Annotated in this window: 106 protein-coding genes and 1 pseudogene (1 of these 107 running past the window's edge); 69 read left to right on the top strand and 38 right to left on the bottom strand. The window is 73.6% G+C overall.

Annotated features, from left to right (window positions below; all coding sequences use genetic code 11):
• Window positions 1-100: 100 nt before the first annotated feature.
• Window positions 101-226, top strand: coding sequence for a hypothetical protein (locus ACFYMO_RS07985; RefSeq protein ID WP_388545029.1), 126 nt, complete (start codon window positions 101-103; stop codon window positions 224-226).
• Between the two features lie 81 nt (window positions 227-307).
• Here the strand turns inward: ACFYMO_RS07985 and ACFYMO_RS07980 are convergent, their stop codons facing one another.
• Together ACFYMO_RS07980 and ACFYMO_RS07975 are read right to left on the bottom strand one after the other, a co-directional pair.
• A complete protein-coding gene (locus ACFYMO_RS07980; RefSeq protein ID WP_366772363.1) occupies window positions 308-514 on the bottom strand; it encodes a DUF397 domain-containing protein in 207 nt (68 codons plus the stop codon).
• Window positions 511-1,347: a helix-turn-helix domain-containing protein gene (locus ACFYMO_RS07975; protein ID WP_388545026.1), complete on the bottom strand. Its 837-nt coding sequence runs from the start codon at window positions 1,345-1,347 to the stop codon at window positions 511-513. Before ACFYMO_RS07975 ends, ACFYMO_RS07980 begins: the two co-directional genes overlap by 4 nt.
• A gap of 107 nt (window positions 1,348-1,454) precedes the next feature.
• On the opposite strand from ACFYMO_RS07975, the gene ACFYMO_RS07970 reads away from it, so the two are divergent.
• The 4 genes from ACFYMO_RS07970 (at window position 1,455) to ACFYMO_RS07955 (ending at window position 3,445) form a co-directional block, all read left to right on the top strand.
• A complete protein-coding gene (locus ACFYMO_RS07970; protein WP_388545023.1) occupies window positions 1,455-1,649 on the top strand; it encodes a hypothetical protein in 195 nt (64 codons plus the stop codon).
• A 293-nt stretch (window positions 1,650-1,942) separates the two neighbouring features.
• The gene (locus ACFYMO_RS07965) at window positions 1,943-2,101 is read left to right on the top strand and encodes a hypothetical protein (RefSeq protein ID WP_366772366.1); all 159 of its coding nucleotides are present in this window, start codon (window positions 1,943-1,945) and stop codon (window positions 2,099-2,101) included.
• 1 nt (window position 2,102) lies between these two features.
• Window positions 2,103-2,975, top strand: a complete 873-nt coding sequence (locus ACFYMO_RS07960; RefSeq protein WP_366772367.1) for a DUF6461 domain-containing protein — start codon at window positions 2,103-2,105, stop codon at window positions 2,973-2,975.
• Window positions 2,972-3,445: a DUF6924 domain-containing protein gene (locus ACFYMO_RS07955; RefSeq protein ID WP_366772368.1), complete on the top strand. Its 474-nt coding sequence runs from the start codon at window positions 2,972-2,974 to the stop codon at window positions 3,443-3,445. The genes ACFYMO_RS07960 and ACFYMO_RS07955 overlap by 4 nt, the downstream gene beginning before the upstream one ends.
• Window positions 3,446-3,581: 136 nt before the next feature.
• Here ACFYMO_RS07955 and ACFYMO_RS07950 read toward each other — a convergent pair whose 3' ends face one another.
• On the bottom strand, window positions 3,582-4,031 hold the full coding sequence (locus ACFYMO_RS07950) for a hypothetical protein (protein ID WP_366772404.1): 450 nt from the start codon (window positions 4,029-4,031) through the stop codon (window positions 3,582-3,584).
• A 175-nt stretch (window positions 4,032-4,206) separates the two neighbouring features.
• Here ACFYMO_RS07950 and ACFYMO_RS07945 point away from each other — a divergent pair, with 175 nt between their 5' ends.
• Window positions 4,207-4,569 (top strand): DUF6463 family protein, encoded by a 363-nt coding sequence (locus ACFYMO_RS07945; protein ID WP_366772369.1) that lies wholly within the window; start codon window positions 4,207-4,209, stop codon window positions 4,567-4,569.
• A gap of 4 nt (window positions 4,570-4,573) precedes the next feature.
• On the opposite strand, the gene ACFYMO_RS07940 is transcribed toward ACFYMO_RS07945, so the two are convergent.
• The 4 genes from ACFYMO_RS07940 to ACFYMO_RS07925 form a co-directional block, all read right to left on the bottom strand.
• Window positions 4,574-5,314, bottom strand: a complete 741-nt coding sequence (locus ACFYMO_RS07940; protein ID WP_388545018.1) for a class I SAM-dependent methyltransferase — start codon at window positions 5,312-5,314, stop codon at window positions 4,574-4,576.
• A 179-nt stretch (window positions 5,315-5,493) separates the two neighbouring features.
• On the bottom strand, window positions 5,494-6,234 hold the full coding sequence (locus ACFYMO_RS07935) for a succinate dehydrogenase/fumarate reductase iron-sulfur subunit (protein WP_074998260.1): 741 nt from the start codon (window positions 6,232-6,234) through the stop codon (window positions 5,494-5,496).
• Window positions 6,231-8,249 carry a fumarate reductase/succinate dehydrogenase flavoprotein subunit gene (locus ACFYMO_RS07930; protein ID WP_366772371.1) on the bottom strand — a complete coding sequence of 673 codons (2,019 nt, stop codon included), beginning with the start codon at window positions 8,247-8,249 and terminating at the stop codon, window positions 6,231-6,233. The genes ACFYMO_RS07935 and ACFYMO_RS07930 overlap by 4 nt, the downstream gene beginning before the upstream one ends.
• A gap of 1 nt (window position 8,250) precedes the next feature.
• Complete coding sequence (locus tag ACFYMO_RS07925) at window positions 8,251-9,003, bottom strand: succinate dehydrogenase cytochrome b subunit (protein ID WP_388545013.1); 753 nt, start codon at window positions 9,001-9,003, stop codon at window positions 8,251-8,253.
• Between the two features lie 97 nt (window positions 9,004-9,100).
• Here ACFYMO_RS07925 and ACFYMO_RS07920 point away from each other — a divergent pair, with 97 nt between their 5' ends.
• Window positions 9,101-10,018, top strand: coding sequence for a LysR substrate-binding domain-containing protein (locus ACFYMO_RS07920; protein ID WP_366772373.1), 918 nt, complete (start codon window positions 9,101-9,103; stop codon window positions 10,016-10,018).
• On the opposite strand, the gene ACFYMO_RS07915 is transcribed toward ACFYMO_RS07920, so the two are convergent.
• On the bottom strand, window positions 10,015-11,277 hold the full coding sequence (locus ACFYMO_RS07915; RefSeq protein WP_388545009.1) for a serine hydrolase domain-containing protein: 1,263 nt from the start codon (window positions 11,275-11,277) through the stop codon (window positions 10,015-10,017). The genes ACFYMO_RS07920 and ACFYMO_RS07915 overlap by 4 nt on opposite strands.
• 222 nt (window positions 11,278-11,499) lie before the next feature.
• The gene (locus tag ACFYMO_RS07910) at window positions 11,500-12,132 is read right to left on the bottom strand and encodes a TIGR03085 family metal-binding protein (RefSeq protein WP_366772376.1); all 633 of its coding nucleotides are present in this window, start codon (window positions 12,130-12,132) and stop codon (window positions 11,500-11,502) included.
• Between the two features lie 161 nt (window positions 12,133-12,293).
• On the opposite strand from ACFYMO_RS07910, the gene hisI reads away from it, so the two are divergent.
• The 22 genes from hisI to ACFYMO_RS07800 all read left to right on the top strand — a co-directional run bounded on the left by hisI (window position 12,294) and on the right by ACFYMO_RS07800 (window position 39,116).
• Window positions 12,294-12,653: a phosphoribosyl-AMP cyclohydrolase gene (hisI, locus tag ACFYMO_RS07905; RefSeq protein ID WP_366772377.1), complete on the top strand. Its 360-nt coding sequence runs from the start codon at window positions 12,294-12,296 to the stop codon at window positions 12,651-12,653.
• Between the two features lie 104 nt (window positions 12,654-12,757).
• On the top strand, window positions 12,758-14,275 hold the full coding sequence (locus ACFYMO_RS07900) for an anthranilate synthase component I (protein WP_366772378.1): 1,518 nt from the start codon (window positions 12,758-12,760) through the stop codon (window positions 14,273-14,275).
• Entirely contained in the window at window positions 14,272-14,985 is a 714-nt protein-coding gene (locus ACFYMO_RS07895; RefSeq protein WP_366772379.1) for a TIGR02234 family membrane protein, read from the top strand. The genes ACFYMO_RS07900 and ACFYMO_RS07895 overlap by 4 nt, the downstream gene beginning before the upstream one ends.
• A gap of 162 nt (window positions 14,986-15,147) precedes the next feature.
• Window positions 15,148-15,426, top strand: a complete 279-nt coding sequence (locus ACFYMO_RS07890) for an HGxxPAAW family protein (RefSeq protein WP_366772380.1) — start codon at window positions 15,148-15,150, stop codon at window positions 15,424-15,426.
• A 23-nt stretch (window positions 15,427-15,449) separates the two neighbouring features.
• Entirely contained in the window at window positions 15,450-15,869 is a 420-nt protein-coding gene (locus tag ACFYMO_RS07885) for a DUF2752 domain-containing protein (RefSeq protein ID WP_366772382.1), read from the top strand.
• A 219-nt stretch (window positions 15,870-16,088) separates the two neighbouring features.
• Window positions 16,089-16,910: an indole-3-glycerol phosphate synthase TrpC gene (trpC, locus tag ACFYMO_RS07880; RefSeq protein ID WP_366772383.1), complete on the top strand. Its 822-nt coding sequence runs from the start codon at window positions 16,089-16,091 to the stop codon at window positions 16,908-16,910.
• A gap of 6 nt (window positions 16,911-16,916) precedes the next feature.
• On the top strand, window positions 16,917-17,069 hold the full coding sequence (gene trpM / locus ACFYMO_RS07875) for a tryptophan biosynthesis modulator TrpM (RefSeq protein WP_388545002.1): 153 nt from the start codon (window positions 16,917-16,919) through the stop codon (window positions 17,067-17,069).
• Between the two features lie 151 nt (window positions 17,070-17,220).
• Window positions 17,221-18,465 carry a tryptophan synthase subunit beta gene (gene trpB / locus ACFYMO_RS07870; RefSeq protein ID WP_366772384.1) on the top strand — a complete coding sequence of 415 codons (1,245 nt, stop codon included), beginning with the start codon at window positions 17,221-17,223 and terminating at the stop codon, window positions 18,463-18,465.
• Entirely contained in the window at window positions 18,462-19,319 is an 858-nt protein-coding gene (trpA, locus tag ACFYMO_RS07865; RefSeq protein WP_366772385.1) for a tryptophan synthase subunit alpha, read from the top strand. The genes trpB and trpA overlap by 4 nt, the downstream gene beginning before the upstream one ends.
• A gap of 256 nt (window positions 19,320-19,575) precedes the next feature.
• Entirely contained in the window at window positions 19,576-20,316 is a 741-nt protein-coding gene (locus ACFYMO_RS07860; protein ID WP_366772386.1) for a thioredoxin domain-containing protein, read from the top strand.
• A gap of 149 nt (window positions 20,317-20,465) precedes the next feature.
• On the top strand, window positions 20,466-21,428 hold the full coding sequence (gene lgt / locus ACFYMO_RS07855) for a prolipoprotein diacylglyceryl transferase (protein ID WP_366772387.1): 963 nt from the start codon (window positions 20,466-20,468) through the stop codon (window positions 21,426-21,428).
• An 83-nt stretch (window positions 21,429-21,511) separates the two neighbouring features.
• Entirely contained in the window at window positions 21,512-24,577 is a 3,066-nt protein-coding gene (locus ACFYMO_RS07850) for a Na+/H+ antiporter subunit A (RefSeq protein ID WP_366772388.1), read from the top strand.
• On the top strand, window positions 24,574-25,209 hold the full coding sequence (locus ACFYMO_RS07845; protein WP_366772389.1) for a Na(+)/H(+) antiporter subunit C: 636 nt from the start codon (window positions 24,574-24,576) through the stop codon (window positions 25,207-25,209). The genes ACFYMO_RS07850 and ACFYMO_RS07845 overlap by 4 nt, the downstream gene beginning before the upstream one ends.
• A 139-nt stretch (window positions 25,210-25,348) precedes the next feature.
• Window positions 25,349-27,097 carry a Na+/H+ antiporter subunit D gene (locus tag ACFYMO_RS07840; protein WP_366772390.1) on the top strand — a complete coding sequence of 583 codons (1,749 nt, stop codon included), beginning with the start codon at window positions 25,349-25,351 and terminating at the stop codon, window positions 27,095-27,097.
• The gene (locus ACFYMO_RS07835) at window positions 27,094-27,678 is read left to right on the top strand and encodes a Na+/H+ antiporter subunit E (protein ID WP_366772391.1); all 585 of its coding nucleotides are present in this window, start codon (window positions 27,094-27,096) and stop codon (window positions 27,676-27,678) included. The genes ACFYMO_RS07840 and ACFYMO_RS07835 overlap by 4 nt, the downstream gene beginning before the upstream one ends.
• Window positions 27,675-28,130: a monovalent cation/H+ antiporter complex subunit F gene (locus ACFYMO_RS07830; RefSeq protein ID WP_366772405.1), complete on the top strand. Its 456-nt coding sequence runs from the start codon at window positions 27,675-27,677 to the stop codon at window positions 28,128-28,130. Before ACFYMO_RS07835 ends, ACFYMO_RS07830 begins: the two co-directional genes overlap by 4 nt.
• 25 nt (window positions 28,131-28,155) lie before the next feature.
• Window positions 28,156-28,542 carry a monovalent cation/H(+) antiporter subunit G gene (gene mnhG, locus ACFYMO_RS07825; protein ID WP_388544994.1) on the top strand — a complete coding sequence of 129 codons (387 nt, stop codon included), beginning with the start codon at window positions 28,156-28,158 and terminating at the stop codon, window positions 28,540-28,542.
• A gap of 103 nt (window positions 28,543-28,645) precedes the next feature.
• Window positions 28,646-29,377: a VIT1/CCC1 transporter family protein gene (locus tag ACFYMO_RS07820; protein ID WP_366772393.1), complete on the top strand. Its 732-nt coding sequence runs from the start codon at window positions 28,646-28,648 to the stop codon at window positions 29,375-29,377.
• A 366-nt stretch (window positions 29,378-29,743) separates the two neighbouring features.
• The gene (locus tag ACFYMO_RS07815; RefSeq protein WP_366772406.1) at window positions 29,744-30,943 is read left to right on the top strand and encodes a cytochrome P450; all 1,200 of its coding nucleotides are present in this window, start codon (window positions 29,744-29,746) and stop codon (window positions 30,941-30,943) included.
• Window positions 30,943-32,325 carry a cytochrome P450 gene (locus ACFYMO_RS07810; RefSeq protein WP_388544990.1) on the top strand — a complete coding sequence of 461 codons (1,383 nt, stop codon included), beginning with the start codon at window positions 30,943-30,945 and terminating at the stop codon, window positions 32,323-32,325. Before ACFYMO_RS07815 ends, ACFYMO_RS07810 begins: the two co-directional genes overlap by 1 nt.
• Window positions 32,326-33,010: 685 nt before the next feature.
• Complete coding sequence (gene gltB / locus ACFYMO_RS07805) at window positions 33,011-37,657, top strand: glutamate synthase large subunit (protein WP_366772168.1); 4,647 nt, start codon at window positions 33,011-33,013, stop codon at window positions 37,655-37,657.
• A complete protein-coding gene (locus ACFYMO_RS07800; RefSeq protein WP_366772169.1) occupies window positions 37,650-39,116 on the top strand; it encodes a glutamate synthase subunit beta in 1,467 nt (488 codons plus the stop codon). The genes gltB and ACFYMO_RS07800 overlap by 8 nt, the downstream gene beginning before the upstream one ends.
• 111 nt (window positions 39,117-39,227) lie before the next feature.
• Here the strand turns inward: ACFYMO_RS07800 and ACFYMO_RS07795 are convergent, their stop codons facing one another.
• From ACFYMO_RS07795 to ACFYMO_RS07770, 6 genes are all read right to left on the bottom strand, one after another.
• Window positions 39,228-40,280, bottom strand: coding sequence for a hypothetical protein (locus ACFYMO_RS07795; protein WP_366772170.1), 1,053 nt, complete (start codon window positions 40,278-40,280; stop codon window positions 39,228-39,230).
• Between the two features lie 44 nt (window positions 40,281-40,324).
• Window positions 40,325-40,984 carry a hypothetical protein gene (locus ACFYMO_RS07790; RefSeq protein ID WP_366772171.1) on the bottom strand — a complete coding sequence of 220 codons (660 nt, stop codon included), beginning with the start codon at window positions 40,982-40,984 and terminating at the stop codon, window positions 40,325-40,327.
• 400 nt (window positions 40,985-41,384) lie between these two features.
• Window positions 41,385-42,470, bottom strand: a complete 1,086-nt coding sequence (locus ACFYMO_RS07785) for a hypothetical protein (protein ID WP_388544985.1) — start codon at window positions 42,468-42,470, stop codon at window positions 41,385-41,387.
• A complete protein-coding gene (locus ACFYMO_RS07780) occupies window positions 42,458-43,117 on the bottom strand; it encodes a hypothetical protein (protein ID WP_388544982.1) in 660 nt (219 codons plus the stop codon). The genes ACFYMO_RS07785 and ACFYMO_RS07780 overlap by 13 nt, the downstream gene beginning before the upstream one ends.
• 485 nt (window positions 43,118-43,602) lie before the next feature.
• Entirely contained in the window at window positions 43,603-44,433 is an 831-nt protein-coding gene (locus ACFYMO_RS07775) for an SMI1/KNR4 family protein (protein ID WP_366772174.1), read from the bottom strand.
• Window positions 44,434-44,464: 31 nt separating this feature from the next.
• On the bottom strand, window positions 44,465-44,863 hold the full coding sequence (locus tag ACFYMO_RS07770; protein WP_366772175.1) for a hypothetical protein: 399 nt from the start codon (window positions 44,861-44,863) through the stop codon (window positions 44,465-44,467).
• A 222-nt stretch (window positions 44,864-45,085) separates the two neighbouring features.
• On the opposite strand from ACFYMO_RS07770, the gene ACFYMO_RS07765 reads away from it, so the two are divergent.
• On the top strand, window positions 45,086-45,475 hold the full coding sequence (locus ACFYMO_RS07765) for a hypothetical protein (RefSeq protein ID WP_388544978.1): 390 nt from the start codon (window positions 45,086-45,088) through the stop codon (window positions 45,473-45,475).
• A 158-nt stretch (window positions 45,476-45,633) separates the two neighbouring features.
• Here ACFYMO_RS07765 and ACFYMO_RS07760 read toward each other — a convergent pair whose 3' ends face one another.
• Together ACFYMO_RS07760 and ACFYMO_RS07755 are read right to left on the bottom strand one after the other, a co-directional pair.
• Window positions 45,634-47,055 carry an MFS transporter gene (locus ACFYMO_RS07760; RefSeq protein ID WP_366772177.1) on the bottom strand — a complete coding sequence of 474 codons (1,422 nt, stop codon included), beginning with the start codon at window positions 47,053-47,055 and terminating at the stop codon, window positions 45,634-45,636.
• 214 nt (window positions 47,056-47,269) lie between these two features.
• The gene (locus ACFYMO_RS07755) at window positions 47,270-48,103 is read right to left on the bottom strand and encodes an oxidoreductase (protein WP_366772178.1); all 834 of its coding nucleotides are present in this window, start codon (window positions 48,101-48,103) and stop codon (window positions 47,270-47,272) included.
• A gap of 116 nt (window positions 48,104-48,219) precedes the next feature.
• On the opposite strand from ACFYMO_RS07755, the gene ACFYMO_RS07750 reads away from it, so the two are divergent.
• Window positions 48,220-49,125, top strand: coding sequence for a LysR substrate-binding domain-containing protein (locus ACFYMO_RS07750; RefSeq protein ID WP_388544974.1), 906 nt, complete (start codon window positions 48,220-48,222; stop codon window positions 49,123-49,125).
• A 106-nt stretch (window positions 49,126-49,231) separates the two neighbouring features.
• On the opposite strand, the gene ACFYMO_RS07745 is transcribed toward ACFYMO_RS07750, so the two are convergent.
• Entirely contained in the window at window positions 49,232-49,693 is a 462-nt protein-coding gene (locus ACFYMO_RS07745; protein ID WP_366772180.1) for a pyridoxamine 5'-phosphate oxidase family protein, read from the bottom strand.
• A gap of 310 nt (window positions 49,694-50,003) precedes the next feature.
• On the opposite strand from ACFYMO_RS07745, the gene ACFYMO_RS07740 reads away from it, so the two are divergent.
• On the top strand, window positions 50,004-50,357 hold the full coding sequence (locus ACFYMO_RS07740; protein WP_388544970.1) for a hypothetical protein: 354 nt from the start codon (window positions 50,004-50,006) through the stop codon (window positions 50,355-50,357).
• A gap of 157 nt (window positions 50,358-50,514) precedes the next feature.
• Here the strand turns inward: ACFYMO_RS07740 and ACFYMO_RS07735 are convergent, their stop codons facing one another.
• Window positions 50,515-51,078, bottom strand: coding sequence for a MarR family transcriptional regulator (locus tag ACFYMO_RS07735; RefSeq protein WP_366772182.1), 564 nt, complete (start codon window positions 51,076-51,078; stop codon window positions 50,515-50,517).
• A gap of 63 nt (window positions 51,079-51,141) precedes the next feature.
• On the opposite strand from ACFYMO_RS07735, the gene ACFYMO_RS07730 reads away from it, so the two are divergent.
• On the top strand, window positions 51,142-51,879 hold the full coding sequence (locus ACFYMO_RS07730; RefSeq protein WP_366772184.1) for an SDR family oxidoreductase: 738 nt from the start codon (window positions 51,142-51,144) through the stop codon (window positions 51,877-51,879).
• Between the two features lie 185 nt (window positions 51,880-52,064).
• Entirely contained in the window at window positions 52,065-52,709 is a 645-nt protein-coding gene (locus ACFYMO_RS07725) for a dihydrodipicolinate synthase family protein (protein ID WP_388544967.1), read from the top strand.
• 22 nt (window positions 52,710-52,731) lie between these two features.
• On the opposite strand, the gene ACFYMO_RS07720 is transcribed toward ACFYMO_RS07725, so the two are convergent.
• Entirely contained in the window at window positions 52,732-53,571 is an 840-nt protein-coding gene (locus ACFYMO_RS07720) for an NmrA family NAD(P)-binding protein (RefSeq protein WP_388544964.1), read from the bottom strand.
• A 151-nt stretch (window positions 53,572-53,722) separates the two neighbouring features.
• On the opposite strand from ACFYMO_RS07720, the gene ACFYMO_RS07715 reads away from it, so the two are divergent.
• Both ACFYMO_RS07715 and ACFYMO_RS07710 read left to right on the top strand, forming a co-directional pair.
• Window positions 53,723-54,337, top strand: coding sequence for a TetR/AcrR family transcriptional regulator (locus ACFYMO_RS07715; protein ID WP_366772187.1), 615 nt, complete (start codon window positions 53,723-53,725; stop codon window positions 54,335-54,337).
• A 410-nt stretch (window positions 54,338-54,747) separates the two neighbouring features.
• Window positions 54,748-56,001, top strand: a complete 1,254-nt coding sequence (locus ACFYMO_RS07710; protein ID WP_388544961.1) for a Cmx/CmrA family chloramphenicol efflux MFS transporter — start codon at window positions 54,748-54,750, stop codon at window positions 55,999-56,001.
• On the opposite strand, the gene ACFYMO_RS07705 is transcribed toward ACFYMO_RS07710, so the two are convergent.
• The 10 genes from ACFYMO_RS07705 to ACFYMO_RS07660 all read right to left on the bottom strand — a co-directional run bounded on the left by ACFYMO_RS07705 (window position 55,949) and on the right by ACFYMO_RS07660 (window position 66,582).
• Entirely contained in the window at window positions 55,949-56,692 is a 744-nt protein-coding gene (locus tag ACFYMO_RS07705) for a maleylpyruvate isomerase family mycothiol-dependent enzyme (RefSeq protein ID WP_366772189.1), read from the bottom strand. The genes ACFYMO_RS07710 and ACFYMO_RS07705 overlap by 53 nt on opposite strands.
• Window positions 56,693-56,991: 299 nt before the next feature.
• On the bottom strand, window positions 56,992-57,993 hold the full coding sequence (locus ACFYMO_RS07700; protein WP_366772190.1) for a proline racemase family protein: 1,002 nt from the start codon (window positions 57,991-57,993) through the stop codon (window positions 56,992-56,994).
• Window positions 57,993-58,958 carry a dihydrodipicolinate synthase family protein gene (locus ACFYMO_RS07695; protein ID WP_366772191.1) on the bottom strand — a complete coding sequence of 322 codons (966 nt, stop codon included), beginning with the start codon at window positions 58,956-58,958 and terminating at the stop codon, window positions 57,993-57,995. The genes ACFYMO_RS07700 and ACFYMO_RS07695 overlap by 1 nt, the downstream gene beginning before the upstream one ends.
• Before the next feature lie 7 nt (window positions 58,959-58,965).
• The gene (locus tag ACFYMO_RS07690; RefSeq protein ID WP_388544956.1) at window positions 58,966-60,525 is read right to left on the bottom strand and encodes an FAD-dependent oxidoreductase; all 1,560 of its coding nucleotides are present in this window, start codon (window positions 60,523-60,525) and stop codon (window positions 58,966-58,968) included.
• Window positions 60,522-60,872, bottom strand: coding sequence for a (2Fe-2S)-binding protein (locus ACFYMO_RS07685; protein ID WP_366772193.1), 351 nt, complete (start codon window positions 60,870-60,872; stop codon window positions 60,522-60,524). The genes ACFYMO_RS07690 and ACFYMO_RS07685 overlap by 4 nt, the downstream gene beginning before the upstream one ends.
• The gene (locus ACFYMO_RS07680; protein WP_388544953.1) at window positions 60,869-62,125 is read right to left on the bottom strand and encodes an NAD(P)/FAD-dependent oxidoreductase; all 1,257 of its coding nucleotides are present in this window, start codon (window positions 62,123-62,125) and stop codon (window positions 60,869-60,871) included. The genes ACFYMO_RS07685 and ACFYMO_RS07680 overlap by 4 nt, the downstream gene beginning before the upstream one ends.
• A 141-nt stretch (window positions 62,126-62,266) precedes the next feature.
• Window positions 62,267-62,887, bottom strand: coding sequence for an XRE family transcriptional regulator (locus tag ACFYMO_RS07675; protein WP_366772195.1), 621 nt, complete (start codon window positions 62,885-62,887; stop codon window positions 62,267-62,269).
• A 195-nt stretch (window positions 62,888-63,082) separates the two neighbouring features.
• Window positions 63,083-65,236, bottom strand: a complete 2,154-nt coding sequence (locus ACFYMO_RS07670; RefSeq protein WP_366772278.1) for an ABC transporter permease — start codon at window positions 65,234-65,236, stop codon at window positions 63,083-63,085.
• Window positions 65,237-65,274: 38 nt separating this feature from the next.
• A complete protein-coding gene (gene modA / locus ACFYMO_RS07665) occupies window positions 65,275-66,063 on the bottom strand; it encodes a molybdate ABC transporter substrate-binding protein (RefSeq protein WP_366772196.1) in 789 nt (262 codons plus the stop codon).
• A 123-nt stretch (window positions 66,064-66,186) separates the two neighbouring features.
• The gene (locus ACFYMO_RS07660) at window positions 66,187-66,582 is read right to left on the bottom strand and encodes a helix-turn-helix transcriptional regulator (RefSeq protein WP_366772197.1); all 396 of its coding nucleotides are present in this window, start codon (window positions 66,580-66,582) and stop codon (window positions 66,187-66,189) included.
• A 218-nt stretch (window positions 66,583-66,800) separates the two neighbouring features.
• Here ACFYMO_RS07660 and ACFYMO_RS07655 point away from each other — a divergent pair, with 218 nt between their 5' ends.
• From ACFYMO_RS07655 to ACFYMO_RS07575, 17 genes and pseudogenes are all read left to right on the top strand, one after another.
• Window positions 66,801-67,610 carry an SAM-dependent methyltransferase gene (locus tag ACFYMO_RS07655; protein WP_366772198.1) on the top strand — a complete coding sequence of 270 codons (810 nt, stop codon included), beginning with the start codon at window positions 66,801-66,803 and terminating at the stop codon, window positions 67,608-67,610.
• A gap of 161 nt (window positions 67,611-67,771) precedes the next feature.
• Window positions 67,772-68,761 carry a pentapeptide repeat-containing protein gene (locus ACFYMO_RS07650; protein WP_366772199.1) on the top strand — a complete coding sequence of 330 codons (990 nt, stop codon included), beginning with the start codon at window positions 67,772-67,774 and terminating at the stop codon, window positions 68,759-68,761.
• 184 nt (window positions 68,762-68,945) lie between these two features.
• Window positions 68,946-70,412, top strand: a complete 1,467-nt coding sequence (locus ACFYMO_RS07645; protein ID WP_366772279.1) for a tetratricopeptide repeat protein — start codon at window positions 68,946-68,948, stop codon at window positions 70,410-70,412.
• 319 nt (window positions 70,413-70,731) lie between these two features.
• Window positions 70,732-71,724, top strand: a complete 993-nt coding sequence (locus ACFYMO_RS07640; RefSeq protein WP_388544947.1) for a thiopeptide-type bacteriocin biosynthesis protein — start codon at window positions 70,732-70,734, stop codon at window positions 71,722-71,724.
• A 129-nt stretch (window positions 71,725-71,853) separates the two neighbouring features.
• Window positions 71,854-72,081: pseudogene (locus ACFYMO_RS07635) on the top strand (glycoside hydrolase family 15 protein); the annotation flags it as partial.
• A gap of 497 nt (window positions 72,082-72,578) precedes the next feature.
• Window positions 72,579-74,396, top strand: coding sequence for a fatty acyl-AMP ligase (locus ACFYMO_RS07630; RefSeq protein WP_366772201.1), 1,818 nt, complete (start codon window positions 72,579-72,581; stop codon window positions 74,394-74,396).
• Window positions 74,393-76,327: an acyl-CoA dehydrogenase gene (locus ACFYMO_RS07625; RefSeq protein ID WP_388544944.1), complete on the top strand. Its 1,935-nt coding sequence runs from the start codon at window positions 74,393-74,395 to the stop codon at window positions 76,325-76,327. Before ACFYMO_RS07630 ends, ACFYMO_RS07625 begins: the two co-directional genes overlap by 4 nt.
• A complete protein-coding gene (locus tag ACFYMO_RS07620) occupies window positions 76,321-78,150 on the top strand; it encodes an acyl-CoA dehydrogenase family protein (protein ID WP_366772203.1) in 1,830 nt (609 codons plus the stop codon). The genes ACFYMO_RS07625 and ACFYMO_RS07620 overlap by 7 nt, the downstream gene beginning before the upstream one ends.
• Before the next feature lie 10 nt (window positions 78,151-78,160).
• Complete coding sequence (locus ACFYMO_RS07615) at window positions 78,161-78,529, top strand: acyl carrier protein (RefSeq protein ID WP_366772204.1); 369 nt, start codon at window positions 78,161-78,163, stop codon at window positions 78,527-78,529.
• Window positions 78,530-78,531: 2 nt separating this feature from the next.
• A complete protein-coding gene (locus tag ACFYMO_RS07610) occupies window positions 78,532-81,798 on the top strand; it encodes a beta-ketoacyl synthase N-terminal-like domain-containing protein (RefSeq protein ID WP_366772205.1) in 3,267 nt (1,088 codons plus the stop codon).
• Window positions 81,795-82,853 carry a 3-oxoacyl-ACP synthase III family protein gene (locus tag ACFYMO_RS07605; RefSeq protein ID WP_366772206.1) on the top strand — a complete coding sequence of 353 codons (1,059 nt, stop codon included), beginning with the start codon at window positions 81,795-81,797 and terminating at the stop codon, window positions 82,851-82,853. Before ACFYMO_RS07610 ends, ACFYMO_RS07605 begins: the two co-directional genes overlap by 4 nt.
• Complete coding sequence (locus ACFYMO_RS07600) at window positions 82,846-84,894, top strand: HAD-IIIC family phosphatase (protein WP_388544940.1); 2,049 nt, start codon at window positions 82,846-82,848, stop codon at window positions 84,892-84,894. The genes ACFYMO_RS07605 and ACFYMO_RS07600 overlap by 8 nt, the downstream gene beginning before the upstream one ends.
• Window positions 84,873-85,100 (top strand): acyl carrier protein, encoded by a 228-nt coding sequence (locus tag ACFYMO_RS07595; protein WP_366772208.1) that lies wholly within the window; start codon window positions 84,873-84,875, stop codon window positions 85,098-85,100. Before ACFYMO_RS07600 ends, ACFYMO_RS07595 begins: the two co-directional genes overlap by 22 nt.
• A gap of 108 nt (window positions 85,101-85,208) precedes the next feature.
• On the top strand, window positions 85,209-86,078 hold the full coding sequence (locus ACFYMO_RS07590; protein WP_366772209.1) for a 4'-phosphopantetheinyl transferase superfamily protein: 870 nt from the start codon (window positions 85,209-85,211) through the stop codon (window positions 86,076-86,078).
• The gene (locus tag ACFYMO_RS07585) at window positions 86,068-87,366 is read left to right on the top strand and encodes an FAD-dependent monooxygenase (protein WP_366772210.1); all 1,299 of its coding nucleotides are present in this window, start codon (window positions 86,068-86,070) and stop codon (window positions 87,364-87,366) included. The genes ACFYMO_RS07590 and ACFYMO_RS07585 overlap by 11 nt, the downstream gene beginning before the upstream one ends.
• On the top strand, window positions 87,363-88,490 hold the full coding sequence (locus tag ACFYMO_RS07580) for an alpha/beta hydrolase (RefSeq protein ID WP_366772211.1): 1,128 nt from the start codon (window positions 87,363-87,365) through the stop codon (window positions 88,488-88,490). Before ACFYMO_RS07585 ends, ACFYMO_RS07580 begins: the two co-directional genes overlap by 4 nt.
• The gene (locus ACFYMO_RS07575; RefSeq protein WP_388544935.1) at window positions 88,487-88,927 is read left to right on the top strand and encodes a DUF4260 family protein; all 441 of its coding nucleotides are present in this window, start codon (window positions 88,487-88,489) and stop codon (window positions 88,925-88,927) included. The genes ACFYMO_RS07580 and ACFYMO_RS07575 overlap by 4 nt, the downstream gene beginning before the upstream one ends.
• Here ACFYMO_RS07575 and ACFYMO_RS07570 read toward each other — a convergent pair.
• Complete coding sequence (locus ACFYMO_RS07570; RefSeq protein ID WP_366772214.1) at window positions 88,890-90,125, bottom strand: cytochrome P450; 1,236 nt, start codon at window positions 90,123-90,125, stop codon at window positions 88,890-88,892. The genes ACFYMO_RS07575 and ACFYMO_RS07570 overlap by 38 nt on opposite strands.
• Before the next feature lie 122 nt (window positions 90,126-90,247).
• On the opposite strand from ACFYMO_RS07570, the gene ACFYMO_RS07565 reads away from it, so the two are divergent.
• The gene (locus ACFYMO_RS07565; protein ID WP_019358469.1) at window positions 90,248-90,853 is read left to right on the top strand and encodes a response regulator; all 606 of its coding nucleotides are present in this window, start codon (window positions 90,248-90,250) and stop codon (window positions 90,851-90,853) included.
• On the opposite strand, the gene ACFYMO_RS07560 is transcribed toward ACFYMO_RS07565, so the two are convergent.
• The 3 genes from ACFYMO_RS07560 to ACFYMO_RS07550 all read right to left on the bottom strand — a co-directional run bounded on the left by ACFYMO_RS07560 (window position 90,789) and on the right by ACFYMO_RS07550 (window position 94,925).
• Window positions 90,789-92,072 (bottom strand): histidine kinase, encoded by a 1,284-nt coding sequence (locus ACFYMO_RS07560; RefSeq protein ID WP_366772216.1) that lies wholly within the window; start codon window positions 92,070-92,072, stop codon window positions 90,789-90,791. The genes ACFYMO_RS07565 and ACFYMO_RS07560 overlap by 65 nt on opposite strands.
• Window positions 92,073-92,224: 152 nt before the next feature.
• Complete coding sequence (locus ACFYMO_RS07555; RefSeq protein ID WP_366772217.1) at window positions 92,225-94,534, bottom strand: TOMM precursor leader peptide-binding protein; 2,310 nt, start codon at window positions 94,532-94,534, stop codon at window positions 92,225-92,227.
• Window positions 94,535-94,568: 34 nt separating this feature from the next.
• Window positions 94,569-94,925 carry a hypothetical protein gene (locus ACFYMO_RS07550; protein ID WP_366772218.1) on the bottom strand — a complete coding sequence of 119 codons (357 nt, stop codon included), beginning with the start codon at window positions 94,923-94,925 and terminating at the stop codon, window positions 94,569-94,571.
• Window positions 94,926-95,227: 302 nt separating this feature from the next.
• On the opposite strand from ACFYMO_RS07550, the gene ACFYMO_RS07545 reads away from it, so the two are divergent.
• From ACFYMO_RS07545 to ACFYMO_RS07535, 3 genes are all read left to right on the top strand, one after another.
• Window positions 95,228-96,085: an AfsR/SARP family transcriptional regulator gene (locus ACFYMO_RS07545; protein WP_366772219.1), complete on the top strand. Its 858-nt coding sequence runs from the start codon at window positions 95,228-95,230 to the stop codon at window positions 96,083-96,085.
• A 112-nt stretch (window positions 96,086-96,197) separates the two neighbouring features.
• A complete protein-coding gene (locus ACFYMO_RS07540; RefSeq protein ID WP_366772220.1) occupies window positions 96,198-97,031 on the top strand; it encodes an alpha/beta fold hydrolase in 834 nt (277 codons plus the stop codon).
• Between the two features lie 38 nt (window positions 97,032-97,069).
• The gene (locus ACFYMO_RS07535) at window positions 97,070-97,924 is read left to right on the top strand and encodes an AfsR/SARP family transcriptional regulator (RefSeq protein ID WP_366772221.1); all 855 of its coding nucleotides are present in this window, start codon (window positions 97,070-97,072) and stop codon (window positions 97,922-97,924) included.
• A gap of 5 nt (window positions 97,925-97,929) precedes the next feature.
• Here ACFYMO_RS07535 and ACFYMO_RS07530 read toward each other — a convergent pair whose 3' ends face one another.
• Complete coding sequence (locus tag ACFYMO_RS07530; RefSeq protein ID WP_366772222.1) at window positions 97,930-99,141, bottom strand: hypothetical protein; 1,212 nt, start codon at window positions 99,139-99,141, stop codon at window positions 97,930-97,932.
• A gap of 56 nt (window positions 99,142-99,197) precedes the next feature.
• Window positions 99,198-100,670 carry a DUF6002 family protein gene (locus ACFYMO_RS07525; RefSeq protein WP_388544926.1) on the bottom strand — a complete coding sequence of 491 codons (1,473 nt, stop codon included), beginning with the start codon at window positions 100,668-100,670 and terminating at the stop codon, window positions 99,198-99,200.
• A gap of 224 nt (window positions 100,671-100,894) precedes the next feature.
• On the opposite strand from ACFYMO_RS07525, the gene ACFYMO_RS07520 reads away from it, so the two are divergent.
• The 6 genes from ACFYMO_RS07520 (at window position 100,895) to ACFYMO_RS07495 (ending at window position 104,548) form a co-directional block, all read left to right on the top strand.
• Window positions 100,895-102,148, top strand: a complete 1,254-nt coding sequence (locus ACFYMO_RS07520) for an aldehyde dehydrogenase family protein (protein ID WP_366772224.1) — start codon at window positions 100,895-100,897, stop codon at window positions 102,146-102,148.
• A 185-nt stretch (window positions 102,149-102,333) separates the two neighbouring features.
• Window positions 102,334-102,672 (top strand): TcmI family type II polyketide cyclase, encoded by a 339-nt coding sequence (locus ACFYMO_RS07515; RefSeq protein ID WP_019358459.1) that lies wholly within the window; start codon window positions 102,334-102,336, stop codon window positions 102,670-102,672.
• Complete coding sequence (locus tag ACFYMO_RS07510) at window positions 102,669-102,929, top strand: acyl carrier protein (protein ID WP_366772225.1); 261 nt, start codon at window positions 102,669-102,671, stop codon at window positions 102,927-102,929. Before ACFYMO_RS07515 ends, ACFYMO_RS07510 begins: the two co-directional genes overlap by 4 nt.
• Window positions 102,926-103,702, top strand: coding sequence for an SDR family NAD(P)-dependent oxidoreductase (locus ACFYMO_RS07505; protein WP_388544922.1), 777 nt, complete (start codon window positions 102,926-102,928; stop codon window positions 103,700-103,702). The genes ACFYMO_RS07510 and ACFYMO_RS07505 overlap by 4 nt, the downstream gene beginning before the upstream one ends.
• Entirely contained in the window at window positions 103,702-104,082 is a 381-nt protein-coding gene (locus tag ACFYMO_RS07500) for a SchA/CurD-like domain-containing protein (protein ID WP_360293948.1), read from the top strand. The genes ACFYMO_RS07505 and ACFYMO_RS07500 overlap by 1 nt, the downstream gene beginning before the upstream one ends.
• 4 nt (window positions 104,083-104,086) lie before the next feature.
• Entirely contained in the window at window positions 104,087-104,548 is a 462-nt protein-coding gene (locus ACFYMO_RS07495; RefSeq protein ID WP_106964642.1) for an anthrone oxygenase family protein, read from the top strand.
• Window positions 104,549-104,729: 181 nt separating this feature from the next.
• On the opposite strand, the gene ACFYMO_RS07490 is transcribed toward ACFYMO_RS07495, so the two are convergent.
• Entirely contained in the window at window positions 104,730-106,178 is a 1,449-nt protein-coding gene (locus ACFYMO_RS07490) for a multicopper oxidase family protein (RefSeq protein WP_388544918.1), read from the bottom strand.
• Window positions 106,179-106,254: 76 nt separating this feature from the next.
• A complete protein-coding gene (locus ACFYMO_RS07485) occupies window positions 106,255-106,632 on the bottom strand; it encodes a SchA/CurD-like domain-containing protein (RefSeq protein WP_388544915.1) in 378 nt (125 codons plus the stop codon).
• A gap of 281 nt (window positions 106,633-106,913) precedes the next feature.
• On the opposite strand from ACFYMO_RS07485, the gene ACFYMO_RS07480 reads away from it, so the two are divergent.
• The 6 genes in view from ACFYMO_RS07480 to ACFYMO_RS07455 are tightly spaced (at most 34 nt apart) and all read left to right on the top strand, a layout consistent with a single transcriptional unit that may run on beyond the window.
• Window positions 106,914-107,348, top strand: a complete 435-nt coding sequence (locus tag ACFYMO_RS07480) for a cupin domain-containing protein (RefSeq protein ID WP_019358452.1) — start codon at window positions 106,914-106,916, stop codon at window positions 107,346-107,348.
• A complete protein-coding gene (locus ACFYMO_RS07475; protein ID WP_027759556.1) occupies window positions 107,345-108,652 on the top strand; it encodes a beta-ketoacyl synthase in 1,308 nt (435 codons plus the stop codon). The genes ACFYMO_RS07480 and ACFYMO_RS07475 overlap by 4 nt, the downstream gene beginning before the upstream one ends.
• Window positions 108,649-109,953 carry a ketosynthase chain-length factor gene (locus tag ACFYMO_RS07470; protein WP_366772228.1) on the top strand — a complete coding sequence of 435 codons (1,305 nt, stop codon included), beginning with the start codon at window positions 108,649-108,651 and terminating at the stop codon, window positions 109,951-109,953. Before ACFYMO_RS07475 ends, ACFYMO_RS07470 begins: the two co-directional genes overlap by 4 nt.
• A gap of 12 nt (window positions 109,954-109,965) precedes the next feature.
• Complete coding sequence (locus ACFYMO_RS07465) at window positions 109,966-110,460, top strand: SRPBCC family protein (RefSeq protein ID WP_366772229.1); 495 nt, start codon at window positions 109,966-109,968, stop codon at window positions 110,458-110,460.
• Window positions 110,457-110,918, top strand: coding sequence for a DUF1772 domain-containing protein (locus ACFYMO_RS07460; RefSeq protein ID WP_366772230.1), 462 nt, complete (start codon window positions 110,457-110,459; stop codon window positions 110,916-110,918). The genes ACFYMO_RS07465 and ACFYMO_RS07460 overlap by 4 nt, the downstream gene beginning before the upstream one ends.
• A gap of 34 nt (window positions 110,919-110,952) precedes the next feature.
• Window positions 110,953-110,980 carry the beginning of an SDR family NAD(P)-dependent oxidoreductase gene (locus ACFYMO_RS07455; RefSeq protein ID WP_019358447.1) on the top strand. It continues 725 nt past the right edge of the window, so 28 of the gene's 753 nt are visible here — the first part of the coding sequence; it begins with the start codon at window positions 110,953-110,955; the stop codon falls past the right edge of the window.

Genomic DNA, 110,980 nt, shown 5'->3' with positions numbered 1-110,980 from the left:
GCTCACGGGCCTATGAGCCTCCGTACGCGCATCACCGTCAGCCTGCCTGCCGATGTCCTCGCCCACGCCCGTGCCGCCTCGGGCGGCGACCTCTCGGGCTATGTCGAGTACGCGCCCCAGAGCCCAGCAACTGCGCGACGCGACGCCAGTTCTCCGGGCCTGGCGCGCAGGGGCCGGGGATGACGCGGAGGAGCTGGCCGATCTCTTCGGCGCGGAGATCCTGTGACGCCCCCGAATCTTGGCCCGTGTCGGGGTTCCGTCGGTGGGCGCGACGGGGGCGTCTCCGAACCGATACCCGCCCCGAAGGTCAGGCGGTGCCGAGGTTGCCGGTCTTGATGCTCGTCACGAAGGTGGAGAACGCCTCGGTGGTCAGGTCCAGAACCGGACCCGCGGGGTTCTTGGAGTCCCGGACGGGGACGGTGCCGTGGGCGGCGAGATCGGCGGCGACCTGCACGCAGGCGCCGCCGTTGTTGCTGTAGGAGGACGTGAGCCAGCGGGGGGTTTCGGTCGTCACGGCGAGCCCTTTCGTAACTGATCGATCATGGCGACGGATTCCGTCTGGGAGGGCGCTGCGGCCTGGAGTTGATGGTAGGCCGTCAGCATGGGCAGCACGAACCGGTTGTCCCGCTCCAGATGGCCCCGCTGAGCGGACTCGGCGTACGACAGCAGCGAGCGGTCGGCCATCGTCAGGATATAGAGCGGCAGGTCGAAGGTCCGTCGGGTTCCCATGGTGAACGGGGCGACCTGGAGCAGGGTGTTCGCCCGCCCGGCGAACTCGACGACGCGCTCCAACTGCGCCTCCATGACGCCTGGTGCGCCGATCGGCCGGCGGATACAGCTCTCGTCCAGTACGACGGAGATCAGCGGTGGAGGCGTACGCGCGAGTGCGGCCTGCCGCTCCGCGATCAGAGCGATCCGCTCCTCGGCCTGGTCGGTGGTGATCGCCCCCCGGTTCACCGCGCTCTCGGCCAGCACCGTCGCGTACTCCCGGGTCTGGAGCAGCCCGGGGATGATCCCGATCTCGAACGCGCGGATCTCCGCCGCCCGCACCTCGCACTCCACGTACTGGGGGAAGCCCTCCAGCAGGCTGCCGTGCCGGATCTCGCGGTGCTGCTGCTCGAACGTGTCCGCGGTGTCCGCGATGCCGAAGGCGAGGTCCGCACTGCGCGAGAAGCGCAAGGTCGGCATCTTGCGACCGGTTTCCACGGCTGACACATGCGTACTGGAATATCCCGTCCGGTCTCCCAGCTCCTCCTGCTTCCAGCCGCGCGCCTCCCGCATGCTGCGCAGCCGCGCTCCGAACGCTGCTTGGGGAGAGCTGTCCGGATCCAACTCCTTGCGGTTCAACGGCCCGTCACCGACCTTTCGTTCCGGTCTGACACGTTGAATGCCTCCCCGCTCGCGGCCACGCTGAATCCCCTTGGTAGTCACCGAACTACGGAGAGGAGTGGATCGTGTCCGGAAGCGACGACACGGCGGGCCGAGGGCCGGACCGGCCGGAAGCCGCGGCGGAACTCACCGCGTTCATGGAGGCCGGAGCCTTCTGGCGACTCGTACCCGAGTGGGTCCCGCGCACCGGCTTCGCGGAGCCGACTCCGCAACTGCTGCGGGACGTCGCGGCCGGGCTCCGGCAGAGGTCGCGCGGGTGACCGGCCGGACGGACGCGACGGGCGTGCAGGACGAGACAGGCGGAGCGTGGCAGCCGGCCGCCCGCGAACCGGTATCCGCGGACGCCGGCCCGCCGCATGCCGAGGTCTCCGCCTCACCCCGCTGGGCCGACATCGCGCAGCTCCAGGCAGCCTCCGTCATGCACCGCCAGGAGTGCCGAGCCTGCACGCAGGAGCGGTCCTGCCCGCTGGCGCGGCGACTTGAGGCGGCGCACCGAGAAGCCCGCAGAAGGCTGCGCCGAGCAGCCCGCCACACGGGGGGAGGAGGCAGCACCATGACGGCTGACGCCGCGAGGGGCTGCGCGGAGTGCGTCCGCCTGGAGTGCGACCGCGAAGCCGCGCGCACGGTGGGCGACTGGAGCCGGGCCACCGACTGCGCCGTACTCCTGCGACGGCACCCGGAGCACGGAGCGAAGTCCGTTCGAAGGCCCTGAAGTGGCTGCTGCCGGACGGGTGGTGGTCGTTGTCGAGCTGCTGCTTCTTGCGCCGGTGCCACCGGAAGAGAAATCATCCTCAAGAGTGTGGTTGCGTCATTGTCCTCTGCGTGCGAAGGAGATCCCCGACGTGTCAGCGTCCTGGAGCCTGGCTCAAAGTGAGTGGTTCTGCGTCACGTTTTCGCGGGGGCGCACCCAGGAGGAAGTCATCGAAATATACGGTGCGAGAAGGGGTGCCGGACAGGCGTCGACCCTTGATGAAGAAGGGGATGTCATCGGGGGTGCTGGGGAATCCGGTCATCGGCTGGACGAAGTGTTGGTCGGTAAGTTGGGCGACTGGGCCTTCGCCGTCGAGTTCGACAGTCCCATCGGTTATCTTGACGGAATTCTCGCCCCTCTTTCGAAAGCCACGGAAACCATCCTTCTGTTCCTCAGTGCGAAGGGGCTCTCAGAGTTCGCCTATATAGTTGACGGCCGAGTCGTCGAATCTTTCGAACCCGGCAATGATTCAGGGAACCGTGGTACGAGTGAGCGTGATTTTTTCGGCAAGGTTCTGGGGCTGACGGTGGCTGGTTGCTGCGGCGTGGAAGCTGCCTTGACGGTGATCGCCAACTACATCGGGAACCCCCTCACGCAGGAGATGCTGAGGGGCCCACTGTCGACTGCCGTGGTACCCGTCGACGACCGGCGAACACTGGAGCATGCGGACCCACCCCTTGAGTATCCGCCGCCGGCGGATCCGCCGCAGTCGCGACCCCTGGGCCGATATCTGGGACCGCTTTTTCCTGCCGAAGATCCACGAGTGGTTGAGGAGTCTCGGCAGCGTGCTGCGGTACGTCTCGAACAGACCCGAGAGGTGGGGGAGCGGGAATGAGACCGATGATCGGTGACCACGACGCGGAGGCAGCACTCGTCGTGCGGACCTGCTACGAGGACGAATCCACCTGGCGGGCCATAGTGGTAGAACTGAGGCAACCGTGGGGTGAGGACGACGAGCACGAAGCCCGCGTGCACCTCGTGGACGATCCGGCCTGGTCCGGCGCGACGACAGGAGAGGTGCGGGCGGCGGTGCGGGCGGCCACGCCGGCCGGCCATGTCTTCGTCGTCGACTCCACCGCCGTTCGCCACTCGCACTTCGCCATGCTGGCGGTCGACCTCGATCCGGACGCTCATCCCGCCCGCGACGCCACCGAAGGCACCGCGTCGGCGGAGGACGCTTTCCGCCTGGAGCCCGCAGCGGTCGGGGACGTGCATATGCTGCTCTCCCTCGGCGAGATGGGGTTCGACGAATACGTCGAAAGAGCTGACCGGGACCCGGACAAGGTCTATTGGTCCCCCTTCTGACGTCTGGTCTCCGGCCAGGCCGCGGGTCCCTCCTGAGCGAAACCAGTGCAGGGCCCCCGACCCGGGCCCGTCGACTCACCCCGGTGCCCACACCCGGACCGGCGACCCCCGACGCGCGGCCGGTGCGCCTGCCGCGTCACTTCCGGCCGTCGGTGCTCTCGCGGGCGGTCGCCGCTTCCGGGGCGTGTGGCACGACCACGATCTGTGCGGCGTCCTCGTAGACGACCCGTCCCGGGTCGACGGAACGCAGAGCCCGGCAGTCGATGCCGTGCGCGGACAGAATCTCCAGATAGCCGGGGACACGGTCGAGGAGATGAGTGGCCGACGGCTTGAACCACGCCGCCGCGCCGGGGTTGATGTCGTCGTCGTAGATGTCGGGGTCGACGGTCGAGGGGTTGGGATACGCGGCGTCGTACCACCGGTTGTTGCGGCGGCGGAAGGCTTCTTGTTCCTCCGAGAGCCTGCCCTCCCTCGCCAGATTGTTGACGAGACCGAAAACGCCGGTGAAATGGCCTCGGCTGTTCCGGTGCGGCGATTGGAACCGGATGTACCGGACGGACTCGCTGTCGCGCTCGATCGACCCCATGAACGACATGTGCCACGCCCGTGGCCCCCGCACACGGCCCGCTGACGGCCGGCTCCGCGAACTCGCGCGCCGGGACGGGGTGCCGGCGGCACGGCGCGGCGAGCGATCCGGGAGTGATCCGTCCAAGTGCTCGAATGGCGCCGGTTTCCGTGCTGCCGGGACTACGATCGGCGGTATGAATCGACCTTCAGCGGGACGTCTCCTCCAGGCCGTCGCGGTCGGCCACGGTGCCATCGGTGCGATGGTCCACCGGGAGGCGCTGGCGGAGCTGGCCCGCCGTGGTGTGGTCGACTCCGTGCCCGAGCGCGGCGACCGGGCGGCGGCCTTCTGGTTCATGGCGGCGGCGCCCGCCCTGTGGGTGGGCGGCCGGTTGCTCCGCTCGGCGGAGGAGCACGGCGACGTCGCCGCACAGCGTGCCGCGGGCGCGGTGCTGGCCGGTGTCGGTGCGGTGGGGACCGCGGCCATGCCCAAGGGCGGCTTCCCGGCGCTGGTCGCGATCGGCGGCATGCTGCTGCGCAGGCCCGCGCGGCGTGGGTAGGCGCTCAGCGCTTTCTGGCCAGGACCAGCCGGCAGCGCGGGGCGCCGTCGTCGCGGCGGCCCAGTTCGGCGAGGGGCGCCAGCGTTACGTCGAAGCCCGCCGCCTCCAGGTCCCGCCGGACGTCGCCCAGCGGCCAGGTGCGGTAGTACATGACGAAGGGCGGCCGCCACACGGTGTTGCGCACCCGCATCGCCGCGTCGAACCCGAGCAGCGACCAGTACGCGGCGGTGCCCGGGCGCGGCGGCGCCGCCATCGGGAACGCGAAGGTGCCGCCGGCCCGCAGCACCCGGTGCACCTGGCCGAACAGGTGCGGGCGCTCGGCTGGCAGGAAGTGGCCGAACGCGCCGAAGCTGGCCACCAGATCGAAGGTGCCGTCGCGGAACGGCAGCGCGTGCGCGTCAGCCCGCACCCAGTGCGGGGCGGGGTGCGGGGCGGTGGCGTACGCGAACCTGGCCTCCGCCAGCATGCCCGTGCTGAAGTCGGCGCCCACCGCCCGGCCGGTGCACACCTTCTCCAGCACCCGCAGGCCGGCGCCGGTGCCGCAGCACAGGTCGAGCCCGTCGGCGAAGGGGCCGTGGCCGCCGAGGGCCCGGGCGGTCGCGTCCAGCACCTTCTCCGGTGTCCGGTAGGCGGTGTGGTCGAACTTCGGGGCCAGCAGGTCGTAGCCGTGCTGGACGGACGAGAGTGCCTGCCGGGCCAGTTCGGGCAGGGTGGGGCGCTGGCCGAGGAGCCGGTTGGGGGACATCGGGTCACTGTAGAGGGTGCGGCGGGCCGCGCGGCTCCCCGGTATCCGCGCGGGCACCGGGCCCGGCATCGGCGTGGGCGTCGGCCCCGACGCCGGGCGCCCGGGCCGCCCGTCGCCGCCCGCCGCGGCCCCCGGGCGGGCTGCCTCTGGGGCACCGCCCGCCGCGGCGCCCCCGCGGGCTACCTCTTCGCCGTCGCGCGCAAATACTCCCGGTTCATCGCGGCGATGGACGGCATCGGGATGCCCTTGGGGCAGGCCGTGGCGCACTCGCCGGTCAGGGTGCAGCCGCCGAAGCCCTCGGCGTCCATCTGCGCGACCATGTCGAGCACCCGGGTCTCCCGCTCGGGCGCCCCCTGCGGCAGCGCGGCGAGGTGGTTGACCTTGGCGGAGGTGAACAGCATGGCCGACCCGTTCGGGCAGGCGGCCACGCAGGCGCCGCAGCCGATGCACTCGGCGTGGGTGAACGCCGCGTCGGCGGCGGGCTTGGGCACGGCCGTCGCGTGGGCCTCGGGCGCCGCGCCGGTGGGCGCGGTGATGTAGCCGCCCGCGCCGATCACCCGGTCGAACGCGGACCGGTCGACGACCAGGTCCCGTACGACGGGGAAGGCCGCGGCGCGCCAGGGTTCGACGTCGACGGTGTCGCCGTCGGCGAAGTGCCGCATGTGCAGCTGGCAGGTGGTGGTGCGTTCGGGGCCGTGGGCCGCGCCGTTGATGACCATCCCGCAGGCGCCGCAGATGCCCTCGCGGCAGTCGTGGTCGAAGGCGACGGGTTCCTCGCCGCGGGTCAGCAGCGTCTCGTTGAGGGTGTCGAGCATCTCCAGGAAGGACATGTCGGGGGAGATGTCCTCGACCTCGTACGTGCGCATCTCGCCGGGCGACTCGGCATCCGGCTGCCGCCAGATCCGGAGGGTGAGGTTCATGTGTAGCTCCGCTGGGTGGGGTGTACGTGGTCGAAGTGCAGGGCTTCCTTGTGCAGCACGGGGGCCGTGCCGGTGCCGGTGAACTCCCAGGCGGCGGCGTAGCAGAACTCCTCGTCCTCGCGGGCCGCCTCGCCGTCCGCCGTGCGGTGCTCCTCGCGGAAGTGGCCGCCGCAGGACTCGGCGCGGTGCAGCGCGTCCAGGCACATCAGTTCGGCCAGCTCCAGGTGGTCGGCGACCCGGTTGGCCTGCTCCAGCGACTGGTTGAGCGCGGCGCCGCTGCCGGGCACCCGCACCCGCCGCCAGAACTCGGCGCGGAGTTCGGGGATCCGCTCCAGCGCCTTGCGCAGCCCCTCCTCGGTGCGGGACATGCCGCACTCGTCCCACAGGAGGGCGCCCAGTTCGCGGTGGAAGGACTCGGACGAGCGGTCGCCGTCCGCGGACAGCAGCGCGTCCAGCCGGTCGGAGACTGCGCGGACCGCCTCCTGCACGGCCGGATGGTCCGGGTCGGCAGGCTGGTGCGGGGTGCGGGCCAGGTAGTCGCCGAGCGTCGCGGGGAGGACGAAGTAGCCGTCGGCCAGGCCCTGCATCAGCGCGGAGGCGCCGAGCCGGTTGGCGCCGTGGTCGGAGAAGTTGGCCTCCCCGACGGCGAAGAGACCCGGCACGGTGGTCATCAGGTCGTAGTCCACCCACAGCCCGCCCATCGTGTAGTGGATGGCCGGGTAGATGCGCATGGGGCGGGTGTAGGGGTCCTCGGCGGTGATCCGCGCGTACATCTCGAAGAGGTTGCCGTACTTCTCCTCGACGGCCTTCCGGCCCATCCTGGCGAGGGCGTCGGCGAAGTCGAGGTAGACGCCCTCCCGTCGTCCGCCACCGCCCTCGACCGAGGCGCCTTCGGCTCCGCCTCCGTGGCCGACGGGGCCCACGCCGCGGCCCTCGTCGCAGACGTTCTTCGCGGCGCGGGAGGCGATGTCGCGGGGGACGAGGTTGCCGAAGGAGGGGTAGAGCCGCTCCAGGTAGTAGTCCCGCTCGTCCTCGGGGATGTCCTGCGGGGCGCGGTCGTCGCCGGGTTGCGCGGGCACCCAGACGCGGCCGTCGTTGCGGAGCGACTCGCTCATCAGGGTGAGTTTGGACTGGTGGTCGCCGGAGCGCGGGATGCAGGTGGGGTGGATCTGGGTGAAGCAGGGGTTGGCGAAGTGGGCGCCCCTGCGGTGCGCGCGCCAGATGGCGGTCGCGTTGGAGTTCTTGGCGTTGGTGGACAGGTGGAAGACGTTGCCGTAGCCGCCGGTGGCCAGCACCACCGCGTCGGCGAAGTGGCTCTCGATCCGCCCGGTCAGCAGGTCGCGGGCGACGATGCCGCGGGCCCGGCCGTCGATGACGATCAGGTCCAGCATCTCGGTGCGCGGGTGCATCTCGACGGCGCCGGTGGCGATCTGCCGTGAGAGCGCCTGGTAGGCGCCGAGCAGCAGTTGCTGCCCGGTCTGGCCGCGGGCGTAGAAGGTGCGGGAGACCTGGACGCCGCCGAAGGAGCGGGTGTCCAGCAGTCCGCCGTACTCGCGCGCGAACGGGACGCCCTGGGCGACGCACTGGTCGATGATCTCGGTGGAGATCTCGGCCAGCCGGTACACGTTCGACTCGCGGGAGCGGAAGTCGCCGCCCTTGACGGTGTCGTAGAAGAGGCGCTGCACCGAGTCGCCGTCGTTGCGGTAGTTCTTCGCCGCGTTGATGCCGCCCTGCGCGGCGACGGAGTGGGCGCGGCGCGGGGAGTCCTGGTAGCAGAACTGCACGACGCGGTAGCCCGCCTCGGCCAGGGTCGCTCCGGCCGAGCCGCCCGCCAGGCCGGTGCCGACGACGATGACGGTGTGCTTGCGGCGGTTGGCCGGGTTGACGAGCTTCGCCTCGAAGCGCCGCCGGTTCCACCGCTCGGCCACCGGCCCGTCGGGCGCCTTGGTGTCGACGGCCGGTTCCCCGGTCCGGTAGTCCTGGTAGGGGGTACTGGGGGTACTGGGGCTGCTCATGTCAGTTCACCACTCCGGTCATGACGCCGACGGGTACGGAGACGAATCCGGCGGTGATGGCCGCCGCGAGCACGGTCGCTCCGGCCCTGAGCAGGCGCCCGGTGCCGGGCCGGGTCACCCCGAGGGTCTGTGCCGCGCTCCAGAAGCCGTGCCGGATGTGCAGTCCGACGGCGAGCATGGCGACGAGGTAGATGACGTTCGCGTACCAGGTGCGGAACCCGGCCACGATGTTCTCGTACGGGTGGCCTTCCTGGCCGCGCGGATTGACGGTGCCGGTCGTCAGGTCGAGTACGTGCCAGACGAGGAACAGGGCCAGGATGATCCCGCCCCAGCGCATGGTCCGGGTCGCGTAGCTGCTGCCGCGCCTGCGGTGCCGGTATCCGACCGGCCGGGCGGCTAGGTCGCGCCGGCTGAGCTGGTAGGCGCTCACACCGTGCAGGACGACGGCCGCGAGCAGGACGGCCCGCGCGATCCACAGGAACCAGCCGTACCGCAGGAACGGCTCACCCAGGGTGCGCAGCCAGTGCGCGTAGCCGTTCATGTCCTCCGGCCCGAAGAAGACCTTCAGGTTCCCGAGCATGTGGACGAGCAGATAGGCCAGCATCAGCAGCCCGGTGACCGCCATGACCGCCTTCTTGCCGATCGTCGACCCCCACAGGGTGCGCAGCCGGCCCCGCCGGGGGCCCGGGCCCGGCGGGGCCGCCGAGCCGGGCCGGGGCTGCTGCGGAGTGGGGGTGCGGATATCCGTCGCCATGCTCATGCACGGTAGGGACGGCTCTCGGCATCAGTCCAAGACATAGAAGAGCTGCGAACGATAGGCCTTGCCTATCGTCGCGCCGTATGCTTGCCGTATGCAGCTCCAGCAGCTCCGCTACTTCACCGCCGTCGCCGACACCCGGCACTTCACCCGGGCAGCCCAGCGTGAGCACGTCGCCCAGCCCTCCCTCTCCCAGCAGATCCGCTCCCTGGAACGGGAGCTGGGCGCCGAGCTCTTCCACCGGGCGCGGGGGCACATCTCGCTCACCGACGCGGGCGAAGCCCTGCTGCCGCTGGCCCGGCGGATCCTGGCCGACACCGAGACGGCCCGCCGCGAGGTGCAGGAAGTCGCGCAGCTCCGCCGCGGGCGGATCCGGCTCGGGGCGCCGCCGAGCCTGTGCGCCGGACTCGTGCCGGACGTGCTGCGCGCCTTCCACGACCGCTACCCCGGCGTGGAGCTGATGGTGCACGAGGACGGCTCCCAGGACCTGGTGCGGGCGCTGGCCGCGGGACAACTGGACCTCGCGCTGATCATCACCCCGCTGCCGGGCCAGGGGCCGGTGCTGGCCGCGGACGAGCTGCTGAGCGAGGAACTGGTCGTCGTCGCGGCCCCGGACCTGCCCCCGTTTCCGCGCCGCGACCGCATCCGCGTCGAGGACCTGCGCGGCCGTCCGCTGGCGATGTTCCGGCGCGGCTACGACCTGCGGGAGCTGACCGTGGCCGCCTGCCGGGACGCGGGCTTCGAACCCGTCTTCGGCGTGGAGGGCGGTGAGATGGACGCCGTGCTCGGCTTCGTCCGCGCGGGCCTCGGACTGGCCGTCGTCCCCCGGATGGTCGCGGCCCGCTCCGGCCTGCAGGTCACCCGCTTCGCACCGCCCGGGCTGCACCGCACCGTCGCGGTCGCGCACCGCGGCGACGTCTCCCCGACCCGCGCGGCCCGGGAGCTCCAGCGGATCCTGACCGAGCGGGTCGCCCTGGAAGACGGCGCCTCCGGCTCCGGCAGCAGGTCCTAGCGCCCGGCCGTGGCCGCCTCGGCGATCCGCCGGCTCATCGGCGAGGGGTCCGCGCCCGGCTCGACCGGGGTGAACGTCCACACCAGCCGCCGCTGCTGGTCGCGGGTGGCGAACATGCCGGTCGCATAGCCGTGCTGCTCGCCCGTCTTGCCCCACAGCTCCACCCCCTCGACGGTGACCGTCTGCAGCCCGGTGCTGTAGCGCGCCGGACTCCCGTCGAGCATCCGCACCTGCTTCGGCGGCAGCGTGAACATCCTGCGCAGCTGCCGCTGCGGCAGCAGCGCTCCGGAGAACAGCGCGGACAGGAAGCGGTGCAGATCGCCGGTGCTGGTCACGATCTCGCCGTCCGCGTACGAGGCTGACATGTCGAACTCGGTGACGTCCGCGAGCGTGCCGCCTTCCGTCTCCAGACAGCCGTGCATGTGCGGGCCGCGGATCCGCCGCGGGTAGCCCTCCGCCGACGGGAAGGAGGTGTGCCCCAGCCGCAGCGGGCGCAGCAGCCGGTCGCGCAGCTCGATCCCGTACGGACGTCCCGTCACCTGCTCGATGACCAGCGCCGCCAGTACGTAGTTGACGCCGCGGTACTCCTGCCTGGTACCCGGCCGGAACTTCAGCTCGCCGCCGGTGGCGCTCGCCACGATCCCCTGCGGGGTCCACCGGTCGAAGCGGTGCCGCAGCACGGCCTGCGCGGTGCTCAGGTCGGGCAGTCCGACGTGGTCGGGCAGCCCGCTGGTGTGGTCGAGGAGCTGCGCCACCGTGACGGCCCCGAAGCGCTCCGGCAGCAGGTCGGGCAGGTAGTGCCGGACGGGCGCCGTCAGGCGCAGCCGTCCCTCGTCGGCGAGTTGCAGCGCCGCGGTGGCCACGAACGCCTTGGTGACGCTGCCGGCGCGCACCTTGTCGTTGAGCCCGACCGGCCGCCCGGTGGACGGGTCCGAGACCCCCGAGGTGCCGTACCACCGCCCGGCCGAGCCACTGACCCGCAACTGCGCCCCGGACGCACGCGGGTGTGCCAGATCGTCCAGGGCGGCCCGCAGCGCGCGGGCGTCGGGCGGCTGGAGCCTCCGGCCCCCGCCCGCGTCCGGGCGGCCGGCCTCGGGGGTGTCCGCGGCGGCCACCGGCACCGGGGCGCCGACGGCGGCCAGCGCCGTACCGGAGGCCACCCCGGCGAGCAGGCTCCGGCGCGAGGGGCGGCCGGCGGGACGGCGGGCGGGACGGACGGCGGGGTGGGTGCGGCTGCGGGAGAGCGGCGTGAAGGTCATGACTCCACCCTCGCGGCGCCGTCCCCGCGCTCCATCCGGGAACACCCTGAGCCGTCCCCGTACCCGCCCCCGCCCCGCCTTGGGGGCGGCGCCCGGCGCGGACCGGGGGCGCACACCGGTGCGCTGCCCGGTTCCGGCTCCGGGGCGGCGTGCCACGCGGGCGGAGGTGCGGCGGGCCGGCCGGAGCACTTCCCGGTGCCGGGCTTCCCGGCGCGGCACCCGCTACATGCCGAGGCCGGCCTCGGCGAGGCGGGCGAGTGCCTCCTTGTCGCCGTCCAGTTCCACGTCCGCCTGCTCCGTGCGGCCGGAGACGAACAGCAGCAGCTCCGAGGGGGCGCCGACGGCGGTCACGACCGGGGTGCCGCGCCGGGCGACCGCCGTCTGGCCGTCGGGGCGGCGCAGCACCAGGCCGACCGGCGCCTTGCGCCCGTACATCCGGGCGGCCGTCTCCAGTCGGCGCCACAGCGCGTCCTCGAAGACGGAGTCCAGCTCGCGCCGCGCCCAGTCGGGCTGTGCCCGGCGTACGTCCTCCCCGTGGATGAAGAACTCGACCGTGTTGGCCGCCTCGTCCACCTGCTTCAGCGCGAAGGGCGACATCCGGGGCGGCCCGGTACGGATGAGGTGGATCAGCTCGTCGTACGGTTTGGCGGTGAACTCGGCCTGCACCCGCTCCAGTCGGGGCGCGAGCTGCTTGATCAGCAGGCCGCCGGCCGCGTCTCCGCGCCGTTCGCGCACGACGACGTGCGCGGCCAGGTCCCGGGTGCGCCACCCCTCGCACAGGGTGGGCGCGTCGGGCCCGTTGGCCTCCAAGAGATCGGCGAGCAGCAGACGTTCACGTTTGGCATGGGTCGACATACCGCAAGCGTACGGCGCGCGGGGCGCGGACGGGGAGTTGTCGGTGCCCGGGCGTGTGCGCGGCGTGTCCGGCGCTGTGCCGCGTGCCGCGCCGGATGCGCGGCTGCGGCCCCGCGCCGAGCGGTACGTGGAGTGCGGGACGGGTGCGGGACAATGGAGCCATGTCCCAGGAGAGCTCCCTCGACCCCGCCGTCGCCGCCCGGCTCAAGCGCAACCCGGACGGGCTGCTGCCCGCCGTCGCCCAGCAGTACGACACCGGGGAGGTGCTGATGCTCGGGTGGATGGACGACGAGGCCCTGCACCGCACCCTCACCACCGGACGCGCCACCTACTGGAGCCGCAGCCGCGGCGAGTACTGGGTGAAGGGCGACACCTCCGGGCATGTGCAGCGGGTCAAGTCCGTGGCGCTCGACTGCGACGCGGACACCGTGCTGGTGCGGGTCGACCAGACCGGGGCCGCCTGCCACACCGGCAGCCGCACCTGCTTCGACGCGGACGTGCTGCTGCCCCGGGAGCCGTGACGCCGACGGCCCGCCGTCGCACGACAGGCGGCGCCGGCGCCGAGCCGTCCCGCGCCCGGTGACCTGGACGCCGTGCCGCCGCCGGACCAGTAGGGTGAGGCGCCATGACGGCGCCTGACCTCGCAACCTTCCGGACGCTCGCCAAGAACCGGCGAGTCATCCCGGTGACCCGCCGCCTGCTGGCGGACGGCGACACTCCCATCGCCCTGTACCGCAAGCTCGCCGCTGAACGCCCCGGCACCTTCCTGCTGGAGTCCGCGGAGAACGGCCGCACCTGGTCGCGGTACTCCTTCATCGGGGTGCGCAGCGACGCTGCGCTGACCGTGCGCGGCGGCGAAGCGCACTGGCAGGGCACCCCGCCGGTCGGCGTCCCCACCGACGGCGACCCGCTCGTCGCGCTCCGCGAGACCGTCGAGGCCCTGCACACCCCGCGCGACCTGCACCGGGGCGGCGAGCTGCCGCCGTTCACCGGCGGCATGGTCGGCTACCTCGGCTACGACATCGTCCAGCGGCTGGAGAAGATCGGCCACCACCCCGGCACCGCGGACGACCTGGGGCTGCCGGAGCTGACGATGCTGCTCACCTCCGACCTGGCCGTCCTCGACCACCGCGACGGCACGGTGCTGCTGATCGCCAACGCGATCAACCACAACGACCTGGACACCGGCGTCGACGAGGCGTACGCGGACGCCGTGCGGCGGCTGGACGCGATGGCCGCCGACCTCGCACGCCCCGCCCCCGTCGACCCGGTGGCGCTGCCCGCCTCCGAACTCCCTTCCGTCGAGGCCCGGTCGGGCGGGGCGACCTACCAGGGCTGGGTCGAGGACATCAAGGAGCGGATCCGCGGCGGGGAGGCGTTCCAGGTGGTGCCCTCGCAGCGGTTCGAGGCCCGCTGCGAGGCGAGCGCCCTGGACGTCTACCGGGTGCTGCGGGCCACCAACCCGAGCCCGTACATGTACCTGTTGCGCTTCGAGGGTTTCGACATCGTCGGCTCCAGCCCCGAGGCGCTGGTCAAGGTCGAGGACGGTCGCGCGATGATGCACCCCATCGCCGGGACCCGGCCGCGGGGCGCCACCCCCGGCGAGGACACCGCGCTGGCCGAGGAACTGCTGGCCGACCCCAAGGAGCGGGCCGAGCACCTGATGCTGGTGGACCTGGGCCGCAACGACCTGGGGCGGGTCTGCGAACCGGGCAGCGTCGAGGTGGTCGACTTCATGTCGATCGAGCGCTACAGCCACGTGATGCACATCGTCTCGACCGTCACCGGGCAACTGGCCCCGGACCGTACCGCGTTCGACGCGCTCACCTCCTGCTTCCCGGCCGGGACACTGTCCGGGGCGCCCAAGCCGCGTGCACTCCAGATCATCGAGGAGCTGGAGCCCACCAGGCGCGGTGTCTACGGCGGATGTGTCGGATATCTCGACTTCGCCGGCGACTCCGACACCGCCATCGCCATCCGCACCGCGCTGCTGCGGGACGGGACCGCGTACGTCCAGGCGGGCGCCGGAGTCGTCGCCGACTCCGACCCCGAGGCCGAGGACACCGAGTGCGCCAACAAGGCCGCGGCCGTGCTGAGGGCGGTCCGGACGGCCGAACGCCTCGGGGGTAGCGTGGAGGCGTGACTTCTTCGACCCCCGCGCCGGACCCGGACGGCACCGAGGGGGGCCCGCACCCCGGCCGGCCGGAAGCGGAGCCCGCCCCGGACGCCGGGCGCCCGGGCACGTCGCGCTCCCGGGCGGCCCGCACCGCGCTGGCGGCGGCCCTGCTGTGCGGCGCGGTGGGCGCGGCCCTCGCGCTGATCTCCGCCGGCCAGACCTGGAGCACGTCCACGGCCGAGTTCGCCCAGGGCCAGGTGCCGGTCAGCGCCGAGGGCGGCGACGTCACCGGCCTGCCCAGCGCACTGGCGCTGGTCGGCCTCGCCGCGCTCGTCGCCGTCTTCGCCGTACGCCGGACCAGCCGCCGGATCGTCTCCGGGCTGCTCGCGCTGTGCGGCACCGCCGTGCTGGCCTCGGCGCTGCTGGGGGCCGACGACACCGGTGCGCTCTCCGCCGAGGCCGCCAAGACCAGCGGCCTGACCGACAGCGGCATCGGCGCCGTCGACGTCAGCGCCTGGCCGTATGTGTCGGCGGTGGGCGGTGCGCTGCTGCTGGTCGCCGGGCTGCTGGCGCTGCGGTACGGCGCGGGCTGGCCCTCGATGTCCGGCAGCGCCCGCTACGAGCGCACCCCGCTGCGGCAGCGCGCCGCCCGTACCCGGCGCGTCGATCCCGACCGGCCCGAGGACCTGTGGAAGGCCCTGGACCGCGGCGAGGATCCCACGCACGGCACCGCCTGAGCCGCGGCCCCAGCGGCCTCCGCGCCCGTGTCCGGCACCTGCGCGCGGCCCGCCGCGGCCCGTACGGACGACCCCCGTGCCCTCGCGCGGGCGCGGAAGGGGGAGAATGGGCGGCGAACGGGCCGGGTGGCCCCACCTCATGTTGTGACTCAAGGAGCATTCATGGCGCACAGCCACGGACACACCCCGGCCGCCTGGACCGGCTCGATCATCGCCTTCGTCGGCTTCTGCGTCGCCTCCGTCTTCACGGTGCTGGCGCAGCCCGTCGGTGTGATCGCAGGGCTGGTCGTCATCGGGGCGGGCGCTGTGATCGGCGGCATCATGCGGGCGGCGGGGATGGGCCAGTCGAAGTCCCCCGGTCTGACGGCCGAGCAGGCGCGGGCCCACAAGCTGGCGCACGACCGGGCGCACCGGCCGGTCGCCGACAAGGCGCACTCCTGAACGACCGGCAGCACGCCGCGACCGTGCGGCACCGCCTCACCGGAGCGGTGCCGCGGCTGGCCGTGCCCCTCGGCAGTCTCGCCGCGGTGGGCGCGGCCTTCGCCGTCGTGGCCGTCGTCGACCCCAACGAGCCCGGTCACTATCCGGCCTGTCCCTTCCTGACCGTCGCCGGCCTGTACTGCCCCGGCTGCGGCGGGCTGCGCAGCGCGCACGCCGTCACCCAGGGGGACCTGGGCACCGCGCTGGGCGCCAACGTCCTCGCCGTGCTGCTCTTCACGGGCTTCGCGCTGGGCTGGCTGCACTGGGCCGCCGGCGCGGTCCGGGGCCGCCGCTACTCCTTCCCGGTGCGGCTGCGGGCCTGGCACTGGTGGGCGCTCGGGGCGCTGACGGTCGCCTTCACGGTTGTCCGGAATACGCCCCTCGGAGTCGGCCTGGCTCCCTGAGCAGCCGCGTCCGCACGGCCACCGGGGCGGTGATTTGTCCGCTATATGGGACTGTGATCAACCGGATGCGGGACCTCCGTGCCGGGGCGGATACCATCACAGTGGCCCACCCGACCATCCCCTGCTCCGCCTCCGAGGAGCGCCCCGGAACCTTTTTCCGCCGCCCGCCCGGTGCCGACCCGTATCCAGCCCGAACCCAGCCAGCAAGGAGGCCGCTCGGTGAGTGTGCTCGACGAGATCATCGAAGGCGTGCGGGAAGACCTCGCCGAGCGGCAGGCGCGCGTCAGCCTCGAGGAGCTCAAGGAGCGCGTCGCCCGGGCACCCCAGGCCAGGGACGGGCTCGCGGCACTCAAGGGTGACAGCACCGCCGGGGTGCGGGTGATCTGCGAGGTGAAGCGCTCCAGCCCGTCCAAGGGCGCGCTGGCGGCCATCGCCGACCCGGCCGGGCTCGCCGCCGACTACGAGGCGGGCGGCGCCGCAGTCATCTCCGTCCTCACCGAGCGCCGCCGGTTCGGCGGCTCGCTCGCCGACCTGGAGGCGGTCCGGGCCCGCGTCGACATCCCCGTCCTGCGCAAGGACTTCGTCTTCTCCTCCTACCAGCTGTGGGAGGCCCGTGCGCACGGCGCCGACCTGGTGCTGCTGATCGTCGCCGCGCTGGAGCAGGAGGCCCTGGTCTCGCTGATCGAGCGCGCCGAGTCCATCGGTCTCACCCCGCTGGTCGAGGTGCACGACGAGGACGAGGCCGAGCGGGCACTGGCGGCCGGGGCGAAGATCGTCGGCGTCAACGCGCGGAACCTGAAGACCCTCGAGGTGGACCGCGGCAACTTCACCCGGATCGCCCCCGAGATCCCCGACCACGTCGTCAAGATCGCCGAGTCCGGCGTCCGCGGTCCGCACGACCTGATCGCCTACGCGAACGAGGGGGCCGACGCCGTTCTGGTGGGGGAGTCGCTGGTGACCGGCAAGGATGCGCGCACCGCGGTCTCGGACCTCGTGGCCGCGGGCGCCCACCCCGCGCTCCGCCACGGCGGGAGGGACTGACACGCGATGACGGCTGAGGTCTCCCTGTGCTCCCTCGCGCTGGCGCGCGGGTGCCGTCCGCGCGGGTGCCGGGCGCCCGCGCGCCGGGTGCGCGGCCGGTCCGTCCGGTACCACATCGGGTGCGAGCCGGGCGTGATCCGCGGCCGCCGATGGCGCTGACCCGCCCCTGCCCGCCCGCACCCCGCTGAGGGGAGCGCCCCTTGCCCGCCCGCCGCCGCGCGGGCGCGCCTCCGGCTGCCGGCCGGAGCCCGGGGGAGGGCCGGGGCCCGGAGCCGTCACATCAGCCCACTCGCAAGGAGCAGCGTTCGGTATGCCGTCCGACTACTTCATTCCCGATCCCGAGGGTCACAGCCCCAGCGTCGCCGGTTACTTCGGCGCGTTCGGCGGCAAGTTCATCCCCGAGGCCCTGGTCGCCGCCGTCGACGAGGTGGCCGCGGAGTACGAGAAGGCGAAGGCGGATCCCGCCTTCGCCGCCGAGCTCGACGACCTGCTGGTCGACTACACCGGCCGGCCCAGCGCGCTGACCGAGGTCAAGCGGTTCGCCGAGCACGCGGGCGGTGCCCGGGTCCTCCTCAAGCGCGAGGACCTCAACCACACCGGCTCGCACAAGATCAACAACGTGCTGGGGCAGGCCCTGCTCACCAAGCGGATGGGCAAGCCCCGGGTCATCGCCGAGACCGGCGCGGGCCAGCACGGCGTGGCCACGGCCACCGCATGCGCCCTCTTCGGGCTCGAATGCACCATCTACATGGGCGAGATCGACACCGAGCGGCAGGCCCTCAACGTCGCCCGGATGCGGATGCTCGGGGCCGAGGTCGTCCCCGTCACCTCCGGCAGTCGCACCCTCAAGGACGCCATCAACGAGGCGTTCCGCGACTGGGTCGCCAACGTCGAGAGGACCCACTACCTCTTCGGCACGGTCGCCGGACCGCACCCCTTCCCGCAGATCGTGCGCGACTTCCACCGCGTGATCGGCGTCGAGGCGCGGCGGCAGGTGCTGGAGCGCACCGGACGGCTGCCGGACGCCGTCGCCGCCTGCGTGGGCGGCGGCTCCAACGCGATCGGGCTCTTCCACGCCTTCCTGCCGGACACCGGTGTGCGGCTGGTCGGCTTCGAGGCGGCCGGGCACGGTGTCGAGTCCGGCGAGCACGCGGCCACGCTGACCGCGGGCGAGCCCGGCATCCTGCACGGCTCGCGCTCCTACGTCCTGCAGGACGACGAGGGGCAGATCACCGAGCCCTACTCGATCTCGGCCGGGCTCGACTACCCGGGCATCGGCCCCGAGCACGCCCACCTCAAGGACAGCGGCCGGGGCGAGTACCGGCCGGTCACCGACGACCAGGCGATGCGGGCGCTGCGGCTGCTCTCCGAGACCGAGGGCATCATCCCGGCCATCGAGAGCGCGCACGCGCTGGCGGGCGCCCTGGACCTGGGCAGGGAGCTGGGCCCCGAGGGGATCGTCCTGGTGAACCTCTCGGGCCGCGGCGACAAGGACATGGACACGGCCGCGCGGTACTTCGGCCTGCTGGACGGCGCGGAAGGGGAGCGGGCATGAGCGGGCACACCGAGGAGACGGGAACCACCGGGAACTCCCGCGCCGCGGGCGGCAACGTCCGGCTGCTGGACGAGACGCTCGCGCGGGCCAGGGCCGAGAACCGGGCCGCGCTCGTCGGCTACCTCCCGGCCGGCTTCCCCACCGTCGACGGCGGCATCGCCGCCTGCACGGCGCTGCTGGAGAGCGGCTGCGACGTGGTCGAGGTGGGGTTGCCGCACAGCGACCCGGTGATGGACGGGCCCGTCATCCAGACCGCGGACACCATCGCCCTGGAGGGCGGGGTGCGGATCGCGGACGTGCTGCGCACGGTCCGCGAGGCGCACGCGGCGACCGGGAAGCCGGTGCTGGTCATGACGTACTGGAACCCCGTCGACCGGTACGGTGCCGAGCGCTTCGCCGAGGAGCTGGCGGCGGCGGGCGGGGCCGGCTGCATCCTGCCCGACCTGCCGGTCGAGGAGTCCGAGGGCTGGCGGAAGGCGGCCGAGCACGCCGGGCTCGGCACGGTCTTCGTCGTCGCGCCCAGCAGCCAGGACGCGCGCCTGGCCCGGATCACCGCGGCGGGCAGCGGCTTCGTCTACGCCGCCTCGCTGATGGGAGTCACCGGGACGCGGGAATCGGTGGGCGAGGAGGCCCGCGAACTGGTCGAGCGGGTCCGCTCCACCACCGACCTGCCCGTCTGTGTCGGCCTGGGGGTGTCCAACCCCGCGCAGGCGGCCGAGGTCGCCGCGTTCGCCGACGGGGTCATCGTGGGCTCGGCGTTCGTCAAGCGGCTGCTGGAGGCCGACACCCGGGCAGCCGGGCTGGACGAGGTGCGGCAGCTCGCCGCGGCCCTCGCGGAGGGCGTCCGGCGCTGAGGCGCGGCCGAGGCGCGGGCCGCCGCGGTGCCGGAGGCCACGCCTCCCGGGGCTTCCGGCCCCGGGAGGCGGCTCTCGGCAGGCCCCCGGTCACCGGCCTCGGTCCCTCCCCGGCGCTCCTCCCGCCTCCCGGAGGCGGGAGGAGCCGGAGGACCGCCGAGGGCATCCTGTCCCCGCGCCGCTGAACGGCTCTTTCGGGTGAAAATGGGCGCAGCGCGTTCGTCGGTGACCCGCCCCTCTCGTTGGGTCGGGCGTGATGAGCCAGAACAGCAATGACGGCGGCAAGCGCTCGGCCCGCGAACGTCTGCGGGCCGAGCGGGAGCGGGACAGGGCAGCCGAGCGCCGGTGGCGCTCGCTCAAGGTGGGCGCGGTGGTCGCCGGGGTGCTGGCCGTCGCCGCCGGGGTCGGGATCACCGTCGCGGCCCGGGGCGGCGACGACCAGGGCTCGCAGTCGGCGAAGCCCGTCACCGTGGGGCAGCGCAGCGCACCGGCCCGGCTCACGGTCTACGAGGACTTCCGTTGTCCGGCGTGCGCCCAGTTCGAGAACTCCTTCCGGGACACGATCAAGAGCCTGGAGCGGGCGGGCAAGCTCAGGACCGAGTACCACCTGGTGACGCTCATCGACGGCAACATGGGCGGCCGGGGCTCGCACGAGGCGGCCAACGCGGTGGCCTGCGCCCGGGACAAGGGGAAGTTCGGCCCGTACCACGACGTGCTCTACCGCAACCAGCCCCGCGAGCAGGAGGACGCCTTCGCCAGCACCGACCGGCTGATCCGGCTGGCCGGCAAGGTGGAGGGGCTGGTCGACCCCGAGTTCCGCTCGTGTGTGACCGGCGGCCGGCACGACGCCTGGGTGAAGCGCTCCGACGAGGACTTCCGCGAGTCCGGTCACCAGGGCACCCCCACCGTCCTGCTGAACGGCAAGGACGTCTTCAGCGACCAGTCCGACCCGCTGACCCCGGACGGGCTGCGGAAACTGGTGGAGCGGAAGAGCTAGCGCCCCCCGCCCTCCGCCCCCCCGGTGGCGGCCGCGGGCGCGGCCCTCGCCGTGCCCGCCGTGCCCGGCGGGCGCCCCGCGGTGTTATCCAGCCGTTGCGCGGGCTGATTGTCCGGCGTGCGGCCGGGCACGGTACCGTCAGGGGCGCCATGGAGACCCTTGCCTTTATCCCCAGTCCGTCGGCCGGTGAGATTCACCTCGGGCCGCTCCCGCTGCGCGGCTACGCGCTCTGCATCATCCTCGGCGTCTTCGCCGCGGTCTGGCTAGGCGGGCGCCGGTGGGCCGCTCGGGGCGGACAGCCGGGCACGGTCGCCGACATCGCCGTCTGGGCCGTTCCGTTCGGCCTCCTCGGCGGCCGGCTGTACCACGTCATCACCGACTACCAGCTCTACTTCGGCGAGGGCCGCAACCCCGTCGACGCCTTCCGCATCTGGGACGGCGGGCTGGGCATCTGGGGCGCCATCGCGCTGGGCGCGCTCGGCGCCTGGATCGGCTGCCGCCGCCGCGGCATCCCGCTGCCGGCGTACGCGGACGCCGTGGCGCCGGGGATCGTGCTGGCGCAGGCGCTGGGCCGCTGGGGCAACTGGTTCAACCAGGAGCTGTACGGGCGGCCGACCGATCTGCCGTGGGCCCTGGAGATCGACCCGGCGCACCGGCCGGTCGACACGCCCGATCTGGCGACCTATCACCCCACCTTCCTGTACGAGTCGCTGTGGTGCGTCGGGGTCGCCCTGCTGGTGATCTGGGCGGACCGCCGCTTCAAGCTGGGGCACGGCCGGGCGTTCGCGCTGTACGTCGCCGCCTACACGGTGGGGCGGTTCTGGATCGAGTACATGCGGGTGGACGACGCGCACCACGTGTTCGGGATGCGGCTGAACAACTGGACGGCGATCGTCGTCTTCCTGCTGGCCGTCCTCTACATCGTCGTCTCCGGGAAGAAGCGGCCCGGCCGCGAGGAGGTCGTCGAGCCGGAGCCGGACGCGCCGGACGGGGGCGCGGACCCGGCCCCGGACGAGGAGTCCTCGGAGTCCGAGAAGGGGGCCGGGGAGGCGCGGTCAGCGACGGAGAAGCCGCGGTCGTCCCGGAAGACGGCCGGCGGACCGGCTTCCTGACACACCGGACCGCCGGGCCCCTGGTGAGGCAGGGGGCGAGCCGCCTGTCCGAATTGGGCGACTATGTATGCAATTCTCGGTGAGTGCTGTGGTTGATCGTCGTCCACGTCGTGGCCGCGTGCTGTGCCGCGCCGCTGGTGCGGCGGCTCGGCCCGCGCGCGTTCCTGCTGCTCGCGGCGGCACCCGCCGCCGCGGCCGGGTGGGCGGCGGCGCACTGGGACCAGGTGGCGGACGGCGGCGCGCTCAGCGAGCACACCCCGTGGATCCCGGCGCTCGGGGTCGACCTCGCACTGCGGTGTGACGCGCTCGCCCTGGTGATGGTCCTGATCGCCGGGGGCATCGGCGCCCTGGTGATGCTGTACTGCGCGGCCTACTTCGCGCCCGGCACACCGCAGCTGGGCTCCTTCGCCGGAGCACTCACCGCCTTCGCGGGGGCCATGCTCGGCCTGGTGCTGGCCGACGACCTGATCGTGCTGTACGTGCTGTGGGAACTCACCACGGTCTTTTCCTTCCTGCTCATCGGGCACAGCTCCCAGTACCGCACCAACCGGCGCGCCGCCCTCCAGGCACTGCTGGTCACCACACTGGGCGGGCTGGTGATGCTGGTCGGCTTCCTGATGCTGGGGCACGCCGCGCACACCTACCGGATCTCCCGCATGCTCGCCGACCCGCCCGCGGGGGGAGCCCTGGTCGCGGGCGGCCTGGTGCTGGTACTGGTGGGGGCGCTGTCCAAGTCCGCCGTCTGGCCGTTCAGCTTCTGGCTGCCCGGAGCGATGGCCGCGGCCACCCCTGTCTCCGCGTATCTGCACGCCGCCGCCATGGTCAAGGCCGGTGTCTATCTGATCGCGCGGCTCGCCCCCGGCTTCGCCGACGTGCCGCCCTGGCGGCCCATGGTGCTCGTGCTCGGCAGCGCGACCATGCTGCTCGGCGGCTGGCGGGCGCTGCGGGAGACGGACCTGAAGCTGCTGCTGGCCTTCGGCACTGTCAGCCAGCTCGGCTTCCTCACCGTGCTGGTCGGCGACGGCACCCGGGATGCCGCGCTGGCGGGCGCCGATGTGATCCTGGCACACGCCCTGTTCAAGGCACCGCTCTTCCTCACTGTCGGCGCCATCGACCACCTCACCGGCACCCGCGACCTCACCAGGCTCTCCGGACTCGGCCGCTCGCTGCCCGCACTGGCCGCCGTCGCTGTGCTCGCCGGGCTCTCGATGGCGGGGCTGCCGCCGCTGCTCGGGTTCGTCGGCAAGGAAGCGGCCGTCTCGGCACTGCTGGCGGCCGGACCCGGCGAGGCATGGGCCCTGGCCGCCGTCGTCGTGGGCTCCGCGCTCACCACCGCCTACACGCTCCGCTTCCTGTGGGGAGCCTTCGCGCGCAAGAGCGGTGCCCCGCCGCTGGCACCGGTCACCGTGCCCCCCGGCACCCGCGTGGCGCCGCTGCTGCTGGGCCCGCCCCTGCTGTGCGCGCTGGCCGGGCTCCTGCTCGGCCCCGGCTCCCAGTGGCTCGACCCACTGCTGGCCCGGTACGCCGACTCCTTCCCCAGCGGCGCCGCCCCCTACCACCTCGCCCTCTGGCACGGCTGGGGCCCCGCGCTGGGCCTCTCGGCGGTCTCCTGGGTGCTGGGTGCGGCGCTCTTCCTGGCCGGCCGGCCGCTGGCCGCGCTCGGCGGATGGCTCTCGCAGGTCGACGGCGACCAGGTGTTCGCCCGTTCCCTGTGGGCTCTGGAGCGGCTCTCGCTCCAGGTCACCGGAGTCGTGCAGCGCGGCTCGCTGCCCGTCTACCTCGGCACCGCCCTGGTCGTCCTGTTCGGCTTCCAGACCGCCCGGCTGGTGGCGGGCGCCCCCTGGCCCGACGCGGACACGCTGCGCTGGTACGACTCGGTCCCACAACTCGTCGTCGCGATCGGCGTCGCCGGGGTCGCGGTGCTCTGCGTCCTGGCGCGGCAGCGGATGAAGGCGGCCGTCCTGGCCGGGATCACCGGATACGGCGCCGGACTCCTCTACGTGCTGCACGGCGCGCCCGACCTGGCGCTGACCCAGTTCGCCGTCGAGACGGTCTCGCTGACCGTCTTCGTCCTCGTCCTGCGCAGGCTGCCCGCCCGCTTCCCCGACGGCAGCCGCAGATGGCGCACCCGCCGGGGCGTGCAACTCGTCCTCTCCGTCGCCACCGGGGGACTCCTCGCCGCACTGCTGCACCTCTGCCTCGCGGCGCGCACCGGCCTGCCCTCCGGCCCCGGACTGTTCTCGGCGACGGCGCACGAAGGCGTCCGCAACGTGGTGGCCACCACCCTGGTGGACCTGCGCGCCTGGGACACCATGGGCGAGTCGGCCGTGCTGGCCGCCGCCGCCGTCGGCGTGACCAGCCTCGTCTATCTGCGCCGCCGCGTCCGGGTGCCCGTCGCCCAGCCCGTACCGGGCACCGAGGAGACCGGGGGCCCGCCGCCGACCGCGCCCGTCGCCGGACCCGGAGCGCCCACCGGGGCCGTCCCCGGCTCCGCGAGCATCGCCCTGGACCGCTCGGCGGAGGCGCCCGGCACCGGCGGGGACACCGGAGCGCGCGCCGGGCGCCGGGACGCCTGGAAGCTGCCCGGCCGCCCCGGTGCCCGGCCGCACCGCGGCTCGCCGGTCGCGCCCCGCCGCACCTGGCTGGCGGCCAGCTCCACGCTCGCGCCCGAGGGCCGCTCGGTGATGTTCGAGGTGATGGCCCGGCTGGTCTTCCACCCCATCGTGGTGCTCTCCCTCTACCTGCTCTTCTCCGCCGAGAACCAGCCCGGCGGCGGCTTCACCGCGGGACTGGTGGCCGGGCTCGCGCTGGCCGTGCGCTACCTGGCCGGGGGCCGCCTGGAGCTGGCCGCCGCCGCCCCCGTGGACGCGGGCTTCCTGCTCGGCCTCGGACTGCTGATCATCACCGGCACCGGCCTGGCGGGACTGTGGCTGGGCGGCAGCGTGCTGGCCTCCGGCAAGGTGACCGGCGACTTCTGGCTGGTCGGCCCCTTCCACGCGGCAAGCCCGGTGCTCTTCGACACCGGGGTCTACGTGCTGGTCCTCGGCGTCGTCCTGGACGTGCTGCGCAGCCTGGGCTCGGAGATCGACCGCCGCCTGGAGCGCGAGCGGGGGACCGGCCCGGCCGGTGGCGGAGAGGGCCGCCCATGACGACCGGTTCCCTCGCCCTGGTGGGCTGCGGCGGCGTGCTGTTCGCCTGCGGTACGGCGCTGCTGCTGGCCCGGCCGCTGACCCGCATCGTGCTGGGCGCGGTCCTCATCGGCAACGGCATCAACCTGCTGGTGCTGGCCACCTCCGGACCGGACGGCGACGCCGCGCTGCTCTACCCGGGCACCTCGCCGCGGACCATGTCCGACCCGCTGCCCCAGGCGTTCATCCTGACCGCCATCGTCATCACCCTCGCGCTGACCGCGTTCCTGGCGACGATGGCCTACCGCGCCTGGCAGCACTCCGGCAACGACGACGTCCCCGACGACACCGAGGACATCCGCATCGTGCGCCGCGCCACCTACGCGGAGGAACGTGAACGGCTGCGCGCCGCCTACCACAAGCGGCGCCTGGAGTACCGGGCGCTGGCCCGCAGCGAGGAGGAGCGCGAGGCGCGGGAGCACAGCGCCTACGAGCGGCTGGGCACCGCCCGCGACCGTTACCGGCAACTGCGCAGGCGCGCCCGCGCCGACGCGCGCGCCTTCCGCGTCCGGCAGGCCCGCGCGGAGGAGACGGCGGACGAGATCGTAGGGGAGGACGACCCGTGGCAGACCATTCTGGGAGCCGACCGGTGACCGGCCCGCACCCGGCGGGGCGGCGCCCCGCTCCTGGCCCGGGGCCCGCCCCCGCGGCCTGCCGCGCAGCCGGTCCGGGGCCCGCATCCGACCCGCGCCCCGCATCCGGCAGGGGCCGCACCGGGAGCGGGGGCGCACGGTGAGCGGGGGAGCCGGACCGGTCGGCGGGGCGGCCGCCGCGGGACTCCTGGTGCCGCTGCCGGTCATTCTGCCGCTGTGCGCGGCCGGACTGAAGCTGGCCATCGGGGCCCGGCTGGAGCGGGTGCAGCGGTTCATCAGCGCCGCCGTGCTGCTCGCCGTCCTCGTCGTCGCACTGCTGCTGCTGGTGGCCGCCGACCGGCACGGGCCGCAGGTGATGTTCGCGGGCGGCTGGGCGCCGCCGGTCGGGATCGTGCTGGTCGCCGACCGGCTCGCGGCGCTGATGCTGGTGATCTCCTCGTCGGTGACGCTGGCCGTCCTGGTCTACTCCGTGGGCCAGGGCCTGGCCGACAACGACGAGGCCACCCCGCTGTCCGTCTTCCACCCCTCCTACCTGGTGCTGGTGGCCGGGGTCTCGGACACCTTCCTGGCCGGGGACCTGTTCAACCTCTACGTCGGCTTCGAGCTGATGCTGACGGCCAGCTATGTGCTGATGACGATCGGCGGCACCCTGGCGCGCATCCGCGCCGGCGCCACCTACGCGATCGTCTCGCTGCTGTCCTCCATGCTGTTCCTGGCCGCCGTCGCCATGGTGTACGCGGCGGCGGGCACCGTCACCATGGCCCAACTGCCCTCCCGGCTGGACGCCCTGCCCGACAGCGTGGCCATGATCCTGCAGATCGCGCTGCTGGGCGTGTTCGCCATCAAGGCGGCCGTCTTCCCGCTGGCCGCCTGGCTGCCCGACTCCTACCCCACCGCCCCGGCGCCGGTCACGGCCGTGTTCGCGGGACTGCTCACCAAGGTCGGCATCTACGCCATACTGCGCACCCAGACGCTGCTCTTTCCCGGCGACGGCATCGGCGACGTCCTGATGGTCCTGGCGCTGCTCTCGCTGCTCGTCGGCATCCTGGGCGCGGTCGCGCAGACCGACCTCAAACGGCTGCTCTCCTTCACCCTGGTCAGCCACATGGGATACATGGTCTTCGGGATCGGGCTGGGCAGCCCCGCCGGGATCTCCGGCGCGGTGTTCTACGTCGCCCACCACATCACCGTCCAGACCACCCTCTTCCTCGTCGCCGGACTGATCGAGCGCCGCACCGGCACCACCGACCTGCAGAGCCTCGGCGGTCTCGCCCGCCTCTCCCCGCTGCTGGCCGTGCTGTTCTTCGTCCCCGCGCTGAACCTCGCCGGGATCCCGCCGCTCTCCGGGTTCCTCGGCAAGCTCGGCCTGCTGCGGGCCGGGGTGGACGACGGCGGGGCGCTCGCCTACCTGCTGGTGGCGGGCGGAACGGTCACCAGCCTCCTCACGCTGTACGCGCTGACCAAGGCGTGGAACGTGGCCTTCTGGCGCGCCGCGACACCGGAGATGTGCGCGGCCGGCACCGTGCTGGAGTCCCGGGAGGAGGACGCCCCCGGAGCGAGCACCGGGGACGCCGCCGGCTCCGGTGTGCCCACCGGCGGCGCGGGCCCCGGCGCCGGACCACCGCGGCGGCAGCACGGTGCTGCCGGAGGGTGGCCGCCCGGCGGCCTCTCGGTGCTGATGCGGCGCCGGGTGACCACCACCTTCGGCGGCCAGGAGATCACCACCACCAGCTCGCTCCCCGCCAGCATGGCCGGAGCCACCGCGGCCCTCGTCCTGTTCGGGCTCGCCTTCACCGTGCTCGCGGGCCCCCTGTTCGGACTCACCGGCCGCGCGGCGGACGAAATGCTCGCCCGCAGCCCCTACGTCGAGGCGGTGATGCGGGAATGACGGCCCCTCAGCGGCTGCCCGAAGCCAGCCGGATGCGCGCCACCCAGTGGCCCATGGTGTGCGGCCTCACTCTGCTGTGGCTGCTGCTGTGGGGCACCCCCACCCCGGCCAACATCGTGACCGGAGTGCTCGTCGCGCTCCTGGTGGTGCTCGTCTTCCCGCTTCCCCCCGTGGAGAAGCAGGCCCGGGCCCACCCGCTCGGCATCCTGCGCTTCGCCGTCCGGTTCGGGCTGGACATGGTCGTCTCCAGCTGGCGGATCAACCGCTACATGCTCGCGTTCGGCCGTCCGCGCTGCGCCGTGCTGGCGGTGAGGATGCGCTGCCCCGGCGACCTGATGCTGACCGTCACGGCCGTCGCGGTCACGGCCGTACCCGGCAGCACCGTCCTGGAGGTCGACCGCCGCTCGGGAACCCTCTACCTGCACGTGCTCGGCGGCGAGAGCGAGGAGGAGCAGACGCGGGCCCGGCGGGACGCGCTCCGCCTGGAGACCCGGGTCGTGGAGGCGTTCGGCACCCACGCCGACGTCGCCGCGATCCGTGCCTCCGAAGCCGCCGAGGAGGTGTTCGGCCGGTGGCGATGACGGTGCGGCGGATGTGCGCGGCGCTCCCGCAGGAACCGGCCCGGGGGCTGACCGCCGCCGTGCACGACGCCCCGGTCTTCGAGATCACCGCCTCGGTGATCGCCGGGCTGCTGCTGGCCGCCGGGCTGCTGGTCACCCTGCGGCTGGTGCGGGGGCCCTCGACGCTGGACCGCGCCGTCGCGCTCGATGTGCTGGTGGCCGTCGTGATGGCCGGGATCGGCCTGCAGTCGGCGATCCGCGGGAACGCCTTCTACCTGCCCGTCCTGCTGGTTCTCTCCTTCCTCGGCTTCACCGGCTCGGTCGGGGTCGCACGCTTCATGGCGCTGCGGGACGAGGCCGGAACCGAGGACGTGGACGAGAGCGAGGGCACCGGTGAACCCTCGGCCGGGCCCTCGGCCCCCACGCCCGGCAGCGGCCCCGAGGAGCCCGGCCCGCACCGGGGGACACCGTGAGGGACCGGATCCCGAAGGAGCGCCGATGAGCTGGACGGCCGTGGCGGACGTGGTGGGCGCCGTGTGCATGCTGGCGGGCGGGCTGCTGTGCCTGCTGGCCGGGATCGGCATGGTGCGGCTGCCGGACGTGCTGGCCCGGATGCACGCCGCGACCAAGCCGCAGTCCTTCGGCCTGCTGCTGGTCCTGCTCGGTGCCGGACTGTGGCTGCGCAGCCTCATCGACCTGTGCACCCTGCTGCTCGTCGGCCTCTTCCAACTGCTGACCTCCCCGGTGGCCGCGCACATGGTGGGCCGGGCCGCCTACCGGACCGGGCGGCTGGATCGCGAGGACCTGGTCCGCGACGAGCTGGCGGAGGCGCTGCGCGCGGCAGCCGATCAGGGTCCGGAGGAAAACCCCAGGTCAACGGGGTAAGTACGGCCTTCCTTGCTGGCAGCGGACGGCGTTTCGTGTCTACGCTTCGAACAGGAGGACGCGCCGTGCGCCCGCTGTTCGAAGTGAAGGAGCCATACCGGCCATGTCCCTCGCCGGAGTCACCGACCCGACCCACGTCGCGCACCGCGACAACCACACCCACCGCGATGTCAACGGCGGCTGGCTGCGGCCCGCCGTGTTCGGAGCGATGGACGGGCTGGTCTCCAACCTCGGTCTGATGACCGGCGTCGCGGGCAGCGCCGCCTCCTCCCAGACCATCGTCATCGCGGGCCTCGCCGGACTGGCGGCCGGTGCCTTCTCCATGGCCGCCGGCGAATACACCTCCGTCGCCTCACAGCGCGAACTCGTCCAGGCCGAACTGGAGATCGAGCGCCGCGAGCTGCGGCGCAGCCCGCGCGCGGAGATCAAGGAACTGGCCGCGCTGTACGAGTCCCGCGGAGTCGACCCCGAGCTGGCCGGGAAGGTCGCCGAGCAACTGCACCGCGACCCGGAGCAGGCCCTGGAGATCCACGCCCGGGAGGAGCTGGGCGTCGACCCCGGCGACCTGCCCTCTCCGACCGTCGCCGCCGTCTCCTCCTTCTTCTCCTTCGCGGTGGGCGCCGTGCTTCCGGTGCTGCCCTACCTCTTCGGGATCACCATGCTGTGGCCGGCGGTGCTGTGCGCCCTGCTGGGGCTGTTCGTCTGCGGTGCGGTCGTCTCCCGGGTCACCGCCCGGAGCTGGTGGTTCAGCGGCCTGCGCCAGCTCACCCTCGGCGCCGCCGCGGCGGCCGTCACCTACGGCCTGGGCGCCCTGTTCGGAGTGGCGGTCGGCTGACCCCGCGGGGCGCGGCGGGCGGGCGAGGCCCGAGCCCGGCGCTTCCCCGGCGCACCGCGCGTCGTCTCCCGCCGCCCCGGCGCAACCTGCGCCGGGGCGTACCCATGTCGGAATGCATCAGGGCGTCGAACGGTCACCGATCGTCGAGAACGGTCCCCGCTGATCGGGAAACTGCCTAGGCTGTGCACGAAGTGACACCTGAGACCACCAAGTGCCACCGCCCGCAGGGGAGTTACGACCTTGACCAGTCAGCCCCAGTACTACGACCCCGCGCACGGCCCACCGGCCTCCGGCGCCCCTCCCGCGGAGCCCCGCAGCTGCCCCGCCGCGGCGGGCGGCCGGACCGCACCCGGCGCCGTACCGCTCGTGGGCCCCCGCTTCCACACCGACCTGGAAGCCGTCTACCGGGACATGCGCCGCGACCACGGGCCCGTCGTCCCCGTCACCCTCCCCGGCGACGTACCCGCCTGGCTCGTCATCGGCTACCGCGAACTCCACCACGTCACCGGCGACCCGGCGCTCTTCCCCCGGGACCAGGGCCTGTGGAACCAGTGGAAGAACCTCCCCGAGGACTGGCCGCTGCGCCCGATGATCGGCACCCCGCAGCCCTCGGTCTACTTCACCGTCGGCGAGGAGCACCGCCGCCACCTGGCCATGGTCCAGCACGCGCTGGAAGGCGTGAACCAGGTCGAACTCCGCCGCATCACCGAGGAGATCGCCGACCGGCTCGTCGACAGCTTCTGCGGCGCCGGCGAGTCCGAGATCGTCTCCGCCTACGCCAAACCGCTGCCCCTCCTCACCCTGGCCCGCATCCTGGGCTTCCCCGACTCCGACGGCCCGGAACTGATCCGCTCCCTCACCGACATGGCCGACGGCGGCCCCGACGCGCTCGCCGGGTTCGAGCACGCGCTCTCCCTCATGCGGCGCCTCGTCGCCCGCAGGCACGCGGCGCCCGGAGCCGACGTACTCTCCGCCATGCTGGCCCACCCCGCGGAATTCCCCGACGAGGCGTACGTCCTCAACCTCATGGCCGTCACCTCCGCCGGATTCCTGCCGACCGCCGACTGGATCGGCAACTCGGTACGCCTCATGTTCACCGACGACCGCTTCGCCGCCTCGCTCTCCGGAGGGCGCCACACCGTCCCAGAGGCCATGAACGAAGTGCTCTGGGAGGACACCCCCACCCAGATCCTGGCCGGCCGCTGGGCCGCGCGCGACACCCGGCTGGCGGGCCGCGCCATCGCCCGCGGCGACCTGCTCCTGCTGGGACTCGCCGGCGCCAACCGCGACCCGGCGGCGCACGCGCCGCACGGCGCGGACCGTCCGCGCGAGCGCAACTTCGCCCACTTCGCCTTCAGCCACGGCGAGTACCAGTGCCCCTTCCCGGCACAGGAGATCGCCGAAATCATCGCCCGCACCGGCATCGAGGTGCTGCTCGACCGGCTGCCCGACCTCGACCTGGCGGTGGCGCCCCACACCCTCGCCCGCCGCCCCTCGCCCTTCCTGCGCGGCATGACGGTGCTGCCCGTCCGCTTCGCACCCACACCCCCGTACGGAGGACGCTGATGAACGGCGACGCACAGTCCCCGGCGAGCGAACCCCGGACCGGGGGTGCGGCCCCCGCGGGGCGCCCGGCGGACGGGGACGTGGCGCCTGGCGCCCGCCAGGCGGGTGAGGGCGCGACACCTGGCACCCCGGGGTGCCCGATCACCATCGACCCGCTGGTCGGCAGCCTCGCCGCCGAGACCGAAGCGCTGCGGACCGCCGGGCCGCTCGCCCGGATCGACCTGATGGGCGCCGAGGTGTGGACGGTCACCACCCACGCCGAGGCCCGCCGGCTCCTCACCGACACCCGGCTGGTCAAGGACATCACCCGCTGGAACCTGTGGCGCGACGGCGAGATCGACGAGAACTGGCCGCTGATCGGCATGGTCGACGCGGGCCGCTCCATGTTCACCGTCGACGGGGCCGAGCACCGGCGGCTGCGCGTCAAGACGGCGCAGGCGCTCACCCCGCGGCGGCTGGAGGAACTCCGCCCCGTCGTCGAAGGCGTCACCGCCCGGCTGCTGGACGCGATGGCCGCGCACGCCGCCGAGGCCCCGGACGAGCCGATAGACCTGAAGTCCGCCTTCGCACAGCCGCTGCCCATGTCGGTGGTCTGCTCGCTGATGGGCGTCGACCCCGCGCTGGAGCCGCGGCTGCACCACCTGTACGAAGCGTTCTTCTCCACCCTGACCCCGCAGCAGGAGCGGCTCACCGTCCTGCGTGAGCTGGACGAGCTCTACCACGACATGGTCCGGCACAAGACCGCGTCCCCCGGCGACGACCTCACCAGCGCCCTCATCCTCGCCGACGAGGGCGGCGAGCCGCTCACCGCCGACGAGGTACGGGGCAACCTGGAGGCCATGGTCGCCGCCGGGCACGAGACCACGGTGACCCTGATCCTGTGCGCGGTGCGGGCCCTGCTCACCCATCCGGACCAGCTGCGGCTGGTCCTCGACGGCCAGGTCGGATGGGACGCCGTCATCGAGGAGACGTTGCGGTGGGAGTCGCCCTCCACCCATCTGCTGCTGCGGTTCGCGACCTCGGACATCGAGGTCGGCACCGGCGGGGCCGTCGGCCGGGCGGGCGCAAGCGGCGGTGCCGTCATCCGGGAGGGTGAAGGAGTCGCCATGTCCTACCGGGCCATCGGCCGCGACCGGGCGCAGCACGGCCAGGACGCCGACCGCTTCGACGTGCGGCGCCCCGCCCCCATCCGGCACCTCGCCTTCGGGCACGGGCCGCACATCTGCCCCGGCGCGGGGCTCTCGCGACTGGAGGCGTCCGTCGCCCTGCCCGCCCTCTTCGAGCGGTTCCCCGTGCTGTCCGCGGGCGCTGTCGCGGAGACGGGTAATCGGCCGGTGCTCACCCAGAATGAGCTGGAGTGCCTTCCGGTGCGGCTGCGCTGACGGCGCCCCCTTCGCGGGGGCGCCGTCTCCCCCTTGGGGGTGCCCCAGTCCCTTGCCTTTCTGGTGCGGCGGCGTTGTCGGGGGCTTCGCCCCCGACCCCCTTGTCCTCGCCGGACGGGCGTCGGGGCGGCTCCTCCCCCAGACTCCGTCCGGGGGGACCCCCACCCGACGGCCCCCCGCTAGGGGGCTCCGCCCCCTAGGACCCCCAGCCGCAGTGGTGTGAGCCCTTGCGGACCCTGCTCCGGGCCTGTTCTTCGGCCCGTCGGGTGCGGGAGGAGTCCTGATGCCGTCCGTCACAGCCCAAGAGGGCTCCCGCAGTCGGGAGTCCTCCGGCGGGACCGTCGATACGCCCCCGCGAAGGGAGTCGTGTTACTCGGCGGTTTCATCTTGCGTGCGGCGGGGCAGTAGTCCGTAACGCCGCCGGCAATGACGCCTGCGTGCGAGTGAGAGCCGCTCGTCACTCGGGGTGACCCACCCCGAACCCCCTGTGCAGGTCTTTTCCGGCCCCATAAGGGCCATCCGCGTCGGCGCGCTGACACGGTCGCGCCCGGTGTTCGTATGGTGAGATGCGTCTTCCGCTTTCCGGGAAGTGCGCCACCATGTAACCTGCACGAAAATTTTTGCCACATGAGGGCCAACGTCGTCCCTCGGTACGTACCAATGCCACGAGACGACGGGAGTGCCGATGCGTGCTGTGCCGACAGCGGATTGGGCCGCCCACCACCCTGCCAAGCAGGGGATGTACGACCCCCGATACGAGCACGACGCCTGCGGCGTCGGCTTCGTGGCGACCCTGACCGGTGAACCCAGCCACGAGCTGGTCGAACAGGCGCTGACGGTGCTCCGCAATCTCGAGCACCGGGGTGCCACCGGGTCGGACCCGGACACCGGTGACGGCGCCGGCATCCTGCTGCAGATCCCCGACGCCTTCCTCCGTGAGAGCGTCCCCTTCGCGCTGCCCGAGCAGGGCTCCTACGCGGTGGGCATCGCCTTCCTGCCCGGCGAGGAGGAGGGCGGCGAGGCGCAGGCCACCTCGGCGGCCGTCGCGCAGATCGAGACACTCGCGGCCGAGGAGGGGCTGACCGTCCTCGGCTGGCGCGAGGTGCCGGTCGCACCCGAGCTGCTCGGCCCGGGGGCACGCGCCACCATGCCCACGTTCCGCCAGCTTTTCGTCGCCGGGGGAGCGCAGAGCGGGGTCGAGGGCGTCGCTCTCGACCGGCTCGCGTTCGTGCTGCGCAAGCGGGCCGAGCGCGAGGCGGGGGTCTACTTCCCCTCGCTCTCCTCGCGCACCCTGGTCTACAAGGGCATGCTGACCACCGGGCAGCTCGAACCGTTCTTCCCCGACCTGTCGGACCGCCGGTTCGCCACCGCCATCGCGCTGGTGCACTCCCGCTTCTCCACCAACACCTTCCCGAGCTGGCCGCTGGCCCACCCCTACCGGTTCGTCGCGCACAACGGCGAGATCAACACCGTGCAGGGCAACCGCAACTGGATGCGAGCCCGCGAGTCCCAGCTCCGTTCCGAGCTGTTCGGCTCCGCCGGCCGCGAGGACGGCGGGGACCAGGGGAGCCTGGAGCGGATCTTCCCCATCAACACCCCGGGCGCCTCCGACTCGGCCACCTTCGACGAGGTGCTGGAGCTGCTGCATCTGGGCGGCCGCTCGCTGCCGCACTCGGTGCTGATGATGGTCCCCGAGGCGTGGGAGAGCGCCGAGTCGCAGGACTCGATGGACCCCGCGCGGCGCGCCTTCTACCAGTACCACTCCACGATGATGGAGCCCTGGGACGGCCCCGCCTGCGTCACCTTCACCGACGGCATCCAGGTCGGCGCCGTGCTGGACCGCAACGGGCTGCGTCCGGGCCGGTACTGGGTCACCGACGACGGCCTCGTCGTCCTCGCCTCCGAGGTCGGCGTCCTGGACATCGACCCGGGCAAGGTCGTGCGCAAGGGCCGCCTCCAGCCCGGCCGGATGTTCCTGGTCGACACCGCCGAGCGCCGCATCATCGAGGACGACGAGATCAAGGCCCAGCTCGCCGCCGAGCACCCCTACCAGGAGTGGCTGGACGGTGGGCTCATCGAACTCGCCGACCTGCCCGAGCGCGAGCACATCGTGCACACCCACGCCTCGGTCACCCGCCGCCAGCAGACCTTCGGCTACACCGAGGAGGAACTGCGCGTCCTGCTCGCCCCGATGGCCCGCAGCGGCGCCGAGCCCATCGGTTCCATGGGCACCGACTCGCCGATCGCGGCGCTCTCGGACCGGCCCCGGCTGATCTTCGACTACTTCACCCAGCTGTTCGCGCAGGTCACCAACCCGCCGCTGGACGCGATCCGCGAGGAACTGGTCACCTCGCTGCACTCGCCGCTGGGCCCGCAGGGCAACCTGCTGGAGCCGTCGGCCGCCTCCTGCCGCAGCGTCACCCTGCCGTTCCCCGTCATCGACAACGACGAGCTGGCCAAGCTCATCCACATCAACGCCGACGGCGACCTGCCGGGCTTCAAGTCCGCCACGCTCTCCGGGCTCTACCGCGTCGCCGGAGGAGGGGACGGCCTCGCGGCCCGCATCGAGCAGATCTGCGCGGAGGCCGACACGGCGATCGAGTCCGGGGCCCGGCTCATCGTGCTGTCCGACCGGCACTCGGACGCCGAGCACGCGCCGATCCCGTCGCTGCTGCTCACCTCGGCGGTGCACCACCACCTCATCCGCACCAAGCAGCGCACCCAGGTGGGGCTGCTGGTCGAGGCCGGGGACGTCCGCGAGGTGCACCACGTCGCGCTGCTCATCGGGTACGGCGCCGCCGCGGTCAACCCGTACCTGGCCATGGAGACCGTCGAGGACCTGGTCCGGGCCGGCACCTTCCTGCCCGGCGCCGCGGAGCTGCCGCCCGAGGAGGCCATCCGTAACCTGATCTACGCCCTGGGCAAGGGCGTGCTGAAGGTGATGTCCAAGATGGGCATCTCCACCGTCGCCTCCTACCGCGGCGCGCAGGTCTTCGAGGCCGTCGGCCTGGACGCCTCGTTCGTCGACGCGTACTTCCACGGCACCACCACCAAGATCGGCGGCGCCGGCATCGACGTCGTCGCCAAGGAGGTCGCCGCCCGGCACGCCAAGGCGTACCCCTCCTCCGGCATCGCGCCCGCGCACCGGCTGCTGGACATCGGCGGCGAGTACCAGTGGCGCCGCGAGGGCGAACCGCACCTGTTCGACCCGGAGACCGTCTTCCGCCTCCAGCACTCCACCCGCCAGCGCCGCTACGACATCTTCAAGCAGTACACCCAGCGGGTCGACGAGCAGTCCGAGCGGCTGATGACCCTGCGCGGCCTGTTCGGCTTCAAGAGCGACCGCCCCTCGATCCCCGTCGAGGAGGTCGAGTCGGCGAGTGAGATCGTCAAGCGGTTCTCCACCGGCGCCATGTCCTACGGCTCCATCTCGCAGGAGGCGCACGAGACGCTGGCCGTCGCCATGAACCAGCTCGGCGGCAAGTCCAACACCGGTGAGGGCGGCGAGGACCCCGAGCGGCTCTACGACCCGGCCCGGCGCTCCGCGATCAAGCAGGTGGCCTCCGGCAGGTTCGGCGTCACCTCCGAGTACCTCGTCAACTCCGACGACATCCAGATCAAGATGGCCCAGGGTGCCAAGCCCGGCGAAGGCGGCCAGCTCCCCGGCCACAAGGTCTACCCGTGGGTGGCCAAAACCCGGCACTCCACCCCGGGCGTCGGCCTCATCTCGCCGCCGCCGCACCACGACATCTACTCCATCGAGGATCTCGCCCAGCTCATCCACGACCTCAAGAACGCCAACCCGCGGGCCCGCGTGCACGTGAAGCTGGTCTCCGAGGTCGGCGTCGGTACGGTTGCGGCGGGTGTCTCCAAGGCCCACGCGGACGTGGTCCTCATCTCCGGCCACGACGGCGGCACCGGCGCCTCCCCGCTGACCTCCCTCAAGCACGCGGGCGGCCCCTGGGAGCTGGGCCTGGCCGAGACGCAGCAGACGCTGCTGCTCAACGGGTTGCGCGACCGGATCGTCGTGCAGACCGACGGCCAGCTCAAGACCGGCCGCGACGTCGTCATCGCCGCACTGCTGGGCGCCGAGGAGTTCGGGTTCGCCACCGCACCGCTGGTGGTCTCCGGCTGCGTGATGATGCGCGTCTGCCACCTGGACACCTGCCCGGTCGGCATCGCCACCCAGAACCCGGTGCTGCGCGACCGCTACAGCGGCAAGGCCGAGTACGTCGTCAACTTCTTCGAGTTCATCGCCGAAGAGGTCCGCGAGCTCCTCGCCGAGCTGGGCTTCCGCACCCTGGACGAGGCCATTGGGCACGCGGAGCTGCTCGACACCTCGCGCGCCGTGACCCACTGGAAGGCCCAGGGCTTCGACCTGGCACCGCTGCTGCACGTCCCCGAGCTCCCCGAGGGCGCCGTGCTGCACCAGGCCACCGCACAGGACCACGGTCTGGAGAAGGCGCTCGACAACCAGCTCGTCAAGCTGGCGGCCGACGCGCTGCAGGCCGACACCGCCGAGCAGGCGCAGCCGGTCCGGGCCCAGGTCGCGATCCGCAACGTCAACCGCACCGTGGGCACCATGCTCGGCCACGAGGTCACCAAGAAGTTCGGCGGTGCCGGGCTGCCCGACGACACCGTGGACCTCACCTTCACCGGCTCCGCCGGCCAGTCCTTCGGCGCCTTCGTCCCGCGCGGCATCACGCTGCGGCTGGAGGGCGACGCCAACGACTACGTCGGCAAGGGCCTCTCCGGCGGCCGGCTGATCGTCCGCCCCGACCGGGGCGCCGACCACCTCGCCGAGTACTCCACCATCGCGGGCAACACCCTCGCCTACGGCGCCACCGGCGGGGAGGTCTTCCTGCGCGGGCGGGTCGGCGAACGCTTCTGCGTCCGCAACTCCGGTGCCCTGGTGGTCTCCGAAGGCGTGGGCGACCACGGCTGCGAGTACATGACCGGCGGCGCGGCCGTCGTCCTCGGCGGCACCGGCCGCAACTTCGGCGCCGGGATGTCCGGCGGCACCGCCTACGTCATCGACCTGGACCTGGCGAACGTGAACGCCGGACTGCGCGGCGCCGTGGAGGAACTGACCGACGAGGACAAGACGTGGCTGCACGAGGTCGTGCGACGCCACCAGGAGGAGACCGGCTCCACCGTGGCCGCCAAGCTCCTCGCCGACTGGGACGGCCCCGACGGAGCGCTCAGCCGCTTCAGCCGGGTGCTGCCCGCCACGTACAAGGCTGTGCTCACCGCCAAGGACGCCGCCGAGCGCGCGGGACTCAGCGAGTCCGAGACCCACGAGAAGATGATGGAGGCGGCGACCAATGGCTGACCCCAAGGGCTTCCTGCACACCGACCGCGAGGTCGCGAAGACCCGTCCCGTCGAGGAGCGGGTCAAGGACTGGAACGAGGTCTACGTCCCCGGCTCCCTGCTGCCCATCGTCAGCAAGCAGGCCGGGCGCTGCATGGACTGCGGCATCCCCTTCTGCCACAACGGCTGTCCGCTGGGAAACCTCATCCCCGAGTGGAACGACTACGCCTACCGCGGGGACTGGGAAGCCGCCTCCGAGCGGCTGCACGCGACAAACAACTTCCCCGAGTTCACCGGGCGGCTCTGCCCCGCCCCGTGCGAGTCGGCGTGCGTGCTGGGCATCAACCAGCCGGCCGTCACCATCAAGAACGTCGAGGTCTCCATCATCGACAAGGCGTGGGAGAACGGCGACGTGACCCCGCAGCCGCCCGAGCGCCTCTCCGGCAAGACCGTCGCCGTCATCGGCTCCGGTCCCTCGGGCCTGGCCGCCGCCCAGCAGCTCACCCGGGCCGGTCACACCGTCGTGGTCTACGAGCGGGCCGACCGCATCGGCGGACTGCTGCGCTACGGCATCCCCGAGTTCAAGATGGAGAAGCGGCACATCAACCGCCGTATCGAGCAGATGCGCGCGGAAGGCACCAAGTTCCGTACCGAGACGGAGATCGGCCGCGACATCGACGCGAAGACGATCCGCAAGCGGTACGACGCGGTCGTCGTGGCGGCGGGCGCCACCACCGCCCGCGACCTGCCCGTCCCCGGCCGCGAGCTGAACGGCATCCACCAGGCGATGGAGTACCTGCCGCTGGCCAACAAGGTGCAGGAGGGCGACCTGACCGTCTCCCCGATCAGCGCCGAGGGCAAGCACGTCATCGTCATCGGCGGCGGCGACACCGGTGCCGACTGCGTGGGCACCGCGCACCGTCAGGGCGCCGCCTCCGTCACCCAGCTGGAGATCATGCCCAAGCCGGGCGAGGACCGGGACCCGGGCCGTCAGCCGTGGCCGACGTTCCCGCTGCTCTACAAGGTCACCAGCGCCCACGAGGAGGGCGGCGAGCGGGTCTACTCCGTCAACACCACCCACTTCGAGGGCGACGAGGACGGCAACGTCCAGTGGCTCCACCTGGTGGAGGTCGAGATGGTGGACGGCAAGCTGGAGCCCAAGCCCGACACCGAGCGCCGGATCCCCGCCCAACTGGTCACCCTCGCCATGGGCTTCACCGGCGTCGACCGCGAGAACGGGCTGGTCGAGCAGTTCGGTGTCGAACTCGACGTCCGCGGCAACATCGCGCGGGACGGCGACTACGCCACCAACGTGCCCGGCGTCTACGTCGCCGGGGACGCCGGCCGGGGCCAGTCGCTCATCGTCTGGGCCATCGCGGAGGGCCGCTCGGCGGCCAAGGCCGTCGACCGCCACCTCACCGGCGAGCACAGCACCCTGCATGCTCCCGTCCGCCCCACGGACCGCGCCCTGGCGGTCTGAGCGGGGGAGCCCCCCCGAACTTCCGTACAAGGGCGTACGGACGACGCGGCGCCTGCCAGTCCCCGACCGGGTTTGTGGCAGGCGCCGCACTGTGTCCGCGTTGCCGACGGCTCAGTCACGCACGATGGACTGGACCTCCTTCACGGTGAGGTTCTTCGTGGTGCTGAAGGTGCCCGACGGGAACGTGCCCCCCGGATCCTCGGTGCTCTTCCACTCCACCTTCCAGGTGAGCGTGGCCTTCAGCGTGTAGGAGCTGTTCTCGCCGGTGGCCCTCAGATACCGGATGCCGCACGGCGGTGTCCGGTCCTTTTTCCCGGCGGAGTACTTCTCACCCAGCGCGCCGTTCTTGAACTCGCACTTTCCCGAGACGGGGTAGGTCTTCGCGTCGCCGGTGCCGGGCTCGAGGGTCAGCGACTCGGGTGTGGCCGTGGTGGTCGCGGAGAGCCTGGTCCCGTCGATGAGGTCGAGTTCGGCGACCGCCTCCACCGGCTTGAACCTGCTCCGGTCCAGCCAGATCCAGGTGTCGAGGTTGACGGTCTGCTTGCCGTCGGGGTTCAACGACAGTTCCGTCTCCGGGATGGGGAGCTGCTCGTAGGCGTACTGCGCGAGGATCTTCGGACTGACGGCCAGCGGCATGTCCTCGGGCGGGTCCCCCTTCGGCACCCAGATGGCGTGTTCGCTGCACGCGTCCGCCTCGGGATCGCCCGCCCGGTCGGGGTTGCGCACGCCTTCCCAGAAGTAGCCTTTGCCCTGCTGGTCCATGTTGTAGTCGTCGTACTTGTCGGTCTGGTAATAGTCCTCGTAGAGGTGGACGACCTGCTCCGAGAGCGCGTCCGACGCCTTCTGGTTGCTTTCCTCGAGATCGTCGAAGATCGTGCCGGAGTCCTTCTCGTCCTTCTCGTCCTCGTCCCGCTTCTCCGGCTTGGCGTCCTCGATCTTCTTCTTGAGCTGCTTGGGCGTCGTCTTCGGCTCGTACCAGCAGGCCGGGGCTTCCCAGTCGGGATCCTTCGGGTCCAGCCTGACCGTCTTCCCGCCGCCCTTGCTGTCGCCCTGGACGATCCGGATGTGCGAGACCTCGGCGGTGACCTTGCCGTCCTCCGAACTGTTCCCAGTAGAGGTTTGGTTCTTGCCCTTCTTTGCCTCAGCAGTTCCCGGAAAAGCCATCAGAAGGGCTGCTGCCGTCAGTACGGCAACAGAGCCTTTTCGGTTTATTCCATACATTCCTTGGCTCCCCGCTCGGCATTTCCGGACACTGCTTGCCAAACGCCATTCTTGTTCCGCTGCACACTCACCGAGTTGAACACGTAGTTCTGGTCACCCCCGTTGTTCGGCTCCAGCTTCCCCGTCTTGAGGTACTTGTTCTTCGCTTCGCTCTCGTCGGTGCAGAAGGTGACACGGGCTCGCTCGTCTCCCGCCATCTTGACCTTCTGGTCGTAGTAGCGGGTTACGCCTGCCCAGCTCTGCTTGTCCTTGACGAAGTCCAGGATGTATTCGTCCGCGGCGAGCAGCGACTTTCCCTTGGCGTAGACCTTGACCAACTCAGTGTCTTCTCCGGTGGTGATGACCCGGTCGATCGCGTTGATCCGTGCCTGGTTGTCGGCCAGGACCGCGTCCTTCTCGGGGTTGCCCGTCTGGGTGTCCTCGAAGACGTTCTTGGCGTCCTTCGCCAGCTTGATGTCCTCCGGCGCCTTGTGGCCGGGTGTATCCGAACTCTGAGACGGCGACGGGGACTTGGTGGTCTTCGTGGCGCCGTCGTCGGCACCGTCGATCTTGCCGTCCGATCCGCCGTCGCTCCCGCACGCGCCCAGGAGGAGGGACGCGGCGAGGGCCGCTGCGGTCCACATCGCCGTGCTGGCCTGCTTGTTCATGCGCACGTTCTCTCAGCTCTCTGTCCGTGGGCGACGGCGGTTCGAATCACCCGCAGTTTTGATCACTTAAAGTTACTACAGTGAATGGAGTGCCGACAGTCTCTGTTGGTCACCGCGGTTCTCTCGCCGGTGGCACTGGGTGATCATTCAACCGGTGTTGCGCGTCATGCAGGAGAACACGCGGCACGTCACCCGACAGTTCCCGCTCCAGGCCGCCGGGGAAATTTATACGGCCTTCCACGGGGCCGCGGCTTCGTCGGAGACGTCGACGCGCACGGCCGCGACACCAGTGCCGATTGCGTGGGCACCGCGCACCGTCGGTGCGCGGCCTGCGTCACCCAGTTGGAGATCATGCCCAGGCCGGGTGAGGACTCCGCTCTGTGTCCGCGTCGCTGACGGCTCAGTCATGCACGATGGACTGGATCTCCTTCACGGTCATGTTCTTGGTGGTGCTGAAGGGGCCGGCGGGCAGGTCACCGCCGGTGCCGTCGGAGCCCTTCCAGGCGATTTTCCAGGTGAGTGTCGCCTTCAGCGGGTAGGAGCCGTTCTGGCCGCTGGCCCGCAGATACCTGACTCCACAGGGCGGGGTCTGGTTCTTCTTACCGACCGAGTACTCCTCCCCGAGCTGGCCGTTCTTGACCACGCACTTCCCGGAGCCGGGATAGGTCTTGGCGTCGTCGGTGCCCGGTTCGAGGGTGAGGGAGGTCGGCTTGGCGGTGGTGGTCGCCGAGAGGTGAGTGCCGTCGAGGAGATCGAGCGAGGCGGTCACGTCCACCGGCTTGAACCTCCCCTTGTTCAGCCACACCCAGGTGTCGAGGTTGACCGTCTGCTTGTTCTCCGGGTTCACCGACAGCTCGGTCCCCGGGATGGGCAGTTCCTCGTATGCGTACTGCGCGAGAATCTTCGGACTGACCGCGAGTGGCATACTCTTGGGCGGCTTTCCCTTGGGCACCCAGATGGCGTGTTCGCTACAGGCATCTGCTTTGGGGGCGTCCGCCTTGTTCGGGTTCCGGACTCCCTCCCAGAACATGCCTTTTCCCTGCTTGTCGATGTTGTAGTCGTCGTACTTGTCGGTCTGGTAGTAGTTCTCGTAGATGTTGACGACCTGGTTCCTGAGGCCGTCCACCGCCTTCTGGTTGCTCTCTTCGAGGCCGCCGAGGATCGAGCCGGATTCCTTCTTCTTGTCCGGCTTCGCGCTCTCGATCTTTTCCTTGAGCTCCTTGGGGGTCGTCTTCGGCTCGTACCAGCACGCCGGAGCCTCCCAGTCGGGATCCTTGGGGTTCAGCTTGACGGTGTTCTTGGCCTTGCCACCCCTGCCGGTTATCTGGACATGGGAGACCTCGGCCGTGATGTCGGCGCCGTCGGTTCCGCCCGGAGCTCTGCTCGCGCCGGAGCCCTTCGGGTCCGCGTGTGCGGTGGCGGAGGCCGCGAGGAGAATTCCCGTCGTCAGTGCGATGATCGAGTTCTTCTGAATCACTCCATGCATTTCTTGGCCTTCGCAGTCTCGTGACCCGAGGTCGCCTGCCACACTCCGTCCTTGTTCCGCTCCATTCGGAGTCGGGTGAAGATGTAGTTCAAGTCGCCCCCGTTGTTCGGTTCGAGTTTCCCCGTCTTGAGAAGCTTGTTCTTGGCCTTGCTTTCGTCGATGCAGAAATAGATCTGCGCTACGGTGTCGCTCTCCAGTTCGACCTTCTGGTCGTAGTAGCGGGTTACACCGGCCCAGCTCTGCTGGTCCTTCTTCGCTTCGAGGATGTACTTGTCCGAGGCGAGCAGCGACTGCCCCTTGGCGTAGACCTTCACCAGGTCCGAGTCTTTCCCCGTGGTGATAACCCGGTCGATCGCGTTGATCCGTGCCTGGTTGTCGGCCAGGACCGCGTCCTTCTCGGGGTTGCCCGTCTGGGTGTCCTCGAAGACGTTCTTGGCGTCCTTCGCCAGCTTGATGTCCTCCGGCGCCTTGTGGCCGGGTGTATCCGAACTATGAGACGGCGACGGGGACTTGGTGGTCTTCGTGGCGCCGTCGTCGGCGCCGTCGATCTTGACGTCCGATCCGCCGTCGCTCCCGCACGCGCCCAGGAGGAGGGACGCGGCGAGGGCCGCTGCGGTCCACATCGCCGTGCTGGCCTGCTTGTTCATGCGCACGTTCTCTCAGCTCTCTGTCCGTGGGCGACGGCGGTTCGAATCACCCGCAGTTTTGATCACTTGAAGTTACTATAGTGAAAGGAGGGTCGACAGTCCCTGATAGTCACCGCGGTTCTGCGGCCTGTGCCAACCGGTGATCATTCAACCGGTGTTGCGCGTCATGCAGGAGAACACGCGCACGTCATCCGATGGGTCCCTGCTCCGGGCCGCCGAGGAAATCCATACGACCTTCCACGGGGCCGCGGCTTCGCTGGACGTGAACAGCGGTGACGGAGTTCAAGGGCTGGACGGTCGCCCAGGAGTTGCGGAAGTCACAGGGACAGCGGAGATCCAGGCCGGGAACGTGGCCGCGCGGCTGGCGGAGATCGAGCAGAGCCTGCAGGACGCCAGGAAGGCGGTACTGGGCTCAGGACCACAGCAGCGAGATCGGCCTGGACAAGCTTTCAAGCAGCAGGGCGCAAGGCGGCCCTCCCTTCGCTCTACCGGCCCAGCCCGCCACCTGTGGCGGCCCTTGGGATTGGTGAGCGTCGATAACCCTGAATGCTGTACTGGGTAGTTCGACGTGACCGCTCTTCACACTCCGTGACAGTGGAGTTCTTGAGGTGAGCGCCTCCAGATATGGAGGTGGCCCAGGCCTCCGCACGCCAGGCCGGCAGCTCCTTGTCCAGCCACTCCTCGACGGTCCTCCGCCAAGGATCCGAGGGATCGCCATCGGCGACGTCGGCCCAGATGTCCGCTGCGATGTCGGGGTCGATGAACAGGCTGTCGAGGTAGGCGTCGAAGTTGTCAGCGACTTTCGTGAAGACGTGGTTGCCCAGATACCCCGGCCAGGCGATGGCGTGGACGAACGCATGCAGCTGGCCATGAGCGGCCGGGTTCAGGTCCAGGAAGAGGGTGTCGCTGCCGCCGTTGCGGGCGATGGGCAGCAGGCCGGTCAGGGGCACGTTCTCGGCGAGCCACTCGTCGCGACTGCGCCGGTACTCGCCCAGAAGAGTGCCCCAGCCGTACTCACCGGCGTCGTCACGGCCCAACTGACAGAGATCGTCGAAGCCCTGCACCGGTTCGGGTTCACAAGCCGGGAGGTGGACCGAATATTCCAGCTTCTCCCCGCCGGCCGCCTCCAGGAACACGCGGTATGCCGATGGCAGGGCCAGTCCGATCTCCCGCTCCAGCGCGGCGCACTCGCCTGAGTCGAACGACCTGAACGGACCGCCCACCAGGCGCCCCCTGTACCAACGCGCTAGCTCCTCGGACACGAACGGATTGTCGTACCTGTCGGCGCGCACGCGAATGTCTTCGGGCGCGTCCACCGCCGGGCTGGGCGTCCACCGCCGTGCCGGGTCACGTGCGGACCTGCCACCGCCGGTCTGTCTCGGCGCGAGCCAGTTCGGTGTCGTACTGGCCCCAGTCAAAGTGAAACTCGGGCGGTCGGGCTGCAGGGGCGTAAGGAACCTGCCAGTCCGACCACTGCACAATGTCCCCGAACCGCTGCACGACCACGGACAGGAAACCGCAGCACCCGCCAGTGCACTCGGGTTCCCCCAGCTCCACCCGCCGCGCTTCGTCGGCCGGCTGCAGGGGACTGCGGCGGCCGGAGGGCAGCGCATCAGCTGCGAACGGCCCGCGGCCCTCTGCTCCGACTGCGCCCGCGACCACGTCCTCGCCGTTGACCCAGAGCCGTAGCTGAGCAGCGAACCGCGACCCCGGCGGCAGGATTCCGATCTCCAACCGATCGAACATCAGGTCACCCTACGGGGCCGGCCGACACCGAGACGCCACCCAATCGACGCCACTGAGCCGAGCACGTCCATGGCACATCGCGGCTCGGCTGTCCCCACGCGAAGGCCGAGCGGCACGGTGTCTCACAAGACGGCAGCGGCGGCCGCCTGCGCTCTGGTCACCTCAGCTCGTGCACCGTCCTGGACGGACGCTTCGGGCCCGTGTCCGAGGTCAAGGACCACGGTGCGCGCCAGTGACCTGAACGGCGACTACCAGGGCCCGCACGGCATGCGCCTCACCCTGTGGCACGCCTCCACCCAGTATCCCGGAGGGCGTACGGCTCAGGTCGGCACAGTACGGGTGAAAAGTTGGTCGATCTCGCTGGAGGAGCTGGGCGGGAACGGCCCTGCCGGCAAGGGGTTCCAGGGGGAGGGGACCTGGGAGTTCCGCAAGGAGGAGACCACCGGTGGAGAGGAGTTCCGCCAGATCGAACTCGACTTCCTCCGCGATACCCCCGTGCAACGGATGCCCACCGACCCGCAGTATCTGGAAATCGGCGGCACCCGGAACAAGCCCGAACTGTTCGTGGAAACGGACCCCGACACCTGCCCGAGCATCCTCTTCCACCGGTAGCCGCCCCGCCTCGCCGCACGTCGCCTTCGGCCGGCCGTCGCCCCGTCGATGCGGCGACGGCCGGCGGACGGACCCCGGTAGGCCCGGCCGGATCGATCCGGCGGTGTGACGGTCCACGCCGCGGCGGTCCGCGGCGCCGCCGCGACGGACCGGCCGGCTCACGCCTCCGCGTGCCGGTGCGGGTGCCGGCGCCGGGGCAGGGTCAGGGTCGCGCCGGTGGTCAGGACGAGGCCGGCCGCCGCTGTCAGCATGCTCCAGCGCATGCCGGTCAGGAACGTGTCCGCCCCTGCCAGCAGCGCGCCGAAGGCCGCCACCGCGAGGGCCCCGCCGACCTGGCGGCCGGTGTTGAGCACGGCGGACGCGGAGCCGGCCCGGTCTCCCGGCACCGCGTCGAGCAGCATCGCGGTCAGTGCCGGTACGGTCAGCGCCCCGCCAAGGCCGACCGGCACCATCAGCGCCGCCACTGCCCACGGGTCGGTGTGCGGGCCGACGGTGAGCAGGCCCAGCAGTCCGGCTGCCCCGGCCAGTTGTCCTGCCACCATCGGCAGGCGCGGGCCGAACAGTGCGGCGAGTTTCGCCGAGGCCAGGTTCACCGCGGCGACGAGTGCCGTCATCGGAATGAACAGCACACCGGCACGCAGGGCCGATTGGCCGCGCTCCTGCTGCAGATACAGGCTGAAGACGAACACTCCGCCGTAGTAGGCGGCGTTGAGCATGAAGCCGACCACCAAGGAGACCGCCACCACTCGGGAGCGGAACAGCGGCAGCGGGAGCATCGGGTGCGAGCCCTTGGCCTGCGCGGCGAGGAAGACGGCGGCCGCGACGGCGGCCACCAGCAGTGACAGCATCACGGGCGGCCGGCCGAAGCCCTGGTCGCCGCCCTCGATCACGCCGTACGTCAGCGCACCCATCGCGACCACCGCGGTCACCTGTCCGACCACGTCCAGTCGCGCGGGCAGCCGCGGCGACGCGGGTACGCGGGCGAGCAGGGCGAGCGCCAGCACACCCGCGGGCAGGTTGACGAAGAAGATCCACCGCCACCCCGCGGAGGCGGTGAGCGCCCCGCCCAGCACCGGCCCGGCGGCCACCGCGACGGCCCCGCCCACGGTCCAGACGGCGATGGCGCGAGCCCGCTCGGCCTGGTCGGGGAAGCCCTGCCTGACCAGCGCGAGCGAGGCGGGCATCATGACCGCCGCCGCTGCTCCCTGTATCAGCCGTGCCGCCACCAGCACCCCGAGGCCGGGGGCGAATCCGCACGCGGCCGAGGCCAGCCCGAAGAGTACGAGGCCGCCGCCGTACGCCTGCCGGGCCCCGATGCGGTCGGAGACGGCGCCCGCGGAGAGCATCAGGGCGGCGAAGGCCAGGGTGTACCCGTCCACCACCCATTGCAGGCCGGACATGCCACCGCCGAGGATGCGGCCGATGTCGGGCAGTGCGACGGTGACGATCAACGCGTCCAGCGAGATGAGGAAGAAGCCCAGCAGCGCCGCACCGAGCACCACGGGGGAACCGCCCCTGCCCGTTCCAGGCGCCGCGGCTGCGGCACCGTAGGTGGGAGAGGGCCTGAGCAGGGATTTCATCGGGACGCTCCTGGGGCGTTCGGGAAGAGGTGTGAGCGGGACCGGGAGGTCTGCCGCGCGGGCGGCCGGTGGGTGCGGCTGTCGCCCGGACCGTCTCCGACTGTGCCGCGCTTGAGGGACGGCATGCCGGATGCGGGCCCGCCGCGACCGCGCGGACGGGACGGGCGCTACGGGAGGGCGGACCGGCGGCTGGGCGGATCGGCGGCCGGAGGTGTCAGTCGTCGAAGTCGGTCGAGCGGGTGAGCTTCTCCCAGGAGCGGAGTTCGGCGCCGGCCCGGTCGAGATGGCCGGTGATCGCGTCGGCGGCGTCGTTGCCGAGCGGCAGCCGCAGCGGCGGTTCGTCGGCGTCCAGCGCGGTGAGGACGGCGGCTGCGGCCTTGGCCGGGTCCCCGGGTTCGCGGCCGCTTCCCTCCGGCAGTCCGGAACGGACGGGGCCGACGGTGTCCTGGTAGGCGTCCAGGGCCGAGGAGGGGTGCAGCGTCGCGGGGTCGGCGAAGCCGGTACGGAATGCGCCGGGTTCGACGATCAGTACCCGGATGCCGTGCGGGGCGACCTCGGCGGCCAACGCCTCGGACAGCCCCTCCAGGGCGAACTTGGTGGCGCAGTAGGCGCCGACCCCGGCGAAGGCGAACCGTCCGCCCATGCTGGTCAACTGCACGATCGCGCCCGAGCCCTGGCGGCGCATGTGCGGCAGCGCTGCCCGGGTGAGCGCGGCCGGGCCGAAGAAGTGCAGATCCATCAGGTCCCGCAGCTCCGCGTCGGTGCTCTCTTCCACCGCACCCACCATGCCCCGCCCGGCATTGTTGACCAGGACGTCCATCCGGCCGTGCCGCGCCACCACGCCGTCGACCGCGGCCTGACCGGCCGCGCTGTCGGTGACGTCCAGCGGCAGCGCCTCGACCTGGTCCGGGTGTGCGGCGACCAGGTCGTCGAGCAGCGCGGTGCGGCGGGCGGCGGCGACCACGATGTCGCCCGCGGCCACCGCCGCTTCGGTGATCGCCCGCCCGAACCCGCTGCTCGCTCCGGTGATCAGCCAAACCCTGTTCATACCCGTCTCCTCTGCGCCGGATGGCCCGCGTGTGCGGGACGGTCCGTGTGCGGTCCGTGTGTGAACCACCGTGCAGCGCAATCCAGTTGTCGGTCCAAGATCTGCTGTGATAGCCGATGGTTATGGACGTTCACGGACGGGAGCTGCGCTACTTCGCCGCAGTGGCCGAGGAACTGCACTTCACACGTGCGGCAGAGCGGCTGTACGTCTCGCAGCCCGCGCTGAGCAAGCAGATCAGGATGCTGGAGAAGCAGGTGGGGGCCGCGTTGTTCGAGCGCGATCGGCGCGAGGTGCGCCTGAGCGCGGTCGGTGCCGCGCTGCTGCCGCATGCTCAGCGCATCCTCGCCGAGTGGGAGGAGGCGCAGGCGGCAGTCGCCCGGGTCGTCGCCGACCAGGCGGCCGCCCTCGTCGTGGGGATGAGCACCAGCCCGGGGCGTGGGGGCGTGCTCCCGGCGATCCGTTCCCGTTTCACCGCCGCGCGCCCCGACGCCCGTCTCCGGCTGCGCCAGGTCTCCTGGCACGACCCGACCGCCGGGCTCGCCGACGGCACGTGCGACGTGGCGTTCGTCTGGTTGCCGCTGCCCGGTCCGGACCGCTACCGGTGGGTGGTGGTCGCCGAGGAACCCCGCCTGGTCGCCCTGCCCGATACGCACCCGCTCGCCGACAGGGAGAGCGTCGACTTCACCGACCTGCTGGACGAGCCGTTCCTCGCGCTGCCCGACAGCGCCGGGCCGCTGCGGGACTACTGGCTCGCCACCGAAGAGCGCGGCGGAAGACCGGCACGGATAGGCGCGGAGGTGGCGAGCACCGAGGAGACGTACGAGGCTCTCGTCGCCGGTCTCGGGGTGGTGCTGTTGGCAGTCGGGAACAGTCCGCTGATCACCCTCGGCGGAGTCATCACCCGTACGGTGCGGGGCATCTCGCCCAGCCGCTTCGCGCTGGCCTGGCGCGCCGATGACCGCCGGCCGCTGGTGCGGGAGTACGCGCGCGCCTGCGAGTTGGCGGCCGGGACGGCGGACTGAGCGTGCGGCGCGGACGCGGGAGGTGCCGGGACCGCTCCCGGGACGGGGGAGGGGCCGATGGTGCCCCGAGTCCGGTCCTCGGGCCGGGGCCGGGCCGGCGGGAAGGCTAGTCCTGCCACGTCCCGTCGCGCATGATGACCCGGCCGCGCAGTTCCGGCTCGCCGCGCCACGCGCGCACGGTCTTCGGCGCCACGCGCAGGTAGACGAAGCGCTCTTCTTCCCGGCGCGGGTCCCAGCCGAACTCGGTTGCGAAGGCATCGGCCGCGTCGCCGGGGACGTCGTGGACCGGGAAGCACTCCGCCGTACCCTGGAGCAGCACCACGTCGAAGGTGTCGGGCAGCGCCAGGCGCACCCGCGGCTCGGCGCGGACGTTCCGCGCCGTCGCGGACGCGGCACCGGTGCACATCCACACCGCCTGCCCGTCCCACGAGAACCACAGCGGCACCTGGTGCGGGCCGTACTCAGGATGTGCTGTCGATACCCAGATGTCCCGCTCGGCGGCCAGCCGGTCCAGAGTGTCGCGCCTGCGCTCCGCCGTCTCCCGGCGAACCGTTCCCGTGGTCTGCATGGGCGGCGACTCTAGCCATCGGCAGCGAAACGCACATGGGGCGAGGGGCCTACTTCCGCGGACCGAGGCCCCTCCTTCTCGGTCACCGACCCGGGCGTCCCCGGCGGGCACCGGTGCCCCCTGTCCGACGGTGCCCGGAAGCCCGGGTATGCCGGCGGCCCGGCGTGCTCGTGGCTGCCCCTCCGTGGGCGACGGCCGCCGGGACGACGACTGCCCGGGCCGACGGCCGCCCGGGATGTCCGCGGTCGGGCCGCGTCCGAAAGGGCACTGGTGGGTGGGTGGCCCCTGGTGGATCAGTAGAGTCGCGAGCATGGCGCAACCAGTACTGCGGGCAACCGAGGACGACGGGCGTGCGGTGGACGATCCGAGCGAGGAAGTTCTGCACGATCTGCTGGCGGACATGAACCTGCGGCACCGGTTCGTGATCTTGGAAAGGCTCGACCTTGAGCCTGTGGATCAGCACTACATGCAGGTGTATCTGAACGACGACATGAGCTACCAGGTGGAGTACCGCGAAGGCAGCGCGGACAAGCACTTCCAGGTCCATGTCCCCAGGCCGCACGAGATGATCGGCCCGGCGCCGATCGCCAAGGTGATGATCGACTGGGCGTACGACCGCGGGGGATGGCGTGAGGCGATGCCGTGGGTTCCGATAGCGGTGTGAGAGCGGCAGCGGGCCAGGAGCCGAGTGATCCAGCGGCACCCGCGAGGCGCTCTTGTTGCCGGCCGGCCCTGTCGGACTCTGTCGTACCTCTCTCTTCGCCGTGATCAGGCGGGCCTGACGTCGTCCATGCTCGTGGATCAGTACACCTGGTCGCTGGTCACTCCTGTTCGCCCACCTGGGTCAGCCGGTGGTCGTTCAACCGGTGCTGCACGTCCTGCAGGAGCACCCGCAGCAACCCGGTGAGCTGTTCCTGCTGGTCCGGTGCGAGGCCCGTCAGCAGTTCGGCCTCACGGGTGAGGACCTGGTCGACGGTGGACTCGACCAGCCGGTGTCCGGCGGTGGTCAATTCCACGACGACCGAACGGCGGCGGCCCTCGCCGGGGCGGCGGGTGACCAGTCCCTCCTGTTCGGCCCGCGCGACCCGTTGGGAGATGGCGCCGGCGGTGACCATGGAGCGGTCCGCCAGTTCGCGGGTGGTGAGGGCGTACGGCTCACCCGCGCGCCGCAGCATGCTGAGCAGGTCAAGAGTGGCGACGTCGACGCCCGCGCGGGCGAGCACCCGGCGGCGGTCGTCGGCGAACAGTTTGGCCAGCCGCCACAGCGGCGTGACGATGCCGATCGAGGAGACGGGGGTACCTGGACGCTCGCGTTCCCACGCGGCGGCGATGTCCGCCACCGGGTAGTCGGACGGGGTGTCCAGCGGGTGCTCGTCGCTTGCCATGTCCGCTTCCCCACATTACGTTTAGGCCTAAATTTAGTCCTGAACAAATCTGGAGGACACTTTATGGCACGCGGCATCCTGGTCACCGGTGGCGCGACAGGCATCGGGGCTGCCGTGGCGCGGCACTTCGCGGAGCAGGGGGACACGGTCGTGCTGACCGGGCGGCGGCAGGCTCCGCTGGCGGCGGCCGCCGAACGGCTCGGCGCACGGGCCGTGGTCTGCGACCACACCGACCCGGAGGCGGTGACCCGGCTGCTGCCGTCGCTGCCCGAGCGGCTCGACGTACTGGTCAACAACGCGGGCGGGAACACCGACTTCGGCCCGGACGAAGCCGCCGAGGGGGCCGCGCTCAGCCCCCTGGCGCGGTTCGCCCGGAGCTTCCGCGCCAATCTGGACGCCAATCTGCTGACCGCGGCGCTGACGACCGAGGCGGTCGAGGACCGGCTGGCCGAAGGCGGGGCGGTCGTCAGCATCGGTTCCATCGCGGCCGACAAGGGCGCGGGCGCCTACGGCGCGGCCAAGGCGGGGCTCGCCTCCTGGAACCTCGGCCTGGCCCGTGAACTGGGCGCGCGCGACATCACGGCGAACGTCGTCGCACCGGGATACGTGGCCGACACGGAGTTCTTCGGCGACCACCTCACCCCCGAGCGGCGCGCTCACCTCATCGCCTCCACCGCGGTCGGCCGCCCGGGCCGCCCGGAGGACATCGCAGGCGCCGTCGCGTTCCTGGCCTCGCCCGCGGCGCGCGACATCACGGCGCAGGTGCTCAACGTCAACGGCGGGGAGCGAGGCACCCGCTGACCGCGCGGAGGCCGAACACGAGTCCGGGCCCGGGTTCGTGCCCCGTGCCCAAGCCCCGTCCTCGACGCGGGCCCGGGTGGCAGCGCCGCCGCGAGCGGGCTCAGCCGCACCGTGAAGCGCTGCTGACCCGCGGGTTCACGGCAATTGAATGGTCCCGCGGGCGGGGACGGCCGCACACTCCCGGCATGCCGCTCTCCACAGGCCCTTTCGGGCGCGTCGCAGCCGCCATGGTCACTTCCTTCGACGAGGCGGGGGAGCTGGATGTCGAGGGCGCGCGGCGGCTCGCCGTGCGGCTGGTGGACGAGGGGGGCTGTGACGCTCTGGTGCTCAGCGGGACGACGGGGGAGTCGCCGGCCACCTCGGACGAGGAGAAGGGCGCGCTGGTGCGTGCCGTGGCGGCGGAAGTGGGGGGCCGGGCCCGGGTCGTGGCGGGGGTCGGTTCGAGCGACACCCGCCACACTGCCGCGCTCGCCCGGGACGCCGAAGCGTGCGGTGCGGACGGCCTCCTGGTGGTGACGCCGTACTACTCGCGCCCCACGCAGGAGGCCGTGGTCCACCATCTGCGTACCGTCGCCGACGCCACCGGGCTGCCCGTGATGCTGTACGACATCCCCGGCCGTACCGGGACCGCGCGCACCACCGGGAGCCTGCTGCGGCTGGCGGCGCGACTGCTCGCGCTCCTCGCCCGTGCCGAGGGCGAAGCCGAAGCCGAGATCGGGGCCGAAGTCGAAGCCGGGGCGTCGGGCCGTGCCGCTGCCGACGCACCCGCGGCCGTACCCGGACCCGCCGCCGGCGCCGGGGCGGCGGCATCGTACGTGGCCACTCCGTGACGCTTCCTGCCGCGAACGTTGCTCAGGTCAGCTCTCGTTCGGCGAAGGCGGCGAAAGTGCCCGCCGGGCGGCCGGTGAGGCGCCGCACGGTGTCGGTGGTGCGGTCCTCGGTGCCCTCGGCGATGGCCCGGTCCAGCCCGGCGAGCAGCGTGGCGAAGGCGGTGGGCAGCGACTGGGCGAGCCGGTCGCGCAGTTGGCCGCCGGTGAGCTTCCGGTGGGTGACGGCGCGGCCGGTGACGCGGCTGAGGACGGCGGCGACGTCGTCGTAGGAGAGCGCCTGCGGGCCGGTGAGGATCAGGTCGGTGTTCGGGGAGCGGGTGTCGGTCAGCGCGTGGACGGCGACCGCTGCGATGTCCTCGGCGTCCACGAAGCCGACCCGTCCGTCGCCGGTCGCCGTCAGGAGAGTGCCGTCCGCACGGAGGGACTGCGCGTGCGGGTGGTCGCCGGTGAAGTTCTGCATGAACCACGAGGGCCGCAGCACCGCCCACTCGGCGAACCGTCCGGGGAGTTCCCGGTGGATGCGGCCCGTGGCCGGTCCTCCGGCGGGGATGGCCGAGGAGCTGAGCAGCACCGCGCGGCGCACCCCGGCGCTGCGGGACCGGTCGAGGAAGGGCAAAACGACCTCGGCCGGCTCCGGGTGGCCCGGCGGCGGGGTCAGATGGACCCGGTCCGCGCCGCGCAGGGCGTCGTCGTGGGTGGCCTGGTCGTGCCAGTCGAACCGGACGGCCTCGGCGCCGGGTACGGCATCGGCGCCGCGCGAGGCGGCCCTGACCCGGTGCCCGGCGGCGGTCAGCCGGGTGGTGATTCGGCGGCCGGTGGTACCGGTGGCCCCGATGACGAGGACGGTGTAGGGGCTGCTCATGGGGGTTCCTTCCGGTGAAGTCACTCGCGGGCTCCTGGAGCAGTACGAGGGGGCCCGTGGTCGCCCGCTCCGTCCAGTACGATGCGGACCCGGGGTCCGTTTCGATAGACGATACGGACCGCCGGTCCGTATCGCAATCTGGAGTCACCGCATGCCCGAACGCAAGCCACGCAAGGACGCGGTCCGCAACCGGGCGGCCGTACTCGCGGCGGCCGACGCCCTCTTCGCCGGCTGCGAGCGCCCCGAAGCCGTCACCATGGCCGACATCGCGGAGGCCGCCGGTGTCGGGAAGGCGACGCTGTTCCGGGCCTTCGGGGACCGCACCGGCCTGATCCGGGCGCTGTTCGAAGCCCGCCTCGAACCGGTCAGGACGGCGGTGGAGGAGGGGGAGCCGCCGCTCGGGCCGTCGGCCCCGCCGCTGGAGCGGGTGCCCGCGCTCCTGGACGCGGTCCTCTGCTTCAAGTTCGACAACCGGCACCTCGCCCTGGCACTGGAGGGAACCGGGAGCGACAGCCCCTATCTGGCGCCGCACTACGCGAAATGGCACCACACGCTCCGGGACCTGCTCGCCCAGGTGCCCGGACTCGCCGACAGCGGATTCACCGCCCATGTGCTGCTCGCCGCCGCCCGGGCCGATCTCGTCGAACATCTCGTCGGTCAGGAAGGGACGGGGCGCGAGCAGGCGCGGGCCCAACTCGCCGCCTTCGTCGCCAGGTTCCTCGCCCCGAGGAGCGGTGACCGGTCCACCCCTCCCGCCGACGGCTGAACACCCGCCTCCGGGTGGCCGGCACCTCGACGGCCGTGCCCCTGCCGCGCTTGCCCCCATCACCGCCCGTCCCGCGCGACGCCGCCCGGAAAACCCGTGGAGCGCGGCGCCCCGCACGGTTACAGTGCGGGCATGTCCAGCCCCGAGGCGTCCAGACGCTAGCCACCGGTTCTCCGGTGGCTGTCCCGCGCCGTCCGCGTCCGCGTCCGCCGCACGCCACCGGATCGCCGTGTCCCGCGCTGTTCCGCGGCAGTGCCGCCATGCGCCCGGCCCGGGCCGACTCCTTCCTGACCCGCGCACCTCCGCACGAGGTGCCGTGAAGCCTGCTCAGGCTGCCTCCGTCAGACCCCGCCGCCGGTGCCGCGCGCCTGCCGCCGTCCTTTCCGATCCGAGTGAGGATTGCGGGTTTCATGCCTTTCGTGCTGTACGTACTTGCGTTGGCGGTTTTCGCGCAGGGGATGTCGGAGTTCATGCTGTCCGGGCTCGTACCGGAAATCGCCGCCGCAATGGGGGTGTCCCTCGCGGCGGCTGGGTCGCTGACCTCGGCGTTCGCCGTCGGAATGGTCGTGGGCGCGCCGCTGATGGCGGCCCTCGGCAGCCGCTGGGACAGGCGCGGGGCACTGCTGTGCTTCCTGTGCGTGTTCCTGCTGGCCCATGTCGTGGGCGCGTCGACGACGAGCTTCGCCGTCCTGGTCGCCGCCCGGGTGGTCGGGGCGCTGGCCAACGCCGGTTTCCTCGCCGTCGCGTTGGCCGCCGCGGCCGCGATGGTGCCGCCCGACGCCAAGGGGCGGGCCGTCTCCGTGCTGCTCGGCGGGGTCACGCTCGCCTGCGTCGCCGGAGTGCCCGCCGGAGCCCTGCTGGGGCAGGCGTGGGGGTGGCGCGCCGCGTTCTGGGCCGTGGCACTGCTCTCGGCACCGGCCCTCGCGGCCCTCGTCCGCTCGCTGCCCGGAGCGCGCCCGGACGCACCGCGGCCCGCGCACCCGGAGGCCGCACCGACCACCGGCGTCCGCCGGGAACTGCGGGCCCTGCGCGGGCCGCGGCTGCTGGTGACGCTGCTGCTGGGCGCCCTGGTCAACGGCGCCACCTTCTGCTCCTTCACCTACCTCGCTCCGCTGATCACCGAGGTGGCCGGGTTCGCGGACGGCTGGGTGCCGGGGCTGCTGGCCCTCTTCGGCCTCGGCTCCTTCCTGGGCACCGCCGCCGCGGGCCGGCTCGCCGACCGGCATCCGCTGCAGCTGCTGGTCGCGGGCGGCGCCGTACTGCCGCTCGGGTGGGCTCTGTTCGCGCTGACGGCCGGCCACCCGTACGCGGCCGTCGTCCTCGTGCCGGTCCAGGGCGCGCTGTCGTTCGCCGTCGGCTCCACACTGATCTCCCAGGCGCTGTACGCCGCCGCCGAGGCACCCTCCCTCGCGGGCGGTTTCGCGACGGCGGCGCTCAACGTCGGCGCCGCGCTGGGCCCCTGGGCCGGGGGCCTCGCGCTGAGCAGCGGATCCGGCTACCGCGGCCCGCTGTGGATCAGCGCCCTCCTGGTGCTGCTCGCGTGGGCGGTGGGCGGGGCGGCGCAGGCCGTCGCCACCCGGGGCGCGATCCGGCGGCGGGCAGCTGCAGCGGTCACGGCCGGAACACCTCCCGCCAGCGGTGCGCCACGGACACCTCACCGCTGAGGGTCAGGTCCGAGAGCGGGAGCCGGTTCCACAGGGCGAGGTAGAGGTCCTGTGCCGTGCCCTCGTACACGCAGTCCGGCGCGGCCGGGGGCGCGGTGGCGCGTTCCGCCCGCGCCGGGTCGCCCAGGACCGCGGTCCAGGCGGCGCCGGCGACGTCCGTCGCCCGGAGGTGCAGGGTGCGGGGATCGGCGGCGAAGCCCTCCGGTGGGCCGCCCCGCGGATAGAAGCCGCACAGCAACTCGTCGACCCCGTCGGCTGCGAACCCGGCGGGCAGCGGGGAGAGGGGCGCCCCGAGCGCCGCCTCGGCATCGACCCGGTGCACCGCCGTCTCGTGGGCCTGCCTGCGGGTCCAGAAGGCCGCGGCGGACCGGGCGGGCAGAAACGTCCAGCAGTCCAGGTCCTCCGGCGCCGCCTCCAGCACCTCGACCAGCAGTTCGGCGCCCTCCCGCAGCCAGGGGGCGAGCGCCTCGTCGGCCAGTCCGGCCGGCGGCGAGGGCCGTACCGGCTCCGTGCGGCCCTCGCGCACCATCCCGGCCGCCCAGCGGTGCACCGTACCCAGGTGCAGGGCCAGGTCCCGCACGGTCCACTCCGGGCAGGTCGGCACCGGCGCGCCGGGCTCGGCCCGGCCGACCGCGTCGGCGAACAACCGGGCCTCGGCGCGCAGAACTTCCACGAACTCAGGTCTCTCCATGGGCCGAGCCTGCCTACCGGGCACTGCCTTTGTCACGGTGTTCCGCTGCGGGCGATCGTCGTCGGCGCACCGCCCGCCCTGCCGCGGCAGGGCGGGAACGGCCCACTGCTCCGGCCTCCCGGTCTCGTGATCCGGCGGTTCGGCGGTGGGGCAGTCGGGCGGGTCCGTGGTCCGCCCGGTCGGCCGGGTGTATTGATCACGAGCGTTGTCAACGCCGGTGATCAATACACCCGGGGAGTGTCTTCGAAGGAGCGTGGGTGCCGGGCGGGGCCGGGCGGACGGGGCTTCGAAGACACGACCTAGAGGACGAAGCCGTGCGGGAACGGGTCCCGGGGGTCGAGGAGATAGGTGGCCATACCGGTGATCCAGGCGCGGCCGGAGAACTCCGGTACGACCGCGGGTACTCCGCCGACCTCGGTGGTGTCCAGCAGCTGCCCGGTGAAGCGGGTGCCGATGAACGACTCGTTCACGAACTCCGTGCGCAGCGGAAGCGCGCCGCGTGCGTGCAGTTGCGCCATCCGTGCCGAGGTGCCGGTGCCGCAGGGTGAGCGGTCGAACCAGCCGGGGTGGATGGCCATGGCGTTGCGCGAGCGCCGCCCGTCCGAGCCCGGCGCCAGGAACTGCACGTGCTTGCAGCCGCTGATCGCTGGATCGACGGGGTGCACCGGCCGGTTGCGCTCGTTGACGGCGTCCATCAGGGCGAGGCCCGCGGCGAGGATGTCGTCCTTCCGCGCCCGGTCGAACGGCAGGCCGAGCCGGTCGAGTTCGGTGATGGCGTAGAAGTTGCCGCCGTACGCCATGTCGTAGCCGACCTCGCCCAGCCCCGGCACCCGGACGACGGCGTCCAGCTCCAGCGCGAACGCGTCCACGTTCCGCAGCGTGACCCGTTCGGCCGCCCCGTCCCGCACGGTCACCCGCGCCTCCACCAGACCGGCGGGGGTGTCCAGCCGGACCGTGGTCTCGGGCTCGGTCACCTCCACCATGCCGGTCTCCACCAGGACCGTCGCCACCCCGATGGTGCCGTGTCCGCACATCGGCAGGAAGCCGCTCACCTCGACGTAGACCACACCCCAGTCGGCCTCCGGGCGGAGCGGCGGCTGCAGCAGCGCGCCGCTCATCGCCGGGTGCCCGCGCGGCTCGTCCACCAGGAACCTGCGCAGCTCGTCCAGGTGCGCGACGGCCCAGCGGCGGCGCTCGGCCATCGTGGCACCCGGGATCGGCGGCACCCCGCCGGTCACGACCCTGGTCGGCATGCCCTCGGTGTGCGAGTCGACGGCACTGAGCGAACGGACCGAGCGCATCAGGCCCCCCGCCGTGCGAGTGCGGCGACCGCGCGCGCCATGTCGGCCTCGACCTGTTCCCGCTGCGCCGGGCTCAGCGGTCCGCGCGGCGGGCGGCACGGGCCGCCGAACCTGCCGACCTGCTCCATGCCGAGCTTGATCGCCTGGACGAACTCGGTGCGCGAGTCCCAGCGGAAGGCGGCCACCAGCGGTTCGTACAGGGCTCGCGCCTCCTCCAGCTTCCCCGCCGCTGCCAGTTCGAAAAGCTGCGCAGACTCGGCCGGGAAGACGTTGGGGAACCCGGCGAACCAGCCGGTCGCCCCCATCAGCACACTCTCCAGCACCACGTCGTCGGCGCCGCTGACGACCTCCAGCCCGGTTCCCGCGGTCCGCTCCCTGATCTCCAGCACGCGCCGCACGTCCCCGGAGAACTCCTTGACGGCCACGACGTTGTCGATCTGCGCGATCTCCGCGACCAGTTCCGGGGTGAGATCCACCTTGGTGTCGATCGGGTTGTTGTAGACCATCACCGGAAGACCCACGGCGGCCACCTCCGCGAAGTGGGCCAGCACCTCGCCCCGGTTGGCGCGGTACATCGTCGGCGGCAGGCAGAGCACCCCGTCCGCGCCGTCCTCCGCGGCGGCCTCCGCCCAGCGGCGGGCCTGGTGGGAGCCGACGCCGTGCACCCCGACGACGACACTGCCCGTACCGCCCACCGCCTCGATCGCGGTGCGGGCCACCTCCCGGCGCTCCCGGTCGGTGAGGGAGGAGTACTCGCCCAGCGAGCCGTTGGGCCCGACGCCGTCGCAGCCGCTCTCCACCAGCCACCGGCAGTGCGCGGCATAGCGGTCGTGGTCCACGGCCAGGCCCGCCGGGGCCGAGGCGTTCTCGCGGTAGGGCAGCGCGGTGGCCACCAGCACACCGCCGAGACCCCGCGGGGTCCGCTGCGGCCGTGCGGGCCGGGCGGCTCGGTTGTCGCCGGTCATGAGCGTCTCACCTCTGGTCGGTCGGGTCGGTCGGGTCGGACGGGTCCTCCGGGACGGCGAACGGCTCTGACGCAGCAGCCAGTTCACCGAGCCGGAGGGGCTGGGCCAGCGGTCTGCGGTGCGGGGCGTGCTCGGGCCGCTCCGCGTCCGTACCGCGGCCCGTGGACCCCGCGTCGCCGAGCCGCGCCCGCAGCTCGGCGACGGTGGGGCCGCAGACCCGGGCCTGGCACGGGCCGAGCCCGGCCCGGGTGCTCAGCTTCGCGACCCGCGGCGCCGCCTGCGCCGCGTCGTCGAACGCCGCGCACAGCGTGCCGTAGTCGGTCTCCTCGCAGCGGCACACGATCGTGTCCCGGCGCAGCCAGCCGGGCCAGCCCGCACCGATCGGATGCGCCCGGGCCAGCCTGCGGGCGAAGCCCTCGTCCCGGCTGCGCCGCAGCACCCGCAGCGCGGGCACCGCACGGTCGCCGCCGGCGGCCGCCCATCCCGCGACGGCGCCCTCGGCCCGGGCTGCCGGGGCCCCGGCGATACCGGTGATCTCCCCGGCGGCGAAGACGCCCGGCACGCTGGTGCGCTGCTCCCCGTCCACCACCACGAACGGCCCGGCGCCGCCACCGGTACCGTCCGGTGCGCCCCGCACCGTGCAGCCCGCGGCCAGCGGAAGCTCCAGCCGGGGGGTGAACCCGTGCCCGACGCACAGCGCGTCCACCGGCACCGTGCGCTCCGTCCCGGCGACCACCGACCAGTCCGGGCGCAGCCGCGCCGTGACGACCTCCTCCACCCGGCCGTCGCCTCGCGCCTCCACGACCGCACGGCCGAGCCGGTAGGTCACCCGGTGGCGCACCAACGCCGCGGCGCCTCTGCCGAGTTCGGCCGTCTTGCCGAGCTGCGCCGCCAACTCCCAGGGCCGGTCGAGCCAGTTGCGGCCCAGGGCGGGGAAGGTGCCGGCCTCCAGCACCTCCCGCACTCCCGCACCGGCCTCCAGCAACGACGCGGCGACCGCGAGCAGGAAGGGCCCGCTGCCCGCGACGACGACGCGGTCGCCGATCACCAGGCGTTCCCCCTTCACCAGCGCCTGCGCGGCCCCGGCGGTGCAGACGCCCGGCAACTCCCAGCCGGGGAAGGGCAGCACCCGGTCGTGTGCGCCGGTCGCCAGTACGAGCGCGTCCGCGTCCAGCGTGCGCCGGGCGCGCCCGGCGCCGTCCGCGGGGCCGCCGCACAGCAGATGCACCCGCGGCGGCGGTCCGAAGCCTCCCCCCGCGGGTGTTCCCGCCGCGGGGGCGCCGTCGCCGGGGCCGGTACGCTCCAGGGCCCACACCGAGGTCTCCGGCAGCCAGCGGCAGCGTGGATGCGTCAGCACCCGGTGGCGCCGCCGGAGGAAGGCGGCCCGGCCGTGCCGGAGCGTGCCGGGGTGCTCGGCGTACGCCTCGGGAGGCATCCGGTGGTACTGGCCGCCGGGCTGTTCGGCGGAGTCGACCAGCGTCACCCGGGCGCCCGCCGCCAGCGCGGCGTGCGCGGCGGCCAGCCCGGCCGGCCCGGCGCCGGCCACCACGACATGACGGCGGGTCACCCGGCCACCTCCCCGCGCTCCGCGGACCCGCCCGCTCCGGTGCCGGGCCGGGCCCTGGACTGGGTGCGGACCTCGTCGCCGTCCGCGGCGCGCCGCAGACAGGCGCGTACGTCGCGGTCCCCGTTGACGGTCACCAGGCAGTCGAAGCAGACACCGATGCCGCAGAACACCCCGCGCGCGGCTCCGGAGGGCCCGCTGCGCCACGCGGTGCGGCCGGCGGCGAGCAGCACGCCGGCCACCGTCTGCCCCGCGACGCCGTCGACGGGCCGGCCGTCGACGGTGATCCGCAGCGGGCGCTCCCCGCGGCCGGCGGCGGCACCGCGGGCGGGTACGCGTCTCGGACTCATCTCTCCTCCTGTCCCTGCTGCTCCTGCCGGCGGGAGGCCGGCGGCCGCTCCTGCTCCTCCTCCCGCCGGGAGGACGGCGCTGCCAGTACGGCCGGGCGGTCCACCCGGAAGGCATGGCTCCCGACTCCGGCCGGTTCGCCCAGCACGAGTTCCCGCAGCAGCCGCCCGGTGCCCACCGACAGCCCGATCCCGGCCCCTTCGTGACCGGTCGCGTGCCAGAGCCCCGGCAGCCGGGGATCGGCCCCGATGACCGGCAGATGGTCCGGCACGTACGGCCGGAATCCGCCGTACGCCCGCATCACCGGTACTCCCGCCAGGGAGGGGAAGAGCCGCAGTGCCTTGGCGGCGACTGCCGACAGTGCCTCGGGCCGCAGCCGGTCGTCGAAGCCCGCCCGGCGCCGCGAGGAGCCGATCAGCACGCTGCCCGCCGCGGTGGACTCCACCACGGCGGCGGTCTGCAACTCCTCCTCGCTGCTGCCGACCGCGCCCACGTAGTCCGCGTCGTACACCTTGTGGAAGACGGTCGGCGGCAGCGGCGTCGTCACCAGCACATCGCCCCGGCGCGGTGCCACGGCGACCGGCGCCCCGAGTCGGGCGGAGAGCACACCCGACCACGGTCCGGCCGCGTCGACGAACAGATCGGCCTCCAGCAGTCCGGCGCAGGTGCGGACCCCGGTCAGCCGGCCGCCGCGCACGACCCCGGCCAGCACCTCCTCGCCGGTGCGCAGTTCGGCGCCCGCCGCGCGCGCGTCGGTGAGCAGCGCCGCCGCCGCGCCCGCGGGCTGCACCTGGGCGTCCTCGGGGTAGTGGACGGCCGCCGTGTGCGCGGAGGTGACGAAGGGTTCGGCCGCGCGGAGCGCGTCGGCGGTCAGCTCCTCGGCCCGCACCCCGGCGGTGCGCTGGGCCGTGGAGAACTCCGTCAGGCCGCGGGCCCCGGCGTCGGTGGTGGCGACGACGATGCCGCCCTTCGGGTCCCATTCGGCTGCCTCGACCGCCCGGCGCCCGGCCCGGGAGCGTTCCGCTACGGCGGCCAGCACCTCGGGCCACAGCCGCCGGGAGAACTGGGCCAGCCGCAGCTCCGGGCCGGGGCCCTTGTCGGAGACCAGGATGTTGCCCTCGCCGTGCGAGGTGGTGGCCGCGCCCGCGCCGCCGCGGTCGAGCAGCGTCACCTCCAGCCCGGCCAGGGCGAGTTCCCGCGCGCAGGCCACTCCGATGATGCCGGCGCCGAGCACCGCGACCCGCGTTCGGTCCATCGAACCTCCCTGTTCGGCAAAGCGAACGATACGGACGCTATGCCAGCGCCCGGGGCGTGTCAACGGATCTGCATCCGGGCGCCGGAGGGCGGAGCCGGGGCGCCGCGGTCCGGGTGGCGGGCCTGCCGCGCGGACCGCGGCTCACGCGCCGTGCGGGGCGTCCGCTTCGGGCGGCGCGTGCGGGGCGCTCGGCTGCAGCCGCTGGTCCGTCCGGTACTGGAGGAGCAGCACCGAGCGCACCGTGCCCTCCGCGGCGGCGTAGCTGTGCGGGAGTGCGGCGTCGAAGGCGACGTAGTCCCCGGCCGTCAGCTCCACCTCCTCGCCGTCGACCGCCACCTCCAGCCGCCCGGCCTGCACCACGGTGTGCTCGATGCCCACATGGCCCGGCGAGTCCCGCCGCTCACCGGCCCGGAACTGCTGGTCGTACACCTCGAAGACGGCCTCTCCGGACTCGATCCGCTGCAGCGGGCGCAGGTCGACCCCCTCGCCGCTGAGCACCTCGACGTCCTCGCCGCGGACCACGCGCAGCCCCGCCGGCCGCTGGGCGTCCAGCAGGTCGGAGATCGGCACCTCCAGGACGCGCGAGAGGCTGAAGACCGTCTCGATGGTGGGGTTGCCGGTGCCCGACTCCAACTGGGAGAGCGTCGCCTTGCCGATCCTCGACCGGCGGGAGAGCTCGGAGATCGACAGTCCGCGCCGGGCCCGCACCCGCTTCAGGTTGAGCGCCAGCATGCTCCGGATCGACCCCTGGGGACCGCTCACGGCCCCTCCTTCCTCGCGATGCTCTGTTCGGTATACGGAACGACCGCCGCGCGGTCCCGGTCATTATCCCGAACGGGGCGGCGGAGACTGGAGCCCGCCGCCCCGCCGCCGGCCGTCCCCCAGCGGACCGCCGGCCGCCCGCCGTCTGTTCGCGCCGTCCGCTCCTGCCGGGCCGCCTACCCGCCGGGCCGCGGGTCACCGCTCCACGAGGGTGATCTCCGTGGCCTTGACGCTGGTGAACACCTCGGTGCCGTCCGCGAGCCCGAGTTCGGCCGCGGCCTCCGCGGTGATCTCGGCCACCAGGTCCGGGCCGCCGGCTGCCGCGCCGGCCGCTGGGTGGGTTGCCGGACCGGCTGCCGGGTCGTCCTCCGCCGCCGGGCCGCCCTCGGCTGCCGTGCCGCCCGGACCGGGCTCCGCCGCCACCAGCACCCGCAGCCGGCTGCCGACCGCGGTGATCTCGCGTACCGTTCCGCGCCGTACGTTGCGGGGGCTGCCGCGCGGCCGCTCGCGGTGCAGGGCGACCGCCTCGGGGGCGATGACCGCCAGGACGGCAGCGCCCTCGGGCACCGGGTCCGCGGCCACCAGGGTGCCCCCGTCGTCCAGGTCCAGGGTGCTGCCGCCCGCGCCGGTCCCCGGCAGCGCGTTGCGGCCCAGCATCCGTGCCACCCACGGCGAACGCGGATGCCGGGTGACCTCGACGGGCGGAGCGTCCTGGAGAGCCCGGCCGTCCTCCAGCACCAGGACCCGGTCGGCCAGCGAGACCGCCTCCACCGGATCGTGCGTGACCAGCATGCACACCCCGCCGAAACCGGAGAGATGGCCGCGCAGCGTGTGCCGCACCTGGGCGCGCGTCGTCTGGTCGAGTGCGGCCAGCGGCTCGTCGAGCAGCAGCAGCCGGGGCCGGGCCGCCAGCGCGCGGGCCAGCGCCACCCGGCCCGCCTGCCCGCCGGAGAGCTGGCCCGGTCTGCGGTGCGCCAGATGTCCGACCCCCAGCCGCGACAGCCACTCCTGTGCCTGGCGGCGTGCCTCGGCGCGGCCCGCGCCCTGTGCGCGCAGCCCGTAGGCCGTGTTCGACAGCGCGGTCAGATGCGGGAAGAGCGCGCCGTCCTGCGGGACCCAGGCCACCCCGCGCCGGTGCGGGGGCAGCGAGCCGACTTCGCCGTCGCCGAGTGCCAGTTCGGCGCGGGCGCGCGGGGTCAGGCCGAGGAGAGCCCGCAGCAGTGTCGTCTTGCCCGCTCCGTTGGGGCCGACGACCGCCACCGTGGTGCCGGGCGCGGCCTCCAGCGTGAGTTCGGTGAACCCGGTGACCCGGGCGTGCAGCGGCCAGTTCCCGCCGCGGACGCCGGGGTCCGGGAGGTCACCCGGTACGCGGGCCCCGGGGACGCCGGGCCCGGGAGTGCCGGTGCCGGGTGGGGTCGTGCTGCCGGGGGCCGGTGCGGCCTGCGGCGCGTCCTGTGCCGGCTCATCCCGCCGCCCCGGGAGGCGGCGGCGCCTTCCGTCCGCGCGGGGGGAGCCGCCGGCGCCGGTCCAGCGGCCGCGCAACCCGACCAGCACCGCCATGGCGAGGGCGAGCAGCAGCAGCGAGACCGAGGTCGCCGCCTCCGGCTCGTTCTGCAGCAGCAGGTACACCTGGAGCGGCAGGGTCTGCGTCGACTCCGGCAGATTCCCCGCGAAGGTGATCGTCGCCCCGAACTCGCCCAGCGCCCGGGCCCAGGTCAGTGCCGCCCCGGCGGCCAGCCCGGGGGCCACCAGCGGCAGCGTCACGGTGCCGAACACCCGCAGCGGCCCGGCCCCCAGCGAGGCGGCCGTCTCCTCGTAGGCGGGCCGCAGCCCCGCGAGGGTCCCCTCCAGGCTGATCACCAGGAACGGCATCGACACGAACGTCGCCGCGACCACCGCGCCCGAGGTGTGGAAGGGCAGGACGACGCCGAAAGAGTCCTCCAGCCAGGGGCCCAGCAGCCCCCGCCGTCCGAAGCCGAGCAGCAGCGCCACTCCGCCCACGGTCGGCGGCAGCACCATCGGCAGCAGCACCAGCGACCGCACCAGGGCCTTGCCCGGGAAGTCCACCCGCGCCAGCAGCCAGGCCAGCGGCACACCCAGCACCAGGGAGAGCGCGAGCGCGCCGAAGGAGACCAGCAGCGAGAGCCGCACCGCCTCGGTGACGCCCTCGCTGCCCAGATGGGAGCCGAGCGCCCCCCACTCCGTGCGCGCCAGGATGCCGAGCAGCGGCACCAGCAGGAACCCCGTCGCCAGCAGCGCCGGCACCGCCAGCGCGAGCGGCGCCCGGGTCCCGGTGCGGCGCCTGCCGCTGCGCGGACGCCGGCCCGGACGCGGGCCGGGCGCCGACACGGGCGGGTGCGGGCCGTGCCGGGGCGCGGACGAGCCGGTCACGGGTGCTGGAATCCGGCCTTGCGCAGCAGCTTCTGCGCCGGTGGAGTGCTCAGCCAGTGGACGAACGCCGCCGCCTCCTTGCGGTGTTCGGAACTCTTCAGGGTGGCGGCGGGATAGGAGGCGATGGCGTTCTGCCGGTCGGGTATGTCGACGGCGTCGACCTTCCCGGGCACCGTGGCCGCGTCGGTCCTGTAGACCAGTCCGGCGTCCGCCTCGCCCAGTTCCACCTTGCTGAGCACGGCCCGCACGTCCGGCTCCTGCGAGACGGGCTCGACTTTCAGCTTCCGGGCCTCCAGCACCTGCTTGCCGTAGCGCCCGACGGGCACCTCGGGCGCGGCCAGCACGACCTTGAGCGAGCTGTCGGTCAGGTCCTCCAGGCCCTTCACCTTCTTCGGGTTGCCCTCGCCCGTCGCGATGACCAGCCGATTCCTGGCGAAGACCGCGGGCTTGCCGGTCTCGCTGCGCACGCCGCGCATGGTGGTGGTGTCCGCGGTGGCCAGCACGTCCGCCGGCACGCCCTGCTCGACCTGCGCCGCCAGCGCCTGCGAACCGGCGAAGGAGAACTTCACCCGGGTGCCGGGGTGCTCCTTCTCGTACGCCTTGCCCGCGGCCTTGAAGGCATCGGTGAGGGACGCGGCGCCGAGTACCGTCAGCTCGGTCTTCCCGGCGCCGCTGCTGTCGGCGCTGTCGTCGCCGCACGCGGCGAGGGGGAGGAGCAGGGCGGCGGCGCCGAGCGCGGCGAGTGCCCGGCGGGGTGTCGGGGCGGGGAAGGCGGCTGAGGGCATACGGCGACTCCTGATGCGGCGCGTGCGGCGCATGCGGCGGAACGGACGGGGACGGTATGTGGGTGGCGGACGCGGGCGGAGGGGCTGCGGGCGCGGCCTGGACGGCGGCTGCGCCCGCAGCGCTCAGGGGCGGTCGATGTGCACGTTCGTCGACTTCACCCGGGCGGTGGCCTGCATGCCGACCTCCAGCCCCAGCTCCTCCACGGCCTCCCGGGTCAGCAGCGAGACCAGCCGGTGCGGCCCCGCCTGGATCTCGACCTGTGCCGCGACGTCGCCCAGCTTGATGGCCGTGACGATGCCCGGGAACGCGTTGCGGGCCGAGGTGTAGGGCGTCTCCTCGTCGTCGCCGGTGTGCTGGCCGAGGGCGACCGAGAAGGCCGCCAGATCGCGCCCCTGGATCACCCGGCGCCCGCTCTCGTCGCGGTGGGTGGCGACCCGCCCGGCGTCCGCCCAGCGTCGGGCCGTGTCCGGACTGACGCCGAGCAGGCGTGCGGCCTGCCCGATGGTGTACGACTGCATGTGCGTCAACGTATGGGTTCTGTGCTCGCATCTGCAATGCGTGAGCGCTGTTCCTATAGCATCTGCCAGACCTGGCTGGAGGAAGTGCCAACCCGTCGGCCTCTCCCGGCCGGGAGAGGCCGACGGGGTCTTCCGCGGCGCTGCACTGCCGGAGTACCGGCGGGGCGGCCTAGACTCGGTGACAGCTTCAGTGCAGCCGTCGAGTGGAGGGCGCCGACGTGAGCGAACGCAGTGACCCGCCGGGAGAGCCGCCCCCTGTCGCGCACGTCGCGCAGAACGCCAGGGTGTGGAACTACTGGCTGGGCGGCAAGGACTACTACGACGTCGACCAGCAGGTCGGCGACCACATCACCACCATGTATCCCAGCATCCGCGAGGTGGCCCGCGCGGACCGCGCCTTCCTCGGCCGCGCCGTGCGGTACCTGGCGGGCGACGCGGGCATCCGCCAGTTCCTCGACATCGGCACCGGCCTGCCCACGGCGGACAACACCCACCAGGTGGCGCAGCGGACGGCGCCCACAGCGCGGATCGTCTACGTCGACAACGACCCCACCGTCCTCACCCACGCCCGCGCCCTCCTCGTCGGCTCCCCGGAGGGCGTGACGGACTACATCGCGGCCGACGTCCACCAGCCCCGGGCGATCCTGGACGCCGCCGAGGACACCCTGGACCTCACCCGGCCGGTCGCCGTCATACTGCTGGGCGTCCTCAACTTCGTCGCCGACACGGACGAGGCCGTGCAGGTCGTGCGGACCCTGATGTCGGCCGTGCCCTCCGGCAGCTATCTGGCCCTCACCCATCCCACGCTCGAACTGGGCGGTGAGGCAAACGTCGAGGCGATGGAGTTCTGGAACGAGAACGCCACGCCTCCCATCACCGCCCGCACCCGCGCCGAGGTCGCCCGCTTCTTCCAGGGGCTGGAGCTGCTGGCGCCCGGAATCGTCTCGTGCGCGCGCTGGCGTCCCGGACACGCGGCGGAGGACGAGAAGAGCGTCGCCCAGTTCGGCGCCGTGGCCCGCAAGCCCTGACCGGTGCTCCGGCGCGGGACCCGTTCCGGCACGATCCCCTGCGCCCCCGCCCCGCTGATCCTCCGGTCCGTTGGCCCTCCGGTCCCTGAGCCTCCGATCCCTCGATTTCCCCGACCCCCCGGACGTGCTCGATCCCTCCCGGGAGGGGCTAGATTGGAGGGATGGACGGGTCCGGAGGCCAGGGGAGCGGGCAGCGGCTGCGGGCCGACTGCGAACGGTGCGCGGGGCTGTGCTGTGTGGCACTGCCGTTCACCGCGTCGGCGGACTTCGCCGCCGACAAACCGGCCGGACAGCGGTGCACCCATCTGACGGCGGAGAACCGGTGCTCGATCCACGCGGGACTGCGCGAGAGCGGCTTCACCGGCTGCGCCGTCTTCGACTGCTACGGGGCCGGGCAGCGGGTGACCGCGCGGCCCGGGCTGACGCCGGGAGCGGAGATGTTCGCCGTCTTCCGGGTGACGAGACCGCTGCACGAACTGCTGTGGCTGCTCACCGAGGCCGAGGCCACCGGGCACGGCGCCGCGGCACGCCCGCTGATCGCGGAGATCGAGGCGCTGGTCGACGGGGACACCGCGCGGCTGCGCGGCGTGGACGTGGCCGCCTGGCGGGCACGGGTGGGGCCGGTGCTCGAAGAGGTCAGCGAGCGGGTCCGGCACGGCCTCGGCGGCCGCGACCTGCGGCGCGCCGACCTGGCGGGCGCGCGGCTGCGGGACGGGCAGCTGCGCGGAGCCACACTGCGCGGCGCACTCCTGATCGCCGCCGACCTGAGCGGAGCCGATCTGCACCGGGCCGACCTGCTGGGCGCCGACCTGCGTGACGCCGATCTGCGGGGCGCCGACCTGGCCGGCGCGCTCTTCCTGACCCAGCCGCAGCTGAACGCGGCGTACGGCGACGGGACCACCACCGTCCCCGGCGCACTGACCCGCCCCGTCCACTGGCCGTCCGGATCTTCACCCGCGCGGCACGAGGCACCGCGGCAGGCACGGGGTATGCCGCGGGGGAAGGCCGCCCCGGTCGGTGGGGGCGGCGGTCTCGGCGGGAGGAGCGGCAATGGGCGGCGGACCGGACGTGGGGGACGCGGCGGACGGAAGGGCGGAGGCGGGCCGGACGGCGGCCACGGCGCCGGAGGCCCCGGGGGCCGCACCGGCTGACGCGGCACCGGCTGACGCTGTGCCGACTGACCCCGTACAAGCTGGCGTGGTGCCGGCTGACGCCGTACAGCGCGAGGCGGCAGCGGGCGACGCGCGCACAGCGGTCTCCTCCCGCGCGCACGGAGTGAACGGGGCTCCCGGCGGGGGCCGCCCCTTCGGGCGCCGGGACCGGCACGGGCTGGAGATGAGCGGCCTCGGCAGCGGCGATGCGGGTGACGCTGCGGCCACCTGGTACGAGAGCGCCGTCGACTCGCTGCTCTTCTTCCGCGGCGATGTCGCGGAGTCCGTCGCGGAGCTGCGCCGGCTGGCGCCCGGCGCGCCGCTGGGCCAGGCGTTCGCCGCGTACCTCGGGCTGCTCGGCACCGAGCAGAGCCAGGCGGCCGCGGCCCGCCAGGAGTTCGCGCGGTTCCGGGCCGCGGCGGACGACGGGGCCCGCACCGCACGCGAACAGGCGCATCTGACCGCCGCTGCCGCCTGGCTGGACGGCAACATCGCGCGGGCCGGCGCGGTGCTGCGCGAGATCGCCGTCGCCTGGCCCCGGGACGCCCTGGCGCTGGCCGTCGGACACCAGATCGACTTCTTCACCGGGAACGCAGCCGCGCTGCGCGACCGGATCGCCGGCGCGCTGACGGCCTGGGACGAGAAGGATCCGCACTACGGCCCGCTGCTGGGCATGCTCGGCTTCGGACTGGAGGAGTCCGGCCACTACGCCCGGGCCGAGGAGACCGCCCGGGCGGCAGTTGAGCGGCAGCCGGGCGACGTATGGGGCATCCACGCCGTCGTGCACACCCTGGAGATGCAGGGCAGGTTCGCGGAAGGCATCCGGTTTCTCGACGCCCGCACACGGGACTGGGGCGCCGGCAACATGATGGCGGTGCACAACTGGTGGCACTATGCCCTCTACGCGCTGGAGGCGGGTGACACGCGCCGGGTGCTGGAGATCTACGACGCCGCGCTCGACCCCGCGGTCGCCAGCGGCCTCGCCCTCGAACTGCTGGACGCCTCCGCCCTGCTGTGGCGGTTCCACCTGGGAGGCGACGACGCCCGCTCGGCGGTCGGGGACCGGTGGACCCCGCTGGCGGATGCCTGGGCCGCCCGCGGCGACGGACCGCACTACGCCTTCAACGACACCCACGCCGTCATGGCCTACCTCGGCGCGGGGCGGCTGCGGGAAACCGAGGCCCTGCTGGCCGACCGCGAGGAGTGGGCGGCACGCCCCCATCCGGGCGTCACCAACCACGCCATGACGGCCGAGATCGGGCTGCCGGTCTGCCGGGCGCTCCTCGCCTTCGCCCAGGAGCGGTACGAGGACGCCGTCGACCTGCTCTTCCCGTTGCGCGGCCGGTTCGCGGTGTTCGGCGGCAGCCATGCGCAGCGGGACGCGGTGCAGCGCACCCTTCTGGAGGCGGCGCTGCGCGCCCGGCGGCTGGACCTGGCCCGCACCCTGCTGAGCGAACGCCTCGCCCTGCGCCCCACCAGCCCCTACAACTGGCTCGGCCAGGCCCGGCTCGCCGATGCGGTCGGCCGGGCGGCCCTGGCGGCCACCGCACGCGAACGGGCCGCCGCCCTGGCAGCACCCGGCAGGAGCAGCACACAGGACCCCGGGCCCGCGGCCGCCGAAGGCGCCGTCCCCGGCGTGGAGACGCACTGAGGCGTTCTCTGTTGTGACGGGTGCTCTCGCCCGCGTCCGGTGCTCTCGGCTGCGTCGGTCGACCTCGCTTGCGTGGGGTGTGCCGGCGGCGGCGAGCGCTCGCGCCTGCTTCGGGCGCCTGACACCGGTGTCGGGCGCCGCCCGCGCCGCGGTCGGGTACTGCGAACGCTCCGGCGCTCGCAACTCCGTCGCTCCGCACCGGCGTACAACTGCCGGTCATATGAAGAGCAGGGGGCGGTCGTTGGATGCTCCCGAGGGCGGGCACCTCCCTCCCAGGACTGATCGCGGGTGGCGCGGTCACCGGTGAAGGGGGCGGGAATTGCCCGAGGGTTGGTATCTGCTGCGTCCGGTGCGGGCCCGGCCCGCGGTCGTGGGACGGCTTCGGGAGCTGCGGTCGCGGGGGCGCGCGGCGCTGTCGGCGGGGATCACCGCCGGGCTCGCCGCCGCCCGGGATGCCGGGGCCGGGGCGCCCTGGGCGCAGGTCAATCTGACCGTGGCGCGGGACGCGCGGGCCCGGGCCGAGTTCTGCGCCGAACTCGGCGTGGTGGCAAGGGAGTTCCTGGGCGCCGAACGGGCGCGGAACTTCTTCTTCACACACCAGGACCCCGCGGTCCGGGTGCGCTTCCAGGCGTTCGGGCCGCAGGACGCCGCCGAGCTGCGCACCGCGCTGCTGCACCGGTTCGCACGGTGCCAGGGAGCGCGTACCCGGCCGGTGCCGGTGGTCTACGAACACGAGCACTATCTGTTCGGCGGTCCGGCCTCGATGCCCTACGCGCACGATCTCTTCAGCATCGACTCCTTCGCCTGGCTGGACCACCACGCCCGGCACCCCGGCGGGGAGGACCGGTCCGCGGCCTGGCGGCACTCGCTGCTGATCCTGCGCGAGCTCTTCGCCGGGCTGGGCATCGTCGGCCGGGAGCACCGCGGGGTGTGGCACGCGCTGAGCCGCCAGACGGGACCCGGCCCCGGAGGCTTCGCGGCGGGCGGCGCCCGGGCGGCACGGGAGCAGGCCGCCTCCCGTATCGCCACGTACTGGCGCATCCCGCGCGAAGAGGCGCTGCACGCCTTCCCCGAGGAGCACCGCGCGGCGCTGGCCCGGCACGCCGAGGCGGTGCGCAAGATGGCGGCCCGCTGGCGGGACGGGTACTTCGAGGCGGGCCGGGCCACCGTCGGGCCCCGGACGGCCGCGGCCTGCTTCACCGCCTCGCACTGGAACCGGGGCCGGCTCTCCCCGGCCCGCCAGCGACTGCTCACCCATGTACTGGCGGCCGAGGAAGGCGTCCCGCACGCGGCTCCGCCACCCCGCCGCTGACCCGGCCCCGGCACCGGGCGCCCCGGCCTCCCCCCTCCTCTCCCGCGGGCCGCACCGGTGAGCGGCGACCGCACCCCAGCGGCGCTCCAGCGGTGCTCCACGGCGACGCTCTGTGCTGTGGGGCCGTGGAATCGCAGGCGGTTCGGGGGAGGCCGGGTGGCGACACCGAGCGAGGAGGACGTTCTGGTGCTGGAGACCGAGAGGGACACCCCGCAGGGCACCGTGCGCGTCGTCGACTTCATGCCGTACTGCCGCCGTGCCGCACCCTGCCTGGTGCGGATCGTGGAAGGGGTTTCGGGGCGGGTGCGGATGACTTCGGCGCCGCGGATGAGGTTCAGCTACGGCAAGGTCGTGCCGCCCCCTCGTCGACGCGGCGCTCCGGCTCGATGCGGATCGGCACGTGACGGCGCGCTCCGGGGTGGGGAGGCCCGGCCGGGTCCTGGGAACTGACCCGCCTGGGCCGGGTGTGCGCACGACTGGCCGGGCGGGCGCAGTGCCGGAGTCGTTTCGGTGGGCGGTGTGCGCCCGGTGGGGCGGCGCGGGTGCTGCGGATTTCTGGAGCCGTCGTCGAGCGGGCGCGCGCATCCTGGGCGCCCGTTTCGGAATCCGGGAGGCCACGGTGTGGATGCGCAAGGTGTTGGCGGCGGTGTGGCGGGCGCTGTCCACGTACGGACTGATCTGGGTGGTGCCGCACTTCGACGTGACGGAGCAGGAAGAGGAGGAACAGGCCCGGTCCACGGCGAATAAAGGGGGACTTGAGAAGACCACGTCAAGCTCTCGCCAGAGATGACACGTTCGCGGTCGTCTGCAAAGGCCCGCCCGTCGGGCGGGTCGCCAACGGGGCTATGGGGGCGATGATTGCTGTGCCCAGGAACTTCACGCAACTCGCACTGCGCAGGATCCACGAGCGGCCCGACGCGACCGCCTACCAGTTCGTCCGGGCCGGGCACGACGACCGGCTCGAGGCCGACTCCCTCAGCTACGGGGAGGTGGGCGCGCGCTCCCTGCGTCTGGCCGCCTGGCTCCAGGCGCGCGGCTGCCACGGCCAGCGGGTGCTGATCCTGCACACCGACGGCGCCCAGTTCGTCACCAGTTTCCTCGGCTGCCTGTTCGCCGGAGCGGTGGCCGTCCCGGCGCCGCCGCCCGGTGGCGCCCGGCAGAACGTGGAGCGGGTCGCCAACATCATCAAGGACGCCGCCGTCAGCTATCTGATGACGGACTCGGCCAACGCCTCCGCGGTCTCCCAGCTGCTGGCCTCCATCGGTCACCCCGAGGTGGTCTGCCTGGCCACCGACCGGGCGGTGGCCGGTGCGGCGGGCGCCTCGGAGGCCGGCGGCGGCGAGCCGCAGTGGCACGAGCCCGGGCTGTTCCCCGACGATGTCGCCTACCTGCAGTACACCTCCGGGTCGGTCAGCGATCCCAAGGGCGTCATGGTGACGCACCGCAATCTGCTCGCCAACCAGGAGGCCATCCAGCAGGGGATGCGGACCACGGCGGACTCGGTGGTCGGCGGCTGGCTGCCGTTCCACCACGACATGGGCCTGGCGGGCCACCTGCTGCACCCGCTGTGGCTGGGCAGCAGAGGCGTGCTGCTGCCGCCGATCAGCTTCGTCAAACGCCCGGTCAACTGGCTGCGGATGATCGACACCTACGGCATCACCACCGGCGGGGGTCCGAATCTGGGCTACGACCTGTGTCTGCGCCGCGTCACCGACGAGCAGTCGGCGGGACTGGACCTCTCCCGCTGGACGACGGCCGTCAACGGCGCCGAGCCGGTGCGCGCCGAGACCATGGACGCGTTCGCCGAGCGGTTCGCGTCCACCGGCTTCCGCCGCGAGGCGTTCTACCCCTGCTACGGGCTGGCCGAGGCCACGCTGCTGGTCTCCGGCGGGTCGCCCGGAGCGCCGGCGCTGGAGCGCACCGTGGACAGCGCCGACCTGGAGCATCACACCGTGCGCGCGGCGCGGCCGGGCAGGCCGAGCCGCACCCTGGTCAGCTCGGGCATCCCGCGTGGCTGCGAGGTGCGGATCGTGGACCCGGAGAGCCACGCGCCGCTGCCGGACCGCCGGGTCGGTGAGATCTGGGTGCGCGGGGAGAGCGTGGCGCACGGCTACTGGAACCGGCCGCTGGACAATGCGCACGCCTTCCGCGCCACCCTGGCCGACGGCACCGACGGCTTTCTGCGCACCGGGGACCTGGGAGTGCGGGAGGGCGGGGAGCTGTTCGTCACCGGACGGCTCAAGGACATCATGATCGTCTCGGGGCGCAATCTGTACCCGCAGGACATCGAGCGCAGCGTGCAGCAGGTCAGCGCCCTCTTCGGGTCCAGCGCCGCGTTCTCGGTGGAGTCGGAGCGCGACCATGTGGTCGTCGTCCAGGAGGTGCGCACCAGCCGCAGCTACGACACCCGGCTGGCGTCCCTGGCGGCGGACGTGCAGCAGCGCGTGGCCAGCGAGTTCGAGGTCGCCGCCGAGAACGTGCTGCTGGTGCGCCCCGGCACGGTGCGCCGGACCACCAGCGGCAAACTGCAGCGCCGCGCCATGCGGCAGATGTTCCTGGAGGGCCAGATCCATCCGCTGCACGAGGTGGTCGCGCCCGAGGTGCGCAAGCTCGTGGAGGCCGCGGCCGACGCGCGGGCCGACAGCCGCCGCGGCGCGCGGGAGCGAGGGTGACGGTGGTGCGCGGGCGGACGCCGCAGTGTGGACCGTCCGCCGCAGGCCCCCCGCCCCCCGCTTCCGCACCCGCAGCGTCGTCCGGGGCCGCGGAGGAACCGGAGGAACCGCCGGAGCCGGCACCCGGACCGGCCCACCCGGAACCTGCCGCGGGGCTGCCGCTGGCCGAACGTCTGGACGCCCTGCTCGGCGACCCCGAGGACAGTACGGGCCCGCTCGGCTACCCGGCCGCCGCCCGACAGGACGCCGCCGAGGAGTTCCCGGCGGCCGCCTGTGCCGCACTCGACCGCATCGGAGTGCAGCACTACTACGTGCCCGCCCGGTACGGCGGCGCGCTCACCGGACTGCCGCAGCTCCTGGAAGTGGTCCGCGCCCTGGCCCGGCGGGACCTGACGAGTGCCGTGGCGCACGGCAAGACCTTCCTGGGTGCCGTCTGCGTCTGGGTCGCAGAGGAGAGCGCCGGGACCGCGCGGCTGGCCGACCTGGTGCGCGCCGGGGAGCTGGTCTCGCTCGGGCTCACCGAACGCGCCCACGGCAGCGACCTGATGGCGGGCGAGGTCGTCGCCGAGGCGGCACCGGAGGGCTACCGGATCACCGGCGAGAAATGGCTGATCAACAACGCCACCCGGGGCCGGCTGGTCTGCCTGCTGGCCCGCACCGCGCCGGAGGGCGGGCCGCGCGGCTTCAGCCTGCTGCTCGTGGACAAGACCCGGTTGCCGCACGGCACCTGGCGCCCGCTGCCCAAGGTGCCCACGCTGGGCATCCGCGGCGCCGACATCAGCGGCATCGCCTTCGACGCGGCGCCGGTCGGCCGGGACGGGTTGATCGGCCGGGAGGGCGAGGGCCCCGAAACCGTGCTGAAGGCGTTGCAGATCACCCGCTCGCTGTGCACCGGGCTGTCCCTGGGCGCCGCCGACCACGGGCTGCGGCTGGCCTACGGCTTCGCCGCGGGGCGCGAACTGTACGGGCGGCGGATGCTGGACCTGCCCCTGGTGCGGCGGACGCTGGCGGAGTGCTACGCCGACCTGCTGGCCGCCGAGGCACTCAGCCTGGTCGCGGCCCGCAGCATCCACACGCTGCCCGAAGAGCTGAGCGTCACCTCCGCGGTGGCCAAGTACCTGGTGCCCACGACGGTGGACCGGATCCTGCTGCGGCTGCGCGGTGTGCTGGGGGCGCGCGCGTTCCTCAGCGACCACCACGCGCACGGGCGCTTCCAGAAACTGGAGCGCGACCACCGCATCGTGGGGATCTTCGACGGCAACACGATGGTGAACCTGTACGCGCTCACCGCCCAGTTCCGCACGCTGGCCCGCGGATTCGCGGCACCGGCGGGAAGCGGTGCGGTCCGGCACCGGGACTGGGAGGCCGCCACCTTCTCCGCGGACCGGCCGCTGCCCCGGCTGCGGCCGGAGGCGCTGAGCCTGCTGGCCCGGCACGGCAGCACGCTGGCCGCCTCGCTTCCCGGCAGTACCGCGGTGCTCGTCCGCGCCGCCGCGGACGACGTCCGGCTGGTGCCCGCGGCGCGCGCGGCCCGGACCCTCACCGCCGCCTGCCGCGGACTGCACACCCGGATGGGCGCGGCCCGGCTGCTGCCCGGCGGGGCGCCCGTGGAGAGCTTCGACCTGGCCCGCGGCTACAGCGGCTGCCTGGCCGCCGCCTGCGCGCTGGGGCTGTGGCGGTACGGCGGGGGCGGCGCGGGGAAGGCCGCACCGTCGCCGCTGTGGCTCCATGCGGTGCTGGACCGGCTCTCGAGCGGGCTGGAGGAAGCTGTACCCGGCAGTACGGGGCCGTTGCCGCGTCCCCGGGGGGTGGAGGAGGAGGCGCGGGAGCCGCTGTACGAGCGGCTGCTGGAACGGATGGCCGCACAGTACGCGGCGGGGGAGCTGTTCTCGCTGTTCCCCTGCCGCACAGCGGAGGGACCGCCATGCTGACGCCGACCGAGCGCAAGGCCGAGGGCGAGGCCACCGGGGCCGACGAGGAGCTCCGGATCCAGCACCGGATCGCCGACCTGGAACGCCGCTTCGGCGCTCCGGACGATCCGGACAACCCGCTGGGCACCGCAGCCCTGCTGGCCGCCGACGAGCGCGGTGAGCTGCTCGCCGAAGCGGAGGACGTGCTCACCGACTTCCGGCTCAACGCCGAGTTCGTGCCCCGGGAGCGGGGCGGCCGGCTCGACCGGGTGGACACCCTGGGCCGGGTGCTGCGCACCGTCTTCCGGCGCGACGCCAGCCTGGGCCTCGGCTACGGCGCCACCACGTTCCTGGCCGCCGTGGCGGTCTGGGCGGCCGGGACCGAGGAGCAGCGCCGCCGGGTCGCCGAACTGCTGCTGAACGGCGGCCGGCTGGCCATCGCGTACCACGAACTGGCGCACGGCAACGACTTCGTGCGGAACGAGTTCCGGGCCACCCCCACCGCCGACGGCGGATTCCGGCTCGACGGCGTCAAGCAGGTCATCAACAACGTCGTACGGGCCGAGGCGCTCGTCCTCTTCAGCCGGACCGACGAGGCCGCGGGCAGCCGCAGCCATTCCGTGCTGCTGGTCGAGAAGGACGGCCTCCCCGCCGGACGGCTGCGCTATCTGCCGCGCTACCACACCGTCGGGGTGCGCGGCTGCCAGAACGCGGGCATCGAGTTCACCGACTGCCCCGTCAGTGGCGACGCGCTCGTCGGCGAGGTGGGCGACGGCGTCGAACTGGCGCTCAGATCCTTCCAGATCACCCGCAGCGTCGTCCCCTCGATGATCCTGGGCGGGGGCGACACGGCCCTGCGCACCGCGGTGGGCTTCGCCCTCGACCGGCAGCTCTACAACCGCTCGGTGCTGGAGATTCCGCATGCCCGCGCCACCCTCGTCGGCGCCTTCACCGACCTGCTGATCTGCGACTGCCTGGCGCTGGCCGCCACCCGCGCCGTCCATCTGCTGCCCGCCGAGACCAGCGTGTACGCGGCAGCCGTCAAGTATCTGCTGCCCAAGCTGCTGACGGAGACCACCTACGACCTGTCCGTCGTGCTGGGCGCCAACTTCTATGTGCGCGGTGGCGCGTACGGGGCCTTCCAGAAGCACGTACGGGACCTGCCGATGATCAGCCTGGGCCATGCGGGCACCGCCGCCTGCCAGGCGACGATCATCCCGCAGCTGCCCCGGCTGGCCCGCACCGCGTGGGACGGCGGCCCGCCCGCGCCCGACGGGCTGTTCCGGATCCGGGACCCGCTGCCGCCGCTGGACCCGGCGCGACTCGCCCTCGTGGCGACCTCCGACTCGCTGGCCTGCTCCCTGGTGGGAGCCGCCGGGGAACTGGCGGCCGACGGCGCCCGCACCGGCGCCTACCGCCCGGCGCTGACCGCGCTGGCGGGCGAGCTGGAGGCGGAGCTGCGCGCCCTCCAGGAGGAGTGCGCGGCCATGCCCGCCAGGGACCGCACGGTACTGGCCAGCCCGCGCGCCTACGCGGGCGCGGACCGCTATGCGCTGCTGCTGGCGGCCGCCGCCTGCCTCGGAGTGTGGCGCCAGCAGGGCCGGGACCCGGACGGGGGCCGGCGCCCGGGTTCCGCCAAGAGCCCCGGGCCGCAGTCGGCCGGTGCCGGTTTCCTCGCCGGCCCCGGGTGGCTGACCGCCGCCCTCGCCCGGCTCGTCAGGCGGCTCGGCCGCCCGCTGCCCGAGCTGCCCTCCGAGGTGGAGGGGCACCTGCTGGACGAGGTACTCGCGCGCCACCGCGAGGGACGCAGCTACGACCTGTACGACACCCCGCTCGCCGGCTGAGGAGCATGCCATGATGCCGCAACCGACCGGGGCCCGGGTCCCGGATCCGCCGGGGAGCCGTCCGCCGGGCCCGACCCGGGCGGCGCTCCCCGCGGAGCTGGGGGAGCGCGAGTTCGCGCGGTGGCTGACCGACCGCCTCGCGGAGTTCCTGGGCCGTCCTGCCGAGGAGATCGATCCGCGCACACCCTTCGCGGAGTACGGGCTGGACTCCGTGGCCGCACTGAGCCTCTACGGCGACATCGAGGACGAGTTCGCGCTCTTCATGGAGCCCACCGTCGCCTGGGACCACCCGACGGTCGAGGCGTTGGCCCGCTGTCTGGCCGACGAGTACGCGCGCGGCGGACCCGCCACCCGCGCCGACGGACCGGCGGAGGTGTGACGATGCCGCACCAGGACGCCGCGCATCAGGAAGCCGTCCCGCTTGAGGAGACCGTCCCGCTTGAGGAGACCGTCCCGGTTCAGGACGCCGCGCCGCAGCCGGACGCCCCGAACGGCGCCCGGGCGCCCGGGACGAACCCGCGGGCCGTCGCCGTGGTCGGCCTGGACTGCGCCTTTCCCGGGGCGCCCGACCCGGCCGGGTACTGGCGGCTGCTGAACGGCACCGCGCACGCCGTCGGCGCCCCGCCGCCCTCCCGCTTCCGGGGCGCGGCGCCGGGCGCGTTCCTGGCCGACGCCGACGCGTTCGACCCTGGATTCCTCGGCATCCCCACCGCCGAGGCGACCGCCATGGACCCGCAGCAGCGGCTGCTGCTGCAGTGCGCGTGGCGGGCGGTCGAGGACAGCGGGCTGCCGCCGTCCCGGCTGGCGGGCAGCCGCACCGGCAGTTACGTCGGTGCGATGTCCGACGACTGGGCCCGGCTGGCGCTGGCCGATCCGGCCGGGATCACCCCGCGCACCGGAACCGGCAGCGGGCGCTCCATGCTGGCCAACCGGCTCGCCTACCAGTTCGACCTGCGCGGCCCCAGCCTCACCGTGGACACCGCCTGTTCCTCGTCGCTGGTGGCCGTGCACCTGGCGTGCGCCGCGCTGCGGGCCGACGAGTGCGACCTGGCGCTGGCCTGCGGCGTCAACATCGTCATCGGCACCGCGCTGGACCGGATCTACCGGCAGGCCGGACTCGCCGCGGCCGACGGCCGGTGCAAACCGTTCGCGGCCGCGGCCGACGGCATCGGCCGCGGCGAGGGCGTGGGCGTACTGGTGCTGCGCAGGCTGGACGAAGCGGTGCGGCGCGGCGACCCGGTGTACGCCGTGCTCCATGGCAGCGCCGTCAACCAGGACGGCCGCAGCAACGGCATCATGGCGCCGCACCGCGCCGCGCAGCGGGAGGTGGTCACCGCCGCGCGGCTGCGCGCGGGCGCCGAGCCCGGGCAGATCCGGTACGTGGAGGCGCACGGCACCGGCACCGCGCTCGGCGACCTCATCGAAGTGCTCGCTCTCGACGACGCGCTGGGCGCCCGGCAGGGCCCCCGCACGGCGCCCCTCGCGGTCGGCTCCGCGAAGAGCGCCGTCGGCCACACCGAGGGCGCCGCGGGGATGGCGGGGCTGGTGAAGGCGGTGCTGGCGGTGCACCACGGCATCGTGCCGCCGGGACCGGCCGCGGGCGCCGAGAACGAGCGACTGGGCCTGGCCCGGCGGCGGATGGAGCTGCTGACCGAGCCGCTGGAGCTGGCCGCCCACGGGGCCGGCCTCCGCGTCGGCGTCTCCAGCTTCGGCATGGGCGGCACCAACGCACACCTCGTCCTGGGGCCGCCGCCGCACCCGCCGCACCCGCGACCGGCGGCCGAAGAGCCGTCCGCCGTGGGGGTGTTCACCCTCTCCGCCGACACCCCGGACGCGCTGCGCGACAACCTCCGCGTCCAGGCGGCCGCGGCCGAGGACCTGCCGGGGCGGGACGTGGCGGCGCTGTGCCGGACGAGCAACCGGGTGCGGGCCGCACGGCCGGTCCGGTTCGCCGCGGTGGCCGGCACCCCGCGGGAGCTGGCCGGGGAACTGCGGGCCGCGGCGGAGGCCGTACCGGACCGGACCTCCCCGTCCGAAGAGCCCACGGTGGCTTTCGTCTTCTCCGGCCACGGCTCCCAGCATCCCGGTATGACGGCCGCGCTGTACGCGGGCTCGCCCCTCTACCGCGGCTTCCTGCGGGAGGCGTCGGCCGCGCTGCGCCCCTGGACGGGTGAGCCGGTGCACGAACTGCTGCTGTCCCGCGGCGCCCGCGTCCACCGCACCGGCCTCGCCCAGCCCGCGCTGTTCGCCGTCGAGTACGCGCTCGCCGCCGCCCTGCGGGAGCTGGGGGTCCGGCCCTGCGCGGTGCTCGGGTACGGCATCGGAGAGTTCGCGGCCGCGGTGGCCGCCGGAGGGCTGGAACTGGCCGACGCCGCCCGCCTGGTGGCCCGGCGGGCCGCGCTGCTGGAGGCGCTGCCCGAAGGCGGCGGGATGCTCGCCACCCGGGCCTCGGCCGCCGAGGCGCAGGCAGCCGTCGAGGCCGAGCCGCGGTGCGCGGTCGCCGCCGTCGAGGCTCCCGGCGCCACCGTGCTCTCCGGCACCCTGGCGGGCCTGGCCCGGGTCCGGGAGCGGCTGGGGCGGCGCGGCCTCGGCTGCACCACGCTGCCGGTCGTGCACGCCTTCCACTCGCCGCTGATGGAGCCGATGCTGGCCGCCTTCGCGGACGCCGCCGAGGGGGTGCCCGCCGCGCCGCCGCGCATCCCGTTCCACTCCACGGTGCACGGCGCACCGCTGTCCGAAGGGGCCGCGCCGGACGCCGCGTACTGGACGGCGCAGATCACGGCGACCGTCCGGTTCGCGGACGCCGTCGGCTCGCTGTGCGCCGATCCGCCCACGCACCTGGTGGAGATCGGCCCGGAGCCCGTACTGGCGCCCGTGCTGCGCCGGATCGGCGCCGCGCGCGGTCTCCCGGTGCTCACCCCCTGCCGCGGCGCCGACTCCGGTCCCCGGGACCTCGCCGCGCTGGTGGCCCGGCTGTACGAGGACGGCCTCGACCCGCGCTGGGAGCGGCTGTACGCCGCCGCCGACCGGCGCACCGTACGGATGGCACCGCACGTCTTCGCCACCCGGTGGCGCTCCTGGCGGCAGCCGCCCCCGGCCCCTGCGCGGGTACCGCACGCCGACCACGCCGGGCCCGGCCCGGACCCGGACGACGACACCGGCCCGCGCACCGCCACCGGGACGAGCACCGGAACCGACACCGGCCCGGGCACACCCACCGGCCCGGCCCTCGACGACCCCGGCAAGGGCGCGCATCCCGACGAGTCCGGCACGGGCGCGGGCCGCGGCACCGCCACCGGCCCGGGCTCGCACGGCGCGTCCGGGCAGCTGTCTGGTGCGGAGCCGTCCGGTGCCCGGCCGTCCGGCGCGGAGCCGCCCGGTGCGGCGGCGCCGCCGGACTTCGGCGCCGGGGTCCGCGCCGTGGTGGCCGGGATCACCGGCAGCGCGCCGGAGGAGCTCGGCGAGGACGTGCGCTTCTACGACGACCTGGGTTTCGACTCGGTGATGCTGATGGAGCTCAAGTACCGGCTGGAGGTGCGTTTTCCCGAGCTGGGCGAGCTGTCGCTGCCCGAGATGATCGCCGCTCTGGTGAGCATCGGTTCCCTCGCCGCGTATCTGCGCGGCCTGCCGGCACCGGCGGCCGTGTGAGTGCCCCGGGCGCGTGCCCGCCGCCCGTGCATCTGCTGGGCACCGGGACGGCGTTGCCCGGCGAGCCGGTGGGCAACGACCGGCTCGCCGAGCGCCTGGGCATCCCGTCCGCCTGGGTGGAGACGTTCATCGGCACCCGGACCCGGCACTTCGCCGTCGACCTGGACACCGGCCGGGCGCGCTGGACACTGGAGGACCTGTGCACCGACGCGGCGGACCGGGCCCTGGCCAACGCCGGTGTGGACCCGTCCGAGGTGGGCTTCATCGTGCTGGCGACCGCCACCCCGGACGCGCTGATGCCCAGCACCGCGGCCCTGCTGGCCGACCGGCTCGGCATCCGGGGCGCCGCCGCCTACCAGCTCCAGTCCGGGTGCGGCGGCGCGGTCCAGGCGTTCGCCGTGGCCCGCGCCCTGCTGTCCCTCGGCCCGGCCGGACTGGGGCTGGTGGTCGGCGGCGACGTGTGCAGCAAGCACCTGGATCTGGGCCAGGACTTCCGGGACCTCCCGCCGGCCGCGCTGGTCAACTACGTGCTGTTCGGCGACGGCGCGGGCGCGGCCGTCGTCAGCGGCAGGCCGCGGCCCGGCGCCCGGGCGGCGCTCACCCACCTCGAACACCGGCTGGCCGGGTTCGGACTCCCCCCGGGGCAGCGTGTCGAGTGGTTCGGCGCCGCGGATCTGCGGTCCGGCACGGCCCCCCGCACCCCGGTGAGCGAGGACTACAAAGCGGTCGAGCAGCGGGTGCCGGAGCTGGCCCGCGAACTGCGGGACGCGCTGCTGACCGCGGCTGACTGGGACCCCGAGAGCGTCGACTACCTGCTGCCGCCCCAGCTCGGCGGCCGGATGACCGAGCGGATCACGAGTGAGCTGGGCCGCGGGCTCGAGTGGGAGCCGGTCTCCTGTGTCGCGGAGACCGGCAACACCGGCAACGCGCTGGTCCTCCACCAGCTCGACCGTCTGCTCCCGCTGCTCACCCCCGCTCAGCGCGCCCTGGTCCTCTCCGTGGAGTCCAGCAAGTGGATCCGGGCCGGCTTCACCGTGGAGGCGTCCGATGCCTGACCGAGACCCCGCACCGGCCCCGGGCGCCGCGCTGCGCACCCTGCACGCCCGGGGCAGGCTCGCGGCCGAGTACCCGGCCGTCCGGGAGCTGCTGGCCGCCGCCGACCGGGACACGCTCGACTTCGCCGGCCGGGTGCTCGCCCCGCTCGACCCCGAGGAGGTGCTCGCCCACCACCCGGACACCCCCGTCGTCCGCGTCGCCGTCACCGGGCGGGGCACGGTCGGGGAGCTGGTGCCCGCGCTGACCGCGCAGCTCGCCCGGCACGGCGTCCTGGCCCGCACCCGGGTGTGCGGCAGCGGCGGCTACCTGGGCGACCTGGCCGACCCGAGCTCTCCGCTGTACGCACACGCGCCCGAGGTCACCCTGTGCGTGCTGGACCCGCTCACCGTCTGGGACAAGGTCGAGGTGCCGTGGCAGCCGCTCGAGGTGAGCGTCGCCGCGGAGCGCCGGCGCAAGGTGCTCGGCGAGCTGGCCCAGGCGCACGCGGCCGCCGCGCCGAGGGGAGCGACCCTGGTGCTGAACACCGTGCCGCTGCTGCGCCGCTTCACCCACCAGCTCACCTCCCTCACCCAGCGCGCCGAACTGAGCGGTCTGTGGAAGCAGTTCAACGCCGACCTGCTGCACATGGCCCGGCCGTCCGCCGGCCTCGCCGTCCTGGACCTGGAGCCGGTCACCAGCGCGGGCGTCCGCGCCGACGAGCCGCGCCTGGGCGCCTACGCCGACGCGCACTGCACCGCCGAACTGCTGGCCCACTACGCCCGCGAGGCCGCCCATCTGATCCGCGCGCTGCGTGGCGAGGCCAAGAAGTGTCTGGTGCTCGATCCGGACGGCACCCTGTGGGACGGCGTGCTGGGCGAGGACGGGCCCGAGGGCGTCACGGCGGCCGGTACGCTGCGCGGCTCGGCCTTCGGAGCCTTCCAGCGCACCGTGAAACAGCTCGCCTCGCAGGGTGTGCTGCTCGCCGTCTGCGGCCGGAACGACGCCGGCGCCGTCCGCCGGGCCCTGGCCGAGCACCCCGAGTTCCCACTGCGCCCGGACGACTTCGCGACCGTGGTCGCCGACTGGGGCTCCAAGGCCGAGGGCGTGCGCACCGTCGCCGAGCGGCTGGGTCTCGCACCGGAGGCGGTGGTCTTCGCCGACGACACGCCCTTCGAACGGGAGAGCGTGCGTGCGGCAGTGCCCGGCGCCGCCGTGGTCGAGCTGGACGCGGAGCCCGCGATGCACACCGAACGCCTGCTCGCGGACGGCTGGTTCGACACCCCGGCGCTCACCGACGAGGACCGGCTGCGGCCGGTGCGATACGCGCGGCGCGCGGTGCGGGCGAGCTCCGAGGCCGCCTCCGCCGACCACCGCGCCTTTCTCGGCACCCTGGAGCTGCGGGTGGAGGTCTCGCCCGCCCGGGAGCACGAACTGGCCCGGCTGGCCCAGCTCACCTTGCGCACCAACCGCTTCAACCTGACCGGGGAGCGGCTGGGCGCCGAGCAGGTGCGGCAGCGGGCCGCCGCACCCGGCGCGGCGGTACTGGCGGTGCGGGCTGCCGACCGGTTCGGGGACGAGGGCGTGGTCGGTGCCGTCTTCGCGTGGATCGACGGCGACCGGCTGCGGGTGGAGAACCTGCTGCTGAGCTGCCGGGTGCTGGGCCGCGGTATCGAGGAGGCCGTGCTGGGCGGACTGCTGGCGGCGGCGCGGGAGGCCGGGCTGACCGCCGTGCACGCCGTCTGGCGCCCCACCCGGGCCAACGCGGCCGTGCGGATGCTCTGTCCCCGGCACGGCTTCCGGACCGTCAGCGGCCCGGGTGCCGACCCCGGCAGCGGCACCGCGACCGGCCCGGCCACCCCCGCGGCGGCGGTCGACCGCAACGACGGCACGGAGACCCCTGCGGACACCGGCGCCGCGGGCGAGGTGCGGTTCGAGCATCCGCTCCGGACGCTCCCGCCGGTCCCCGGACACGTCACGCTGCGGCTGCGGCTGACCGGCGAGCCCGCACAGCCGGCCGCGGACGGGGCGGAGGTGGGGGCATGCGCACCGTCGAGGAGCTGATCGAGCTCGCCAACACCCACCTCGGCACGGCGCTGGCACCCGCCGACGCCGAGCGGGAGCTGACCGAGCTGGCCGGGTGGGACTCCGTCCATCTGCTGCGGCTGATCGGGCTGCTGGAGCAGGTACTCGACCGCCCGGTGCCGGTGGACGCCGTACTGCAGGCGCGCAGCCTGCGCGACATCTGGTCGGCGGCGGTGACCGCGTGAGCACCCCGACCGCCCGGCAGGCGCCGCCGGGCATCCGCGCGGCGGACCCGGCGGGCCACCGCGCGGTGGACGCAACCGACGGCGCGGCGACCTGCCTGGAGGGCTGGCATGGCGATCACTTTGGGCCCCGCGGTGGACGGCAGGACGGCGGAGCCGTTCGCCCGGCCGGTGCGGATGGACGGACCGGACGGACCCTGGGAGCGGGTCCGTGACGCCGTCGCGCGGCACGGCAGCGTCGTCGTGTACGGGCGGCTGCCGGAGTGGCTGCCCGCCGACCTCGACCATCCGCGGCTGCGCCCGCTGCTGGGCCGGGACCACGCCCGCTTCCGGGCGATGGGCCACCCGCAGGTCCGGGCCCGCTTCGTGGCGTCCCGGCTGCTGCTCAAACACGTCGCCTGCGCGGTCGTCGAGGCCGCACCCGAGGCCGTCGAGCTGGCCTACAAGCCCGGCGGCCGCCCCTATCTGCGCGGCCTGGACCAGATCGACATCAGCCTCAGCCACACCGAGAACCTGCTGCTCGTCGGCCTCACCCGGCGCGGCTGGATCGGGGTGGACGCCGAGGCCAAGGACCGCCCGATGCTGGGCCTGGGCACCGAGAAGCAGGTCTGCACACCGTACGAGCGCAGCGCCCTCGCGCAGATCGCCGAGGAGCGGCGCAACGCGGCGCTGGTGCGGCTGTGGACCCTGAAAGAGGCGTACAGCAAGGCCATCGGGCAGGGCATGCGGTTCCGCTTCACCGAGTTCGGCTTCAGCCCGCAGGACCGCAACGTGCAAGTGCTGCGGCCCGACGGGGAGCCCGGCACCGGCGCCGAATGGGCCTTCCACACCTGCCTGGTGGACCGCGCCTACACCGTCAGCGTCGCCCACTTCGACGCCGGCTTCGGCGACACCAGTGACACCGCGGCGGCCACCATGCTGGACGACGGGCTCATCGCCGCGCTGGTCGACAGGACGGGGGAGGAGCACCGTGCGCAGTGACGGGACAGCCGCCGGGAGCGCGCTGAACGCCGACGTGTGCGTGGTCGGCGGCGGCCCCGGCGGCCGGGCCCTGGCCCTGGCCCTGACCCGGCTGGGCTTGGACGTCGTGCTGCTGGAGAAGCGCGACCCGGCCCGCGGCGCGGGCCCGGCCTTCCGCGGCGAGTCCGTCTCCCCGGACGGCGTGCGGCTGCTGGCCGGACTCGGCGTCTGGGAGCGGGTTCGCGGGGCAGCGCACCGGGTGGACCGGCTGGAGATCCAGGACGCGGGCCGCCGCGTGCTCGACCTGCGGTTCGCCGACTTCCCCTACCGCTACCGGCACCCGGCCGAACTGCCGCAGCACGCGCTGCTGGCGGCGCTCACCGAGCAGACCGCCCGGCAGCCGGGCGCCTGCACGGTGCTGGAGCCCGCCACCGCGGTCGGACTGCTGGTCGACGGCCCGGCCGTGGCGGGCGTACGGGCGCGCACCCCCACCGGCACCGTGCGGGTCGAGGTGCCGCTCACCGTCGGCGCGGACGGCCGCCACAGCGCCGTGCGCCGGCTGTCCGGACTCCAGGAACGGGCGCGGCACCGGCCGCTGGAGCGCGACGTGGTGTGGCTGAAGCTGCCCTTCCCCGCCGGCTGGGACCGCCGCGTCTACCGGGTGCGGATCGCCGGGGACAGCCACGGCCTGTTCCTGCCCTGCGCGGACGGCACCGTCCGGGTCGGCCTCAACATCCCCAAGGGCGGGTTGCGGACGCTGCGCGCGGGCGGCCTCGATCCGCTGTGCGCCCGCATCGGCCGGCTGGCCCCGGAGGCCGGGGAAGCGGCCCGCGGCAGCCTGCGGGCGTGGTCGGACACGGCGCTGCTGGACATCTTCACCACCGAGGTGCCGCACTGGTCGGCCCCCGGCGTCGTCCTGGTGGGCGACGCCGCGCACACCCTCTCGCCCGTCCTCGGCCAGGGAGTCAACCACGCGCTGGCCGACGCGGTCGCGCTCGCGCCGCTGGCCGCCGAGGCGCTGGGCCGCGACCGGCGCACCCGCGGCCGCGCCCTGCGCACCGCGCTGGACCTCTTCCAGCGGCGCCGGGAGCCGGACGTACGCCGCTCGCGCGCGCTCCAACTGCGGCAGGAGCGGATGTTCGCGCTCACGGCACCCGCCGCGACAGCGCTGCGCCGGACCGTCTACCGCGCGCTCGACGCGAGCCCCGCGCTGCGCCGCCGGGTGCTGGCCCCCGCCTACTTCCCCGGCCGGCACCCCGCCGCCCGGCGGGAACAGCCGCCCACGCCCAGCGAGGTGACACCCGTATGAGCGACAGCGCAGTACTCACCGGCCCGCCCGGACTGGCCGAACTCCGGGCGCTCGCACCGCTGCACGCCCGCGCGCAGGGCATCCCGGGCGACCGCTGCCGCGCGGTCCTCGCCCGCATCCGCAGCGCGCACGGCGAGGGCCCCGACGCCTGGCCCGCCGTCTGGAGCCGCGCGGGCGACGCACTCGCCGCGCGCGGCAGGCACCTGGACGCGGTCCGCCACTACGCGCTGGCCCGCTTCCCCCACCCGGACGGTCCGGCGCGGGAACGGGCCCAACGGCTGTGCGTGAGCTCCTTCGACCGCTGGCGGTCCACCCGCCCTGACATCGGCCGGGCGGAGATCGAACCGCCCGGCGGCACCGGCCGGTTCACCGCCTGGACGGCCGGACTCTCCCGCAGCGCCCCGCGTCCCCTGATCCTGGTGTGCGGCGGCATCGTCTCGGTCAAGGAGCAGTGGGCCCCGCTGCTGGCCCGCGCCGCCACGCTGGGCACCGCCGTGGCCGTCACCGAACTGCCCGGCGTGGGGGAGAACACCCTGCCCTACGACACCGCGGCCCCCGCCATGCTCGGTGCCCTGCTCGACCACCTCGCCGACCGCGCGGACGTCGGCCGCACGCATGCCGTGGCGCTCAGCTTCGGCGGCCATCTGGCGCTGCGGGCCGCGCTGACCGACCGCCGGATCACCGGCGTCTCCACCGTGGGCGCGCCGGTGCGGCACTTCTTCCGGGACACCGACCAGCACACCCGCATCCCGGCCACGACAGCCCACACCCTCGCGCGGCTCACCGGGCACCCGCCCGCCGAGGTGCTGCCCGCACTGCGGGACTGGGCGCTCGCACCGCCGGAGCTGGCCCGCCTCGCGCACCTCCCGCTGACCTATGTCGCCGCGCTGCGGGACGAGATCGTGCCACTCGCCGACGCGGCCGTGCTGCTGCGGGACCCCGCGGCGCGCCGCAGGCTGCTCGTGGTCGACGACGAGCACGGCGCCCCGGCCCACCTGGGCCGCGTCCGCCCGCTGCTGCTCGGCTCCGCGCTCCGCGGCCTGGGCGTCCACCCGGTGCGGCGGGCGGCGCTGGAGGCGGTCGCCGGAGTGCGCCGGGGCGGCCGGGGCCGGGTGCGGACATGAGGGGCTGGACGTGGTGCACCCCGCGGGGGCGGATACTGAGCGGCACGGTCGGGGCCGCGGCGCTGTACGCGGGCGCCCGGCTGGACGGGCCCCGCAGCCGCGTGCTGTGGACCTCCGCCGTGCTGCCCGATCTCGCACTGCTCCACGGCATCGCCGCGGCCCCCGCGTTCGACCCGCTGCCCCGGTACGCGGTGCGCTCCTACAACCTGCTGCACTCGCCGGGCGTGCCCCTGCTGCTCCTCGGCACCGCGCGTGCCCTGGACAGCCGTCCGTTGCGCGTCGCGGCCTGCGGATGGCTCGCCCACATCGCCGTCGACCGCGCCTTCGGATACGGCCCGCGGGCCCGCGACGGCTCCCGCATCCGGGGCCCGGCTCCCGCCGGACCCCGCGGCGCCGCGCTCAGTCCCACCGGACGGGCAGCTCCGTCAGCCGGTTGACCAGCAGCCCCCGGTGCATGGTGACCGCCTCGACGGGCACCGCCAGCCGCAGCGCGGGGAACCGGCCGGCCAGCACCCGCAGCGCGACGGCCAGTTCGGCGCGCGCCAGCGGCGCCCCCAGGCAGTAGTGCGGACCGTGCCCGAAGGCCAGGTGCGGCGGCTGGGCCGGATCCTGGGTGCGGTCCGGGTCGAAACGGTCCGGATCGGTGTACCGGCTGCCGTCCCGGTTGGCGGAGCAGACGGACGCGATCACGGCGCTGTTCGGCGGCAGCACCCGGCCGGCCACCTCCACCGGCTCCGTGGTGACCCGCAGCGGCCCGCCGTCCCCGACCGGGTTGAGCCGCAGCAGTTCCTCCACCAGCGCGGCCCTCGCCTCCTCCCCGTCCGGCACCAGGCCGAGCCGCTCCGGCTGCCGCAGCAGGGTCAGCACGGAGGTGCCCAGCACCCCGGCCGTCGTCTCGTGCCCGGCGACCAGCAACGTCATGGCCAGCACCAGCAGTTCCCGCTCGTCAGGCCGGCCCTCCTCGTCCCGGACGCCGACCAGCGCGCTCAGCAGGTCGGTGCCGGGAGCGCGCCGCTTGTCCGCCACCAGGTCCGCCAGATAGGCCAGCAGCGCCTGCTTGTGCCGCAGCATCTCCTCCGGCGGATGCGCCGTCAGCGACAGCACGGCGTCGGACCAGGTGCGGAAGCGCTCCCGGTCCGCGAAGGGCACCCCCAGCAGCTCGCAGATGACGGCCATCGGGAACGGGAGGGCGAAGGCCGCGTTCAGATCGGCGGGGCCGCCCCCGGCACCGTTCCCGGCGGCCATGGCGTCGGCCAGCTCTCCGGCCAGCTCTTCCAACCGGGGCCGCATCCGCTCCACCCGGCGCGGGGTGAAGGCGCGGGCGACCAGCCCGCGCAGCCGGGTGTGCTCGGGCGGGTCCATGGTGAACAGGCCGCCCGCGTCGAACGGGACGGCCGTGAGCTTCGGCGCCTCGGGCGCCACCGTCGCGGCCCGCGAGCAGCGGGGGTCGGCGAGCAGGGCCCGTACGTCGTCGTAGCGGCTGACCAGGTGGCCCGGATCGCCGCTGGGGAGCGTGACGGCGGCGACGGGTTCCTCCGCGCGCAGCAGCGCGTAGTCCTCGGGGACCTCGGTCGCCGAGCGGCGCGGCGGGGGGTAGGGGCGGACGGGCGTGGGTGTGGCGGAATCCTGAGCCATGTAACGGACTGTTGAACTATGGACTCGAATCGTGGTCGAGTCGGTGTTGCACGTGACGGGGCGCGGTATTCTCACCTGGCTAACGCCAGTCCGGCCGGCCGAGTCCGCGGGGGAACTCGACGATGATCTCAGTGGTGCTCGCCGAGGACATGCACATGGTGCGCGGTGCTCTGGTGGCGCTGCTCGACATCGAGAAGGACATCGAGATCGTCGCCGAGATCGACTCCGGCAGCGCCATCCTGCCGGCCGTCCTCGCACACCGCCCGGACGTCGCCGTCATCGACATCGACCTGCCGGGCGTGGACGGACTGACCGCGGCCGCCGAGGTGCACGAGAAGCTGCCGGCCTGCCGCACCCTGATTCTCACCAGCCTGGGCCAGCCCGGCAACCTGCGCCGCGCCCTGGAGGCCCATGTCTCGGGCTTCCTGCTCAAGGACGCGCCGCCGAGCAAGCTGGCCGACGCCATCCGCCGGATACGCGCCGGGGAGCGGGTCATCGACCCCGAACTGGCCCTGGACGCCTGGTCGGCCCGGGAGAACCCGCTCACCTCGCGGGAGACCGAGGTGCTGCGGCTGGCGGCCGAGGGCGCCGAGGCCGCCGACATCGCCGGGCGGCTCTTCCTGTCCGTGGGCACCGTGCGCAACTACCTGACGGCCATCGTCATCAAGCTGGGGGCCCGAAACCGGGTGGACGCTCTGCGGATCGCCCGGGAGCAGGGCTGGCTGTAGCCGCACCGGAGGCCGCCGCCGCCCGGGCCGTGCCGTGCGGCCCGCCCGGCGCGCGGTCCACGCACCCCCCGGGCCCTGCCTCCCGGCCCGCCGGACGGCCGGGGGACGGGGGCGGAATGCGCGCCTCCAGCCGGAAGCAGCCGTCCTCCCGCAGACCGGCCCGCAGAGTGCCGCCGATCGCGTCCACCCGCGCGGCCAGATTGCCGAGCCCGCTGCCTCCCTCCTCGTCCGGGCGTGGCGTCGTGGGGTCCCGCGGATCGGGCAGCGGCTGCACCCCGTCGTTGACCAGCCGCAGCACGGCGCATTCCGCATCGCCGCACACCGTGATCTGGCAGCGGCGCACCTTGCTGTGCCGCAGGATGTTGGTGACGCCCTCCCGCAGCACCGTGGCCAGCACGGTGCCCACCGTCTCCGGGACGCTCTCCAGCGTCGAGTCGACCTCCGCGTCGATCCCGGCGGCCTCGAAGACGGAGACGGCCGAGGAGATCTCGGCGGGCAGCGAGATGTTCCGGTAGCTGCGCGCCACCGAGCGGACATCGGCCAGCGCCTGCCGCGAGATCTCCAGCACATGCGCCACCTCGCCCTGGGCGCGCGGCGGATCGGCGTCCACCAGCCGGTGCGCCAGTTCGCTGCGCAGGGTGATCGCCGACAGGCTGTAGCCCAGCAGGTCGTGCAGGTCCCGGGCGAAGCGCAGCCGCTCCTCCTCCACCGCCAGCCGGGCGATCTCCTGCTGCGCCGCGCGCAGTTGGAGGACGATCTCGGACAGCTTGGTCAGCCCGTAGACCACGGCGCACGTCGTCAGCGCCGACACCCCGTTGTAGGCCACCCGCAGCGGTGCCCAGCCCGAGAACCAGGTGACGGCCAGGACGCTGGCCACGCACCCGGCGACCCCCAGCCAGGACCACGGGGGCCGCAGGGTGAGCAGCAGCGAGCCCGCCAGCAGCCCCGGCAGCCCGACCCAGGCCGTGCCCATCAGCAGCATCGGCAGGAAGGTGCAGACGATCTGCACGCCCAGCACCCAGAACTGGTGGGTGCGGTGCAGCCGCATGCCCCGCTGGGTGGTGCGGGCCACCTGGGTGCAGAACATCACCGCGATCGCCGCCGCGCCGACCAGGATCTGCATCGGCGAACCGCCGACGGTCAGCAGGTGCAGCACCGCGGCACCCAGGATGCCGGCCATGGCGACGACGAAGACCACCAGCACGATCCGGGGCGCCATCGCGGCGTCGACCCCGTAGGCGAGTGGCTGCCGCGTCCCGTTTCGTTGCCGGTGTAAAGAGATTCGGTTTCCCCCTGAGCTCACTCGCGCTCTCCCCTCGCCCCGCCGAAGGTGTGCACAGCATAGGCGAGGGGATCGGGTGCCACCATCGGCTAGACGAACACCGGGATGGGGTTCAGCCCGTCGTAGTCGACCGGCTCGGCGCGGCGTCCGAGCCGGACCGGTACGTCGTAGAGCCTCCCCGGTGCGAAGCGTGCCCAGAAGTGCCGCAGTCCGGGCACCAATACCTTCACCACCGGGATTCCCAGGTCGGGCCGTGTCTGGTCCAGCACCAGCAGCTCCATCCCGTGCCGGCGCAGCAGCCCGACCGCGTCCTCCACGTCCTCGCGCAGATCGGCGCGGGGCGTGTGGCCGAAGTCGGCGGCCCCCAGGGTTCGGGCCTCCGGATCCGGTGCCAGATAGGGCTGGTCGGCGAGGGTGCGCCGGGTGCACCAGTCGCGGAAGACCGGGTCCTGGAAGCTGTTGCGGGTGTCCAGCACCGCGGGCAGCATCTGCGTCATCTCGGTCAGCGCCCGGCGCAGCGCCAGGGCCGGGTCCGGGTGGCAGCCGAAGCCGAACACGATGTCTTCGCGGTCCTCCGGCCCCCTCCCGTCGGGACGGCGGGTGCGCCGGGAGACCGCGCACATCACCGGGATCCCCAGGTCGGAGGTCACATCCAGCACCCAGAACTCCCGGCCGAGCGCGGCGTAGGAGGCGCGCATCCGGCTGATCCACTCCTCGCCGAAGGACTCCGGGTCCACCTGCGGCTGGAGGGTGCGGTTGTACCACCACAGGGCCACCGCGTCGCGCTCCACCAGTTCGTAGAAGCCCTGCAGGACGGCGTCCTCCAGGCTGCTGCCCGCCGCGTTGCCGTTGGAGTCGGCCCGCACCGGCACCGGGTCGCCGGCCCGCCGCGGGGTGGCGAAGTAGAGCATCGCGGTGGGCAGCAACCGGTGCCGCCGCTCGGTCAGCGACCACACCGGCGTCCAGTCGACCACCGCGTGCTCGTCGAACGGGTCGCAGACGAACTGGAACGGCGAGTGCAGTGCGTTCCACTCCTGCCGCCGGGCGAACTGCCGCTCGTCGTACAGCTGGAGCGCGTTGGGATGCACCGCGGCGCCGCCCAGCTCCGTGTACCGTCCCGGGACCCGCTCCTCGTCCCCCTGGAAGGTGCCGGAGTACCGCTCCAGCGCCTCGCACAGCGCCCCGACCTTCGCGTCCAGCTCGGTGACGCCCTTGCCGGCGCTGTGGCTGCGCAGCGCCGAGCGCAGCGTGTGCACCCCGTCGCCGAGCAGCGCCGGATTGCTGCCGGACACGAAGGCGTTGAGGTCCTCCGGGCAGCGCGGGTCCCGGTCGAGCAGCCGCACCACCCCGGTGACCTCGCTCACCAGGTGTTCGTGCCGTCGCAGCATCTCCCGTGCCGGAACCGACCGGTGGCCGCCCCCGGTGGGCACCTTGGGGCGGGAGCTGAGTACCACGGGCTGCCGCGCCCGGACCGCGACCAGCGTCGGATCGCCGCAGACCGGGCACTGTGGGCGGCGCTCCACCGGATGGTGCCTCCCCTCGCCGCGCAGGCTGTCCAGGGTCCACACCGACGACTGCCGGCCGTCCCGGAAGCCGCCCAGCCAGGTCGCCGCCTGCAGGGCCAGCAGGTGGAGCGCGCTGGCCCGGCTGGCGGCGATGTGCGCGCGCGGCGGGGTGACCGGCGCCGAGAGGCCCAGTGCGCGGCCCACATAGCTGTGCGCGGAGCGGTGGTGGCGCAGCCGGTGGTGCAGGCAGTGCCAGCAGGCGCCGGTGCCGGGCTGGAAGATCGGGCCGAGCCACGGCTGGACGCCGGAGGGCTTGGCCAGCAGCCAGGGCCGGCCGGTGCGGCGCTGGGCCGCGTCGATGTCGGCCAGCGCGGGGGAGAGGTAGTCCTCGCACAGCACCACGGTGAGGGTGTGCGCGTCGCTCTCGCCCGGCCGGATCGGTGTGATTCCGGCCGCCCGGAAGGCGTCCAGGGCGGCCCGCCGGTCCTCGTCGCCGCCGACGGTCAGCAGCCGGATCCGGCCGGCGGACAGTTCGGCGTCGGCCCGCGTCCCGTCGAGTCCGGCGGACTCCCAGAACGCGGAGGTGGCGTCGGAATGCCCGGGACGGTCGGCGGCCAGGTCGCCCGCCGGGGCGAAGTCGGCGACCAGGTCGGCCTGGGCCAACTGCCCCAGGATGCTGCCGAGCTGGCCGGGCGAGAGCACCCCGCGGGTCTCCCGGGCCAGCTGCGCCAGGTCCCGGCTGCCGTCGAGCAGTGGTGCCAGGGCAGCCATCGCCGCGCCTTCCAGGGCGGTGACTCCCTGTTCGGAGACGAGGTAGGTGGCGTCTCCCGGTACGACGGCGGGCCGCAGGTGCTTGCGGAACCCCGGTCTCGGTGGTGTGGTGCCGGTCTCCATTCCGTCTCCCCCGTTCGGTCGGCTCGGGTGCGGCTCAGCGTGTCGCTGCCGCGGGGGAGACCGGAACGGCGGCCGGTGCCGGCTCGTTCGGCGGTGCGTAGGTCCAGCTGGAGCAGTCGGTGGTGTGCCCGACGGTGTCGCGCGGGTTGAGGCTGGTGATCGTCACCTCGCTGCCCAGCCCTGCGGGCAGGGCGGGGACGGGGGTCGCCGCGTCGGTGGCGATCCCGAACTCGGCCAGCACGCCGCGCGGTTCCACCGCATAACGCAGCGCGAGGGCGGGGTCGAGGCAGCATTGCGCGGTCAGTTCGGCGAAGCGCCAGTCCTGGTCGAGCGAGTGCGCAGCCCCCGGGGTGCGGGGGGTGGTGACCTTGGCGAGCGCGTGACCTGACATCGTGGTCTCCCGTCTGGAGAGAGAGGAACCCATGGCCCCCGTGGACTCATGGGGCGACGCGGTGCTGTGGGGAGTGGCCCGATCGTGAGGGTCCGATGCGCAGGACAGCAGTGTGAGCGGCCCCCGGGGCTCGGGCCAGTGGAGGCTTCACGACCCTCCATGTGAAAATCTCATGCCCGGTTCCGCCGGATATCCGCGCCAAGATCGTGAGTTACTCACTGTCGCACGGCGCGCACGGATGCGATTCTCCCAACCGTACGCAGCGACACCCACCAGCGGGAACCGCCAACGGGGAGGCCCCGATGCGCATCAGGGTACTGGGAACTCTGCACGCCGAGACGGCGGGCGCCTCGATCGCGCCGAGCGCGGCCAAGCCGCGGCAGATCCTGGCCCTGCTCGCGCTCCGCAGCCGGCACATCGTGCCGGTGTCGGACCTCATGGAGGAGGTCTGGGGGGCCGGGCCCCCGCGCAGTGCCCCCACCACGCTCCAGACCTACATCCTGCAACTGCGCCGCAGGCTCCGCGCGGCCCTGGGCGATCAGGGACCTCTGCCCGCGACCGGCGCCGCGCCGCGCGACCCGCTCCGGCCCGGGGACAAGCACATCCTCGCCACCCGGCACGGTGGCTACCAGTTGGAGATCGCCGACGCCGACGTCGACGCGCTGCAGTTCGCGCAGCTCACCCGCAACGGCCACGCGGCCTACGAGGCCGGGGACATGGCCAAGGCCGCACGGCTGCTGGACGAGGCACTCGCACTGTGGCGCGGTCCCGCGCTCGCCGACCTGCCGCACGGCAAGCACCTCGCCATCGAGGCCACCCGGCTGGAGGAGAGCAGGCTGGGCGCGCTGGAGCGGCGGATCGACGCGGACCTGCGGCTGGGCCGGCACCGCGAGGTGCTGGGCGAGCTGTGCGCCCTGCGCGGCCGCTACCCGCTCTACGAGAACCTGCACGCGCTGCTCATGGTCGCGTTCCATCAGGACGGCCGCTCCTCCGACGCGCTGGTCGCCTTCCGGCGGCTGCGCGCCACCCTCGTGGAGGAGCTGGGCCTGGAGCCCTCGCCCCGGATCGACCGCCTGCACCAGGCCATTCTCCGGGGCGAGGACGCACTGGCCGCCTGGCGCGGCGCCGAGGCCGGCGCGGCAGCGGGCCTCGCGGGGTAGCGGCCCTCCCCGGGTCGGTTCCACCCCGCTTCAAGCTGTCGTCCAGCGCCGGTCGTGAACATCTGGCCCTCGACGACCGGCCCCGTCACCGGGACGGGGGAAGGGGGGAGGGATGAACGCGTATCTCGCGGCACCTCCCGAACCACGCGCCACGGACGCCTCGCCCGTCACCGGGCGGGAGCCGGCCGACGGCGGACTGCGGCTGTTCTGCTTCCACCACGCGGGCGCCGGCGCACTCACCTTCGCGCGCTGGCGCCGCGGGTTCGACCCGAGCGTGTGCGTGCTGCCCATCCGGCTCCCCGGCCGGGAGACCCGGTTGCGTGAACCGCGCATCACCGAGGCGCCCGTGCTGCTGGACGAACTCGACGCGCAGCTCGGCCCGCTGCTGGACCAGCCCTACGCGCTCTACGGGCACAGCCTCGGCGCACTGGTGGCCTACCGCTTCGCGCAGCGCATACGCCGCGCGGGCCGGGCGGCGCCGGTGCTGGTCGGGCTGGGGGCCTGCCCGCCGCCGCACCTGCCGACCCCGCTGACCGACCAGCACGACCTGCCCGACACGGCGCTGCTGGCCGCGCTCAACCGGTACGGCACGCTGCCCTCGTACATGTTCGAGCGTCCGGAGTGGCTGCGCACCCTGCTCTCCACGATGCGCGACGACCTGCGGCTCGCCGTCAGCCTGCGCGCGCTCGGCGGCGCGGCGGACCCGGGCTGGGACACCCCGCTCGACTGCCCCGTGCACGTGTTCGCCGGCACCCGGGACGAGGCGGCCCCGGCCGCCGCCGTCGCCGAGTGGCGCCGCTGGGCGGGCGGCCCGTTCGCGCAGCACCCGGTCCCCGGAGGCCACTTCTTCGTACGCGACACCGCGCTGCCCCGGCTGCTGGCGGCACAACTGCGCCGCAGCGGCCCCAAGCAGGGCGCCGTACCACTGTCCGAGCCGTCCACCTAGTCCGAGCAGTCCGAGAACGCACCCGAAGGGAGCGAGAGATGGACATCAGTGTGCTGGGACCCTGCCGGGTCGTCCAGTCGGGGGTCTCCGTCGTCCCGACCGCGGTCAAACCGAGAAAGGTGCTGGCCCTGCTGGCGCTCTACCCGGACCAAGTGGTCTCCGTCGCCTCCCTGGTGGAGGAACTGTGGGGGGAGGCCCCGCCGCGCAGCGTGCAGACCACGCTCCAGACGTACGTGCTCCAGCTGCGCAACCTCATCGCGGCCGCCCTGGGCGACCGGCACCACCCCGATCTGCCGCACGGCGCCAAGAGCGTGCTGATCACCGAGTCCGGTGGCTATCTGCTCGACACCCAGGGCGGAATGGTCGACGTCCGCGAGTTCGAGCGGCTCTCCGGCGCCGGACACCGGGCGCTGGAGGCCGGCGACTGCGTCGGCGCCTCCGCCTCCTTCCGCCGGGCCCTGGAGCTGTGGCGCGGACCCGCACTGGTGGACGTGCAGTGCGGTCCGCTGCTGGAGATCGAGGCGACCCGGCTGGAGGAGTCCCGGCTGGGCATCCTCAACCAGCGCATCGAGGTCGACCTCAGCCTGGGCCGGCACCACGAGCTGGTGGGCGAACTCTCCGGGCTCGCCGCCCAGCATCCGCTGCACGAGGGCATCCAGGCGCAGCTCATGCTCGCGCTCTACCGCTCGGGCAGACGCGGCAACGCACTGGAGGTCTACCAGCGGCTGCGCGGCGTCCTCTCCCGCGAGCTGGGCCTGGACCCCTCCCCCGACCTGCAGCGGCTCCAGTGCGCCGTGCTCGACTCCTCGGTCGAACTGGAGTTGACCGGCGCCGCACGCGACGCGGCCTTCAGCGGCAGCGGGGGGCCGCTGAGGGCGCTGCGCGGCGGCTGACGGTCTCAGCCGGACGTCTCCCGGCCCGCCAGCACGGCGTCCGCCGGGAGACGGGAGGGGCCGGCGCCGGGCGCCGGGAAGCTGACCCGGCACCCGCCCGGCCGCCCGGCGAACAGCAGCGGGCTGAGCACGGCAGCGGCGCCGTGCACGGTCCGCACGGCCGCGCCGTCGCTCAGCTCCACCGGGTGGGGTGCCGGTGGCACGTACTCCTGCACCACGCTGTCGCCGAGGCCGAAGGCGCGCCGCACCGCCGCCGCCCAGTCCTCCGGCTCCGTCGCGTGACCGGCCACCACCGGCCCGGTTCCCGCGACCGCCCGCTTGAGCACGAACCGTTCGGGCTCGGCGAGCACCAGGCCCGGCAGATCCCGTTCGGTGCCGTGCCAGGTGGTGCGCCCGGCCAGGGTGATCCGGGTCCACGGCAGTCGCCGCTCCACCAGCATCCGCTCGCCCCGGGTCATCCAGGGCAGCCCTTCGGAGACCAGCGCGAGGGCCCGCTTGTCGGCCAGCAGCCCGCTGCTCGGCTGCGGCAGCAGCAGGCCCGCACGGTGTGTCCGCGGCAGACCGACGGCCCCGCCGCCCGCCGCGTGCGCGCCGCCGAGCAGCCCCAGCGCGTAGCTCCGCCGGCCCGCCCCGTCCCGGGGGCCGGGGCGGGGCAGCAGCTCGGCGGTGAAGCCGTGCGCCCGCAGCTCGCGCAGCTCGTCGGGGTGGAAGCCGGGACCGATGAGGGCCACCGTGCGCGGCAGTCCCCGCCGGGCGCAGAGGTCGGCGAGCGCGGCGGCACGTACCGTCCGCGGATCGTGCCCGAACAGCGGCCCCTCCGGCAGCCCGGCAGCGGCGCGCTGCCACGCGCGGGTGAGCACCCCGGTCTCCCGCGGGCTGCCGGGCGTGCCGCCGGCGTCCAGGCCCAGCAGCTGCGGCCCGGCCGCACCGACCAGGAAGTCGGCACCGGCCAGCAGGGCACAGCAGTCGGTCTCCACCGTCTCCAGCCCCGAGTGCGGCGGATGGTCGGCCGGGTCGGCGCCGAGCGCGACGAGCCGTTCGGGCCAGGTGGGTCCGAGTGCCAGCACCGCCCGGCGGACCAGCGCCAGCAGCGCCGCCGCGGTCTCGAAAAGCTCGTCGTAGCGGCCGCGCGGCAGCACGAACGGCCGTGCGGGCAGCGGTCCCTGCGCGGGGAGGCCGGCGGCGGCCCGCCGGGCGCGCACGGCCTCGCCCGGCACCTTGGCGGTGTGCCGCCGACCCGGCCCACCGGTGGCGGGCCGGCTCCCGGCGCCCGTCACCGCGACCGCCGGCGGTCGTCGAGCGCCCCGGTCAGTACGGCGTGCAACTCGTCCGCGGAGTCCGCGTACCGGGCCAGTGCGCCGGGTACCGGGGCGCGGTCCGCCGCGCCGTGCGCGGCGGTGCGGTGCACCACCACCTCCGGACCGGCCGACAGGCCGCGCTCCGCCGCGTTCAGGGCTCCGGTCAGCGCCATCACCAGCGACCAGTCGGCCAACCGGGCCGGGTCGGCGGGCAGGGCGACACCGGCCGGGGCCAGCAGGGCGCGCAGGGACGGATAGCGGGCCAGACACTCGTAGCGGGAGACGACGATCCCGGTGCCCCCGTGGGCGCGCAGCAGCGCGCTCACCTCCGGCGCCGTGCCGGGGGCGCGAGTGAAGAAGGCGGGCTCGACGACCTCCTCGGGGTGGTGCGCCGTGCGGGGGAAGTGCGGGTCGGGGCTGCCGGCCGCCTGGTGGTGCAGGCGGCGTGCCGCGTCGTACCGGTACCGGGGCGCGCCCTCCCGGGAGCACGATCCGGTCAGCAGATGCAGCACCAGGCCGCAGGTGCGCGGCTGCTGCACCAGCAGCGGGCGCGGCCCGGCCGCGTCGGGGGCGCCGTCCGCCGCCAGGGCGCTGCCCGCGCGGTGCCCCAGCACCGCGGATCCGGTGTCGGCGGTCTGCGCGTGCACCCGGCCGGCCGCGGGCGCCGCGCCCAGCGCGTCCTGCTCCACGAACGCGCGCAGGGCGGCAGCGGCCCGGTGCTCGACGGGGTCGCGGACATACCACAGCGCGGTTCCGGTCCCGGTGCGCAGCGCCCGGGCGTGCGCCCGGCAGTAGGCGGCGGCCAGTTCGTGCACCGAGCCCGGCTCCGCACCGTGGTGGACGACCAGTGGGTTGCGCCGCCGCAGCTCCGGGTGGCGGGCCAGCGGCGAGTCGGCCACCTGGTGCCGGGCGGCGGCGGGTACCAGTGCGACCACCCGCACCTGGTCCGGGTGGACCAGTCCGTACCGGTGGGCGCGCAGCAGCGCGTCGCGCAGCGTGCTCGCCAGGTTGCCGGACGAGGGCGCCAGCAGCGCGATCCGCCGGCCGGTGCGCCGCGTGTGCTGCACGGCCCGCGCGACGAGCAGCAGCGCCGCGTCCGGTTGCGCGGTGCGGCTCCCGGCGACGGCGCAGTGGTCGAACAGCTGCCAGCGGACGCCGCGGTGGTCGGGCAGCCGGGTGACCCGCGTCCCGGCCGCCGCCAGATAGCCGCGCAGCGGGCCGTCGAGGGCGGGGAGTTCGCCGTCCGGCGCGAAGCCGGCCGGATCCCCGTCGGCCGGATCCCCGTCGCCGGAGGCCGGTTTGGCTTGCCGCGGGTGCGCGTCGCGCACCAGGGCGCGGACGGTGTCCCAGTGGTCGGTCAGCGGCCGCCCCTCCCAGGGCGCGGTCTCCCCGGGCGGTTCGGCGGATCCGGTGCGGTCGGCGGGTCCGGTGCGGGCGGTCAGCGTCATGGACGGGTCCCCTCCTGGTCCGGCCGCCCGGTCCGAGGCGGCCCTCTCGACACTCCGCCTCCGTCCCCCCTACGCTGAAATCACCGTCACAGAGCTGACATACACGAAATCGGTGATTCCTCGGAAATGCGGCGGTGAGCCGCAGGGAAAGGTAACCCGGCGGGGTCGAGCGCCGGTTGAAGCAGCCGGTGGGAGCGGACCCGCCCGTGCCCGAGGAGTCCTCCATGACCCAGCCCTCCATGCCCGTGCTGGAATCCGTCACCCGCCCGTGGCCCGATCTCGAGGCGGCGCACGAGAGGGCCACCGGCGCGGCGGCCGCGTTGCTGGACGGCCGAGCCGAGCTGCTGGCGGCCCTGACCCGGCTCGCCACCTGCGCCAGCGCCCGGGACGAACTGCTGCGCTCGCTGCGCGCGGTGGCCGGGGCGCCCTGGGAGCTGGCCCGCACCGGAGTGCCGCAGCTGGCCCGGGTCTCCGTCGTGCTTCCGCAGGACACCGCGCTCTACTCCTACGTCCGCCACTGCCTGGTGCCCGCGCTCTACTGCGACGAGGTCGTCATCCGGCCCACGCCCCGGATCCGGGAGACGGCCCTGGAGGTGCACCGGACCGTCAGCCGCGGCCTCGACCCCGTGCTGGCCGCCCGGATCCGCTTCACCGACGCCGCGCAGCACGACTTCACGCCCGTCTGCGCGGAGTCCGACGCCGTCGTCTTCACCGGCTCGGCCTCGGCGGCCGGCAAGCTGATGACCGAGATCGGCGACGGCCCGCTCTTCCTGCTGTCCGGGCCCGCGCCCAACCCGCTGGTCGTCGGTCCCCGGGCCGAACCGGACGCCGCCTGCCGGGCGGTGCTGCGCGCCCGGCTCTACAACTCCGGTCAGCACCGGCTCTGTCCCGACGTGCTCTTCGTCCACCGGCTGCGGCTGGACGCGCTGGTCGAGCGGCTGCGTGCCGAACTGTCCGTGCTGACGGTGGGCGCCCGCAGCTGGCCCGACACCGTGCTCACCGCGCTCACCTACGGAGAGGCCGTGGAGGGCGCCGCCCGCTTCCTGACCGAGCACGCCGACCGGGTGGTGGCCGGGGGCGGGGCGGACCCGGAGCGGATGCAGGTGGAGCCCTCCCTGCTGGTCTTCGACGAGGACCCCGGCTTCCATCCGCCCGCTCTCTCCGGTCCGCTCTTCTGCGTCGTCCCCTACGAGGATCCGGAGATGCTGCGCTGCTGGGCCCGGTACCCCCTGGAGCTGGAGCGCGGGATGTACGCGGCGGTCCTCGGCGAGCCGCGGCTGACCGGGCGGACGCTGGGCACGGCCGTCGTGCTGCGCGACGCCACCCCCTTCGACACCGAGGACGGCAATCTGCCCTGCGGCGGATACGGCGCGCACGCCAGCGGTGTCCGCCGGGCGGGCGCTCTGGTCGGCAGGCCGCTGCTGCTCTCCCAGGAGGCGGCCCTGCGGAACACGGTGACCACCGGTCCGCTGCGCTGACCGTGCCGGACCGGTGGGCGCGCGCGGCCCCGGCCCCGCGGGAGGCGGACGGCGGGAGGCGGCGGGGCGCGCACCGGGGTCGCGGCGGGATTGAGCGGGGCTCCAGAGGCCGCTGGCACGCTGCCCGCCAGGCCCGCCGACCGACCGGGACGGGCTGCTCCACACCTTCCCCAAGGAGGCCGACGGTGGCACACCGGACGCTCATAGTGGCGCGGATGGAGCCGGGCAGGGCCGACTCCATCGCCAGCATCTTCGAGGAGTCGGACGGGACCGAGCTGCCCCACATGGTGGGGGTCGCGCGGCGGACGCTCTTCAGCTTCCACGACCTGTACTTCCACCTCGTGGAGGCGGACGAGGACATCACCCCCAATCTCTACCGCGCCCGCAGTCACCCTCTCTACGACGACATCAACACCCGCCTCGCGCAGTGCGTGTCGCCCTACGACCCGAACTGGAAGGAACCCAAGGACGCGATGGCGAACCCGTTCTACGTGTGGACGAAAGACGGAGGGAGGATCCAGTGACCGAGTTCACCCAGCATGAGCTGGCCGAAAAGCTGCTGGAGTGCGCGGGCGAGGCCGAGGACGCGGACGTCTCCGACGAGGCGGTCCTGGACACCCCGTTCCTCGAACTGGGCTACGACTCGCTCGCGCTGCTCCAGGTGACCGGCGTCATCAAGCGCGAGTACGGCGTCGAACTGTCCGACGACGCCGTGGTGGAGGCCGAGACGCCGCGGCTGCTGCTCAAGATGATCAATGCCAACCTGCCCGATGCGGTATGAGCGCCGCCGGTACGGCCACCGGTGTGCTGCCGGGGCCGGGGCTGGCCGGCAAGCGGGTCCTGGTCACCGGCGGCACCCGGGGCATCGGCCGGACCACGGCTCTGGCGTTCGCCGAGGCGGGCGCCCGGACCGTCGTCGCCCACCGCACCACCGGTGACGACGCGCACAGCCTGACGGCCGCGCTGGCGGCCCGCGGCGACGGACACCACCTGGTGGCCGCCGACGTCACCGACGGGCAGGACGCGGCCCGGCTCGCCGAGGAGTGCCGCACGCACCTGGGCGGCCTGGACGTGCTCGTCAACAACGTCGGCGTCGACGGCCACAGCAAGTTCGCCGACCTGGACGAGGCCGAGTGGCACCGGCTGATGGACTCCAACGTCACCTCCGCCTATCTGGTCACCAGGGCGGTGCACGACCTGCTGGCCGACGGCGCCTCGATCGTCAACGTCGGCGCCTCGGTGGCGCTGCGCGGGCGCCCGCTGGGCACCCACTACTCCGCCTCCAAGGCGGCGCTGGTGGGCTTCGGCCGGGCGCTGAGCAAGGAGGTCGGCGACCGGGGGATCCGGGTCAACACCGTCGCGCCCGGCGTCACCGCGACCGAGGACGAGCCGGCCGCGGGGCTGCCCCCGCAGCTCGTCGAGCGCCTCGCCGGAATGACGGCACTGGGCCGGCTGGGCACCGCGGCGGACGTGGCCGGCGCGGTCCTCTACCTCGCGGGGGACACCGCCCGCTACGTCACCGGTGCCACGCTCACAGTCGATGGAGGAATCTGATGCCTTACGCGGCGATCACCTACCGGGTCAAGCCCGGGTACGAGGACGAGATCGCGGAGATCTTCGCCCACTTCAAGCGCGTCGACACGCCCGACCTGGCCGGCGACGACGGCGAGGCGGCCGGAAGGCTGCTGGGCACCGGCGTCTTCATCAAGGACGACGTGATGGTGCGCGTCATCCACTACGAGGGCGACTTCGCCGCCGTCGGCGCCCACATGGCCCGGCAGAAAGGCGTCCACGTCCTGGAGGAGAAGCTCCAGCCCTACCTCGCCGAGCGGCGCGAGACGTCCTCTCCCGAGGCGTTCGCGGCCTACTTCCGCGACGCCACGATGCGGTCCGTCGCACAGCTGACGGTGGACACGCACCCCGCCGGGAGCTGACCCGATGAGGGTGGACGCTGTCCTCGGAGTGGCCGTTCTCCTCGGCAGCGGCGTCACGGCGGGGGTCCTCTTCGCCGTGGCGCTCAGCGTCCTTCCGGCGCTGTTCGCCATGGAGACCGGCACCTACGTGCACGCCCACAAACTGCTGGGCCGCAACTGGGACCCGACGATGCCGGTCGTCGTCCTCACCTCCACGGGGCTCGCCGTCGCGCTGGCCCTGATCGCCGACGACGGCGCGGCCCGGGGGCTGTTCGCCGCCGCCGCGGTCCTGCTGCTGGGCGTCTCCGCCGTCTCCCACCTGTGCAACGTCCCCATCAACCGTCGGGTCAAGGCGGTGGACGACCCGCGGGTGCTGCCCGCGGACTGGGAGGACCCGCGGCCGCTGTGGCGCCGCTGGCATCTGCTGCGCACCGCGCTGGCGGTGGCGGCGCTGCTGCTGAACGCGGTGGCGGTGACGGCGCTGTGACCCTCGGCCGCGGCCCGGACCGCCGGGCCGCGGTCTCCCGCCTCCCCGGCCGCGGCCCGCCCGGCCGCCCCGCGCCGGGCCCGCGACCGGCCCTTGAACCCCGCAGCGCCCCGGACTTCGGTCCGGGGCGCTGCGGGCGTATCGCGGATGCCGGGGCCGGGAGGTTCCCCCGGGAGTGCCGTCAGCGGACGATCTCCATCTGGCCCATCATGCCCATCTGCGCGTGACTCAGCATGTGGCAGTGGTACATGTACAGCCCCGTGTGCTCGGTGAAGCGCACCTGGATCCGTACCGACTCGCCCGCGGGCACCGCGACCACGTCCTTCAGTCCGGCCTCGCCGGCCGCGGGCGGCTTCCCGTTCCGGTCCAGGATCCGGAACCCGTCCAGGTGGGGATGCATCGAGTGCGGGATGCCCAGCTCGCCGTCGCCGTTGACGATCTTCCAGGTCTCGGCGACACCCAGCCGGGGCCGGATGTCCACCCGGTGCATGTCGAACGGCTTGCCGTTGATCAGATGCTGGCCCGTCCTCGGATCGAACGCCATGGTGAACTTCCGCTCGACGGCGGAGGTCCCCAGGTCCGGCACCGGCCGCAGCGTCTCGGGCACCTCGCTGGGGTCGCCGGCCCGGCGGACCACGTCGAACCGCATCACCTCCGGCGCCTCGCCCTCGTAGGGGTGGGCGTTGCCGAGCACCAGCCGGCGGCCCACCCCGTAGCGGGCGAAGTCGACGACGATCTCCTGCCGCTCGCCCGGCCACAGTTGCAGCATCCGGGTGGGGACGGGCGCGGGGAGCAGCCCCCCGTCGGTCCCGATGTGGGTGAACTCCTCGCCCTCGCCCAGCTGGAGACTGAAGACCCGCTCGTTGGAGGTGTTGACCAGCCGCAGCCGGTACTTGCGCGCCGCCACCTCGAAGTAGGGCCGGGGCCGCCCGTTGACCAGCACCGTGTGCCGTTCCCGGAAGCCGTGCAGATCCCACACCAGCGCGCCGTCGTCCGCGAACTGCGCGTCGCGCAGTTGCAGCGCCACGTCGTAGCGCCCCTTGGGCAGCGGGAGGCGCCGCTCGAACTCGTCGGTGAGCAGGTAGGTCGCCGCCAGCCCGCGGTAGATGTTCTCCGCGTGCTGCTCGTGCGAGTGGTCGTGCAGCCACAGCGTCGCCGCGTCCTGCTCGTTCGGGTAGCGGAAGATCCGCCGCTCACCGGGTTCGAGCTGGTACATGGGGTGCCCGTCGTAGCGCTGCGGGGTGTGCCCGCCGTGCAGGTGCATCGAGAAGGGCACGTCCATCCGGTTGACCTGCTCGACCAGCACGGGCCTGCCCCGTTCGGCCATGATCAGCGGGCTGATCCGGCCGTTGAAGGAGCGGATCCGGGTCGCGGTGCCCGGCAGCAGACCGGCGTCCGCCTCCCGGGTCGTGAGCCGGTAGAAGTCGTGGCCCGCCAGCCGCAGCGGCCGGATCGGCCGCTGCACTTCCAGCGGCACGGTGAACGGCGCCCCGGCCGAAGGGGCCTTCCCGGCCGTGCGGCTGCGAGGGCGCGGGGCCGCGGCCTGCGCCCCGGTGGCGAGACCGCCCGGTGCGGCCGCCAGCACCCCGGCCGCGGTGGCGGCCCGGAGCAGGTTTCTGCGTGTGGGCACGGAGAGTTCCTCCCGTTGTGGGTCTCGGATGTCCTGTGGGCCGCATGCGGGTCGAAGCAGGTCCCGGGCGGCCGGGTCAGGCGGCAGGGAGGTCCCGGACCGACATCTGCGCCATGCAGGTCAGCAGGGAGCGGCGGAACGTGGCGACGAAGCCCTCGACGGTGTCGGTCGTACGGGGCCGGGACAGGTAGGGGGCCAGCTTCTCCTCCACCTCCCGCACCCCGGGCTGGGTGGCCATGTGGCGGGCGACGGCGTCCAGGTCGCCCTCGTACTCGATGACCCGCACCATCGTGGCGTCCCGGATGAAGACCGCGGTGGACAGGATGCGCGCGGTCTCGCCGCCCGCACCGTCCCGCACGATAGGTGAGTTCACCCGCCGGAAGTTGCCGAAGATCTCCGAGATCTCCTTCTCGTGGCCCGCCTTGATGTCGTAGGTGATGGCGGCGAACGGCATGGGCTGCTCCTCGCAGGTCGCGGACGCGGGGGTCCCCCGCGGGCGCCATCTCGCCGCACCGCGCTCGCCGGTGGCTCGAGTCCTCCTCGCACCCCGGCGGCACCCCCGAGCGCCCCGCCGTCGCGCCCCCGGGCGCTCCGCCGCGTCGACGCCGGTTCGAGCAGCCGTCTAGGCCCGGCTGCGACGGTGCACCGCGCTGCGGACCCGCGGGACGCCGGGGGCGAGACACCGGCCGCCAGGCGGAACGCCAGCCCATGACAGCCGATGAGGAGGCGGGGTCAGTGACCACCGAGATCACGCGCACCGTCCGGGTGCACGCCGACGACGTCGAGGCCAACACCCGGCGCGGCGGCGACATCAGGACCACGCTCAGCCCGAAGACCACGGGATGCACCAGCGGATTCGGCGGGGTGCTGAACCTGGCGCCGGGCGAGCACGTCACCGAGCACTACCACCCCTACTCCGAGGAGTTCCTGCACGTCGTCACCGGGCGGCTGGAGATGACGATGGACGGGCAGGTCGTGCAGCTCGGGCCGGGCGACTCGCTGCTGGTGCCCATCGGGGTGCGCCACCGGCTGGTGAACACCGGCACCGAGAGCGCGCACGCCGCCTTCCACCTCTCGCCGCTGGCGCCCCGGCCCGACCTGGGACACGTGGACACCGAGCAGGTGGCCCGGCCCCAGCAGCCCAACCCGCCGGTCGGCGGTGCCTCGTGACCACCGGGGCAGCCGCCGGCCGCCGCGCGGTGGTCACCGGGGTCGGCGTGGTCGCGCCCGGCGGAGTGGGCCGGGAGGCGTTCTGGAAGCTGCTGTCCGACGGCCGCACCGCCACCCGCCGGATCTCCCTGTTCGACCCCGCCGGCTTCCGCTCCCGGATGGCGGCCGAGGCCGACTTCGACCCGGTGGCCGCCGGGCTGGACGCGCGGCAGATCCGGCGGATGGACCGGGCCGCCCAGTTCGCCGTCGTCAGCGCCCGGGAGGCCGTCGAGGACAGCGGGTACGACTTCGCCGCCGCCGACCCGGCCCGCACCGGGGTGAGCATCGGCAGCGCCGTGGGCTGCACCATGGGCCTGGAGGAGGAGTACGTCCTGCTCAGCGACGCCGGGAAGCACTGGCTGGTCGACCACACCTACGGGATGCCGCACCTGTACGGCTACATGGTGCCCTCCACCCTCGCCGTGGAGGTGGCCTGGGAGGTCGCCGCCGAAGGGCCGGTCGCGCTGATCTCCACCGGCTGCACCTCGGGCCTGGACTCCATCGGGCACGGCGTGCAGCTCATCGAGGAGGGCAGCTCCGACGTGGTGCTGGCCGGGGCGACGGACGCGCCGCTCTCCCCGATCACCTCCGCCTGCTTCGACGCCATCAAGGCCACCTCGCCCAACAACGACGATCCCGAGCACGCCTCCCGCCCCTTCGACGCCCAGCGGGACGGCTTCGTCCTGGGCGAGGGCGCCGCCGTGCTCGTCCTGGAGGAGAAGTCGGCGGCCGAGGCGCGCGGGGCGCGTGTCTACGGGGAGATCGTCGGCTACGCGGGCCGCAGCAACGCCTTCCACATGACCGGGCTGAAGGCCAACGGACGCGAGATGGCCGAGGCCATCCGGGTCTGCCTGGACCGGGCCCGGCTCGATCCGACCGCCGTCGACTACATCAACGCGCACGGCTCCGGCACCAAGCAGAACGACCGGCACGAGACGGCCGCCTTCAAACGCAGCCTCGGGGAGCACGCCTACCGGATCCCGGTCAGCTCCATCAAGTCCATGGTGGGCCACTCGCTGGGCGCCATCGGCTCGATCGAGGTGGCGGCCTGCGCGCTGGCGCTCGACCGGCAGGTCGTGCCGCCCACCGCCAACCTGCACCACCCCGACCCCGAGTGCGACCTGGACTACGTCCCGCGGACCGCACGCGAGCACCCCATGGACGTGGTGCTCAGCGTCGGCAGCGGGTTCGGCGGCTTCCAGAGCGCCACCGTGCTGGCCCGCCCCGGAGTCGTCGACCACCAGGGGGAGGGGAGAGCGGCATGACACCTCCGACCGCCACCAGCCAGGCGCCGGTCTCCGCGACCGGCGTCACCACCCCGGTCCGCGCCCCCGTGGTCACCGGCCTCGGCGTCCTGGCGCCCACCGGCATCGGCACCGAGGAGCACTGGAGCGCGGTGCTGGCCGGCCGCTCCGCCATCGACCGGATCACCCTGTTCGACCCGGCGCCCTACCCGGTGAAGCTGGCCGGCCAGGTGCCCGGGTTCGTGGCCAAGGAGCGGGTCCCCAGCAGGCTCATCTCGCAGACCGACCGCTGGACCCACCTGGGACTGGCGGCAGCGGAGGCCGCCATCGCCGATGCCGGGGCCGTCCCCGCCGAACTGCCCGAGTACGAGATGGCCGTGGTCACCTCCAGCTCCTCGGGCGGCACCGAGTTCGGCCAGCACGAGATGGAGAACCTCTACCAGCATGCCCCCGACTGGGTGGGCGCCTACCAGTCCATCGCCTGGTTCTACGCGGCCACCACCGGCCAGATCTCCATCCGGCACGGGCTGCGCGGACCCTGCGGGGTGCTGTGCTGCGAACAGGCCGGCGGGCTGGACGCGATCGGCCAGGCCCGGCGGCTGATCCGCACCGGCGCCAAGCTGGTGATGACGGGCGGCACCGACGCCTCGCTCTGCCCCTACGGGCTGACCGCGCAGCTGACCACCGGCCAGCTGTCCACCGTGCAGGATCCGGCGCGCGCCTATCTGCCCTTCGACGCGGAAGCGTCGGGATATCTGCCCGGCGAGGGCGGAGCGCTGCTGGTCGTCGAGGACGCCGACGCGGCCGAGGCCCGCGGCGCCGGACCCGGCTACGGCCGGGTGCTCGGCTACGCCGCCGCGTTCGACCCGCCGCCGGGCTCCGACCGCGGACCCGTGCTGGCCCGCACCGTGCGCTCCGCGCTCGCGGACGCCGGGCTGGACGCGGCCGCGGTGGACGTGGTCTTCGCCGACGCGCTGGGCGTCCCGGACGCCGACCGCGCCGAAGCCGCGGCGCTGGCCGAGGTGTTCGGGCCGCGCGGGGTGCCGGTGACCGCGCCCAAGACGCTGACCGGACGGCTCTACGGCGGCGGTGCGGCACTGGACGCCGCCACCGCGCTGCTGGCGCTGCGCGACCAGGTCGTCCCGCACACCGTGGGCCCCGCGGCGCCCGCGTCCGGATACGAGATCGACCTGGTGCTCGGCGAGCCCCGTCGGGCCGGACTGCGCACCGCGCTGGTCGTCGCGCGCGGTCACGGCGGCTTCAACGCGGCGCTCGTGCTGGGCCACCCGCAGCAGGACGTGCCGGGAGACAACGAGAAGTGAGGAGGGACCGCCATGGCGGGCCACACCGACAACAGCATCGTCATCGACGCGCCCATGGACCTGGTCTGGGACATGACGAACGACCTCAGGTCCTGGACGCAGCTCTACAGCGAGTACGCGGCTGTCGAGGTGCTGGAGGAGAAGGACGTGGACGAAGGCCGGGAGTTCCTCTTCCGGCTCACCATGCACCCCGACGAGAACGGCAACGTCTGGAGCTGGGTCTCCAAGCGGGTCGTCGACCCCGCGGCGCGCCAGGTGCGGGCCCACCGGGTGGAGACCGGGCCCTTCGAGTACATGAACATCTACTGGGAGTACCTGCCCGAGGGCGACGGCGTGCGGATGCGCTGGGTCCAGGACTTCCACATGAAGGACGCCGCTCCCGTCACCGACGAGGGCATGACCGAGCGCCTCAACCGCAACACCCCGGTGCAGATGAACCTCATCAAGGGGAAAGTCGAAGAAGCGGCGAAGGCGCCCGGAGCGAAGGCAGCGGCGGAGCGGAAGTGATCGCCTACCTCGCTCCGCTCGTCGTCCTGCTCAACGGGCTGGCCGCCGGCGTGCTGTTCGGCACCCAGCTCGGCGGCTGGCCGCTGCTGGCGGCGCTGCCCGCCGACCGGTACGTGCACGCGCACGCCTTCTTCGCCACCCGCTACGACCCGGCCATGCCGATCTGCCTGCTCGGCACCCTCGCCGGGGACGGATGGCTGCTGGCGGCCAGTCCGCACGCGGCGGCCCGCGGCCTGTTCGCCGCGGCCGCCGTGCTGGCGGCCGGCACCGTCGTCATCTCGCTCACCAAGAATGTCCCCGTCAACCGATGGGTGCGCACGCTCGACCCGGACAACCTGCCCGCCGACTTCGCCGAGCGGGATCCGCGCTGGCGCTGGGGCGCCTGGAACCAGCGCCGCAGCGCGCTGACCGTCCTCGCCCTGGTCGCCAACTGCGCCGCCCTCACGCTGCTGCTGTGACATCCCACCGTCCGAACCGTTCAAGGAGGAACCCATGGATCTCGGCCTCAAGGGCAAGAAGG

This window comes from Streptomyces sp. NPDC007025, assembly GCF_042869455.1.
Taxonomy (GTDB): domain Bacteria; phylum Actinomycetota; class Actinomycetes; order Streptomycetales; family Streptomycetaceae; genus Streptomyces.
The sequence above is the reverse complement of the archived record's forward strand: the minus strand, read 5'-3'. Positions and strand labels throughout refer to the sequence as shown.

What these genes read in the sequence shown, in the direction of transcription:
- ACFYMO_RS07985 (WP_388545029.1), top strand. Translation starts at nt 101, where the DNA reads ATGTCGAGTACGCGCCCCAGAGCCCAGCAACTGCGCGACGCGACGCCA.
- ACFYMO_RS07965 (WP_366772366.1), top strand. Translation starts at nt 1,943, where the DNA reads ATGACGGCTGACGCCGCGAGGGGCTGCGCGGAGTGCGTCCGCCTGGAG.
- ACFYMO_RS07955 (WP_366772368.1), top strand. Translation starts at nt 2,972, where the DNA reads ATGAGACCGATGATCGGTGACCACGACGCGGAGGCAGCACTCGTCGTG.
- ACFYMO_RS07950 (WP_366772404.1), bottom strand. Translation starts at nt 4,031, where the DNA reads ATGGGGTCGATCGAGCGCGACAGCGAGTCCGTCCGGTACATCCGGTTC.
- ACFYMO_RS07945 (WP_366772369.1), top strand. Translation starts at nt 4,207, where the DNA reads ATGAATCGACCTTCAGCGGGACGTCTCCTCCAGGCCGTCGCGGTCGGC.
- ACFYMO_RS07940 (WP_388545018.1), bottom strand. Translation starts at nt 5,314, where the DNA reads ATGTCCCCCAACCGGCTCCTCGGCCAGCGCCCCACCCTGCCCGAACTG.
- ACFYMO_RS07935 (WP_074998260.1), bottom strand. Translation starts at nt 6,234, where the DNA reads ATGAACCTCACCCTCCGGATCTGGCGGCAGCCGGATGCCGAGTCGCCC.
- ACFYMO_RS07930 (WP_366772371.1), bottom strand. Translation starts at nt 8,249, where the DNA reads ATGAGCAGCCCCAGTACCCCCAGTACCCCCTACCAGGACTACCGGACC.
- ACFYMO_RS07925 (WP_388545013.1), bottom strand. Translation starts at nt 9,003, where the DNA reads ATGGCGACGGATATCCGCACCCCCACTCCGCAGCAGCCCCGGCCCGGC.
- ACFYMO_RS07920 (WP_366772373.1), top strand. Translation starts at nt 9,101, where the DNA reads ATGCAGCTCCAGCAGCTCCGCTACTTCACCGCCGTCGCCGACACCCGG.
- ACFYMO_RS07915 (WP_388545009.1), bottom strand. Translation starts at nt 11,277, where the DNA reads ATGACCTTCACGCCGCTCTCCCGCAGCCGCACCCACCCCGCCGTCCGT.
- ACFYMO_RS07910 (WP_366772376.1), bottom strand. Translation starts at nt 12,132, where the DNA reads ATGTCGACCCATGCCAAACGTGAACGTCTGCTGCTCGCCGATCTCTTG.
- hisI (WP_366772377.1), top strand. Translation starts at nt 12,294, where the DNA reads ATGTCCCAGGAGAGCTCCCTCGACCCCGCCGTCGCCGCCCGGCTCAAG.
- ACFYMO_RS07900 (WP_366772378.1), top strand. Translation starts at nt 12,758, where the DNA reads ATGACGGCGCCTGACCTCGCAACCTTCCGGACGCTCGCCAAGAACCGG.
- ACFYMO_RS07890 (WP_366772380.1), top strand. Translation starts at nt 15,148, where the DNA reads ATGGCGCACAGCCACGGACACACCCCGGCCGCCTGGACCGGCTCGATC.
- trpM (WP_388545002.1), top strand. Translation starts at nt 16,917, where the DNA reads ATGACGGCTGAGGTCTCCCTGTGCTCCCTCGCGCTGGCGCGCGGGTGC.
- trpB (WP_366772384.1), top strand. Translation starts at nt 17,221, where the DNA reads ATGCCGTCCGACTACTTCATTCCCGATCCCGAGGGTCACAGCCCCAGC.
- trpA (WP_366772385.1), top strand. Translation starts at nt 18,462, where the DNA reads ATGAGCGGGCACACCGAGGAGACGGGAACCACCGGGAACTCCCGCGCC.
- ACFYMO_RS07860 (WP_366772386.1), top strand. Translation starts at nt 19,576, where the DNA reads ATGAGCCAGAACAGCAATGACGGCGGCAAGCGCTCGGCCCGCGAACGT.
- lgt (WP_366772387.1), top strand. Translation starts at nt 20,466, where the DNA reads ATGGAGACCCTTGCCTTTATCCCCAGTCCGTCGGCCGGTGAGATTCAC.
- ACFYMO_RS07845 (WP_366772389.1), top strand. Translation starts at nt 24,574, where the DNA reads ATGACGACCGGTTCCCTCGCCCTGGTGGGCTGCGGCGGCGTGCTGTTC.
- ACFYMO_RS07835 (WP_366772391.1), top strand. Translation starts at nt 27,094, where the DNA reads ATGACGGCCCCTCAGCGGCTGCCCGAAGCCAGCCGGATGCGCGCCACC.
- ACFYMO_RS07830 (WP_366772405.1), top strand. Translation starts at nt 27,675, where the DNA reads ATGACGGTGCGGCGGATGTGCGCGGCGCTCCCGCAGGAACCGGCCCGG.
- mnhG (WP_388544994.1), top strand. Translation starts at nt 28,156, where the DNA reads ATGAGCTGGACGGCCGTGGCGGACGTGGTGGGCGCCGTGTGCATGCTG.
- ACFYMO_RS07820 (WP_366772393.1), top strand. Translation starts at nt 28,646, where the DNA reads ATGTCCCTCGCCGGAGTCACCGACCCGACCCACGTCGCGCACCGCGAC.
- ACFYMO_RS07810 (WP_388544990.1), top strand. Translation starts at nt 30,943, where the DNA reads ATGAACGGCGACGCACAGTCCCCGGCGAGCGAACCCCGGACCGGGGGT.
- gltB (WP_366772168.1), top strand. Translation starts at nt 33,011, where the DNA reads ATGCGTGCTGTGCCGACAGCGGATTGGGCCGCCCACCACCCTGCCAAG.
- ACFYMO_RS07800 (WP_366772169.1), top strand. Translation starts at nt 37,650, where the DNA reads ATGGCTGACCCCAAGGGCTTCCTGCACACCGACCGCGAGGTCGCGAAG.
- ACFYMO_RS07795 (WP_366772170.1), bottom strand. Translation starts at nt 40,280, where the DNA reads ATGGCTTTTCCGGGAACTGCTGAGGCAAAGAAGGGCAAGAACCAAACC.
- ACFYMO_RS07790 (WP_366772171.1), bottom strand. Translation starts at nt 40,984, where the DNA reads ATGAACAAGCAGGCCAGCACGGCGATGTGGACCGCAGCGGCCCTCGCC.
- ACFYMO_RS07785 (WP_388544985.1), bottom strand. Translation starts at nt 42,470, where the DNA reads ATGCATGGAGTGATTCAGAAGAACTCGATCATCGCACTGACGACGGGA.
- ACFYMO_RS07780 (WP_388544982.1), bottom strand. Translation starts at nt 43,117, where the DNA reads ATGAACAAGCAGGCCAGCACGGCGATGTGGACCGCAGCGGCCCTCGCC.
- ACFYMO_RS07770 (WP_366772175.1), bottom strand. Translation starts at nt 44,863, where the DNA reads ATGTTCGATCGGTTGGAGATCGGAATCCTGCCGCCGGGGTCGCGGTTC.
- ACFYMO_RS07760 (WP_366772177.1), bottom strand. Translation starts at nt 47,055, where the DNA reads ATGAAATCCCTGCTCAGGCCCTCTCCCACCTACGGTGCCGCAGCCGCG.
- ACFYMO_RS07755 (WP_366772178.1), bottom strand. Translation starts at nt 48,103, where the DNA reads ATGAACAGGGTTTGGCTGATCACCGGAGCGAGCAGCGGGTTCGGGCGG.
- ACFYMO_RS07750 (WP_388544974.1), top strand. Translation starts at nt 48,220, where the DNA reads ATGGTTATGGACGTTCACGGACGGGAGCTGCGCTACTTCGCCGCAGTG.
- ACFYMO_RS07745 (WP_366772180.1), bottom strand. Translation starts at nt 49,693, where the DNA reads ATGCAGACCACGGGAACGGTTCGCCGGGAGACGGCGGAGCGCAGGCGC.
- ACFYMO_RS07740 (WP_388544970.1), top strand. Translation starts at nt 50,004, where the DNA reads ATGGCGCAACCAGTACTGCGGGCAACCGAGGACGACGGGCGTGCGGTG.
- ACFYMO_RS07735 (WP_366772182.1), bottom strand. Translation starts at nt 51,078, where the DNA reads ATGGCAAGCGACGAGCACCCGCTGGACACCCCGTCCGACTACCCGGTG.
- ACFYMO_RS07730 (WP_366772184.1), top strand. Translation starts at nt 51,142, where the DNA reads ATGGCACGCGGCATCCTGGTCACCGGTGGCGCGACAGGCATCGGGGCT.
- ACFYMO_RS07725 (WP_388544967.1), top strand. Translation starts at nt 52,065, where the DNA reads ATGCCGCTCTCCACAGGCCCTTTCGGGCGCGTCGCAGCCGCCATGGTC.
- ACFYMO_RS07720 (WP_388544964.1), bottom strand. Translation starts at nt 53,571, where the DNA reads ATGAGCAGCCCCTACACCGTCCTCGTCATCGGGGCCACCGGTACCACC.
- ACFYMO_RS07715 (WP_366772187.1), top strand. Translation starts at nt 53,723, where the DNA reads ATGCCCGAACGCAAGCCACGCAAGGACGCGGTCCGCAACCGGGCGGCC.
- ACFYMO_RS07710 (WP_388544961.1), top strand. Translation starts at nt 54,748, where the DNA reads ATGCCTTTCGTGCTGTACGTACTTGCGTTGGCGGTTTTCGCGCAGGGG.
- ACFYMO_RS07705 (WP_366772189.1), bottom strand. Translation starts at nt 56,692, where the DNA reads ATGGAGAGACCTGAGTTCGTGGAAGTTCTGCGCGCCGAGGCCCGGTTG.
- ACFYMO_RS07700 (WP_366772190.1), bottom strand. Translation starts at nt 57,993, where the DNA reads ATGCGCTCGGTCCGTTCGCTCAGTGCCGTCGACTCGCACACCGAGGGC.
- ACFYMO_RS07695 (WP_366772191.1), bottom strand. Translation starts at nt 58,958, where the DNA reads ATGACCGGCGACAACCGAGCCGCCCGGCCCGCACGGCCGCAGCGGACC.
- ACFYMO_RS07685 (WP_366772193.1), bottom strand. Translation starts at nt 60,872, where the DNA reads ATGAGTCCGAGACGCGTACCCGCCCGCGGTGCCGCCGCCGGCCGCGGG.
- ACFYMO_RS07680 (WP_388544953.1), bottom strand. Translation starts at nt 62,125, where the DNA reads ATGGACCGAACGCGGGTCGCGGTGCTCGGCGCCGGCATCATCGGAGTG.
- modA (WP_366772196.1), bottom strand. Translation starts at nt 66,063, where the DNA reads ATGCCCTCAGCCGCCTTCCCCGCCCCGACACCCCGCCGGGCACTCGCC.
- ACFYMO_RS07660 (WP_366772197.1), bottom strand. Translation starts at nt 66,582, where the DNA reads ATGCAGTCGTACACCATCGGGCAGGCCGCACGCCTGCTCGGCGTCAGT.
- ACFYMO_RS07650 (WP_366772199.1), top strand. Translation starts at nt 67,772, where the DNA reads ATGGACGGGTCCGGAGGCCAGGGGAGCGGGCAGCGGCTGCGGGCCGAC.
- ACFYMO_RS07645 (WP_366772279.1), top strand. Translation starts at nt 68,946, where the DNA reads ATGAGCGGCCTCGGCAGCGGCGATGCGGGTGACGCTGCGGCCACCTGG.
- ACFYMO_RS07630 (WP_366772201.1), top strand. Translation starts at nt 72,579, where the DNA reads ATGATTGCTGTGCCCAGGAACTTCACGCAACTCGCACTGCGCAGGATC.
- ACFYMO_RS07620 (WP_366772203.1), top strand. Translation starts at nt 76,321, where the DNA reads ATGCTGACGCCGACCGAGCGCAAGGCCGAGGGCGAGGCCACCGGGGCC.
- ACFYMO_RS07615 (WP_366772204.1), top strand. Translation starts at nt 78,161, where the DNA reads ATGATGCCGCAACCGACCGGGGCCCGGGTCCCGGATCCGCCGGGGAGC.
- ACFYMO_RS07610 (WP_366772205.1), top strand. Translation starts at nt 78,532, where the DNA reads ATGCCGCACCAGGACGCCGCGCATCAGGAAGCCGTCCCGCTTGAGGAG.
- ACFYMO_RS07600 (WP_388544940.1), top strand. Translation starts at nt 82,846, where the DNA reads ATGCCTGACCGAGACCCCGCACCGGCCCCGGGCGCCGCGCTGCGCACC.
- ACFYMO_RS07595 (WP_366772208.1), top strand. Translation starts at nt 84,873, where the DNA reads ATGCGCACCGTCGAGGAGCTGATCGAGCTCGCCAACACCCACCTCGGC.
- ACFYMO_RS07590 (WP_366772209.1), top strand. Translation starts at nt 85,209, where the DNA reads ATGGCGATCACTTTGGGCCCCGCGGTGGACGGCAGGACGGCGGAGCCG.
- ACFYMO_RS07580 (WP_366772211.1), top strand. Translation starts at nt 87,363, where the DNA reads ATGAGCGACAGCGCAGTACTCACCGGCCCGCCCGGACTGGCCGAACTC.
- ACFYMO_RS07575 (WP_388544935.1), top strand. Translation starts at nt 88,487, where the DNA reads ATGAGGGGCTGGACGTGGTGCACCCCGCGGGGGCGGATACTGAGCGGC.
- ACFYMO_RS07570 (WP_366772214.1), bottom strand. Translation starts at nt 90,125, where the DNA reads ATGGCTCAGGATTCCGCCACACCCACGCCCGTCCGCCCCTACCCCCCG.
- ACFYMO_RS07565 (WP_019358469.1), top strand. Translation starts at nt 90,248, where the DNA reads ATGATCTCAGTGGTGCTCGCCGAGGACATGCACATGGTGCGCGGTGCT.
- ACFYMO_RS07560 (WP_366772216.1), bottom strand. Translation starts at nt 92,072, where the DNA reads ATGGCGCCCCGGATCGTGCTGGTGGTCTTCGTCGTCGCCATGGCCGGC.
- ACFYMO_RS07555 (WP_366772217.1), bottom strand. Translation starts at nt 94,534, where the DNA reads ATGGAGACCGGCACCACACCACCGAGACCGGGGTTCCGCAAGCACCTG.
- ACFYMO_RS07550 (WP_366772218.1), bottom strand. Translation starts at nt 94,925, where the DNA reads ATGTCAGGTCACGCGCTCGCCAAGGTCACCACCCCCCGCACCCCGGGG.
- ACFYMO_RS07545 (WP_366772219.1), top strand. Translation starts at nt 95,228, where the DNA reads ATGCGCATCAGGGTACTGGGAACTCTGCACGCCGAGACGGCGGGCGCC.
- ACFYMO_RS07540 (WP_366772220.1), top strand. Translation starts at nt 96,198, where the DNA reads ATGAACGCGTATCTCGCGGCACCTCCCGAACCACGCGCCACGGACGCC.
- ACFYMO_RS07535 (WP_366772221.1), top strand. Translation starts at nt 97,070, where the DNA reads ATGGACATCAGTGTGCTGGGACCCTGCCGGGTCGTCCAGTCGGGGGTC.
- ACFYMO_RS07525 (WP_388544926.1), bottom strand. Translation starts at nt 100,670, where the DNA reads ATGACGCTGACCGCCCGCACCGGACCCGCCGACCGCACCGGATCCGCC.
- ACFYMO_RS07520 (WP_366772224.1), top strand. Translation starts at nt 100,895, where the DNA reads ATGACCCAGCCCTCCATGCCCGTGCTGGAATCCGTCACCCGCCCGTGG.
- ACFYMO_RS07505 (WP_388544922.1), top strand. Translation starts at nt 102,926, where the DNA reads ATGAGCGCCGCCGGTACGGCCACCGGTGTGCTGCCGGGGCCGGGGCTG.
- ACFYMO_RS07500 (WP_360293948.1), top strand. Translation starts at nt 103,702, where the DNA reads ATGCCTTACGCGGCGATCACCTACCGGGTCAAGCCCGGGTACGAGGAC.
- ACFYMO_RS07495 (WP_106964642.1), top strand. Translation starts at nt 104,087, where the DNA reads ATGAGGGTGGACGCTGTCCTCGGAGTGGCCGTTCTCCTCGGCAGCGGC.
- ACFYMO_RS07485 (WP_388544915.1), bottom strand. Translation starts at nt 106,632, where the DNA reads ATGCCGTTCGCCGCCATCACCTACGACATCAAGGCGGGCCACGAGAAG.
- ACFYMO_RS07470 (WP_366772228.1), top strand. Translation starts at nt 108,649, where the DNA reads ATGACACCTCCGACCGCCACCAGCCAGGCGCCGGTCTCCGCGACCGGC.
- ACFYMO_RS07465 (WP_366772229.1), top strand. Translation starts at nt 109,966, where the DNA reads ATGGCGGGCCACACCGACAACAGCATCGTCATCGACGCGCCCATGGAC.